Genomic DNA, 113,912 nt, shown 5'->3' with positions numbered 1-113,912 from the left:
TCTCCACTTACGTGCGCCGCTACGGCGTGGCACCGGGCAAGAAACTGGTGCTGTCGACCAACAACGACCACGCCTACCGCGTGGCATTGGACTGGCTGGATGCGGGCCTGCAAGTGGTGGCAGTGGCCGATGTGCGCCACAACCCACGCGGTGCACTGGTTGAAGAAGCCCGCGCCAAAGGTATTCGGATCCTCACCGGCAGCGCCGTGATCGAGGCCCGTGGCACCAAGCGCGTGACCGCTGCGCGTATCGCCGCGATCGACGTCAAGGCGCATAAAGTCACCAGCCCCGGCGAATGGCTGGACTGCGACCTGGTGGCCAGCTCCGGCGGCTACAGCCCGGTGGTTCACCTGGCCTCGCACCTGGGCGGCAAGCCGACCTGGCGCGAAGACATCCTCGGCTTTGTACCGGGTGAAGCCCCGCAGAAACGCGTGTGCGTCGGTGGTATCAACGGCGTCTACGGCCTTGGCGACTCCCTGGCCGATGGTTTTGAAGGCGGCGTGCGCGCCGCCAGCGACGCCGGTTTTGCCCCGGTGGAAGGTACGCTGCCAAAAGCCTTGAGCCGTCTGGAAGAGCCGACCCTGGCGCTGTTCCAGGTGCCTCACGAGAAAGTGACCGCACGGGCGCCGAAGCAATTTGTCGACCTGCAAAACGACGTTACCGCCGCCGCCATCGAACTGGCCACCCGCGAAGGTTTCGAGTCGGTGGAACACGTCAAGCGCTACACCGCGCTGGGCTTCGGCACCGACCAGGGCAAGCTCGGTAACGTCAACGGCCTGGCGATTGCCGCGCGCTCGCTGAACGTGACCATTCCGCAGATGGGCACCACCATGTTCCGCCCCAACTACACGCCGGTGACCTTCGGCGCGGTGGCGGGCCGGCACTGTGGGCACATCTTCGAGCCGGTGCGCTACACCGCCCTGCAAGCCTGGCACGTGAAAAACGGCGCCGAGTTCGAAGACGTCGGCCAATGGAAACGTCCATGGTACTTCCCGCGCAACGGTGAAGACCTGCACGCCGCGGTGAAACGCGAATGCCTGGCCGTGCGCGACAGCGTCGGCCTGCTGGATGCGTCCACCCTCGGCAAGATCGATATCCAGGGCCCGGATGCCCGTGAGTTCCTCAACCGCATCTACACCAACGCCTGGACCAAGCTCGACGTGGGCAAGGCGCGCTACGGCCTGATGTGCAAGGAAGACGGCATGGTCTTCGACGACGGCGTTACCGCCTGTCTCGCCGACAACCACTTCCTGATGACCACCACCACCGGCGGCGCCGCCCGTGTGCTGCAGTGGCTGGAAATCTACCAACAGACCGAATGGCCGGACCTCAAGGTGTACTTCACCTCGGTCACCGACCATTGGGCGACCATGACCCTGTCCGGCCCCAACAGCCGCAAGCTGCTGGCGGAAGTCACCGACATCGACCTGGACAAGGACGGCTTCCCGTTCATGACCTGGAAAGAAGGTTTGGTGGGTGGCGTACCGGCGCGGGTGTTCCGTATCTCGTTTACCGGTGAGCTGTCGTACGAAGTCAACGTGCAGGCCGACTACGCCATGGGCGTGCTGGAGCAGATCGTCGCGGCCGGCAAGAAGTACAACCTGACCCCGTACGGCACCGAAACCATGCACGTACTGCGGGCCGAGAAGGGCTTCATCATCGTCGGCCAGGACACTGACGGCTCGATGACCCCGGACGACCTGAACATGGGCTGGTGCGTAGGCCGCACCAAACCATTCTCGTGGATCGGCTGGCGCGGCATGAACCGGGAAGACTGTGTGCGTGAAGAGCGCAAGCAACTGGTGGGCTTGAAGCCGATCGACCCGAACGTGTGGCTGCCGGAAGGCGCGCAACTGGTGTTCGATCCGAAGCAGACCATTCCGATGAAGATGGTGGGGCATGTCACCTCCAGCTACGCGCACAACTCCCTGGGTTATTCGTTTGCCATGGGCGTGGTCAAGGGCGGCTTGAAACGCATCGGTGAGCGGGTGTTCTCGCCCCAGGCGGATGGCAGCGTGATCGAGGCGGAGGTTGTGTCTTCGGTGTTCTTCGACCCTAAGGGTGATCGGCAGAACATCTGATAGACCCAGTCGCCTGCATCGGGGGCAAGCCCCCTCCCACAGGGGAATGCATTCCAAATGTGGGAGGGGGCTTGCCCCCGATGAGGCCAGAACAGTCACCCCAGAATTCAAGACAGGTGCTTTATGACAGCAGCCAATGTTTACCAACAACGCCCCACCTCCGGCGCCAAGGCCGAGTCGTCGCTGCACCATGCCGACCTCGCCAGCCTGGTCGGCAAGGGCCGCAAGAACGCCGGCGTGACCGTGCGCGAAAAGAAATTGCTTGGTCATCTCACGATCCGTGGCGACGGCCATGACGCGGCCTTCGCCGCCGGTGTGCACAAGGCCCTGGGCATCGAACTGCCCGGCGCCCTGCAGGTCATCGTCAAAGGCGAAACCAGCCTGCAATGGCTCGGCCCGGATGAGTGGTTGCTGATCGTGCCAGGCGGTGAGGAATTCGCCGCCGAACAAAACCTGCGCGCCGCCCTGGGTGACCTGCATATCCAGGTCGTCAACGTCAGCGGCGGCCAGCAGATCCTCGAACTCAGCGGCCCGAACGTGCGCGATGTGCTGATGAAGTCCACCAGCTACGACGTGCACCCCAACAACTTCCCGGTGGGCAAGGCGGTGGGCACGGTGTTCGCCAAGTCGCAACTGGTGATCCGCCATACCGCCGAAGACACCTGGGAACTGGTGATTCGTCGCAGCTTCTCGGATTACTGGTGGTTGTGGTTGCAGGATGCCTCGGCCGAATTTGGCCTGAGCGTTCAAGCCTGAGGAATGACCCATGAGCCGCGCACCCGATACATGGATTTTGACCGCCGACTGCCCCAGCGTGCTCGGCACGGTGGACGCGGTTACCCGCTATCTGTTCGAGCAGGGCTGCTACGTCACCGAGCACCATTCGTTCGATGACCGCCTCTCGGGCCGGTTTTTTATTCGCGTGGAATTCCGTCAGCCGGATGGCTTCGACGAGCAGGCGTTTCGCGATGGCCTGGCCTCGCGGGGTGAAGCCTTTGGCATGATCTTCGAGCTGACGGCGCCGAACTACCGGCCAAAAGTGGTGATCATGGTCTCCAAGGCCGATCACTGCCTCAACGACCTGCTGTACCGCCAGCGTATCGGGCAACTGTCGATGGACGTGGTCGCGGTGGTGTCCAACCATCCCGATCTCAAACCTTTGGCCGACTGGCATCAAATTCCCTACTACCATTTCCCCCTCGACCCTAACGACAAACCGTCCCAGGAGCGTCAGGTGTGGCAAGTGGTGGAAGAGACCGGCGCCGAACTGGTGATCCTTGCGCGCTACATGCAAGTGCTGTCGCCGGAGCTGTGCCGCAAGCTGGACGGCAAGGCCATCAATATCCACCACTCGTTGCTGCCGGGGTTCAAGGGCGCCAAGCCGTATCACCAGGCCTACAACAAGGGGGTGAAGCTGGTGGGGGCCACGGCGCATTACATCAACAACGACCTGGACGAGGGCCCGATCATCGCCCAGGGCGTGGAGGTGGTGGATCACAGTCACTATCCCGAGGATCTGATTGCCAAGGGACGGGACATCGAAGGGCTGACATTGGCCCGGGCGGTGGGGTATCACATTGAGCGGCGTGTGTTCTTGAATGCCAATAGGACTGTGGTGCTCTGACTGCCGCCATCGGGAGTAAGCCCCCGATGAGGCCCTGACAAACAACACAAGCAACAGCATCTGTACCCGAGCACTCAACGCGCTGCCCACCCAAAAGGGCAACGCAGTTCCATAAAAACAACAGCGAGGTGAAAGCATGTCTGGTAATCGTGGCGTCGTGTATCTCGGCAACGGCAAGGTCGAAGTACAGAAAATCGACTATCCCAAAATGCAGGACCCCCGTGGCAGGAAGATCGAGCACGGCGTCATCCTGCGCGTGGTCTCCACCAACATCTGCGGCTCCGACCAACACATGGTGCGCGGCCGCACCACCGCCCAGACCGGCCTGGTGCTCGGCCACGAGATCACCGGTGAAGTGATCGAGAAGGGCAGCGACGTCGAAAACCTGAAGATCGGCGACCTGGTTTCCGTGCCCTTCAACGTCGCCTGCGGCCGCTGCCGCTCGTGCAAGGAGCAACACACCGGCGTGTGCCTGACCGTCAACCCGGCCCGTGCCGGTGGCGCCTACGGCTATGTCGACATGGGCGACTGGACCGGCGGCCAGGCCGAGTACGTGCTGGTGCCGTACGCCGACTTCAACCTGCTGAAACTGCCGGACCGTGACAAGGCCATGGAGAAAATCCGTGACCTGACCTGCCTCTCCGACATTCTCCCCACCGGCTACCACGGCGCCGTCACTGCCGGCGTTGGCCCTGGCAGCACCGTGTACATCGCCGGTGCCGGCCCGGTCGGCCTGGCGGCTGCCGCGTCTGCACGCCTGCTGGGTGCCGCGGTGGTGATCATCGGCGACGTCAACTCCATCCGCCTAGCCCACGCCAAGGCCCAGGGTTTTGAAACCGTCGACCTGTCCACCGATACGCCGCTGCATGAACAGATCGCCGCGCTGCTCGGCGAGCCGGAAGTGGATTGCGCCGTCGACTGCGTGGGCTTTGAAGCACGCGGTCATGGCCACGACGGCGTCAAGGCCGAAGCCCCGGCCACAGTGCTCAACTCACTGATGGGCGTGGTGCGCGTGGCGGGCAAGATCGGTATCCCAGGCCTGTACGTCACCGAAGATCCGGGTGCCGTGGATGCCGCCGCAAAAATGGGCAGCCTGAGCATTCGCTTCGGCCTGGGCTGGGCCAAATCCCACAGCTTCCACACCGGCCAGACGCCGGTGATGAAGTACAACCGCCAACTGATGCAGGCGATCATGTGGGACCGCATCAACATTGCCGAGATCGTCGGTGTGCAGGTGATCAGCCTGGATGACGCGCCACGTGGGTATGGCGAGTTCGATGCGGGCGTGCCGAAGAAGTTTGTGATTGATCCGCATAAGTTGTTCAGCGCGGCATAAATCCCGGGCACAAGAAACCCAAATGTGGGAAGAGGCTTGCTCCCTCCCACATTTGGGTTTTCGTGTTTGGGATATCTACGGTTGGCCAACGCACTTGGTATACGGTCGTGCCCGTTGGCCGCTTACTCACTGATCCTCCTTTGCTTTCCGAGCTCACTATCAGTCCCCCGGGGTTGCTGATCGATTGCTGCTGACGCGGATTCAGGCCGGCTTATTCCGATGGGGTTGCAGAGGTGCCTGGAACAACCGACGGGATACCCAGTCCAACGCCTGCGTTCACCCCGACATCCAGAGGTTGCTCCAATGAAGATTTCACGCGGTTTCGCCCTTTCCTGCCTGATGAGCCTGGCCGCCACCCCGGTGTTTGCCGCAGGGTTCAGCCTTGGCGATGCGGCCAATGCCATCGCGGGCATGCAAGGGGGCAACAACAAGGCCGCAGCTGCCGCACCGTCGTCCGAGACGGCCGGCCTGCTCAGCGCCCTGACCTCGCAACTGAACATCACCCCCGAACAAGCCGTAGGCGGTACCGGTGCCATGCTGGGGCTGGCCAAGAACAAACTGAGTGGCAACGACTATTCGCAACTGGGCAACAGCGTGCCGGGCCTCGACCAACTCTCGGGTAACAATGCATTGGGCAGCCTCGGGGCCTTGAGCGGGATGCTTGGCCAGGCCGGCGGCAGCAAGACCAGCGGCCTGGACGGCCTGCTGGGTAACGTGAAGAACACCAACGACCTGAACACCGCGTTCAGCGCGTTGGGGATGGACAGTGGCATGGTCGGCCAGTTTGCCCCGGTGATCCTGCAGTACCTGGGCGGGCAGGGTGCCAATAGCTCCGTGCTCGGCAAGCTGGCGCAAGCGTGGGGCACCGGTAGCTGATACATCCGTCGAAGTCGACGCAATGGCGCTCCTACAATCAGGACGCCTTTGTTTGTCTCGAAATGCCGAGTTTTCCCGCGAAACGTTTTCTGATGAGAGGGCAGGAACCGTAGGAAAGAAGAGCACCACCCAGGACTGTCCTTACTCGCTATCGCAACAAGCGACTGCTGGACGCCAATCCAACTGACTTCAATGGTGCTCTCATGAATTCAACCGCCACGCCGGGACTGTCCCTGCCCTCTCACTTTACCTATGACCGTTATGAGCCGAACCACACAGTTGACGTTGCCAAGAATCAGCGGCTTGGCCTGCCGTCCGGGTTGATCTCGGATTTACGCAATGCCCTGGATGCTGTGATGCATGGCAAGAACCCTGAGCAGGCCTCGAAGCATTTGCTCGCGGACTTGCGCCGTTTACATCAGCACCTCGTGCCGGAAAGGTCGCCTGAGCATCCGCGCAACCAGCCACACCAACCGCTCATCATGACGGTCGATGATCTGAAGGCGCAGGCCAAGTTGGCGGAGCAACTGCAAAACGATCCGAACCTCAAGCTTGAGAGTTTGCCTGGCAATAGCGGGCAAAAAGGCGTGACTGACGATGATTTGAAGGCGCTGGCCAAATTGGCGGAGCAACTGCAAAACGATCCGAACCTCAAGCTTGGGATTTTGCCTGGCAATAGTGGGCAAAAAGGCGTGACCGACGATGATCTGAAGGCGCAGGCCAGGTTGGCGGAGCAACTGCAAAACGATCCGAATGTAATAAGAGACCTGGAAGGACGAAAGGTGGATCTGGCCAGCTGGGACGCACTGACAGAGCATGCGACCTTCCTTCATGACCATCCAGTCGCGGATAAGGTAATTTGCGAGCTGCGGGCTTTCCTCGATGCTGACCGTTCGGGAAAGGATATTGATCGGTTCGTTGCGGCCCTGCGGACCGACCTGGAAGCGTTCCTTGCGAACACCCAGCGCAGTGATGCTGACTTACAGCTGGAACTCATGGCAGCCCTCAGGAATACGTAAGACGCAGGCACCTTCGGAACGTTTAGCCACGCAGTCGCCGAATACGCTGATCCTTTTCGCTCCAGAGCTGGTTGACCCAGTTCTGGACGGTCTGGCGAAACGCCGGATCATTCTCGTAATCCCCCTGCCACAACGCCGGGTCCAGCTCACGGGTCTGGATGTCGATGATCACCTTGGGCACCGCGCCGCTGATCAACTCCCAGAACCCCGGAATCTTTTGCTGCGGATACACCACGGTCACGTCGAGCACGGCGTCCAGTTGTTCGCCCATTGCCGCCAGCACAAACGCCACGCCGCCCGCCTTGGGCTTGAGCAAGTGAGTGAATGGCGAAGCCTGCTGCTTGCGCTTGGCCTCGCTGAACCGCGTGCCTTCGAGGTAATTGACCACGGTCACCGGCTGGCGCTTGAACAGCTCGCACGCCTCCTTGGTGATCTTCAAGTCCTGCCCTGCCAGCTCCGGGTGTTTGGCCAGGAACGCCTTGGTGTAGCGCTTCATGAACGGGTAATCCAGGGCCCACCAGGCCAGGCCCAGGAAGGGCACCCAGATCAGCTCTTTTTTCAGGAAGAATTTGAAGAACGGCGTGCGGCGGTTGAGGGCCTGGATCAGCGCCGGGATGTCCACCCAGGATTGATGGTTGCTGATCACCAGATAGCTGGTGTCTCCGCGCAGCTCATCACCGCCGCGAATGTCCCATTGGGTGGGGATGCACAAGGCGAAAATAAGCTTGTCGATCTCGGCCCAGGTCTCGGCGATCCACATCACCGCCCATGAGGCGTAGTCCCGATAGCGACCGGGCGCCACCAGTTTGAGCAGGGCAAACACCAGCAGTGGCCCGATCAGGACGAGGGTGTTGAGCAACAGCAGCAGTGAAACCAAACAGCCGGTGAGCAGGCGGCGCATAAGTAACTCTTGGAATCGTGTGGGCGGGCCATCATAAGCAAGCTGAGTCTAGAGGCCAAATCGCAAATGGCCGTACGAATGTTTCACAATGTGCCGGTTATGGTGGGCGTGACTAACTAAGTGCTGTCTTTGCGGTCTAGAATCCGCCTACTTCTTTCCGAGGAAATCACTTCGTGAAACTGCTTCTTGCCTCCCTCGCCCTGGCTGCCCTGCCTGTCATGGCCGCCGAGCCGACCCTTTACGGTCGCTACGAATACATCCAGTTGCCGGAAATCGGCGAAACCTTCAAGGCCAAGATGGACACCGGCGCGCTGACCGCTTCGCTGTCGGCCCGTGACATCGAGACCTTCACCCGTGACGGTGACGACTGGGTGCGCTTCCGCCTCGGCGGCAAGGACGCCACCAACAAGGTCTACGAACACAAGGTGTCGCGCATCAGCAAGATCAAGAGCCGCGCCGATGAAGACGACGACAAGGACGAAGCCACTGTGGCCAAACGCCCGGTCATCGACCTGGAAATGTGCCTGGGCAACGTCAAGCGTACCGTCGAGGTCAACCTCACCGACCGCAGCAGCTTCAATTACCCGTTGCTGATCGGCGCCAAGGCCTTGCGTGAATTTGGCGCAGCAGTAAACCCGGCCCGTCGCTACACTGCCGACAAACCGGACTGCTGATTTGAACCCATGCCCCACATCCTGATTGTCGAAGACGAAGCGGCGATAGCCGACACGCTGATATTCGCCCTGCAAGGCGAGGGCTTTACCACCACCTGGCTGAGCCTCGGCCAGGAGGCGTTGGCCCATCAGCGCCAGACCCCCGCCGACCTGATCATCCTCGACATCGGCCTGCCGGACATCAGCGGTTTTGAAACCTGCAAGCAATTGCGCCGTTTCAGTGAAGTGCCGGTGATGTTCCTCAGCGCGCGGGATGGTGAGATCGACCGCGTGGTGGGGCTGGAGATCGGCGCCGACGATTACGTGGTCAAGCCGTTCAGTCCACGGGAAGTGGCGGCGCGGGTGCGGGCGATCCTCAAGCGCGTCGGCCCCGGTGTGGCGCCGGCGCTGTTCCAGGTCGATCTGGAGCGCATGCAGATCAGCTATCGCGGCCAACCCCTGAGCCTGACCCGGCATGAATTCCGCCTGCTGCAAAGCCTGCTGGAGCAACCCGAGCGGGTGTTCAGCCGCGAGCAGTTGCTGGACGCGGTGGGCGTGGCGGCCGACGCCGGTTACGAGCGCAATATCGACAGCCATATCAAGAGCCTGCGCAGCAAGTTACGCAGCGTGGCCGCCGATGCCGAGCCGATCCAGACCCATCGCGGCCTCGGCTACAGCTACAGCCCGAGCAACAGCTGATGCGCCTGGGGCTGCGGATTTTCCTGGTGTATGCGCTGTTTATCGGCCTCACCGGTTATTTCGTGCTCAGCACCGTGATGAAGGAAATCCGCCCCGGCGTGCGCCAGTCCACCGAAGAAACCCTGGTGGACACTGCCAACCTGTTGGCCGAAATCCTGCGCGAAGACGTGAAGAACGGCACCCTCGGCCAGAGCCACTGGCCCGAATTGCTCAAGGCCTATGGCAACCGCCAGCCCGGCGCGACCATCTGGGGCTTGCCGAAAAACCAGGTCAACCACCGTATCTACGTGACCGACGCCAAGGGCACCGTGCTGCTCGACTCCACGGGCGAAGCCGTGGGCCAGGACTACTCGAAGTGGAACGACGTCTACCTGACCCTGCGCGGCGAATACGGCGCGCGCTCCACCCGCAGCGCAGCGGATGACCCCACCTCATCGGTGATGCACGTCGGCGCGCCGATCCGCGATAACGGGCAGATCATCGGCGTGGTCACCGTGGCCAAGCCCAACAGCTCGTTGCAGCCGTATGTCGACCGCACTGAACGCCGCCTGCTGTGGTACGGCGCGGGCCTGGTTATCCTCGGCCTGTTGCTCGGTGCGTTGCTGTCGTGGTGGCTGAGCGTTGCGCTGCGTCGCCTGACCGCCTACGCCGAAGCCGTCAGTGAAGGTCGAAGGGCGGAGCTGCCGCATTATCGCGGCGGCGAGCTGAAGCAGCTGTCCACCGCCGTCGAGCACATGCGCACGCAACTGGAGGGCAAGGCCTACGTCGAACATTACGTGCACACCCTGACCCATGAATTGAAAAGCCCGCTGGCCGCGATTCGCGGCGCGGCCGAGCTGTTGCAGGGCGAGATGAGCCGCGAACAGCAGCAGCGCTTCGTCGGCAATATCGACAGCGAAAGCGCGCGCCTGCAGCAGTTGATCGAACGCCTGCTGAACCTGGCGCAGGTCGAGCAACGCCAGGGTTTGGAGGAGCAGGCGAGTATCCCGCTGGCGGCCTTGGTCGACGCTGTACTCAACGCCCAATGTGCGCGAATCGAAGGTGCCGGGTTGCACGTCGAACAGACGATTGCCGCTGATGTGAAGGTGTTTGGCGAACCCTTCCTGCTGCGCCAGGCCCTGGGTAACGTGCTGGACAACGCGCTGGACTTCACTCCGCCCGGTGGCGTGTTGAGATTCAGCGCACAGACGCTGCACAACGACGTGCAGGTGAGCCTGTTCAACCAGGCCGCACCGATCCCGGATTACGCCCTGCCGCGCCTCAGCGAGCGCTTCTATTCCTTGCCGCGTCCCGGCAGCGGGCGCAAGAGCACCGGCCTGGGCCTCAATTTTGTCGAGGAAGTCATGAAGCTGCACGGCGGTGCCTTGCAGATCGGCAATGTGTCGGGCGGTGTGCACGTGGTGCTGCATCTCCACACAGTCTCCACATTGCCCACATAAATCCCCCACACAGGCTGCCCAGACTCTCCCCATCAAAACAGGGAGAGACCCATGAACCGCAGCCTGCTTTTCAAACTTGGCGCGATTGCGCTGCTGATCCTGCTGTTGCTGATTCCGTTACTGATGATCAACGGTATCATCAGTGACCGCCAGCAACTGCGCGACGGCGTCCTGATGGACATCGCGCGCAGTTCCAGCTACGCCCAGCGCCTCACCGGCCCGGTGATGGTGGTGCCGTATCGCAAGACCGTGCGCGAGTGGAAGCTCAATGAAAAGCTCAACAAGCGCTACGAGGTCACCCGTGAAGAGCGGGGTCGCCTGTATTTCCTGCCGGACCGTTTTGAGCTCGACGGCAAGGTGCAGACCGAACTGCGCGCACGGGGGATTTACCAGGCGCGGCTGTTCCATGCCGACAACCGTATCAGCGGGCGTTTCGAGCTGCCTGCGCAGTTGGGCATCACCGAAGACTTTGCCGATTACCGCTTTGAGCCGGCGTTTCTGGCGGTGGGGATCAGCGATATTCGCGGCATCGAAAATGCGCTGAAGCTGGAGCTGGGCAGCCAGCGCCTGGAGTTCGAACCGGGCTCCCAAGTGGACTGGCTGGGGGAGGGCGTGCATGTGGCATTGCCGGAGCAGGACAGCAGGAAACCGGCTGTAGTGGACTTCGCCTTCGACCTGCGCCTGCAAGGCACCGAGCAACTGCAAGTGGTGCCGGTAGGCAAGACCAGCCAGGTGTCCCTGGCCTCCAACTGGCCGCACCCCAGCTTTATCGGCAACTTCCTGCCGGCCCAGCGCGAAGTGACTGACAACGGCTTCACGGCCAACTGGCAGACCTCATTCTTTTCCACCAACCTCGAACAGGCCCTGCAAACCTGCCTGGACGGCCAGGGCTGCAACGACTTCAACAACCGCAGCTTCGGCGTGAACTTCATCGACCCGGTGGACCAGTACCTCAAGAGCGACCGCGCGATCAAATACGCGCTGCTGTTCATCGCCCTGACCTTTGCCGGTTTCTTCCTGTTCGAAGTGCTCAAGAGCCTGGCGGTGCACCCCGTCCAGTACGCATTGGTGGGCGTTGCCTTGGCGTTCTTCTACCTGCTGTTGTTGTCGTTGTCCGAGCACCTGGGCTTTGCCTTGGCCTACCTGATTTCGGCGAGTGCCTGCGTGCTGTTGATCGGGTTCTACGTGTGCCACGTGCTGCGCAGCGTTGCCCATGGCCTGGGGTTTTCGGCGGGGCTGGCGGCGCTGTATGGCTTGCTGTACGGGCTGTTGAGTGCCGAGGACTACGCACTGCTGATGGGCTCGCTGCTGCTGTTCGGGCTGCTGGGTACGGTGATGGTGCTGACGCGCAAACTGGATTGGTATGGCGTGGGCAAGCGCAAGGCGGCCGAGCCGCTGCAGTTCGACCTGGAGGCGGTGCAATGATCGGGTTGCGGGAGGATCAGCAAGTGGGGGCGCAGTTAGCCGCAAGGATCGTTACATTCCTCAATACCACCACCGTCCAATGTGGGAGTGGGCTTGCACGCGATAGCGGTGGTTCAGAAACAGCTGTGCTGAATGACATACCGCGATTGCGGGCAAGCCCGCTCCCACATTGGGTCGGTGTGAACGTCACACGGGCGGCTGGGTCTCCAGCATCGAAGGTCGCTGGCTGACCTCGGCGTACCAGGCGGCCAGCTTGGGGTTGTCCGAGCGCCAGTGCATGTCCGGATGGCGGAAGTCGAGGTAACCCAAGGCGCAGGCCACGCTGATCGAGGCGATATCGAAGTGGCTGGTCAGCTCGGCGATGGCGTCCTGTTCCAGCTCGGCGAGGGCGCGGTGGATCTTGTTGCGCTGCTCGTCGAGCCACGGCGCCCAGTGTTTTTCCACCGGGCGCAGGGCGGTCTCGTAGCGCACCAGCACGGCGGCATCCATGATGCCGTCGGCTATCGAAGCCAGGGTCAGGCGCCGCCAGCGGGCCGAGCCATCGCGGGGGATCAGCGGGTTGCCGACGTGCTGGTGGTCGAAGTAATCGAGGATCACCCGGCTGTCGTGCAGCACGCTGCCGTCGGCCAGGCGCAGAGCCGGGATCTTGCCCACGGGGTTGTCTTGCACCAGCTGCGCATCGGGGTTGACCGGGGTCGGCATGCAGCCATGCAGGGCGACGCGGTCCTGCTGGCCGGTTTCAGCCAGCAGCACGCGGACTTTACGCACGAACGGTGACGCGGGGTTGTGGAATAAGGTCATGCTGGGAGCGGACATGGGCGAACCTCACAATGGACTGTGGCTAGCCTAGAGGGTTGCGCGGTGGCTGGCGAGGGGGAGTGCGGGTGTTTTTGAGGGCCTCATCGGGGGCAATCCCCACATGTGTCCCGCGTTCGTCATAACCACGCGGTCAACTGTGGGAGGGGGCTTGCCCCCGATAGCGCCCTCAGCCACGCCGCTTGAACAACGCCCAAATGCCAATGGCGGCCGGGATACCCAACCCCACCCAACTCAACGAATCCCACAGCCCATCCCCCAGCAACGCCGCAAACAACCCGGCGGCGCTGAGCAGGCCAATCCCCAGGGGAATGCCAAATACCTTCCAGAAACTCGACTGCCTTGGCTTCATGCCTTGCCCGCCTTGCGCCGCACGATCCACAAGTAAATCCCACTCACCAGGACGACGATGGTCAGCACATCCAGCGCCGCCCAGAGGATCTTCATCGGCATGCCGCCGTAGTCACCGAAGTGCAGTGGCTGCGACATGCCCATGGCGTCCATGTACCACGGCCGTTCGGCGATGGCGGTGACGGCCAGGGTGCTGGCGTCGATCAGGACCGGCGTGAGCAGGTGCGAGGTCAGGTGTGTGCTGCCCTTCATGAACACCGCGTAATGGTGCTCGCTGGAAAAGCGTGTGCCGGGGAAGGCGATAAAGTCCGGCTGCATGCCGGGCGCGGCCTTGGCGGCGATGCTCAGCAGCTCGCTCGCGGGGGCGCGTTGGGTCAGAGGCGGGGCGTTTTTGTAGGGTTCGATCATCGCGCTGAGGCTGTCGGTGCGCCAGGCGGCGATGATCAAGTCGGCACAGGCGCTGATCACGCCGGTCACGCCCACCACCAGCGCCCAGGTCAACGTGACCACGCCAATCAGGTTGTGCAGGTCGAGCCAGCGCAGGCGCGTGGACTTGTCCTGGCGCACGGTTGCGAACTTCAAGCGGCGCATGAACGGCAGGTACAGCACTGTGCCCGAGACAATCGCCAGCACAAACAGAACGCCCATGAATGCCAGCAGCAACTTGCCCGGCAGGCCGGCGAACATATCCACATGCAGGCGCAGCAGGAACAGGGTGAACCCGCCATTGGCCGACGGCATCTCGACCGCATCACCGGTGCGCGCGTCGAGCATGAAGGTGTGGGACGAGTTGGGCTCGGTCCCCGCTGTGGCGGCCATGATCGCGATCACGCCGTTCTTGTCATCTTCATCCCACGCCAGGTATTGCATGGCCTCGCCCGGGCGATGGGCCTGGGCCTTGCTCACCAGTTGCTCAAGGTCGAGCTGTGGCGTATCGGCAGGCATCTGCGCCAGCTCGGGCTCGTTGCCCAGCAGGTGGTCGATCTCATGGTGAAACACCAGCGGCAGGCCGGTGAGGGCGAGCAGCAGCAGGAACACCGTGCAGATCAGGCTGGTCCAGGTGTGGATGAAGGACCAGCGGCGGATGGTTTTGCTTTTCATGTTCTAGCCTTCAGACACGCCAAAGCCGCCCACAAGGGCGGCCCGGTGGTTAACTCAGCCGATTACCACTGGTAGGTGGCGCTGGCGACGACGCTGCGCTGGTCGCCGAAGTAGCAGTAGTTGCCATCACAGGTCGACAGGTAGTCCTTGTTGAACAGGTTGGTGGCGTTCAACTTGACCGATGCACCCTTAAGGCTGTTGTCCAGGCGGCCCAGGTCGTAATGCACCGCACCGTCAAACACGGTATAGGCGTTGGCCTTTCCCAGCCAGGTGTTGGCCTGGTCGCCATAGGTGTTGCCGGTGTAACGGGCGCCAAAGCCGATGCCGAAACCGTCAAGCACACCGGTGTGCCAGGTGTAGTCGGTCCACAACGAGGCTTGTTGGTTGGGCATCAGTGTCAGGCGGTTGCCTTTGTAGATGCCTTTCTGCACTTCGGATTTTGCCAAGGTATAGGCGGCGATGACCTTGAGGTTCTCGGTCACATCGGACACGGCTTCCAACTCCAGGCCCTTGACCTTCACTTCGCCGGTCTGGCTGTTGATTTGCTGGCCCCCAGCGCCGAGGGTGGTCACCTGCACATTCTTCTGGGTCAGGTCGTAGACCGCTGCACTGAGCAACGTATTGGAGCCGGGCGGCTGATACTTGACCCCCATTTCCCACTGCTTGCCTTCGGTGGGCTTGAACGTCTTGAGCGCGTTTGTATCGGCGTTGCTCGCCGGTTGGAACGACTCGGCGTAGGACAAGTAGGGTACGAAGCCCGAGTCGAATACATAGCTCAGCGCCGCGTTGCCGCTGAAGTGTTTGATGCGGTCAGTGTTGGTCGCATCGCTGTCGTTGAAGTAGGTGGTGCCCTGATGCACCCAATCTTCACGCCCGCCCAAGGTCAGGCGCCACTTGTCCAGGGCCATCTGGTCCTGCACGTAGAGACCGGTCTGCACGGTTTTCTGGTTGTAGTCGTAAAAAGGTCGGACATCGGTCGGGCGCAGGGTTGGCTGGGTATTGATCGGATTGAAAATATTGGTGCCCGAGGCCGTCCCGAATATCGCGCGATAGGAGGTATCGGTGCGCTGGTGGTCCAGGCCGAGCAGCAGGGTGTGGATGACATCGCCAGTGGCAAAGTCTGCCTGGAAGTTGTTATCCACCGCGAACTGGCCGATGTCCTCGTCGACGTTGGTGGTCGAGCGGCTGATATTGCCCGCTGCATCCGCGGGGGAGAACGCGTAGGAACCCACGGTCAGTTGCTGGAACGACAGATCCGACTTGGTATAGCGCAGGTTTTGCTTGAACTGCCAGGTGTCGTTGAAACGATGCTCGAAGGCATAGCCCAGCGCGTAGTAGGTGCGGTCGTAGAACTCGTAGTCCGGGTCGCCCAGGTTCTTGTGGTGGGAGACCTCGCCCAGTGGCGATTTGATCTTGGTGCCCTGGATCGGCATGAACTGGCTGGTGGTCCCGGTATCGTCACGGGTGAACTGCGAGAGCAGGGTCAGCTTGGTGTCGGTATCGATGTTCCAGGTCAGGCTCGGCGCAATGTTGTAGCGCTTGTTGTCGATGTGATCGACCTGGGTGCCGGCATCGCGTACCACGCCGCTGAGGCCATAGAGGAATTGGCCTTCATCATCGATCTTGCCGGTGCTGGCGAAGTTGATCTGGCGGTAGTTGTCGCTGCCGTATTGCACTTGGATGGCGTTGCTCGACTCTGCGCTGGGGCGTCGGCTGACCATGTCCAGCAGGCCGCCCGGTGGGGTCTGGCCGTACACCGACGAGGCCGGGCCACGCAGCAGCGCGAGGCGGTCGAGGTTCCAGGTTTCCGCTTTGGGGTTGGCGTACACACCGCGCGGCAGTGGCAGACCATCGAGGAACTGGGTGGGCTCGAAGCCGCGCACGCGCATCCAGTCGTAGCGGGTGTCGCTGCCATAGCTGGCGGACACGATGCCGGGCATGTATTTGACCGCGTCGTCCAGGTTCTGCACGTTGCGATCCTGCATTTGCTCGCGGGTGGCCACGGAGATCGAACGCGGGGCCTCCACCAGGGCGGTGTCGGTCTTGGTGCCGGCGGCGGTGCGTGTGGCCAGGTAGCCTTGTACCGGGCCCCAGGCACTTTCCTGGTTGCCATCTTGCCCTGTGATGTTAGTCACCGGCAGCGCCATCACACCCTCCGGAACCGCCACCAGCGTGTACGTGCCCGCGCTGCTCTGCTCCAGCTGCAACCCGGTGCCACGCAAGGCTTCACGCAGTGCACCCGGTGCATCGAACTGGCCCTGGACCGGGGCCGAGGTCTTGCCTGAGGCCAACGCTGGGTTGAGGGTCAGCGCCAGGCCGGCCTGGCTGGCGATCTGGTTCAGGGTGCTGGCCAATGAAGCGGCCGGCAGGTTGTAGGCGCGCACGCTGGAGGCTTGTTCGGCGGCAATCAGCGCAGTGCTGGCCAGCGGGGCGCTGAGTGCAATGGCCACGGCTAACAGGCTGGGGCGCAACAAGGTGTCTAGCGTGCGGGACATAGGGCGGCTCCTGAATGGAAGTAATTCGCAATTGCCTATGTGCCGAGCGAGATTTCAAAAGTGATAGGGCCGGTGGAAAATATTTTTTATTTGGCCTCAGGTGTCTTGGCGACAACCGTCACCCACCACGGCGTGTGCTGTTCGATCTGCACCGGCAGGGTGGGCAGCAGCGCGTTGAGCGCCAGGGTGGTGTCGTGCAGCGGGAAGCTGCCGGTGATGCGCAGGTCGGCCACGTTTTTATCCACCCCCAGATGGCCGCTGCGGTAGCGGCTGAGTTCCTGCACCACATCGCCCAGACGGGCGTTGTCGACCACCAGCATGCCGCGGGTCCAGGCATCGCTGGCGGGGGTGACGGCCAGTGCGGGGCCGAGGCCGTCGCTGCGCATCAACACTTGTTGGCCTGCCTTGAACACCTGTTCCCGTTGCAGCGCTTCGGGCTGGGCGCCCACCGCCGATTGCAGCACGCTCAGGCGCGTCGCGTCGTCTTCGCGCTTGACGATAAACCGCGTGCCCAGCGCGCGCAGGCTGCCGTCGCGGGTTTGCACATAAAACGGGCGCGCATCGTTGTGGCCGGTTTCGACGAGGATTTCGCCTTCCTGCAACACGATCAGCCGGCGCTTCTCATCGAAGCGCACGTCGATGGCGCTGTGGGTGTTGAGGTTGATCAACGTACCGTCCGCCAGTTTCAGCGTGCGCTGCTCCCCGGTGGCGGTGCGCTGGTCGGCCAGCCAATAGTGGATCGGCACGTAGCGCTCGCCGGCAAACAACGCCAGGCCGCACACCAGGGCAATGCTCGCCAGGCCGCTGCCGAGCTTGCGCACGCGCTGGCGAATGCCCTCGCGCGACTGTAACAACGCGGCCCGCGCCGGGCCCGAGGCCACGCTGAAACGCTGATCAAGCATGCCCAGTTGGCGCCAGGCACGGGCGTGCTCTTCATCGCTGGCCAGCCATTTGCTGAATTCTTCGCGCTCCACCGCGCTGCCATCACCCGAATCGAGGGACAACTGCCAGGCAATGGCCGCATCCAGGACACGAGCCGACACGGGCTTGGAGCTGATCACGTTCACAGCGGCTCGCCATACAGGGCGATGTAGCACTGGCGAATGCCCTGGGCCAGGTACTGGCGTACACGCGGCACCGACACCCCCAGGCGCTGGGCAATTTCGGCATGGCCCAGGCCGTCGAGGCGGTTATAGAGGAAGGCGGCGCGGGCCTTGCTCGACAGCTTGCCGAGCAGGCGGTCGATGGCCTTGAGGTCTTCGAGGATCAGTTGCTGTTCTTCCGGCGAAGGGTGTTCGCTTTCCGGGATCAGCATCAGTTCGCTGAGGTAGGCCTGTTCGAGGGCCGCGCGGCGGAAGTAGTCGAACAGCAAGCCCTTGGCGATGGCCACCAGAAACGCCCGTGGTTCGCGGGGCTCGCGCAACTCGTCACGCCCGAGCAGGCGCATGAAGGTGTCCTGGCTCAGGTCTTCGGCACGGCTCGGGCAGGCCACATTGCGCCGCAGCCAGGCCAGCAGCCAGCCACGATGGTCGCGATACAACGCACCAACAAGCTCACTGTGTGGGTTCTGGACCGACGACAAGGCATCACCGAATAAACAAAAGGTTTAAACTAACGAGAATTATTCGCGATTGTGTCAGAGGCGTGGAGCGGGCGCAATTGGCGTCCGTCGGGAGATGACATTAAAACGATGGCGCGTGTTTACGCCGTTTCCATTGGCTCAAACGCTCCTGCAGCGCCTGAGGCGTGTCGATCTGCTGCTGACGCGCGCGGCTGAACAGGATCAGCATCAGCTCCGCCGTGGCCAGGGCATCGGCGCTGGCGTGATGGCGTTCGCCCACGTGCAGGTTGAAGTGGTTGATCCAGTCGTCCAGGCCGGCCTCGCGGATATGCGCCTCGGGGCACAGCAGCGGGGCGATGTCGGCTACATCGAGGAACGGATGGGCCAGGCGATACCCCAGGCTGTCCTTGAGCGCGCGGCCCAGCATGTGTTGATCGAATGGTGCGTGGAAGGCGAGCAGCGGGCTGTCGCCGACGAACTCCATGAAGTCCAGCAGGGCCTCGGCCGGGTCGCTGCCCGCCGCGATGGCGCTGGGGCCGAGGCCGTGGATCAGCACACTGGGGCTGAGTTTGGTGTCGGCGCGGTGCAGGGTGCGCTCGAACAGTTGGGAAAAATCCACTGCGCCGTCCTCGATCACCACCGCGCCGATGGACAGCACCTGGTCACGGTTGAGATTCAGGCCACTGGTTTCCAGGTCCACCACCACCCAACGCTGGCTGCGCAACGTGCTGTCGCCCAACACTACGGGCCTGGGTAATTGCTCCAGGCGCCGTTGTTGCGTTGTATCGAGTCTGGGCTTGGCCGCGCGCAGCCAGTCAAACAAGCTCACAGCTGATACCGCAAGGTCAGGCTGCTTTGCAGGCGCTGGGCCTGGCGCAGGGATTCGCGCAGGATGCGGCGGTCCAGGTGGTTGAGGCTGTCGGGGTCGACGCGGTTGGAGTACGGCTGGTTCTCGCGGGTCTGCAACTGATGCTGCTGCATACGGGTTTGCTGGATAAAGTGATAGGCCTCTTCATAGGCGGCGCCGTCCAGGGGCTCGATCACTTCCTTGACCACCAGCTGGCGCAGGCGCTCCAGGGTATTATTGGCGTGGATGCCGTTGGCCAGGGCCAACAGGCGTGCGCCGTCGACAAAGGGGGTCAGGCCCTGCACCTTGAGGTCGAGGGTGGCCTTTTCCGCGCCTTTGCGGGTCAGCACAAAATCGCGGAAACGCCCTACAGGCGGGCGCTGGCGCAAGGCATTCTCGGCCAGCATGCGCTGGAACAGCCGGTTATCCCCGACCTGGTCGAGAATGCCCTGGCGCAGTTGCTCACAGCCGCGTTCATCGCCCCACACCACGCGCAGGTCGAAATAGATACTCGAGCCCAGCAGGTTCTCCGGCGTCGCCTCGCGAATAAACGCCGCAAACCGCCGCGCCCATTCCGCCCGCGAGAGGCACAGCTCGGGATTACCGGCCATGATGTTGCCCTTGCACAGGCTGAACCCGCACAGCGCCAGGCTCTGGTTGATCTGCTGTGCCAGGGGCAGCAACCGCCCGCGAATCTCGGCGGCTTCCACCGCGTCCCTGGCTTCGAACAGGATGCCGTTGTCCTGGTCGGTGTACAGCGTCTGCTCGCGCCGGCCTTCGCTGCCGAAACACAGCCAACTGAACGGCACGCCGGGGTCGCCTTTTTCGGCCAGGGTCAGCTCGATCACCCGGCACACGGTGTGATCGTTGAGCAGGGTAATGATGTGGGTGATCTGGGTCGACGACGCGCCATGGGCGAGCATGCGCTCCACCAGTTGGCCGATCTCACCGCGCAGCGCTACCAGGTTCTCCACCCGTGGCGCATTGCGGATGGTGCGGGCCAGGTGCACCAGGTCTACCCGTTGCAGGGAAAACAGGTCGCGCTCGGACACCACGCCGCACAGGCGCTGGTCCTTGACCAGGCAGACGTGGGCGATATGCCGCTCGGTCATGGCGATGGCCGCATCGAAGGCGCTGTGGTCCGGCGTTAAAAAGAACGGCGCCTGGGTCATATGGCCTTCAATGCCCTGGCTGAAGTCGCCGGTGCCGTCGGCCACCACCTGGCGCAGGTCGCGCAGGGTGAAAATGCCCAGGGGCGCCTTGTGTTCATCGACAATCACAATGCTGCCCACCTGCTGCTCATGCATCAGCGTTACCGCTTCACGCAACGGTGTCTGCGGGCTGCAGGTGACCGGATGGCGCATCGCCAATTCGCCCAGGCGGGTATTCAAGGAATATTGGGTGCCGAGGGTTTCCACGGCTTTTTGCTGCACTTGCTGGTTGACCTGGTCGAGCAGGCTGCTGACACCGCGCAGGGCGAAGTCGCGGAACGGGCTGGACAGCGCGAACAGCTTGATAAAGGCCGGCTTGTTCAGTTGCAGGCAGAAGGTGTCTTCGGCGGCTTTATGCTCGGTGCGGGTGGCACGTTCACCTAACAATGCAGCGAGGGGGAAACACTCGCCGGTGGTGATTTCGAAGGTGGCTTGCGTGGCGTCCGGCCGTTCACCCACGACGCGGCCCTGCTTGACGATGTAGAAGTGTTCCACCGGCCCGCCCGACGGCTTGAGGATGCTCTCGCCGGGGCCGAAGAAGCGCAGTTGGCACTGTTCCACCAGAAACGCCAGGTGCGCGTTTTCCATCTGGTTGAACGGTGGGAAGCGTTGCAGGAACTGCAGGGTGCCGTGGATGTTCTGCAAGACAGCAGTTTTTCCCGCCTGGGCGAAGGCATCAGCTTTACTCATAACCATGACCGCAATTTTTTTGTCGTTATCGTCCTGCATGGTCGACTCCTGAGCGGCGGGTGCCCATTGGACGTAAGTCTAGGTCGATGAAAACGCCGCAGAACTAGGGAAAAACCTTACACGACTATCGTCCAAACCCCGTAGAACACCCACTAGGCAAACTTTCCGACGAAGTGCACATTGAACGCCCTTCCGCAGATGTCTGACGAGTGTGCTGGAAGATTGTCGAAAACCGCTGAGAAACGTATGTCCGACCACGATATTTTGAGTGATGCCGAGCGCGAGGCGCTCAGCGCCGTGATGCTGGAGCCTGATTTACCGCCACAACGCGTGTTGATTGTTGATGACGACAAGGACGCGCGTGAACTGCTGGCGGAGATCCTGGGCTTGGACGGTATTCGCTGCATGACGGCCGACAGTGGCGAGGCCGCGTGGGATTTATTGAAGTCCAGCAGTTCCATCGGTTTGCTGATCACCGATCTGCGCATGAAACCCAGCAATGGTCTGGAGTTGATCAAGCAGGTGCGCGAATCCACCCGCGCGGCGCTGCCGATCATCATCATGTCGGGGGATGCCGAAGCGCCGGATGTGATTGATGCGATGCATTTGAGTGTGGTGGATTTTTTGCTCAAGCCGATCGACAGCGTGAAGTTGGCGAAGCTGGTCAAGCGGGAGTTGGGGATGGCGCAGTAGACGGCTGACACCGTTGGTCGGGACTGTCAGATTTCACAGTATCGGCGTTTTAAGTGTGGCCTGTTTAATCGTTGCGAGGGGGCTGGTTGGGATCGATGCCCCTACTTGATGAGTTAAACAGGAGTTTATCATGAGTACTGAAAAACAAACGGTTAGCAAGATTGAGCAGTCCCATCGTGGCTCCGGGTCATCAACCATCACCGTCGTAACGGACGGGCACTCTGAAGGCTTTCACGCGAATTACTTTTCTGGAGATCGATTTTATATTCATATGGAAGTGAATAGCGTGGAGCTGCGTATTCAATACGGCAAGCGCTTGTCGGATGGACTGAATGAACTGCCAGCGGGGTCTTTTGGTCTCGAGTACAAGAGTCCGGCAGGCGCAGATTTTGACAATGTAACCGGTGGAACAATCAGCGTGACTGTTACCGGTGGAACCTTTAAGGGTGAGCTGAAAAATGTGACCGTTACCGGGTCGGGTGGAACTGCGACGTTCTATGGTAAATATGATATGACGGTCTAGTTATTAGCTTTTTTCAATGTAAATAAAGAGTCCTTATCTTCAGGGCTCTTTATATTCAGCAGCTATTTATGAGGTTTTGGATTAAGCAGGTCAGTTGCTGGGGTTGCAAAGTTTCTAATCGACCTGCGGTCTCTGATTCAAGCTGGTCTTGATAATAGGCAATTCTGATTGAGTGCCGCGATTAAATAATGGTGGATATCAAGACCGAAGCCCTGATCGAGTGATCAGGGCTTCGGCATTGCTAGCTTTTACTCAAAGGCCATTCCTGGCCTTGAACTCCCGACGCCGACGGTGCAACACCGGCTCGGTATAGCCATTCGGCTGTTTGGTCCCTTCAATCACCAACTCCACCGCTGCCTGGAACGCGATATTGCTGTCGAAATCCGGTGCCAGTGGGCGGTACAGCGCATCCCCGGCATTCTGACGGTCCACCACCGGCGCCATGCGCTTGAGGCTTTCCATCACCTGGGCTTCGTTGACGATGCCGTGGCGCAGCCAGTTGGCAATGTGCTGGCTGGAGATGCGCAGGGTGGCGCGGTCTTCCATCAGGCCGACGTCATTGATGTCCGGCACTTTCGAGCAGCCCACGCCTTGGTCGATCCAGCGCACGACATAGCCGAGGATGCCCTGGGCGTTGTTGTCCAGTTCGTTACGGATTTCTTCGTCGGACCAATCGGTGTTGCTGGCCAGGGGAATGGTGAGGATGTCGTCCACCGACGCGCGTTCGCGCTTGGCCAGTTCGGCCTGGCGTGCGAATACGTCGACCTTGTGGTAGTGCAGCGCGTGCAGTGCGGCGGCCGTCGGCGATGGCACCCAGGCGGTGTTGGCGCCGGCCAGTGGGTGGGCGATTTTCTGTTCAAGCATCGCTGCCATCAGGTCGGGCATCGCCCACATGCCTTTACCGATCTGCGCACGGCCTTGCAGGCCGGTGCTCAAGCCGATATCGACGTTCCAGTTCTCGTAGGCGCCGATCCATTTTTCCGCCTTCATCGCCGCCTTGCGCACCATCGCGCCGGCTTCCATGGAGGTGTGGATCTCGTCACCGGTGCGGTCGAGGAAGCCGGTGTTGATAAACACCACGCGCTCGCTGGCCGCCTTGATACAGGCCTTGAGGTTGACCGTGGTGCGGCGCTCCTCGTCCATGATCCCGACCTTGAGGGTGTTGCGTGGCAGGTTCAGCACGTCTTCGATGCGGCCGAACAGCTCGTTGGTGAACGCGGCTTCTTCCGGGCCGTGCATCTTCGGCTTGACGATGTACACCGAGCCGGTGCGGCTGTTCTTACGCGTGTTGTTGCCGTTGAGGCTGTGGATCGCCGCCAGGCTGGTGAGCAGGCCGTCGAGGATGCCTTCCGGTACTTCGTTGCCGTGTTTGTCGAGGATCGCGTCGATGGTCATCAAGTGGCCAACGTTACGCACGAACAGCAGCGAACGGCCGTGCAGCGTCACGTCCTGGCCGTCGACGCCGGTGTAGACGCGGTCGGCGTTCATGGTGCGGGTGAAGGTCTTGCCGCCCTTGGCCACTTCTTCGGCGAGGTCGCCCTTCATCAGGCCGAGCCAGTTGCGGTAGATCACCACCTTGTCATCGGCATCGACGGCGGCGACGGAGTCTTCGCAGTCCATGATGGTGGTGAGTGCGGCTTCCATCAGCACGTCTTTGACACCGGCGGCATCGGTCTGGCCAACCGGGGTGCTGGCGTCGATCTGGATTTCGAAGTGCAGGCCGTTGTGTTTCAGCAGGATCGCGATCGGCTCGGCCGCAGGGCCCTGGAAACCGATCAACTGGGCGTCGTCACGCAGGCCGCTGTTGCTGCCGCCCTTGAGGCTGACGATCAGCTTGCCGTCGGCGATCTTGTAGCCGGTGGAATCGACGTGGCTGCCGGCGCTCAGTGGCGCGGCTTCGTCGAGGAAGGCGCGGGCGAAGGCAATGACCTTGTCGCCACGCACTTTGTTGTAGCCCTTGCCCTTCTCGGCGCCGTCGGCTTCGCTGATGGCGTCGGTGCCATACAGGGCGTCGTACAGCGAGCCCCAACGTGCATTGGACGCGTTGAGGGCGAAGCGGGCGTTCATCACCGGCACCACCAGCTGCGGGCCGGCCATGCGGGCGATCTCGTCATCGACGTTTTGGGTCGAGGCCTGGAAGTCTGCGGCTTCTGGCAGCAGATATCCGATGTCTTGCAGGAAGGCTTTGTAGGCCACCGGGTCATGGGCCTGGCCGGCGTGGGTCTGGTGCCAGGTATCGATCCGCGCCTGGAAATCGTCGCGTTTGGCGAGCAGGGCTTTGTTCTTCGGTGCCAGGTCGTGGATGACCTTGTCGGCACCGGCCCAGAACTGGTCGGCAGTGATGCCGGTACCGGGAATGGCTTCGTTGTTCACGAAGTCGAACAGGACTTTGGCGACCTGCAGGCCACCGACTTGAACGTGTTCAGTCATTGCTTGCCTCACTCTGCGGAGCTTATGCGCTGTTTCGGATTTTCATTATGTAGTGCACGGGAGGGCATACTACATGATGACTTGCGGTTGTGAAAATTAGACTAAATACGTCGTTTAGCGACCCACTTTGGTCGTACGGTCACAGCGGAGAACCGGATGTTCTCAAAAAACTATTGGATTGTTCCAGATAAATATAAAAATGGTACACGATTTGTTTTCGCGGGCCCCCGGGTCCACCTTGTAGATTGAATTCAGAGGGCTTCGCCATGGACCATCTTGTACTCACTATTATCGCCGCCGACAAACCCGGCCTGGTGGAACGCATCGCGCAGAACATCGCGGCCCACGGCGGCAATTGGCTGGAAAGCCGAATGGCGCATATGGCCGGGCAGTTCGCCGGGATCCTGCGGGTCAGCGTGCCTGCCGAGAGTCGTCAGGCCTTGGTGGGGGCTTTGGAGGATTTATCCACACACGGTATTCGCGTGCTGGTGGGCGAGGGCAGCAGTGGCCAGGCATCGGCGTCCAAGTCGATCGTGATGACGCTGCTGGGCAACGACCGCTCGGGCATCGTGCGCGAGATCACGGCGCTGTTGAGCAAGCAGGGCGTCAACCTGGAGCGCTTGAGCACCGATGTACGCCCGGCACCGATGAGCGGTGATCCGCTGTTCAGCGCCGAGGCGCTGTTGCAGGTGCCGTCGAGCTTGTCCTTGGAGGCGTTGCAGGAATCCCTGGAAACCCTGGCGGATGATCTGATGGTGGAACTGCACAGCGAGGAATAACCATCCGCAAGGTTATGCATGGAAATCTTGCATGGGCCTGTGGATAACCTGTAGAGACCCGGCGCCAGGCCACGCCCACCGGGCTTCTCCGCCAACTGAGCAAAAAACGAGCAGTTTCAAGGGCTTGTGCACAAATGGCGGGGACCAGGTTGTGGATAACCTTGGGGTGGATCTCTGCAAGCCAGGCCGGCTGGGGCTTGCAGAGGTTTGTACGTTATTTGATCAGCGTTTGCGCACGCTCAACCAGGCATCGACGCTGTAGACCACCAGCCCGGCCCAGATAAAGGCAAACGCGATCAGCGTGCTTGACGCCAGGTGCTCACCGAACAGCAGCACCGCTTCCAGCAACACCAGGGTCGGTGCCACATACTGCAAAAAGCCCAAGGCGGTGTAGGGCAAATGCCGTGCGGCGGCGTTGAAGCACACCAGCGGGATCAACGTCACCGGGCCGGCCGCCACCAGCCACCAGGCTTCGGATGTGCTCCAGAACGCCAGTTGCGCACTGTGGGCCGACGGGTTGAACAACAACCAGGCCACCGCAATCGGCACCAGCATCCAGGTCTCCACCACCAGCCCCGGCAGCGCCTTGACCGGCGCCTGCTTGCGGATCAGGCCGTAGAAACCGAAGGTCAGCGCCAGTACCAACGATACCCACGGCAAGCTGCCCACCTGCCACACCTGTTGCGCCACACCCACTGCGGCCAGCCCCACGGCCACCCATTGCAGGCGGCGCAGGCGCTCGCCGAGGAGCAGCATGCCCAGCAGCACATTCACCAGCGGGTTGATGTAGTAACCCAGGCTGGCTTCAAGCATACGCCCGCTGTTCACCGACCACACATAGGTCAGCCAGTTACCGGCGATCAACGAACCGCTGAGTGCCAGGATTGCCAGGCGCCTGGGGTTGTCGCGCAGTTCGCGGAACCAGCCCGGGTGCTTCCACACCATCAGCAGCAAACCACCGAACAGCGCTGACCACAGCACCCGGTGCACGATGATTTCGGCGGCGGGCACACTGGCGATGGCTTTGAAGTAGAGCGGGAACAGACCCCAGATGACATAGGCGCTCAGGCCCAGGATGTACCCCTTGCGGGGGTTGGCGGCTTGCATGCGGAATCCTTGCTTAGGCAGCTAACAAAGGGCGATTGTAAGGATATTTGTCAACCAATGGGACTGGCTTGGTAATGCGGTCTGCTTTGTGTGGGAGGGGCTCCCTCCCACATTAAAAGCAATCAGAAGAGTTTCAGCGGCTCTTCGTTGAGCGCTGAGAGTTGCTCGCGCAGCGCCAGCACCTGGTCGCCCCAATACCGCTCGCTGCCGAACCACGGGAAGCTGTGGGGGAAAGCCGGATCATCCCAGCGCCGTGCCAGCCACGCGCTGTAGTGCATCAGGCGCAACGCGCGCAGCGGCTCGATCAGCGCCAGTTCACGCGGGTCGAAGTCGTGGAATTCCTGGTAGCCGTCCATCAGTTCCGACAGCTGGCCCAGGCATTCCTGGCGATCACCGGCGAGCATCATCCATAAGTCCTGCACCGCCGGGCCCATGCGGCAATCGTCGAGGTCGACGATGTGGAACATCTCATCACGGCACATCATGTTGCCGGGGTGGCAATCGCCGTGCATGCGGATGTTCTTGTGCGGCGTGGCTTTGTAGACCTCTTCCACGCGCTTGAGCAGGTCGCGGGCCACGGACTCGTAGGCTGGCAGCAGGCTCTTGGGAATGAAATTGCCTTCGAGCAGGGTGGTGAGGGAGTCGTGGCCGAAGTTCTTCACACCCAAGGCTTCGCGGTGTTCGAACGGGCGGGTGGAACCCACGGCGTGCAAGCGGCCGAGCAGTTGCCCAAGGCGATAAAGCTGGTCAAGGTTGCCCGGCTCCGGTGCGCGGCCGCCACGGCGGGGGAACAGGGTGAAGCGGAAACCGGCGTGTTCGAACAGGCTTTCGCCGTTATGAATCATCGGCGCGACCACCGGCACGTCGCACTCGGCCAACTCGAAGGTGAAACGGTGCTCTTCGAGGATCGCTTCGTTGGTCCAGCGCTGGGGGCGGTAGAACTTGGCGATCAGCGGTTCGGAGTCTTCGATGCCCACCTGATACACGCGGTTTTCGTAGCTGTTGAGCGCCAGAACGCGAGCGTCGCTGAGGAAACCGATGCTTTCGACAGCGTCGAGTACCAGGTCGGGTGTGAGGGTTTCAAACGGATGGGCCATGCGAACTCCTGCGCGCAGCAGGGCGCCGCGTCCGGCCGGGTATGGTACCGCACCAGGCTGGAGATAGGGGGCGCCTGTGCCATTGTCATCGGGGGCAAGCCCCCTCCCACAGGTGACCGCGTTTATCTCCAGTGTGGGAGGGGGCTTGCCCCCGATAGCGGTCTATCAGGCGCCGACAATCCCGCCATCATCCCGCCGAATCGCCATCACCGAGGAGCGCGGCTTGCCATTCGGCAGATGCTCCGGCCAGGTCGAACCCCCGGTTTCACCCGGGTGCTGGATCCCCACAAACAGGGTTTTCTGATCCGGCGAGAAGCTGATGCCCGTCACCTCACAGGCCACCGGCCCGACCATGAAGCGACGGATTTCACCGGTGCTCGGGTCGGCGCAGAGCATCTGGTTATTGCCCATGCCCGCGAAGTCGCCGGCGTTGCTGTAGTCGCCATCGGTGAGAATCCACAGGCGCCCGGCCTTGTCGAACCCCAGGCCGTCGGGGCTGTTGAACATGTTCTGCGGGTTGATGTTGGACGAGCCGCCTTTTGGCGTGCCGGCATGCGCGCCCGGGTTGCCGGCCACCACAAACAGGTCCCAGTTGAAGTCCGCTGCGCCGTGGTCATCGGCGTTGGCCTTCCAGCGCAGGATCTGGCCGTAGACGTTTTTCTCACGCGGGTTGGGCCCGCCCACCGGTTGGCCGTCTTCGCCGCGCTTGGCGTTGTTGGTCAGGGTGCAATAGACCTGGCCGTCGGTAGGGCTGACCACGATCCATTCCGGGCGGTCCATGCGCGTGGCTTTGACCACACTGGCGGCCAGGCGCGCGTGGATCAGCACTTCGGCCTGGCTGGCGAAGCCGGTGCTGGCGTCGATGCCGTTTTTGCCGTGGGTCAGCTCGACCCATTGCCCTTTGCCCTTCGGATGATCGGCGTTGCCATCGCCCGCATCGAAGATGGCCACGTACAAGGTGCCGTGGTCGAGCAGGTCTTTGTTGGCCTTGGGGTTCTTGTGGTTGATCTTGTCGCGGCTGACGAACTTGTAGATGAACTCGCCGCGCTCGTCGTCGCCCATGTACACCACGGCGCGGCCGTCACGGGTTTGCGCGAGGGCGGCGTTCTCGTGCTTGAAGCGGCCCAGGGCGGTGCGTTTTGCCGGGGTGGATTGCGGGTCGAACGGATCGATTTCCACGACCCAGCCGTGGCGGTTGAGTTCATTGGGGTTCTTGGCCAGGTCGAAGCGCGGGTCGTGCAGGTGCCAGTTGATCTCTTTGCTGGCGGCCACCACGCCATAGCGTTTCTGCCCGGCATCGAACGCTTGCTGCGGGTTGCTGCTGCCGAAGCAGTCGGTGAAGTTCTCTTCACAGGTCAGGTAAGTGCCCCATGGGGTCTGGCCGTTGGCGCAGTTCTGGAAGGTGCCGAGGGCTTTTTTGCCGGACTTATCGGCGCTGGTTTTCAACCATTCATGGCCGGCGGCGGGGCCGCTCAGGCGGATCGGCGAGTTGCCGTGGATGCGGCGGTTGTAGCGCGAGTCCTGGACGAACTGCCAGGTGTCACCTTTGCGCCGCACTTCGATCACCGACACGCCTTCACTGGCCTGGGCCTTGTGCACGTCTTCGGCCGATTGCGGCGCGCCGCCATGGGCGAAGAGGTAGCGGTAGTTGGTGTATTCGTTGTTGATCGCCATCAGTGCGCGGTTGTCGTCGCCGGGGAAGGCGAACAGGCTCATGCCGTCGTTGTTGTCGCCGAACTGTTGTTCCTGGGCCTTGGCGGTGCCGTTGCCGGACGGGTCGAAGGCCGGCGCGCTCTTGTGCAGCGGCTGGCCCCAACTGATCAGCACCGAAGCGCTGTAGCCCGGCGGCAGGGTGATGGTGTCGCTGGTGGCCGCGGCGATGCTGGTAAAGCCCAGCAGCGGGCTGGCGGAGGCGGCGTTGACGGCCAGGGCGCTACGGCTCAGCAGGTTGCCGCCGAGGAACATCGCCGCACCGCACAGGGCGCCGGCACCGATGAAGCGGCGGCGGGTGAGGCCGACCATCTGTTCGAGGTCGGTGGCTTGGTTTTCTTCTAATAGGTTCATGTCAGGCTCCCTGCGGTTTTTGCAAACACCATAAGGAGCGGGCGTGACGAAATTGTTGCAGTTTGAAGCGCCGCCGGGCTTAGACCGGCGTGCCGAGCAGTACATTACTGGGTGCACATTGCACGCGGAGTGTTTGGCCAGCGGCGGCGCCCAGGGCCTCGAGCGCGGCGGGCTGCGCCAAGGCGCATAAAACCTGGCCATTGGGCAGGGCGATGCGCACTTCGCTGGGGCCGTCCTCGGCGGCGAGAATCGCGTCGACGGTTCCGCTCATGCAATTGTGTCCAGGTGTTGCAGGTTTGTCGGGCGCCAGCAATTCCAGCCAGCCGGCCTTGATCAGCGCAACAACTTCCACGCCGACCTCCAGCTCCAGCCGTTGCGTACTGTCATGGGTGATTTGTGCCGCCAGGGTCAGCCCTCCGGCGAGCTGCAAGTGAATCAGGTCGTTGCGGCCAAGCTGTTCAATCGCAATGACCTGGCCATGCAACTGGTTACGGGCGCTGGTGCGCAGCATCAAGCGGCCGAGCAGGTTGAAGTCGCTGGCGGCTTCGTCCGAGCCAAGCACTTCGGCCTGCAACACTTGCAGACGCTGGTAGAGGCGCAACACCCGTTCACCCTCGGCCGTGAGTTTGGCGCCGCCGCCGCCCTTGCCGCCGACACTGCGTTCGACCAAGGGTTTTTGCGCCAGGTTGTTCAGCTCGTCAATGGCGTCCCAGGCGGCCTTGTAGCTCAAGCCCGCACTTTTGGCGGCGCGAGTGATGGAGCCCTGCTCGGCGATATGCCCCAGCAGGGCGATACGCTGGGGGCGGCGGACAATATGTTGGCTGAGCAGCGTCGGTAGGGACATGGGCATTCGCTGTGGTGGGATGAGCGGACGTTGCGGCCGCGAGGCATGAGAGTCAAGTGCCAGGCTTTGGCGTGCGGGCCAGGCAGTACACGTCTACCTGTCGCGCGCCGGCGTTGATCAATAACCGCGCCAGGCTGTGGGCGGTGGCGCCGGTGGTGAGCACGTCGTCCACCAGCGCCAGGTGGCGGCCACGCACCTCGGCACCCGGGGCCAGGGCGAAGGCGTTGAGCAGGTTGCGTTTGCGCGTCTTGGCGTCGAGGGCTTGCTGCGCGACGGTTTCATAAGGGCGTAGCAATAGATGTTCATCGTGGGGAAGGTCGAGGTCGGCGCTGAGCCAGCGCGCCAGCATCAGCGCCTGGTTATAGCCCCGTTCACGCAGGCGCCTGCGGGCCATGGGCACCGGCAGCAGCATGTCCGGGCGGGTGAGTGAGTGGTTGTCGAAGCGATGTTGCAGGTAGTGCCCCAGCAAGCGCCCCAGCATATGCCCGAGGGGCCAGCGTGCCTGGTGCTTGAAGCGACTGATCAGGGTGTCTACCGGAAAGCTGTAGGTCCAGGGTGCGATCACGTGTTTAAAGGCGGGCGGTTGTCTCAGGCACTGGCCGCAGACCAGGCCGTCCATCGCCAAAGGCAAGGCGCAGATTTCGCAATGCTCCATCAGCCAGGGCAGCTCGGTTTCGCAGACGTTGCACACACAGTCAGTGGTTTCAGTCGTCTCGTCGCAGATTAAACATTTCTGTATGTTTTTTGACCAGATGTAAACTTCGTGTTTGTAGCTTGGTTGACAGTGCATGAATCTTCCTTAAATATGCCGAGCATCCGTGTCGTGCCTGTGGGTATTGCCCTTCCCGCAGCGTTTGCCAAAGCATAATCAAGGAATCGCCCATGAGCGCCAGCACCACCGCCACCTTGCGTCACGATTGGTCTTTAGCCGAAGTCAAAGCGTTGTTCGTGCAGCCGTTCAATGACCTGTTGTTCCAGGCGCAGACCGTGCACCGCGCGCATTTCGATGCCAACCGTGTACAGGTGTCGACACTGCTGTCGATCAAGACCGGTGCCTGCCCGGAAGATTGCAAATATTGTCCGCAGTCGGGCCACTACAACACGGGCCTGGAAAAAGAAAAGCTGATGGAGGTGCAGAAGGTCCTCGAAGAGGCCGCTCGCGCCAAGGCCATTGGTTCGACCCGTTTCTGCATGGGCGCCGCCTGGAAACACCCGTCGGCCAAAGACATGCCCTATGTGCTGCAGATGGTCAAAGGCGTGAAGGCCATGGGCCTGGAAACCTGCATGACCCTCGGCCGTCTCGACCAGGACCAGACCCAAGCCCTGGCCCAGGCCGGCCTGGATTACTACAACCACAACCTGGATACGTCGCCGGAGTTCTACGGCAGTATCATCACCACCCGTACCTACAGCGAGCGCCTGCAAACCCTGGCCTATGTGCGTGAGTCGGGGATGAAGATCTGCTCCGGCGGCATCCTCGGCATGGGCGAGTCCCTCGACGACCGCGCCAACCTGCTGATCCAGTTGGCCAACCTGCCGGAGCATCCGGAGTCGGTGCCGATCAATATGCTGGTGAAAGTCGCCGGTACACCGTTGGAAAATGCCGAGGACATCGACCCGTTCGATTTCATCCGCATGCTGGCCGTGGCGCGCATCCTGATGCCGCAGTCCCATGTGCGCCTGTCGGCGGGGCGCGAAGCGATGAACGAGCAGATGCAGGCCCTGGCGTTCTTTGCCGGTGCCAACTCGATCTTCTACGGCGACAAACTGCTGACCACCGCCAACCCGCAGGCCGACAAGGACATGCAACTGTTCTCGCGCCTGGGCATCCTGCCGGAAGCCCGTGAAGAGCATGCGGATGAAGTGCACCAGGCGGCCATCGAACAGGCGTTGGTGGAGCAGAAGAGCAGCGAGCAGTTCTATAACGCCGTTGTTTGATTCCCACCTGTTTTGACCGAGTTGCACCTGCCACCCCGAGGCCTGCATGTCTTTTGATCTCTCCGCGCGCCTCGCCGCCCGCCGTGCCGAACATCTTTACCGTCAACGCCCGCTGCTCCAGAGCCCTCAAGGCCCGGAGGTGGTGGTTGACGGTCAACCCCTCCTGGCATTCTGCAATAACGATTACCTGGGCCTGGCCAATCACCCGCAAGTGATCGAGGCCTGGCGCGCCGGGGCGTCCCGTTGGGGCGTGGGCGGCGGGGCTTCGCACTTGGTGGTGGGCCATGCCACGCCGCACCATGAACTGGAGGAGGCGCTGGCCGACTTTACCGGCCGCCCGCGTGCGCTGCTGTTTACCACCGGCTACATGGCCAACCTTGGTGCGGTCACGGCGTTGGTGGGGCAGGGCGATACGGTGCTGGAAGACCGGCTCAACCATGCTTCACTGCTGGATGCCGGCTTGCTGTCCGGTGCGCGTTTCAATCGCTACCTGCACAACGACGCGATCAGCCTGGCCAAGCGCCTGGAGAAAGCCACTGGCAATACGCTGGTGGTCACCGATGGTGTGTTCAGCATGGACGGCGACCTGGCCGACCTGCCGGCACTGGCCCGTGCAGCCAGGGCCAAAGGCGCCTGGTTGATGGTGGATGATGCCCATGGCTTTGGTCCGCTGGGTGCCAATGGCGGCGGGATCGTCGAGCATTTCGGCTTGAGCCAGGACGACGTGCCGGTATTGGTCGGCACCCTGGGCAAAGCGTTCGGCACGGCGGGCGCGTTTGTCGCGGGCAGTGAGGACCTGGTCGAAAGCCTGATCCAGTTTGCCCGGCCATATATCTACACCACCAGCCAACCGCCGGCGCTGGCCTGCGCCACCCTGAAGAGCCTGGAGCTGCTACGCACCGAACATTGGCGGCGCGAGCACCTCGACCGCCTGACTCGTCAGTTTCGCCAGGGCGCCGAGCAGCTTGGCCTGGACTTGATGGACAGCTTTACACCGATCCAGCCGATCCTGATCGGCGACAGTGCCAAGGCCGTGCGCCTGTCGCAGATGCTGCGTGAGCGCGGCCTGATGGTCACGGCGATCCGCCCGCCCACCGTTCCCGCCGGCAGCGCGCGTTTGCGCGTGACCTTGACCGCAGCCCACAGCGAGGCGCAGGTACAGCTATTGTTAAACGCATTGGAAGAGTGTTTCCGCTTGTCTGGTGCCACGGAGCCCGACCATGCGTGATCGACTGATCCTGCTGCCCGGCTGGGGGCTCGGCGTATCGCCGCTGGAGCCTTTGGCCGCCGCCTTGCGTGGCCTGGACGCACACCTGCAGGTGCAGGTCGAGCCATTGCCGGCGCTTGCTTCCAGCGACCTCGATGAATGGCTCGACGAACTCGACGCTACCCTGCCCGACAACGCCTGGCTGGGCGGCTGGTCCTTGGGCGGCATGCTCGCTGCCGAACTGGCGGCGCGGCGCGGCGAGCGTTGCTGCGGGTTGCTGACCCTGGCGAGCAATCCGTGTTTCGTCGCCCACGACGGCTGGCCCCATGGGATGCCCGCCGAGACCTTCGATGCGTTCCTGGCCGGCTGCCATGCCGATTCCCAAGTCACCCTCAAGCGCTTCGGCCTGTTGTGCGCCAAGGGCGCCGAAGACCCGCGCGGGCTGTCGCGCCTGCTGGTCAGTGGCGCGCCGCATTCAGCGTCCAACGTGTTGATGCCCGGCCTGGAACTGCTGGCCCAACTGGATACCCGCGAAGCCTTGCTGGCTTATCGCGGCCCACAGTTGCACCTGTTCGCCGGCATGGACGGGTTGGTGCCCGCCGAAGCCGCCAGCGACCTGCTAAGGCTGCTGCCGGATGTGGAAATCGGCCTGATTGAACAGGCTGGTCACGCTTTTCTTCTGGAAGACCCCCACGGTGTAGCGGGGGCCATCCAGGCTTTTTTGCATGAGTGCGTCGATGACTGATTTATCCCAGCCCTCCCTGCCGGGCGCCTTGCCGGACAAACGCCAGGTGGCGGCGTCGTTTTCCCGTGCGGCGGCCAGTTACGACAGCGTCGCCGAGTTGCAGCGCGCCGTAGGGCATGGGCTGCTGGCCCGGCTGCCATCAGCGTGTGCGCCACGTCACTGGCTGGATATGGGCTGCGGCACGGGTTATTTCAGCCGTGTGCTGGGCGAGTTGTTGCCCGCCAGCCAAGGCGTGGCGCTGGATATTGCCGAGGGCATGCTTAACCATGCGCGGCCTTTGGGTGGCGCACATCATTTTGTCGCGGGCGATGCAGAACGCTTGCCGCTGAAAGCCGAGAGCCTCGAGCTGCTCTTCTCCAGCCTGGCGGTGCAGTGGTGTGCGAACTTCGAGGCGGTGCTCAGCGAGGCCTATCGCGTGCTGCGGCCGGGTGGCGTGCTGGCGTTCGCCAGTTTGTGCGTCGGGACGCTGGATGAGTTGCGCGAAAGCTGGCGGGCGGCGGATGGCCTGGTGCACGTCAATCGCTTCCGCACCTTCGAGGCGTACCAGCACTTGTGCGCGGCCAGCGGTTTGCGCGTGGTCAGCCTGGAGCGACGTCCCCATGTGCTGCATTACCTGGATGTGCGCAGCCTGACCCATGAGCTCAAGGCGCTGGGGGCGCATAATCTCAACCCAGGCCGCCCGGGAGGGTTGACGGGCCGTGCGCGGATTGTTGCACTGGTAGACGCCTACGAGCAGTTCCGTCAGGCCGAGGGACTGCCGGCCACGTATCAAGTGGTGTACGCCGTCCTGGAGAAGCCCCTATGAGCGCCGCCTATTTCATCACCGGCACCGATACGGATGTCGGCAAGACCACTATCGCCGCCGGCCTGTTACACGCCGCCCGGCAAGCGGGCAGAAGCACTGCGGCTGGAAAGCCCGTGGCTTCCGGCTGCCAGGTCACGGCCAAGGGCTTGCGCAACGCCGATGCCCTGGCGCTGCTGGCCGAGTGTTCATTGCCGTTGAGTTATGCCGAGGTCAACCCGGTGGCGTTCGAACCCGCCATCGCGCCCCACCTGGCCGCGCGGGAGGCCGGCGTCGCGCTGACGGTGCAGTCGTTGTTGAAACCCATGCAGCAGATTCTGGCGCGTCAGGCGGATTTCACCCTCATCGAAGGCGCAGGCGGTTGGCGGGTGCCGTTGGCTGACCAGGACAACCTGTCGGACCTGGCCATGGCGCTGCAACTGCCGGTGATCCTGGTGGTGGGCGTGCGCCTGGGATGCATCAGCCATGCCTTGCTCACCGCCGAAGCCATCGCCCGGGACGGTTTGCCCTTGGCCGGTTGGGTGGCGAATATCATCGACCCCAAGACCTCTCGTCTGGAAGAAAACCTCGCGACCCTGGCCGAGCGTTTGCCCGCACCATGCCTGGGCCGAGTGCCAAAGCTCAAGCACGCCGGCGCCGAGGCGGTAGCTGAGTACCTGCAACTGGACCTGCTTGACTGATTCTGGCTATCGGCAAGGCATTATGCCATTAGTGTTTTTAACGGGCTTTTTGCCAGTATGTCTGCTTCAATTCAACTTCACGATTCTCTAAAGGCAGGTTGAAGCCATGGACATCTCTGGCAGCAGCGCGTTTTACTCGGGGCTGAGCACCATTCAGGCCGGGCAGAGCCGTGTCGACCAGGCCGCCGGCAGGATTGCCAGCGCCGCGACCACCCAGCCGTCTGACGCACAGAGCGACCGGTTGCAAGCCAATGACCGCGCCCAGCCGACGAATTCGGCGAGCAATATGGTTGAAATGGCCCAAGGCAAGTTTCAAGTGGAGTTGGGCGCCAAGGTCGCCAAGGCTTCAGACGAAATGCTCGGTACCCTGATCGACACCTTCGCTTAACCCCTCTTTCGTACGACCGGCTTCTTCCTGGGGCTGGTCGCCTTTGCGCAATCCTCCATTTTCTTCTGAACACCTTGTGGCATCCCGCCGCAGGCCTCGCCATGCCTGCCATTGACCCGCGTCATGACAAACGGTGTCTGGACGACGCTTGACATCCCCAGGTCGTAAACGTATGTTTCAAACACCTGTTTGACCGCCACAACACATCCACGCGGTTGTTCATTCCAGATACATCAGCAGAGGTTTATCGCTATGCCTGACTACAAGGCCCCCTTGCGTGATATTCGCTTCGTTCGTGACGAACTGCTCGGCTATGAAGCGCACTATCAGAGCCTGCCGGCTTGCCAGGACGCTACCCCGGACATGGTTGACGCCATTCTCGAAGAAGGCGCCAAGTTTTGTGAGCAAGTGCTGGCACCGTTGAACCGCGTGGGTGACATCGAAGGGTGCACCTGGAGTGAGTCTGGCGTTAAAACCCCTGCTGGTTTCAAAGAAGCCTACAAGCAATTCGTCGAAGGCGGCTGGCCAAGCCTGGCCCACGACGTGGAGCACGGTGGCCAAGGCCTGCCGGAATCCCTGGGCCTGGCCGTGAGCGAAATGGTCGGCGAAGCCAACTGGTCATGGGGCATGTACCCGGGCCTGTCCCATGGTGCGATGAACACCATTTCCGAGCATGGCACCCCCGAGCAGCAAGAGGCTTACCTGACCAAGCTGGTATCGGGCGAGTGGACCGGCACCATGTGCCTGACCGAACCACACTGCGGTACCGACCTGGGCATGCTGCGCACCAAGGCCGAGCCTCAGGCTGACGGTTCCTACAAAGTCTCCGGTACCAAGATCTTCATCTCGGCCGGTGAACACGACATGGCCGACAACATCGTCCACATCGTGCTGGCCCGCCTGCCGGACGCACCGGCGGGTACCAAAGGCATCTCGCTGTTCATCGTGCCCAAGTTCCTGCCCAACGCCGACGGCTCGATCGGTGCGCGCAACGCCGTGAGCTGCGGTTCCCTGGAACACAAGATGGGTATCCACGGTAACGCCACCTGTGTGATGAACTTCGACGCGGCTACCGGTTTCCTGATCGGCCCGGCGAACAAAGGCCTGAACTGCATGTTCACCTTTATGAACACCGCTCGCCTGGGCACCGCGCTGCAAGGCCTGGCCCACGCCGAGATCGGCTTCCAGGGCGGCCTGAAATACGCCCGCGATCGCTTGCAGATGCGTTCCCTGACTGGCCCGAAAGCGCCGGAAAAGGCCGCCGACCCGATCATCGTGCACCCTGACGTGCGCCGCATGCTGCTGACCATGAAAGCCTTCGCCGAAGGTAACCGTGCGATGGTGTACTTCACCGCCAAGCAAGTGGACATCGTCAAATACGGCACCGACGACGAGGCCAAGAAACAGGCCGACGGCCTGCTGGCATTCATGACCCCGATTGCCAAGGCGTTCATGACCGAAGTCGGTTTTGAATCCGCCAACCACGGTGTGCAGATCTATGGCGGCCACGGCTTTATCGCCGAGTGGGGCATGGAGCAGAACGTTCGCGACAGCCGTATCTCCATGCTGTATGAAGGCACCACCGGCATCCAGGCACTGGACCTGCTCGGCCGTAAAGTGCTGATGACCCAGGGCGAAGCGCTCAAGGGCTTCACCAAGATCGTGCACAAGTTCTGCCAGGCCAACGAAGGCAACGACGCGGTCAAGGAGTTCGTGGCACCGCTGGCTGCGCTGAACAAAGAGTGGGGCGAGTTGACCATGAAGGTCGGCATGGCCGCGATGAAAGACCGCGAAGAAGTGGGGGCCGCTTCGGTGGATTACCTGATGTACTCCGGTTACGCCTGCCTGGCTTACTTCTGGGCCGACATGGCGCGCCTGGCTGCCGAAAAACTCGCCGCCGGTACCAGCGAAGAAGCGTTCTACACCGCCAAGCTGCAAACCGCGCGCTTCTACTTCCAGCGCATCCTGCCGCGGACCCGTACTCACGTGGCCACCATGCTGTCGGGCGCCAGTAACCTGATGGACATGAAAGAAGAAGACTTCGGCCTGGCTTACTAAGCCTTACCGGGTTCATCTGAAACCGTCGCTTCCCTTGGGAGCGGCGGTTTTTTCATTGGGGGATAAAAAACACAGTGCAGCGCTCAGGGATTTTCTCCGGCTGCCGTTACAGTGATGGCAATGTGATACATGGCGGGCAGGGTGTGCTTAACTGTTCGCATCAAGGCACAGTGCCACTACTTTTTGCGGGTCGGAGTTTTACCCTTGTCACGCGTGTCTGCTTTACGTTTCAGTCACTTTCTTCCTTCGTTGCTGCTGTTGCTGGCCGGGCTCTCGGCTGCGTACGTCAAGGACCTCAGCGTCTTCTTCACCTCGCTGTTCAATGTGTTGCCGACCCTGGTGCTGTTGCTGGGCGGTTCGTACTGCGCGGTTTATCGCCGTCAGCGTGAATTGTTCCTGATGATCACGGTGTACATCGCCTACTTCCTGCTCGATACCCAGACCGATTTCTATCGCGACAATGGCCGCGTGCGCGAAGACGCGGCTGTGGTGTTTCACCTGTGTTGCCTGTTATTGCCGTTGCTGTTCAGCATCTACGCGCTGTGGCAGGAGAAGACCCACCTGTTTCGCGACTTCGTTGCCCGTTGTGCGGTGCTGCTGGCAATCGGCAGTGTTGCGCTGGCCCTGGAGCAAAGTTATCCCCAGGCACTGCTGAACTGGCTGGCGGAGATCCGCTGGCCAGCCCTGCATGGGACCTGGATGAGCCTGATCCAGCTGTCATACCCGATGTTCCTGGTCGGCTTCCTCACTCTGGCGGCGCAATACTGGTACCAGCCGCGTCCGCTGCATGCGGCGCAACTGGTCGGGTTGCTGGGGATGTTCTGGATGTTGCCGCAGACCTTCATCCTGCCGTTCACGCTGAATATCATGTGCAGCCAGGTCATGCTGATGATCGCCGCCGGCGTGGCCCACGAGGCTTATCAAATGGCATTCCGCGATGAACTGACCGGCCTGCCGGGGCGCCGAGCCTTGAACGAACGCATGCAGCGGCTGGGGCGCAATTATGTGCTGGCGATGACCGACGTCGATCACTTCAAGCGCTTCAATGACACCCATGGTCACGATGTGGGCGACCAGGTGCTGCGCCTGGTGGCGAGCAAGCTGTCCAAGGTCAATGGGGGTGGGCGTGCCTACCGCTACGGCGGTGAAGAATTCGCCGTGGTGTTTGCCGGCAAGACCCTGGATGAGTGCATGCCGCACCTGGAGGAAATCCGCGAGATCGTCGCCAACTACGACATCAAGCTGCGCAATTCGGACCGGCCCCAGGATGATCAACAAGGCCGTCAACGCCGGGCGGGCAGCGGCGCGTCGAGTGTGTCGGTGACGGTCAGCATCGGCGTGGCCGAACGCCAGATCGACCAGCGCACGGCGGAAGAAGTGCTCAAGTCCGCCGACCAGGCGCTGTACGCCGCCAAGGGCGCGGGGCGTAACTGTGTGGTTGCGGCCGGGCAGACCCGCCGTGGCGCGGTGCGCATGCAGAGCGCTGCCGGTTGAGTGATGGCGCTGTATTCAGCGGTTCTACAATGATTGTCCGAGGCGCTGGCCGGCAGTAGGTTGAAAGGATCTGCCGCCGGAGACACCGCCATGCCTGAGTACAAAGCTCCCCTGCGCGACATGCGCTTTCTGATCGACAACGTGTTTGATTTCCACGGCCACTACGCTGCCCTGGGCGCCACGGATGCCAGCCCGGACATGGTCAGTGCAATCCTGGAGGAAGGCGCCAAATTCTGCGAGAACGTGCTTTCGCCACTCAACCGCAGTGGTGATGAAGAGGGCTGCCATTTCGACAACGGCGTGGTGACCACGCCCAAGGGCTTCAAGGAAGCCTTCGCCCAGTACGTCGAGGGCGGCTGGCACGGGGTGGCGGCAGACCCGGCCTACGGTGGCCAGGGCCTGCCGCAATCGTTGGGCCTGGTGCTCAGCGAGATGATCGGCTCCAGCAACACCTCGTGGGGCATGTATCCGGGCCTGACCCACGGCGCGATGTCGGCGATCCACGCCCACGGCACCGAAGAGCAGAAGGCCACGTTCCTGAGCAAACTCACCGCAGGCGAATGGACCGGCACCATGTGCCTGACCGAAGCCCATTGCGGCACCGACCTGGGCCTGATCAAGACCCGTGCCGTGCCCCAGGCGGATGGCAGCTACGCGATCACCGGCAGCAAGATCTTCATCTCGGCCGGTGAGCACGACATGAGCGCCAATATCATCCATCTGGTGCTGGCCAAGCTGCCGGACGCGCCGGCGGGCACCAAGGGTATCTCGTTGTTTATCGTGCCCAAGTTCCATGTGGATTCGGCTGAGCGCAATGCGGTGCACTGCGGCTCCATCGAGCACAAGATGGGCATCAAGGCCTCGGCCACGTGCGTGCTCAACTTCGACGGCGCCAAGGGCTTTTTGATTGGCGAGGCGAACAAGGGCCTCAACTGCATGTTCACCATGATGAACCACGCCCGCCTGGGCACCGGCATGCAGGGCCTGTGCAATGGCGAGGCGAGCTTCCAGGGCGCGATCAAGTACGCCAACGACCGCCTGCAGATGCGCGCGCTGACCGGCGCCAAGGCCCCGGAGAAAGCCGCCGACCCGATCATCGTGCATCCCGATGTGCGCCGTATGCTGCTGACCATGAAAGCCTTCAACGAAGGCAACCGCGCACTCACCTATTTCACCGCGCAGTTGCTCGACACCGCGCACCTTTGCAACGACGCCGGCCAGCGCCAGGAGGCCGAAGACCTGTTGGCGTTCCTCACCCCCATCTGCAAAGCCTTTATGACCGACACCGGGCTGGAGGTGACCAACCACGGCATGCAGATATTCGGCGGCCATGGCTACATTCGTGAGTGGGGCATGGAGCAACTGGCACGCGATGCGCGGATTGCACCGATCTACGAAGGCACCAACGGCATCCAGGCCCTCGATCTGTTGGGGCGCAAGGTGCTGGGCAGCCAGGGCAAGCTGCTGCGCGGTTTTACTAAAATAGTGCATAAGTTTTGCGCGGCGAATGCCGAACATGCGCAGCTCAAGGGCTATGTGGTGCAGCTTAATCAACTGAATCAGGAATGGGGCGAGCTGACTACCCAGGTCGGTATGGCCGCGATGAAAAACCCGGATGAGGTGGGCGCAGCGGCGGTGGATTACTTGATGTACAGCGGTTACATCATCCTCGCCTACCTGTGGCTGCGGATGGCCATTGCCGCGCTGGCGCAGGATGACACTGAGTTTGCCAAAGCCAAGCTGGCCACTTGCGACTTTTACTTCAAGCGTCTGCTGCCACGTACCGCAACCCATCGCGCCGCCGTGGAAGCGGGCAGCGAATGCCTGATGAGTCTGCCTGCGGAGTCGTTTGCGTTGTGATGACTTAAAAATACCAATCAGTCACAAGTGGACCCTATGTGTCTGAAAAGTTGTTCGGGTACACTCGGAGCCTGTAAAACCGATCCTATCGAATCACTTTTCACGTTCTCACGAGGTTTGCCATGGCTGATTACAAAGCGCCGCTGCGTGATATGCGCTTCGTCCTCAACGAAGTCTTTGAGGTCGCCACCACTTGGGCCCAATTGCCGGCATTGGCAGACAGCGTTGACGCCGAGACCGTAGAGGCCATCCTCGAAGAAGCCGGCAAGGTCACCGCCAAATCCATCGCCCCGCTCAGCCGCGGTGGCGATGAACAGGGCTGCCGTTGGGATAACACCGCGGTGTTTACTCCGGAGGGTTATCCACAGGCCTACAAGACCTACGCTGAAGGTGGCTGGGTCGGCGTAGGCGGCGACCCCGTGTTTGGCGGCATGGGCATGCCCAAGGCGGTATCGGCCCAGGTCGAGGAGATGATCAACTCGTCAAGCCTGGCGTTCGGCCTGTACCCGATGCTGACCTCCGGCGCCTGCGTGTCGATCAACACCCACGCCAGCGAGGAACTCAAGGCCATCTACCTGCCGAAGATGTATTCCGGCGAGTGGGCCGGCTCCATGTGCCTGACGGAAGCACACGCCGGTACCGACCTGGGGATTATCCGCACCAAGGCCGAGCCGCAGGCAGACGGTTCCTACAGGATCAGCGGAACCAAGATCTTTATCACTGGCGGTGAACACGACCTCACCGAGAACATCATTCACCTGGTACTGGCCAAGTTGCCGGACGCACCGGCCGGTCCGAAGGGGATTTCGCTGTTCCTGGTGCCGAAGTTCATGGTCAACGCCGACGGCAGCCTGGGCGCGCGCAACCCGGTGAGCTGCGGCTCCATCGAACACAAGATGGGTATCCAGGCATCCGCCACCTGCGTGATGAACTTCGACGAAGCCGTGGGTTACCTGGTGGGCGAACCCAACCGTGGGTTGGCGGCGATGTTCACCATGATGAACTATGAGCGCCTTGGCGTGGGTATCCAGGGCCTGGCGTCCGGCGAGCGCTCCTACCAGAACGCGATTGAATATGCCCGCGACCGCCTGCAAAGCCGTGCGCCGACCGGTGCCCAGGCCAAAGACAAAGTGGCCGACCCGATCATCGTCCACCCCGACGTGCGCCGTATGCTGTTGACCATGAAAGCCGCCAACGAAGGCGGTCGCGCGTTTTCCACCTATGTGGCGACGCAGCTGGACATCGCCAAGTTCAGTGACGATGCCGCTGCCCGCGAGCGGGCCGATAACCTGGTGGCCTTGTTGACGCCGGTCGCCAAGGCGTTCCTCAGCGACCTGGGCCTGGAAACCACCGTGCTCGGCCAGCAAGTGTTTGGCGGCCACGGTTACATTCGCGAATGGGGCCAGGAGCAACTGGTGCGTGATGTACGCATCACGCAGATCTACGAAGGCACCAACGGCATCCAGGCACTGGATTTGATGGGGCGCAAGATCGTCGGTAGCGGCGGTGCGTTCTACACCTTGTTCGCCGACGAGATTCGCCAGTTCATCGCCTCGGCGGGGCCCGAACTGGCTGAGTTCAGCCAACCGTTGAGCGCAGCGGTGGATAACCTGGACGAATTGACCGCCTGGGTGCTGGATCGCGCCAGGACCAACCCGAACGAGATCGGCGCAGCCTCGGTGGAGTATTTGCATGCATTTGGTTACATGGCCTACGCCTATATGTGGGCACGTATGGCCAAGGCCGCGTTGGGCAAGGAGACTGAGGAAGACTTCTACGCCAGCAAACTGGGCACCGCGCGCTTCTACTTTGCGCGTCTGTTGCCACGTATTCACTCGCTGAGTGCGTCGGTAAAAGCCGGTAGCGAATCCTTGTTTTTGCTGGATGAGGCACTGTTCTAAGGGCTTGGAGGGCGTGTAAGCATTCTCTTACATGACGTACTGCTAATCGTCCTCTATCGCCAAATTGGATCCACGGATAATCTACTTCACATGGACGTCGCGCAGGAAGCGCAAAGCAACAACACGGACACGTAGGATTCTGCCAGGATGGCGGAGTGAAATGGATGTCAGGGAAACAGTCTGCAAAGCCCCGCTTCGGCGGGGTTTTCTTTTGCCCGCGAAAAAGTCAGGCGCCGAATTTCACGGCAGTGCCTGCGGCGCATTCATCACGTCTTCCAGCAAGGTGCGCAGCAGCGCCATGGTTGCCTGCTGGCGCTGTACATCGCGACACACCAAACCTACCTTTAGTGGCACCCTGGGTTCACTCAAGGGCTTCCAGAGCAGCGACTGGCTGTTGTGTTCGTCCTGGGAGCGTCCCGGCAGCACCGTGGCCAATTTGGTGTTAGGCAAGCTGTCGAGAATCCCCACCATGGTATTCAACTCCGCCTGTACCTGCGGCCGGCGTCCGAGGTTGGATAACTGACCCTGCCAGATCTGTCGAACCTGGAACTCTTCCCCCAGCAACAACATCGGCAGTTCGGCGGCCTGTTTCAGCGAGACTTTCTTGAATTCGCGCAGGGGATGGTCCTCGGGGATGACCACCTTCAGCTCATCCTCATACAACAACACGCCGTGCAGCCCCGGCTGGCGTGGCGGCAGATAGCTGATGCCGATGTCCAGCGAGCCGTTAAGCAACCGCCGTTCAATCTCGATCCCGGTCAATTCGTAGATCTGCACCACCAGGTGCGGCTGGGCCTTGCGCACGCGCTCGAGCATTTGCGGGACCAGGCTGGTGTGCACGGTTTGCAGCACGCCGATGGCCAGGGTGCGCATGGCCTGGCCCTTGAAGTTACGCAAGGCTTCGACGGCTTGCTGCATGCCATCGATCAGCGGCAAGGCATGGTTGTACAGCGTATGGGCGGCCAGGGTGGGCAGCAGGCGTTTGCTGCTGCGTTCGAACAGGCTCACATCGAGGTTGCGCTCCAACTGGCGGATCTGTTGTGAGAGCGCCGGCTGGGAGATCGACAGGCGTTCAGCGGCACGGCCCACATGGCCTTCTTCATACACCGCGACGAAATAACGCAGTTGCTTAAAATCCATAAGGCTTACTTATCGAAAAAGCTGGAAAATCGAAATGGCCGGTAGCCCCCGAGGCGCCTAGTCTAGCGCCTATTCGCAGGGCTTACAGGGCCGGATCGGGCAATGAACAGCGTTTATGTTGATGGCGTTTACATAGGCAAGGCAACACACCCGCAGACAGTGATTGCAGGGAAAACCGACCAAGGCCCGGTTGCCACTGGGGGCAAGCTGTGAATCTCTTCAATATGCGTCGCCCCGTGCCCAGCCTGGACGACCTGGTGCTGGAGGCTTCACCCGATACGCTGTCCAGCGAGGCGCTGATGCCCACTGTGGCGAGGCCGCCTCAGGTTTTCGTCCGTGGCCAGGGCTCCTGGCTGTGGGACAGCGACGAGCGTGCCTACCTGGATTTCAGCCAGGGCAACGCTGCCAACAGCCTCGGCCACAGCCCGCAGGTCTTGATCAAAGCCCTTGCCGACCAGACCCAGGCCCTGATCAATCCAGGCCTGGGTCTGCATAACCGCGCTCAACTCAATCTTGTCGACCGCCTGTGCCATCGTACCGGCAGCGACCAGGCCTACCTGCTCAACAGTGGCGCAGAGGCCTGCGAAGCGGCGATCAAGCTGGCGCGCAAGTGGGGCCAACTGCATCGCGGCGGGGCCTACCGCATTATCAGCGCGAGCAATGGTTGCCATGGTCGCAGTTTCGCGGCACTGGCGGCGTCGGCCGGCAATCTGGAAAACCGCTTTGAACCGCAATTGCCCGGCTTCAGCCATGTGCCGTTCAACGATCTGCCGGCCCTGCATGCAGCGGTCGATGCACAGACAGTCGCCATCCTGCTGGAGCCGGTCCAGAGCGAAGCCGGTGTGATCCCCGCGACGGAGCATTACCTCAAGGGGGTTGAACGGCTGTGCCGCGAACTGGGGATCCTGCTGATCCTCGACGAAGTACAAACCGGCCTTGGCCGTTGCGGCACCTTGCTTGCCGAACAGCAATACGGCGTGCGAGCCGACATCATCACCCTCGGCAAAGGCCTGGGCGGCGGCGTGCCATTGGCTGCGCTGCTGGCGCGCGGCAACGCCTGTTGCTTCGATGTGGGTGAGCTGGAAGGTACCCATCATGGCAACGCATTGATGGCATCGGCCGGGCTGGCGGTACTCGATACGGTGCTGGAGCACGGCTTCCTGGAACACGTACGTGAATCCGGCCTTTACCTGGGCGAAGGCCTTGCCCGGCTGGCCTACCGCTACGACCAGGGCCCATTGCGCGGCCACGGCCTGATGTGGGGCCTGACGTTGTCGGATGATTCTGCAGATGCAGTGGTAAAAGCCGCCCTGCACGAAGGCCTGATCCTCAACGCCCCGCAACCTGACTGCCTGCGCTTCACCCCGGCGCTTACGGTGAGCAAAAGCAACATCGACGAAATGCTCCTGCGCCTGGCCCGCGCTTTTTCCCGGGTGCGCACCGCCCAGTTGCAATGCCGCAAGGGCATCGCCGTCTGACCCACATTCCTGAACCGTCTCGCGGTATACGCGGCGCCTCCAGCCTGATTTTTTCGGCTGGGGGCGTTTTTTTGCGTGTGAAATTTTTGGATTGAAAGCGTTGATTGATCGCCTGTGAAAACAATGGCTTTTTAGCGTGCGTCGATAAGGACTGTCGACGGAGCACGGGTTGCTCCACTTCTAATCTATACCACTGGGTGGTATGTTTGTGGGAAGGGATATCCATGAGGCTTAGGTTATTTAAAACACGGCAGTTTGCTGATGCGGCCAGCAAGTCCTGGATCTACGATTCGGAGTTGAGGGACGCGTTTGGCCAATTGCTCAGGGGACAAGCTGACAATTTGGGAGGCGGTGTCTGGAAGAAACGCCTCAACCAGAATAGGCATCGCTCCATAGTGTTGGCCAAGGGCAGGCAATACTGGGTTTATCAGTTGCTGTTCGCCAAGCAAGACCAAAGCAATATCAGTCAGAAAGATTTGGCTTGGTTTCGGGCGATGGCAAAAGTTTATGAAGGCTTAAACGAAACGCAGATCCAGCAGCTCTTGGATCTCAGGGAGTTTGTGGAGATACATCATGACCAAAAAATATGAAAGTGAAGCGCTGGAGTCCATTCACCAATCCGCCAAAGCGCTTTATGCCATCGGTGCTATTAGTAAAACTACCCTTCGTGAATACGACGAAGCGTGCTTCTCTGCCGTCCCGGAACAAATACCTGCCGAACAGATCAAGCTGCTACGTGAAAGTAGCCATGTCAGCCAACCGGTGTTTGCTCGTTACCTGAATACCAGCGCCTCCACGGTGAAGAAATGGGAATCTGGCGAGAAGCAACCCAGCGGCATGGCGCTCAAACTTCTTAGTATCGTGCAAAAGCATGGGTTAGAAATTCTGGCCTGAGGGATGGCCCGGTGCCAGATCCCACTGAACCCTCACGAACGCCCAAGGTCGATTAGCTACACGGTTCACACGAGCCGATTTTCTGGAGCTGACCCATGGACTTCATTCGTATCATCATCGCCATTCTGCTGCCGCCACTGGGTGTGTTCCTGCAAGTGGGTTTCGCTGGCGCGTTCTGGCTGAATATTCTGCTGACCTTGTGCGGTTACTTCCCAGGCATCATTCACGCCGTGTACATCATCGCCAAGCGCTGAGCCCGTCAGCCTTTTGCGATGAGCCGTGAATTGCGATCATTGCGAAAGGCCAGTTGCTCGATGGTCTGGGTAGCGTGCTCGGCTTCCTCCCGCGCCTTGAGGATGATGCCGTGCTGCTCGGACTTGCTGCACACCGGGTCGGCATTGCTCGCATCCCCCGTGAGCATGAAGGCCTGGCAACGGCAGCCACCGAAATCCTTTTCCTTTTCATCGCACGAACGACACGGCTCGGGCATCCAGTCGTAGCCGCGAAAGCGGTTGAACCCGAAAGAGTCGTACCAAATGTGCTGCATGCTATGGTCGCGCACATTGGGAAACTGCACCGGCATCTGTCGGGCGCCGTGGCAGGGCAGGGCGGTGCCGTCTGGCGTCACGGTCAGAAAGATACTGCCCCAGCCGTTCATACAGGCCTTCGGGCGCTCCTCGTAGTAGTCCGGTGTCACGAAGATCAGCTTGCACGGATGGCCTTCGGCTTCGAGCTTGGCACGGTATTCGTTGGTGATGCGTTCGGCGCGCACCAGTTGTTCCTTCGTCGGCAATAAACCCACGCGATTGAGCTGCGCCCAGCCATAGAACTGGCAGGTGGCAAGCTCGACAAAATCCGCTTCCAGCGCAATACACAGCTCGATGATACGGTCGATCTTGTCGATATTGTGCCGATGGGTGACGAAGTTCAGCACCATCGGGTAGCCATGCGCCTTCACTGCGCGGGCCATTTCCAGCTTTTGCGCGAAGGCTTTTTTCGAACCCGCCAGCAGGTTGTTCACCTGTTCGTCGCTGGCCTGGAAGCTAATCTGGATATGGTCCAGGCCGGCTTTCTTGAAATCGCTGATCTTCTGCTCGGTCAGGCCGATGCCCGAGGTGATCAGGTTGGTGTAGAACCCCAGCTTGCGCGCCTCGGCGATCAACTCGGCGAGGTCCTGGCGCACCAGCGGCTCACCGCCGGAAAACCCCAGTTGCGCCGCGCCCATCTCGCGGGCCTCGCGAAATACCTTGACCCACTGCTCGGTGCTCAGCTCCTTGCCCTGCTCGGCAAAGTCCAGCGGGTTGGAGCAATACGGGCATTGCAGCGGGCAGCGGTAGGTCAACTCGGCGAGCAACCACAGCGGCAGGCCGATGGCGGGTTTCTCAGGCAAGGGTGATCCAGTGCTCAGCACGGGCGACCTCCATGAATTGCTCGATGTCGTCACCCAGCTCAGGCACGCCGGGGAACTGTTCTTCGAGGGCAGCAATGATCGCCGCCACGTCGCGCTCACCGTCAATCAGGCCACCAATCAGCGCGGCGCTGTCGTTGAGCTTGATCATGCCTTCGGGGTAGAGCAACACATGGCCTTTTTGCGCGGGTTCGTACTGGTAACGGTAGCCCTGGCGCCAGGTCGGTTTTCTGCTGCGATCGAAGCTCATAGGGTGATCCCTTTATGCCACACCCGCTGCTCGGTCACGCTGTGATACGGCGGGCGTTTCAGTTCGTAGGCCATGCTCATGGCATCCAGCATGCTCCACAGGATGTCGAGTTTGAACTGGAGGATTTCCAGCATGCGCTCCTGGCCTTCACGGGTGGTGTAGTGCTGCAAGGTGATTGCCAGCCCATGCTCCACATCGCGCCGCGCCTGGCCCAGGCGGGTGCGGAAATACTCGTATCCGGTGGGGTCGATCCACGGGTAGTGCTGCGGCCAGCTGTCGAGGCGCGACTGATGGATCTGCGGCGCGAACAGCTCGGTGAGGGAGCTGCTGGCGGCTTCCTGCCAGCTGGCGCGGCGCGCAAAGTTGACGTAGGCGTCTACCGCAAAGCGTACGCCGGGCAGCACCAGTTCCTGGGAACGCAACTGGTCGGGGTCGAGGCCGACCGCCTGGCCCAAGCGCAGCCAGGCTTCGATGCCGCCGTCCTCACCGGGTGCGCCATCGTGGTCGAGCAGGCGCTGGATCCATTCGCGACGGATCTCGCGGTCCGGGCAGTTGGCCAGGATCGCCGCATCTTTCAGCGGGATGTTCACCTGGTAATAGAAACGGTTGGCGACCCAGCCCTGGATCTGCTCGCGGGTGGCACGGCCTTCATACATCGCCACATGGTACGGGTGATGAATATGGTAGAAGGCGCCTTTGGCCCGCAAGGCGGCTTCGAACTCGGCGGTGCTCAATGGTGTGTCAGTCATGTCGTCTGCTCCTACAATTCAATGCTCATGCCGTCGTAAGCGACTTCGACATTGCGCCGCACCAGTTCCGCGCGCTCGGGAGAATCTTCATCGAGGATCGGGTTGGTGTTGTTGATGTGGATAAGCACCTTGCGCTGCTTGGGCAATTGCTCCAGCACTTCGAGCATGCCGCCGGGGCCATTCTGCGCCAGGTGGCCCATCTCGCGGCCGGTACGGGTGCCGACGCCACGGCGCTGCATTTCATCGTCGTCCCACATCGTACCGTCCACGAGCAGGCAATCGCTGCCGGCCATGATCTCCAGCAACGGCGCGTCGACTTTGCCCAGGCCCGGGGCGTAGAACAGTTTGCCGCCGGTGCGCAGGTCTTCGACGATCAGGCCGATGTTATCGCCAGGGTGCGGGTCGAAGCGGTGCGGTGAGTAGGGCGGGGCAGCGCTGCGCAGTGGCAGCGGGGTGAAGCGCAGGTTGGGGCAGGCCGGGATGGTGAAGCTGGCATCCAGCTCGATGCGGTTCCAGGCCAGGCCGCCGTTCCAGTGGGTGAGCATGGTGAACAGCGGGAAGCCGGTGCTCAGGTCTTCATGGACCATGTCGGTGCACCACACCTGGTGCGGGCAACCTTCGCGCAGGCTCAACAGGCCGGTGGTGTGGTCGATCTGGCTGTCCATCAGGATGATGGCACTGATGCCGGTGTCGCGCAGTGCGCGGCCGGGCTGCATCGGCGCAAAACCCTGGAGTTGCGCGCGGATATCCGGTGAGGCATTGCACAGTACCCAGTTCACGCCATCGTCGGAAATGGCGATGGACGACTGGGTCCGCGCCTGCGTCCGCAGGCTGCCGTCACGAAAACCTGCGCAGTTCACGCAGTTGCAGTTCCACTGCGGGAAGCCGCCGCCAGCGGCGGAACCTAGAATCTGGACAAACATGGCCGCTCCATCAAGCAAAGCTCAAAACAAAAACGCCCCGGGCGAACCGAGGCGTTGTATTACCCAGCGGCTTAGCGGCTGGCGAAGTACATGGTGACTTCGAAGCCGATGCGCAGATCAGTGTAAGCAGGTTTGGACCAGGTCATATTCTTACTCCTACGAAGGGATGGGACGTTTACTACCAAGTAATACATATAGTCCACCTCCAGTCGGAGATGTTCAGATGTGTGCGTGGGAATGTTACGCAATTCTTCTCAAGTTAGCGCTGTCTTGGTGGAAAAAGCATGTTGCAGGGTTGGCAATGATCAGCTCGCCGGTTGCCAGCTCTCGTCGACAGGCGGGCCGTTGGCGATGCAGCGCCAGCCGCCGGTCGCATCCTGCAGCTGTTGGGCCGCGTGTTGCAGGTCCTCCCGTGTGCGGGCCTGGATCAGTTGTTGAAGCCGGTACAGGTAATCCGACGGATGGCCCGCCAGGCGCGCGTGCCAAAGCAGTTCGGCGCTTTGGGTGATCGGTAACGTCGCAGCGCAGAACTGCTGTGCCAAGGCGTGATTGCCCACGTCATCGGTGCCGTCGATCAACAACGGTAGGTGTTTCAGGAAGGCTTGCAGGTGATCGACGATACCTGCCAGTGAAACGCTGGGTGATTGCACACCCAACAGCAGGCCGGTTTGCCCGTTGATCTGTCGGACACCGCTGAATACGGCGTAGCCCAATTGCAACTCGACCCTCAGGCGTTGGTAGAACGGCCCTTGGAGCACGTGCCCAAGCAGCCGCCATGAGGCTTCATCGGCCAGGGATTGGCTGGGTGCCGGGCAAAACAGCAGCACGGCGGCTTCGGTTGAGTCAGTTTTAACCGTATGCCACACACGTTGACCGCCGAGGTGTTGAAGAGAAGGTTCGAAGTGTGCAGGTTGCCCAGGCAGACGGGCGGCGGCTGCCTTTATCAACGTTTCACATGCGGCGGGCAGACTCAGCCCCAGGCCGTGCCAGCGCGCAGTGGCCCAGGATCCAGGCTGTTCGCTGGCGTCGGCACGGCCGGTGGCGCAGCACGCGGGCAGGGCCTGGAGCAGTTTCCGGATAGCGATCATGGGCGCAGGTGCCGGGGCAGTTTCCTGCGGCAGGTTCAGGCGCTGCGCCAACGCCTCCAGCACGGCCGGCATCGGCTCGTGCAGCCCAGTCATCTTCACCAGCCAATCATGGCCGGTGGCTTCGAGAGATAATTCGACGCCCGCCTGGCGCGCATATTCACGCAATGGCTGCAAGGTGTTTTCCAGCCCGGCAGGCGCTGGCGCGTCGAAGCGCCACTGCACATACAGCGCACCTTCATCGCCGTCATCCGCCAAGGCCTGGCTGAAGGTCAGCGCCGATACGTCCCTTCGCCCCCGTGAACGATCCTGGGCAAACGTGCGCAAGCCTCGGTGAGCGCTGGTTTGGCCACGGATCAGGCCGGCGCGTTCTTCTTTGACCGGTGGGCGCAGGAACGGGTTGTTCGGGGGCAGTTGCCAACGGTGTTCGGCGGGCGGCAAGTGCAGTGAATCAAGCAGGGCCTTGAGCGCGGCGACGCCCAGTTCACTGAGGTCTTCGCTGTTGTTTCGAGCCAATGCCAGGGCGCCCTGGACCTGTTGTTGGCGAGCGTTCAGCAGGGCGAACTCTTCGCGCAGTGGCGTCCAATCGCTGTGTGCGAAAAAGCTCAGCCAGTCGTGCAGCAGCGCCTCAATGGGTGTGGTCGGTTCGTCCTTGCTGTCGAGTGTAAAGTCGATGTCCAGCACGGCTTGTCCGGCGAAGTGGTACAGCACCGATGCCTGCAGGGCGCTGGCCAAGTGTCGGGTTTTTAACTCGGCGAGCAGCCCGCCCGGCGCAGAGGCATTGAGCCAGGTGCAGAGGAAATCCAGGGCTTCACGGGGCGCGTCACAGGTGATGACGTGGTGCAGGTGGTTGTTGTCGATGTGTTGATAGCGCCGAGCCTGGCCTCGCATCAAGGCCGGTGGTGAGGCCTGCGGATGCAAGGGGCCAGCGATCAGTTGCGCGCTGAAACGCTGCGCCAGGGCTTCCAGTTCTTGCAGCGGTTGCGGGCCGGCGAGGCTCAAGGTCATCTGCCCGCTTTGATAGAAATATCCGTGGAATTCCCTGAGTGCCTTTTGAAATTCCTCGCGCTCCACCGGCAGGCTGTCGCGGTTGCCCGCGTGAAAGCCGCGCAGTGGATGATCCGCTGCCAAGCCTTCTAGCAGCGCCACCTGCTGCTGTGCCTTGGCATCCTGGGACCAGGCGACGTACTCGGCGTGCAGCACTTCGCGCTCGCGCCGTTGATCTTCCGGGGTCAGGCGCGGATGGGTCAGCATGTCCGCCAGCCGCTCCAGCCCGTGGGCAAAGACTGAAACCGGGAGTTCAAAGAAGAAGTCCGTGGTGCGTTCGCGGGTGCTTGCATTCACTTGGCCGCCGTGGCACTGCACGTAGGCCATCAGCCCTTCTCCGGCGGGAAAACGCTCGGTTCCCAGAAACAACAAATGCTCAAGAAAATGCGCCAGCCCCGGCCAGGCCAACGGCACGTCGTGGCTACCGGCAGCCACCCGCAGCGCCGCCGCGCAACGTTTTAAGCGCGGTGCATGGCGCAGGGAAACCCGCAGGCCATTGGCTAGGGTCAGGTGAACGGGATAAAGGTGGGCCGGGGCGGGCATGGGCACTTCCAGAACGGGGCAAGTGCCTATGCTAACAAACCCATTCAATCAGGGCTTGTGCAGCGGGCCGTAAAGCTCGGGACGCCGGTCTTGCAGGTAATGGTTGGCGGCGCGGGCGTCGAGGATCGATTGCCGGTCCACTGTCCCGACAATCAAGGCTTCATCCAGGCCCGCCTGGGCGATTCGCTGGCCATCCGGTGCGGCAATGCTGCTTTGCCCGCAGTACTGGATATCGCCTTCGTGCCCGCAGTAATTGGCGTAGGCCACATAGCACTGGTTTTCGAAGGCTCGCGCCCGCACGGTGACATCGGCGACAAAGTCGAACGGCGCCATATTGGCGGTGGGCACCAGGATCAGCTCGGCACCGGCCAGGGCCAGGCGTCGGGTGTTTTCCGGGAACTCCAGGTCATAGCAGATCAGGAACCCCAACTTCCATCCGTTGAGTTCCACCAGCGGGAAATCATCGTCGCCGGCACTGAACATCGAGTGATCCAGATCCCCGAACAGATGGGTCTTGCGGTAGTTGCACAGGCGCTGGCCGTGGGCGTCGATCAACTGCACGGCGTTGTAGATCTGCCCGTCTTCGGCCCGCTCCGGGTAGCCGTACAGAATCGCCAGCCCGGCGCTCTGCGCGATTTCGGCAACGGCTTGGGCAGACTCCCCGTCCTGGGCTTCGGCCAAGGCACCCACGGCTTCGGCACCGATGTTGTAACCGCTGAGGAACATCTCCGGCAGCACCAGCACGTCGGCGCCGGACGCTTCATGCGCCAGTTGGTGCAGACGCTTGAGGTTGCCTGCGACATCCAGCGGCAGCGGTGGGCATTGGTACAGGGCGACGCGCATGTTCAACTCCTTAGTCAGCCAGGGCAATCGGCCCGATCTCATCGAACACATCACCCGGCCCCGGGTTCTCGGGGTGAGTGCTGCCGCCAAAGTGGGTCATGATGCCCCACACCGCGTTCAATGAGGTTTGTACCGCGCCCTCCACCCATGCTGGAGTCCAGGACACGTCGTCACCGGCGATAAAAATTCCACGCTGTTCTGCGGGCATGTCCTTCTGCATGAAGTGCGCATACATACGCTGGTTGTAGCGGTAGTGACCCGGCAGCGCGCCTTTGAAGGCCCCGAGGAAATGCGGGTCGGCTTCCCAGGACACGGTGATCGGGTCGCCGATGATGCGCGCCTTGATGTCGACCTTCGGGTAGATCTTGTTCAAGGCGTCCAGCGCCAGTTTCACCCGCTTGTCGATGGGCTGCGGGAGCATTTTCAGCGCGTCGCTCATCCACGAGTACGACAGGCAGATCACCCCTGGTTTGTCGTCGCCATTGTCGAATAGGTAAGTGCCGCGCGTGAGGCGATCGGTGAGGGTCATGCTCATCAGGTCGCGGCCGGTCTCCGGGTCTTTGTCTTTCCAGAACGGGCGGTCGACCATCACGAAGGTCTTTGACGATTGCATGTAGCGGGTACGGTCCAGGGCCATCCACATCTTTTGCGAGAACAGGGTTTCATCGCACTCGATCTGGGTGGTCAGCAGCCAGCTTTGGCAGGTGGTGAGCACGGCCGCGTATTCGCGGGTATCGCCGTAGTTGTCGGTCACCGCGAAACGGCCATCGGCAGCATGGGCGATGCGTTTTACCCCGGCCCGTGGTGCACCGCGGTGCAGCGAGCTCAGGCTGGTACCGGCGGGCCAATGGGCGCAACGATCCGGCACATGGCGCCAGATGCCCAGCGGCACCTGGGCTACGCCGCCGACCACCAGGTGCTGGTGATCGTCACAGTTGGTCATGACCACGCGGAATATTTCCAGCATGGAGTTGGGGAAATCCGAGTCCCAGCCGCCGGTGCCGAAACCTACCTGGCCAAACACCTCGCGGTGGTGGAACGACAACTTGGCGAAGGCCTTGGAGGTGGCTACGAAGTCGTAGAAGGTGCGGTCGTCCCACAAGGGCACCAGCTTGTTCCACAACGCTTTGAGGCGCGGCACATCACGATCGCGGATGGCTTGCTGGATATCGCCGAACTGCGAGCCGGCTTCCAGGGCGTCGGCCCAGGCGTCAGCCACTTCCTGGAACAGCGCGGGTAAATCGGACAGCTTTTGTGCGTAGTGGGTCTGGCCTTCCAGATCGATCACCGTACTGCCGGAAGCTGGCGTCAGCGGGTTGGGGAAGGGTTTGGTTTCCAGGCCCAGCTTGTCGACGTAGTGATAGAACGCGGTGGACGACACCGGAAAGCGCATGCCGCCCAGCTCGGCGATGATGCCTTCGGCGCCTTCGAAGGCCTGGGAACGCAAACGGCCGCCCATCTTCGAGGCCTCATACACCACGGGCTTGAGGCCCAGCTTCATCAGCTCGTAGGCGGCGACCAACCCGGCGATACCGGCGCCGACGATGGCCACTTCGGCGCCATGGTTGGCGGCGGGGATACTGCCGAGTCCGGCGGGGTGTTCGATCCAGTCATCGAAGGCGAACGGGAAATCCGGGCCAAAGATGGTGATGGGTTTTTTACCGTCGGCAGGGTGGCGATGGGTCTTGCTGATGGTGCTGGACGGAATGCTCATGGCGGGCCCTTGCTGACGACTCGGCGGGAAGTGACCCGCTGAGTATAGGAAAAGATGGCAGCCAGTTTAGGGAGCGTTACGTTCGTTAATAAGACGCAAAGTGTCGTCGGAATGAATTGTTTTTAGTCATAGTGACGAATTAGGTGGTCAGATGGGTTGGCCGCGATCCAATTTGTTACTGAGGATGATCGATGTGGTGGTTTTCTCCACGCCATCGACACTGCCGATCTGGTCCAGTAATTGATCGAGCTGTTCCGGCGAATCGGTGCGCAACCAGGCCACGTAATCGAACTCGCCGCTGACCGCACACAATTGTTGAACCTGGGCCATGGCGCTCAGCCTGCGCAGCACTTCTTTGCCCGAGCGCGGTTGCACGGTGATTCCCACGTAGGCCTGCAAGCCGCCATCTGCCACGCGTTGACCCAGGCGCACACCATAACCGGTGATCACCTGGGTTTTCTCCAGGCGCGCAAGGCGCGACGTCACCGTGGTGCGCGCAATGCCCAACTGCCGGGCGAGCATGGCCACGCTTTCGCGGGCGTTGATCTGCAGGGCGGCGATCAACTGGCGATCGATTTCATCTAGAACAGGCACGTGAGGCTCCGTGACGGGCGGCAATGGGAACGCATGTTACAGGCTTGGATCGGCCAGCAGGCAGCGGGCAAACAGTTGTGGCACCGGCAGGTGACGTTGGCTGTAGCGGCCCAGCAGGATGATCTCGCGGAAAAAAGTCAGCTTGCCCAGCGGGATTATTCTTACTTGGGGCGAGCGCTCCAGCCACAAGCCTGCCTTTGGAATCAACGATACGCCCAGGCCACACTCCACCATCCTGACGATGGCTTCGAGTTCATCCAGCTCCAGCGCCACTTGCATCTCAAGCTTCTGCTCGCGCAGAAACCGGCTCACGAGTCGGCCGCCAAACGAAGCACGGTCATAGCGCACATGGGGCTGGGTGTTGAGTAGGTGCAAAGGGTCGTCGCCCACCAATGTGTTCGGCACGACCAACACGAACGGCTCCTTGCGCAGCACCTGCACATACAACTCCTTGGGCAGGTCGAAGGGCGGTCGAATGATGATTGCCGAATCCAACTCTCCAGCGTCGACCTGGTTCAACAGCTCCAGGGAGACACCAGGCACCAACTTGCACTCAACCGTTGGTGCGGCCTGGCGCAAGCGCACCAACGCCTGGGGCAGCAAACCGGTTTGAGCCGTAGTGATAGCACCGACTTTCAACTCACCCCGGTATTCATTGGTATTCACCGGCACCGCCATGCGGTTGAAGGTCTCCAGAATCTCCTTGGCCAAGGGTAATGCGCGCAAACCGGCGGCATTCAGGGTGGCCTGGCGGCCGGTGCGGTCGAACAACTGCACGCCCAGCGCTTGCTCCAACTGACGAATCTGGGCACTCACCGCTGACTGCGTCAGCCCGATATGCATGCCCGCTGCCGCAAACGTCCCGTGGCGCGTTACCGCAATAAAGGTCTTCAATTCACGCAACATGGGGGTCTCGATTCATCAAAATTTTTTGAGCTCGACGCAAAAACTATCGTCTTTTCATCGTTGGGAGCAAGGCTAAACTCGGCTAACTAACGCCCATAGAGGTTTGAACTGATGACACTCGCGCCCTTTCACCTGGCAATTCCGGTATTCGATCTCGCCGCTGCACGGCACTTCTACGGCGACGTCTTTGGGTTGGAGGAGGGCCGCTCCAGCGAACACTGGGTCGACTTCAACTTCTTCGGCCATCAACTGGTGATTCACGAACACCCGAAAACCGCCTCCCAGGAAGCCGCCCACACCAACGCCGTCGACGGCCACGACGTGCCCGTGCCGCATTTTGGCGTGGTGCTGGGCTGGGAAGATTGGCACGCCCTGGCAGACCGTTTACAGGCGCGGCAGACGACGTTTGTGTTGGAACCGCATATTCGGTTCAAGGGACAGGTGGGTGAGCAGGCGACCTTGTTCCTGTTCGACCCGTGCGGTAATGCGTTGGAGTTCAAGGCATTCAGGGATATTGGGCAGTTGTTTGCGAAGTAAGGTTGTAGGCCGCCCCCCACGCAAAACGTCTGTGCCAGACACACAAAAGCCGCGCAATGCGCGGCTTTCGAATTGGTGGGCCCACACGGACTTGAACCGTGGACCAAAGGATTATGAGTCCTCTGCTCTGACCAACTGAGCTATAGGCCCTCAGTAGGTCGCGGATTATAACGATGGTTTCTCCACTGTGCTATCCGAAAAATCCTCAATGCTCCTGCGAAGGAAGGTCGTCGCAAAAAGCTCGGGCGGTAGCGGCAGGCTGACGATGTAGCCCTGCATCTGTTCGCAGCCTTCAGCAGCCAGGAAGGCTTGCTGCGCGGGGTTCTCCACGCCTTCTGCGATGATGGTGAATTGCATGCTGTGGCCCAGCGCGATGATGGCGCGCACGATGGCTGCGTCGTGGGGGTCGTCAGGCAGGCCGCGGACGAAGGACTGGTCGATCTTCAGGAAATCCAGCGGCAGGCGCTTGAGATAGCTGAGGGACGAATAGCCGGTGCCGAAATCGTCGATCGCCAGCTGTACGCCCAGGCGCTTGAGTTGGTGCAGGACTGCCAGCGCTTCTTCGGCCTGGCTCATGATGAAGTTTTCAGTGATCTCCAATTGCAGGCAGCCCGGTTCGAGGCTGTAGTCGCGCAGTAGCTGTTCGATACGAGCCAGTAAACCAGGGTGGCGCAGTTGCGCGCCGGCGAGGTTGACCGATAGTGGGCCAAAGTCATCGAAAGTGCTTTGCCAGGTGTGCATTTGCCGACAGGCGTGCTCCAGCACCCAGTCGCCAATCTGCAGGATCATGCCGTTCTCTTCGGCCAGGGCAATGAAGTGTTCGGGCGAGACGTCGCCAAAGGTGGGGTGGTGCCAGCGGATCAAGGCTTCGGCGCCGATCAATTCTTGTGTCAGCAGGCTCAGTTTTGGCTGGTAATACAGGACCAACTCATCACGTTCGATGGCTCGCCGCAGTTCGTGCTCCAGTGCCACGCGCTCGTTGGCCTGGGCTGTCAGGTCGCGGGTGTAACTTTCGACCCGGTTACGGCCCTTGGCCTTGGAGCGGTACATCGCGGCGTCGGCGTTCTTGACCAGGGTGGCCACGTCGGTACCGTCCTGGGGGTACAGGCTGGTGCCGATGCTGGCGCTGATGAAGAACTCGTGTTCGCCGGCCTGGAACGGTGGGGTGAAGCAGGCCAGCAGCTTATTGGCCAGTTGCTCGGCGTCGCTGGCGTGTTGCAGGCCGGGTAGAAGGATGATGAATTCATCGCCGCCCAGGCGCGCGACGGTGTCGATGTCACGCAGTTGCTCCTTGAGGCGTACGGCGATGTCTTTGAGCAGCAGGTCGCCGATCGGGTGGCCGAGGCTGTCATTGATGTGTTTGAAACGATCCAGGTCGAGAAACAGCACCGCGCCTTGTTTGCCGGTTTCCTGATGGCCGTTGAGGGCCGCCTGCAGCCGACTTTCAAACAGCGTGCGGTTCGGCAGGCCGGTCAGTGGGTCGTGGTGCGCCTGATAGTCGAGGCGCGCCTGGGCCAGCTTGAGGCTGGAGATGTCGGCAAACACCGCGACAAAATGCGTGATCAACTGGTCGCGGTTGCGCACGGCGCTGATGGTCAGCCAGCTGGGGTACAACTCGCCGTTCTTGCGGCGGTTGGAGATTTCGCCCTGCCAATGACCTTGGGCCGTCAACTGGTGCCACATGGCGGCGTAGAAGGCGCTGTCATGCAGGCCGGAGGCGAGCAGGCGCGGTGTCTGGCCCAGGGCTTCGGCTTCACTGTAGCCGGTGATCTCGCTGAAGGCGCGGTTGACGGCGCTGATGTTCTGGCGCGTGTCGGTGATCAATACGCCCTCGGCGGTACTCTCGAATACCGTGGCGGCCTGCTGCAGTTTTTCCTGCATCAGCTGGCGCTCGGTGATGTCCCGGGCGATGGTGAGCATGCAGTCTTCACCGGCAATTGGCAGTGGGCGGCTGGAGACTTCGCACAGCCGGATCTGCCCGTCGCTGCGGCGTATATGGCAGATGAAGTCACGCACGTATCCATCTCGATGCATCAACTCCAGCATGTGCTTGCGTTCGTTAAGATCGACCCAGATGCCCAGGTCAAGGGTCGATTGGTCGAGGGATGTCGTACTGTTGAAGCCGGTGATGCGACTGAAACCATCGTTCACTTCAATCAGCAGGCCATCCCGCTGGCGGCTCAGCAGCAAGCCATCGGGAGAGGCGTGGAAGGCCTTGGCGAATTTCTCTTCGGAGATTTGCAGTTGTTGCTGGGTTTCCTTGAGTTGGGTGATGTCGCGGACCACCACCACAATGGCTTCGGTGGTGTCGAGTTGAAACGGTTCGGCGGAAATCAGCCCGATAAAGGCCTGGCCATTGCTGCGCAGAAAGGGCATTTCCAGGTTGCGAATGCTGGTGGTTTGCACGCGTTTCAACAGATCGGGGCCGATACCGGGGATGCCCCAGATATTCAGGGCGGTCGCGGTTTTTCCGATCACCTCTGCGGCTTTCAGGCCCACTTGGTCCTCAAATGCTTTGTTGACCTCAAGCAGGCAGCCATCGGACAGTCGCGCGATCACCAGGATGTCGGGGCATTGCTGAAACACGGAAGCAAACTTTTGCTCGGAAAGCTGCAGCGCCTCTTCAGTACGTTTGGCTTCGCTGATGTCGATCATCAAGCCCCGCAACACTGGTTCATGGCCGTGTTCGATCAGGCTCACAATGTCACGCACCCAAAGGCAGCGGCCGTCCGCCGTGATCACCCGATAGTCGATGCTGTGGTCGCGGTTGGCGCGGGTTTCCCGGTAGCAATAGGCTTCGGCGCGGATGAGGTCGGCGGGGTGAATGATGTTGCGCCAGAAGCCCGGAATCAGCCAATGGGCGCGCGGGTAACCGAGCAGATCCTCGGCGTGGGGTGACACATAGCTGTAGGTGAAATCGGTAACGCTGGCTTCCCAGGCGATGGCGGACAGGCTCTCCACCAGGCCGCGATAATGGTATTCGCTGCTGCGCAGTTCCTGTTCGAGGGCGACGCGGCGGGAAATTTCCGAACTCAGCCGGCGATTGATCCGAATGACGATGGCCAAAACGGTGCTCAACAACAGCACCGCGGGCAGGCCGTACATCAGCAGGTCGGTCCAGAACGTACGATGGTCGGTGAGGCTGCCCACCCAGTGTTGCTGGATGGCTTCTGTTTCAGCAGGGCTGAGGTCGGCGAGAACCTTGTCCAGGATACCCACCAGTATTTTGTTGTCCCGTGGTACGCCCATCGCCAATTGATAGCGGTACGGCGTTTCGCCACTTACGTACAGGCCATCGAGCTTGAGCTGGCGCAGACTCCAGACGCTCGACGCGAGGTCGCCCACCACGGCGTCGACTTCGTCGGTGGCCAAGGCCTGCAGCGTCGAACTGACATTGGGCAGGGCCACCAGGTTGAGGTCTGGATGGTGGGTGCGTAGCAGTTCATGGGGGGCATAGTTTTCCACCACGGCAATCTTCAGCCCATAAAGGTCATTGAGGTTGCGTGGTCGGGCGCCGCCTTCATGGGCGAGGATGACAATGGGAAAGTCCAGGTAAGGGCGTGTGAATGCCATGAAGTCCTGGCGTTCGGGGGTAGACATGATGCCCGGCAGCAGGTCGAGTTGGCTGTGGCGTGCCTGCTCCAGCAAGGCACTCCAATTGACCGGCTCAATCAGTTTGATCCTGACCCCCAGGCGTTCCTGGATCAGGCGTACGTAGTCCGCCGCCAAGCCTTGGTAGCGGCCCTCTTCATCACGGTATTCGAAGGGTGGCCAGGAGGCGTCCACCCCCACGCGCAACTCCTGATGGTCCGCCAGCCAGCCACGCTCATCATCGCTAAGAGTCAACGCGCCAGCCGTTGCGGTCCAGGTCAGCAGCGACAGCAGTAACACAGTCGGCAATCTGGGCATAACGGTCTCGTTATGGCACGGGGAATGTTTCGAGTGTAGACGGGCATTGCGGGGGAGGGGATTTGCGCAGGATTTTATCTGTACAAAGCAAAACCCCCGGCCTGGGCCGGGGGTTCTGGTGTCACTCGTCGAGGAAGGAGCGCAGATGCTCGCTTCGCGTCGGGTGGCGCAACTTGCGCAACGCCTTGGCTTCGATCTGGCGGATCCGCTCGCGGGTCACGTCAAACTGCTTACCGACTTCCTCAAGGGTGTGGTCGGTATTCATGTCGATGCCGAAACGCATGCGCAGTACCTTGGCTTCACGGGCAGTGAGGCCGGACAGTACGTCGCGGGTCGCTTCCTTAAGGCTCTCAACAGTGGCGACATCGATTGGCGACTGCATGGTCGAGTCTTCGATGAAGTCACCCAGGTGGGAGTCTTCGTCATCACCGATCGGGGTTTCCATGGAGATCGGCTCTTTAGCGATCTTCAATACCTTGCGGATTTTATCCTCAGGCATTTCCATGCGTTCGCCCAGCTCTTCCGGGGTCGGTTCGCGACCCATTTCCTGCAACATCTGCCGGGAAATACGGTTGAGCTTGTTGATCGTCTCGATCATGTGCACCGGAATACGGATGGTGCGGGCCTGGTCGGCGATCGAGCGAGTGATCGCCTGACGGATCCACCAGGTGGCATAAGTCGAGAACTTGTAGCCGCGACGGTATTCGAACTTGTCCACCGCCTTCATCAAGCCGATGTTGCCTTCCTGGATCAGATCGAGGAATTGCAGGCCACGGTTGGTGTACTTCTTGGCGATGGAGATCACCAGACGCAAGTTCGCTTCAACCATCTCTTTCTTCGCGCGGCGGGCCTTGGCCTCACCGATCGACATGCGACGGTTGATGTCCTTGATCTCGGCAATCGTCAGACCGGTTTCGGTCTCGAGTGCGGTCAGCTTCTGCTGGCAACGGATGATGTCCGGCTGCAGGCGGCCAATGGCTTCAGCGTACTTCGCCTTGCCTTTGGCCAGGGCGTCGCTCCAGCTTTCGTCCACTTCGTGGCCCGGGAACTGGCGCAGGAAGTCGGTACGCGGCATGCGCGCATCACGGACACAGAGCTGCATGATCGCACGCTCTTGTGCACGCAGACGTTCAAGGGCGCTACGAACACGTTCAACCAGGCCTTCGAATTGCTTCGGTACCAGCTTGATCGGCATGAACAGCTCAGCCAGCGCCAGCAGCTCGGCAATTGCCAGCTTGTTGGAGCGACCGTGCTTTTTCAGGGCCTTGCGGGTGATTTCCATTTGATCGGAAACCGCGCCGAAACGCTGGGCAGCAATGATCGGGTCTGGGCCGCTTTCGACTTCATCTTCGTCGTCGGTGCTGGCTTCGGCATCGTCGTCTTCGGTGTCATCGTCCGCTTTCGCGGCTTTGGCATCGACAGGCGGCGGTACTTCTGCAGCAGGCGGCGCGATGCCGTCGTCCGGGTCGATATAACCGCTCAGGACGTCGGACAGGCGGCCACCTTCGGTGGTGACGCGAGTGTACTCGGAGAGAATGTGGTCAACCGTGCCAGGGAAGTGCGCGATTGCGCCCATCACTTCACGGATACCCTCTTCGATACGCTTGGCGATTTCGATCTCGCCTTCGCGTGTCAGCAACTCGACGGTACCCATTTCACGCATATACATGCGCACAGGGTCAGTCGTGCGACCGATGTCGGTCTCCACCGCGGCCAACGCGGCAGCGGCTTCTTCAGCGGCTGCCTCGTCGGTATCGGCGTCGGCCAACATAAGGGCGTCCGCATCCGGAGCACTCTCGTGTACGGGGATCCCCATGTCATTAATCATGCGGATGATGTCTTCCACCTGCTCTGGATCTGAAATATCCTCAGGCAGGTGATCGTTGACCTCTGCGTAAGTCAGATACTTCTGCTCACGACCAAGGGTGATCAACTCTTTGATACGAGACTGCTGTTGCGCTTTTCCGGACATAACACCCTATCCACTGAAGGTCTTGGCGGGCAAAAAACAAGCCGAGGATTATACCCGAGCTATGACCTCACACGCCAGCTGAGGTCGGGTTTGATGCGGAAACATTCTGTTTTAAGAGGTCGCGCATCTGTTTTGCTATCTGAATTTGCTCTTCAGCCGATAATCCCGGCTGTCTTGCTCTCTTGATGAGTTCATCGAGGGTCTGCGTGTGCTGGCCCGCGGATAACCTAGTAATGGTGTCTAAAAACTGTTGTTCAAGGTTATCGCCGTCAATTAGCCACTCCTTTTCCGCGAGCGCCTTCAACAAACGACCCTGTTCTGTGCCATGCCAGCGAGCCATCAGCTGAATGGAGTTTAGCTTAGGATTTTTCTGCACGGCCTCGATCAGTGCGATCAGCACCTGAGCGTAGGTATTGCTCGCGTTGGCAAAATGGTCGGCGCTTTCAACCTTGCTCGCTAATTGCGGGTGGTGGATAAGCGTGCGCAGGGCAATCAATGTGGGCGCTTCTACGGCGACCGGTGTGCGCGGGGCATAGGCTTCATCGCGATCGCCGCGCTTGCCGTTTTTGCTCCAGGGTTTCTTGTCCCATTTCTTGCCGCCGGCACCGGGCTTCTTCGGCGTCCATTCCTGCTGGGGGGCATACGCCTCCTGGGGTTGATGGAAGTCGGCATAGTCCGGCATGGCGTCATAATCCATGCCTGGGTCGTAGGCAGGCGGCGCGTCCTGCGGCGCGCTGTGCACCAGCTGGCTGACGGCCTCGCCACTCAGCCCGGTAATTTCCAGCAGGCGTTGGCGCATCAGGGTGCGCAGGTTCGCGCCTGGAACCTTGTCGATCAAGGGTGCCGCGAGGGTGGCCATATGGGCCTTGCCTTCGAGGGAGCGTGGGTCGGCTTCTTCGGTCAGTTGCTGGAAGAAATAATCCGCCAACGGTTGCGCATGTTGATTGATGCGGGCGCGGAATGCATCGGTGCCTTCGGAGCGCACCAGGGTGTCCGGGTCTTCCCCTTCGGGCAGGAACAGGAAGCGCGCGCGGCGCCCATCCTGCAGGCTCGACAGGGTGGCTTCGAGCGCGCGCCAGGCGGCGTTGCGGCCGGCCTGGTCGCCGTCGAAGCAGAACAGCACGCTTGGCACGACGCGAAACAGGCGCTTCAAGTGTTCTTCGCTGGTGGCGGTGCCGAGGGTGGCCACGGCGTTGCGCAAACCTTGCTGGGCCAGGGCGATCACGTCCATATAGCCTTCGACCACGATGATTTCATCGAGGTTTCGATTGTTCTTGCGCGCCTCGAACAGGCCATAGAGTTCCTGGCCCTTGTGGAATACCGGGGTTTCCGGGGAGTTCAGGTACTTGGGTTTGTCATCCCCCAGCACTCGGCCGCCGAAGGCGATGATGCGACCACGGCTGTCGCGGATCGGGAACATCACGCGGTCGCGGAAGCGGTCGTAGCGCTTGCCGGTCTCGGCGTTCTCAACCAGGAGGCCGGCGTCGATCATGGCTTTTTGCTGCAGGGTATCGCTGCTCAGGTGTTTGTACAGGTTGTCCCAGCCCGGTGGAGCAAAGCCGAGGCCGAAGTCCCGGGCGATTTCGCCGGTCAGGCCGCGCCCTTTCAGGTAGTCGACGGCGGCCTTGCGCTGCGGATGGCTTTTAAGGGCCTGACGGTAGAAGTCGGCAGCGGCAGTCAGCAGGGGGTACAGCGGCGAGTCGGTGGGTTGCCGTGGTTTATGCGGGCGGCCACTTTCTTCGCGGGGGACTTCCATGCCGGCGGCTTTCGCCAGGTCCTCGATCGCCTGGGGAAAGTCCAGGTTGTCGTGGTCCATCAGGAAGCCGAGGGCGTTGCCGCCTGCGCCGCAGCCGAAGCAGTAGTAGAACTGCTTGTCGGGGCTGACGCTGAATGACGGGGTTTTTTCCTTGTGGAACGGGCAGCAGGCCGTGTAGTTTTTGCCGGCTTTCTTCAATTGCAGGCGCGAGCTGACAACATCGACAATGTCGGTGCGGTTCAGAAGGTCGTCAATAAAGCTCTGGGGAATCAGCCCGGCCATGGCGTTCTCGTCATCACTGCGTGTAAATGAGTGCCCGTGAAGTGCTCAAGCGCACGTATCGAATGGCTTGACCATCAATCGTCTGCTTGGGCTGTCAGGAAGTGTATCTGCCGAACATTCACTGACGTTAGTTTCAATCAGTGTGTCGGCCTGGAAATGTTGCCCTCGAGTCCGGCGCCGGCCAATCGTGGCCTCGGATGCTCGTCGCTGGGCACAGCCGATACAGTTGATCGCCTGCTTATAAAATGAGTGTGCTCGTCAGTAGCCTTGTTAGGCTCGTCAGAAGAGACGTGCACCGCTGGCAAAAGAGCCAGTCCTGACGTTTGAAGCAGGTGTATCAGTCGCGTGTGCGGCGTCAACGATGAAGCATCAAGCGATATCCGCAAATGCCAACAGCCCGGCTGAGGGCCGGGCTTGGCAGAAGCTTGCTACGAACGTCTGTGTATTAGTACAGACGAACGGCGCGGCGCTGTTCGCGCTGAACTTTCTTGGCGTGACGCTTAACAGCGGCTGCTGCTTTACGCTTACGCTCAGAAGTTGGCTTCTCATAAAATTCGCGGCTACGAACTTCAGCCAGAACACCGGCTTTTTCGCAGGAGCGCTTGAAACGACGCAGAGCTACGTCGAAGGGTTCGTTCTCTTTTACTTTGACGGCTGGCATCCAGAGCTACCTTCTTTCATTACCGGGAATCAACGTTCTCGTCGCAAAAAATTCGCGGCTGAGGTCGTCGGTTTTTAAGGGTTGCGGATGTTAACCCCTCATTGGCAGGAATGCAAAGCCTCTGATCGAAAACCGCTAGTCGGGAGGGGGAGTGGCGACTATTATGCGCGCCTTCGAATTCAGCCTCTACAAGGCGCAAACCCATGCTAGTACTGGGACTTGAAACCTCCTGCGACGAAACCGGTGTCGCACTTTACGACAGTGAACGCGGGCTTTTGGCCGATGCACTGTTCAGTCAGATCGACTTGCATCGGGCCTATGGCGGCGTTGTGCCGGAGCTGGCCAGTCGTGATCACGTCAAACGTATGCTGCCGTTGATTCGCCAGGTGTTGGACGAGGCCGGTTGCGTGCCGACCGAGATCGATGCGATTGCCTATACGGCGGGCCCCGGATTGGTCGGAGCCCTTCTGGTTGGCGCCTCTTGTGCCCAGGCGCTGGCTTTTGCCTGGGGCATTCCGGCCCTCGGCGTGCACCATATGGAAGGCCATTTACTGGCGCCGATGCTGGAAGAAAACCCGCCGCAGTTCCCGTTCGTCGCTTTGTTGGTTTCGGGCGGGCATACGCAGCTGGTCCAGGTCGACGGAATCGGTCAATACACGCTGTTGGGCGAGTCCTTGGACGACGCCGCCGGCGAAGCTTTCGACAAGACCGCGAAGATGATGGGCCTCAATTACCCGGGTGGGCCGGAAATTGCCCGCCTTGCCGAAAAAGGCGTTGTCGGTCGCTACACCTTCCCGCGCCCGATGTGCGATCGCCCTGGCCTGATGTTCAGCTTCAGCGGCTTGAAAACCTCCGCATTGAATACCTGGCAGCACAGTGTCAGCGCCGGGGACGACAGTGAGCAAGCCCGTTGCGACATCGCGCTGGCGTTCCAGCAGGCCGTGGTGGAGACTTTGACCATCAAGTGCAAGCGTGCCCTGAAACAGGCCGGCATGAAGCGCCTGGTGATCGCCGGTGGCGTCAGCGCCAACAAGGCGTTGCGCAGTTCATTGGAAAAGATGCTCGGTGATATGAAGGGTGATGTGTTCTACGCCCGCCCAGAGTTCTGCACCGACAACGGCGCGATGATCGCCTATGCCGGTTGTCAGCGCCTGCAGGCGGGGCAGCACGAAAGCCTGGCGATCAGCGTGCAGGCGCGCTGGCCGATGGAGCAGCTGCCGCCCTTGTAAGTGTGCAACATGAGTCGGGCTCATTGGCGGTATTTAAAAATGCCGTTCGCGCCCGGCAAACAGGTCGCGTAGATTGCCCCGGTGTCGCCAGACGATCAGCAGTGTCAGCACGCTCATCGGCAGCAGCGCCGCCGGTTCCTGCCAGGCCAGCAACGGCAGGGTGAGCGGTGTGGCGATCAGAGCTGCCAGCGAGCTGGTGCGGGTCAGGTAGAACGTCAGCAACCAGGCGAGCACGGCCAGCAATGCCGCCGGCGGGTAGATCCCCAGCAGCATGCCGGCTGCCGTGGCGACACCTTTACCGCCGCGAAAACGGAAGTACAGGGGAAACAGATGGCCGAGGACGGCGCACACGCCCACCCAGGCCTGCTGCTGCAGGGTCAGGCCGGCGAGGTTGGCGATCAGTACGGGCAACAGGCCCTTGCATACGTCGCCCAGCAGCGTCAGTACGGCGAGCTTCTTGCCGGCCAGGCGCAACATATTGGTGGCGCCGGCATTGCCTGAACCACTCATTCGCGGGTCGGGATTTCCCGTCAGGCGGCTGAGCAAAATGGCGAAGGACAGCGAGCCGAGCAGGTAGGCGAGAATCGCCAGTGACCAAAACATGCTAACTATTCCGGGCGAGGATGCCCTGATTCTAACGGGGCATCGCGCCCTTGTCGTGCTGCGGAGAAGAGCTTGGACAGAGTGTTTATCGAAGGCCTGGAAGTCGACACCGTGATCGGGGCCTACGACTGGGAGCGCGGGATCCGCCAATGCCTGCGCCTGGACCTGAGCTTCGCTTGGGATAACCGCCCGGCTGCGGCTGGCGACGACCTGGCCCTGGCCCTGGATTACGCCAGCGTGTCCGCGCGGATCCAGGCCTTTGCCGAGCAGTCCCAGTACCAGCTGGTCGAGACCTTTGCCGAACGCCTGGCCGAAGTGCTGATGAGCGAGTTCCAGATTCCCTGGCTGCACCTCAGGCTGACCAAGCCCGGCGCAGTGCCGGCTGCCAAGGGTGTAGGCGTGGAGATTGAGCGCGGATGTCGCTGACTCAGGTTTACCTTGGCCTCGGTAGTAATATCGAGCGCGAGCCCCACCTGCGCGCCGGGCTCGACGCGTTGGCGAGTTTCCTGACGGATATGCGCTGCTCGGCGGTGTTCGAGAGCCAGCCGGTGGGCATCAAAAGCGGGCCCTTCTTCAATCTGGTGGTGTCGGCCTATACCGACCTGTCATTGATGGAGTTGGATCGTCGTTTGAAATCCATCGAGGCTGACAATGGCCGCTATGCGCCGGATCGCAAAGGCCTGCCGCTGGATATCGACGTGCTGCTGTATGGCGAGTTGGTGGGTGACTTCGATGGTTTGATCCTGCCGCGGGCGGAGATCCTGAAAAATGCCTTTGTGCTATGGCCGCTGTCGATGATGGCGCCGGATCGGGTGCACCCTGAAGCGGGCAAGACGATGGCTGCGTTGTGGCGTGATGCTCAGATTGATCAGGTGCTGGCGCCTGTCGGGTTTGAATGGCAGGGCCAGCAACTCACCCCGGACTCGCTCCTACAAGGGTTTGTGTAGTTCCTTGTAGGCTTTGAGTGCCCTGAGTCGTTCACGCTTGAGCGCCTCGCCCAACTCCGGCCCCTTGAATCCCCGCTCAAGCAGTGGCGCAACTGCAACCTCGCGCGCTGCTTTCGCCGCGCCGCGTAAGTAATCCGCCTGTGGGTAACTTCTTCGCTCCAGCCCCTTGCGGCCCCGGGCATCCATTTCGCAGGCGACCACAAACTCCTCAAAGCGCTGTGGCCTGCGGTATACGTCAAAACTTTGCAGCAACTCCAGCAGCGTCGAGGCTTTCAGCTCCAGCGCGCGATGACCGTGGGTGTGATACTGGCCCACCAATAGCGCCAATTCCTGGCAATCCCTTGGCACTTTGAAGCGCTCATTGACGGCCTTGATCAGCTTCAAGCCTCGATGCTCATGAGCGATGTGCTGCGGTAACTTATCCACAGGCGTCAGGCCCTTGCCCAGGTCATGCAGCAGGCAGGCCCAGCGTACGGTCAGGGGCTGTTTGTGCACGGCAGCTTGTTCCAGCACGCTCAAGGTGTGCACACCCGTGTCGATCTCGGGGTGATGGGCCTCGGGTTGTGGCACGCCAAAGAGTGCGTCCACTTCCGGCATCAAGATCTTCAGCGCATTACAGTCCCGAAGTACCTGGATAAACACCTCTGGCTGATCTTCCATCAACGCCCTGGAGATTTCTTTCCAGCTGCGCTCTTGGGTCAGGGCTTCCAATTCACCGGACTCGCTGAGTTGACGCATCAGCTCCAGCGTCTCCGGTGCTACCGTAAAACCCAGGTGTGCGTAGCGCGCGGCAAAACGGGCGACACGGAGAACTCTGAGTGGATCTTCGGCGAATGCGGGGGAAACGTGACGAAGTATGCGGGACTCAAGGTCGCGCTGGCCGTGATACGGATCAGTCAGGTTACCGTCGTCGTCTTCGGCCATGGCGTTGATGGTCAGGTCGCGACGGATCAGGTCTTCTTCCAGCGTCACCTCGGGGCTGGCGTGAAACACAAAACCACCGTAACCCCGACCACTCTTGCGCTCGGTGCGGGCCAGGGCGTACTCATCGCCGTTTTTCGGGTCCAGGAACACCGGGAAGTCCGAACCCACTGGCTTGAAACCCTTGGCGAGCATCTCTTGGGTGCTCGCGCCGACGACCACGCGGTCGACATCGGTGACCTTGATGCCCAGCAGGCGGTCACGCACGGCGCCGCCGACTTTGTAGATTTTCATGAAAAAGCCTCCATTAGCGGCACAGGATACCGCCTGTGCCTGGCCAATGGAGGCTTTGCTGTTTCAGAGATGAACGACGGCCAGGTCCAGGCGGCCGTAGTCGTTGTCGTTGTGATCGTTGCGCGGTGGCACATGGTGGGTCTTCATCACTTGGTCGCCTTGCAGGGTTTCCAGGTGGATGTCGAAGCCCCAGAGCCGATGCAGGTGCTTGAGCACTTCTTCGGTGGATTCGCCCAGGGGTTTGCGGTCGTGCTGCTGGTGGCGCAGGGTCAGAGAGCGGTCGCCGCGCACATCGATGCTGTAGATCTGCACGTTGGGCTCACGGTTGCCCAGGTTGTATTGCGCCGCCAGGGTTTCACGGATGGTGCGGTAGCCGGGTTCATCGTGGATGGCCGGCACCACCAGGTCATCCTTGAGGTCATCATCCAGGATGCTGAACAGTTTGAGGTCGCGGATCACCTGGGGTGAGAGGTACTGCAGGATAAAGCTCTCATCCTTGAAGCTGCTCATGGCGAACTTGATCGTCGACAGCCAGTCACTGCCGGCGATTTCCGGGAACCAGCGGCGGTCTTCATCGGTGGGGTGTTCGCACATGCGCCGAATATCGCGGTACATGGCAAAACCCAGCGCGTAAGGGTTGATCCCGCTGTAATACGGGCTGTCGAAGCCGGGTTGGAACACCACGCTGGTGTGGGACGTCAGGAACTCCATCATGAAGCCGTCGGTGACCAGGCCTTCGTCGTACAGGTCGTTCATCAGCGTGTAGTGCCAGAACGTCGCCCAACCTTCGTTCATCACCTGGGTCTGGCGCTGTGGGTAAAAGTACTGGGCGATCTTGCGTACTATACGCACGATTTCCCGTTGCCACGGCTCCAGCAGCGGTGCGTGCTTTTCCAGGAAATACAGGATGTTTTCCTGGGGTTCGGCGGGGAACCGCGCGTTGTCCTTGTCGCTGTTCTTGCCGGCGCGTTTGGGAATGGTGCGCCACAGGTCGTTGATCTGCTTCTGCAGGTGCTCCTCGCGCTCCTTCTGGCGCAGGCGCTCTTCCTCGGCAGAAATAGGGTATGGGCGCTTGTAGCGGTCGACGCCATAGTTCATCAGGGCATGGCAGGAGTCGAGCAAGTCCTCCACGGCGTCGATACCGTGGCGCTCCTCGCACTGCATGATGTACTGCTTGGCGAACATCAGGTAATCGATGATCGAGCTGGCGTCGGTCCAGGTGCGGAACAGGTAGTTGCCCTTGAAGAAACTGTTGTGCCCATAGCAGGCATGGGCCACCACCAGCGCCTGCATGCAGATGGTGTTTTCTTCCATCAGGTAGGCGATGCACGGGTCGGAGTTGATCACGATCTCGTAGGCCAGGCCCATCTGGCCCCGGGTGTACGACTTTTCGGTACTGAGGAAGTGTTTGCCGTATGACCAGTGGTGGTAACCCAGGGGCATACCGACGGAGGCGTAGGCATCCATCATCTGTTCGGCCGTGATCACTTCGATCTGGTTGGGGTAGGTGTCCAGGGCATAACCCGCCGCGATGCGGCTGATTTCCCGGTCATAGGCCTGGATCAGTTCAAAGGTCCACTCGGAGCCGGTGGAAATGGGTTGGCGCTTAGTCTCTTTTTTGGCGGTCATGTCACTAACCTGCGCTGGAAGAGTTCACGGAAGACCGGATAGATATCGCCGGCCGAGACCAGTTGCTGTTGTGCGAACGTGTCGGCAAAGGCTTCGCCGATGCGCTCGTATTCGAACCACAGTGCCTGGTGCTCACGGGGGGTGATTTCGACGTAAGTGTAGTACTGCACAAACGGCATGATGTGGTTGATCAGGATGTCGCGGCAGATCGGCGAATCGTCGTTCCAGTTGTCGCCGTCGGAGGCCTGGGCCGCGTAGATATTCCACTCGTTGGCCGGGTAGCGCTCGGCCATGATCTCCTGCATCAGCTTCAAGGCGCTGGACACGATGGTGCCGCCGGTTTCCCTCGAGTAGAAAAACTCCTCCTCATCCACTTCCCGTGCGCTGGTGTGATGGCGGATGAACACCACGTCGATCTTGTCGTAGTTCCGCTTCAGAAACAGGTACAGCAGGATAAAGAAACGCTTGGCGATGTCCTTGGTCGCCTGGGTCATCGAGCCTGACACGTCCATCAGGCAAAACATCACGGCTTTTGAGCTGGGGTTGGGCTGCTTGACCAGCAGGTTGTACTTGAGGTCAAAGGTATCGAGGAACGGTACGCGGTGGATGCGCGCGCTGAGTTTCTCTATTTCCACCTCGATTTCCTGGATATCGCCGAAGTTGTCCGGCTCTTCGCGCTTTAAACGCGCCAACTCTTCCTTCGCCGCCCTCAATTTGGCGCGGCTGCTGCCCGACAGGGCGATACGCCGCGCATGGGCCGAGCGCAGCGTGCGGATGATGTTGATTCGAGAGGGGTTGCCTTCGTTGCTGATCCCGGCGCGTACGGTCTTGAAGGTATCGGTGCCGGTCAGGTTACGTTTGACCAGGTTGGGCAGTTCCAGGTCTTCGAACATAAACTCGAGGAATTCTTCCTGGGTGATCTGGAACACGAACTCGTCCATGCCTTCGCCGGAGTTGCCGGCCTTGCCCGGGCCTTTACCGCCGCCACCGCCCTGCGGGCGCTGGATATGCTCGCCGGTGGTGAACTCTTTATTGCCGGGGTGCACGACAGTCTGCTTGCCGCCCCGGCCGTGGTGCAGCACCGGTTCGTCGATGTCGCGTCCGGGAATGCTGATTTGTTCGCCATGCTCCATGTCTGTAATGGAACGGCGGCTGACGGCCTCTTCAACAGCCTTTTTGATGTGGTCACGGTAACGCCGCAGGAAACGCTGGCGGTTTACCGTGCTCTTGTTCTTGCCATTAAGGCGTCGGTCGATCACATAGCTCATGAGGAGCCCTCCGGGCAGCTTCACGTTACAAGCTTCAAGCGGCGAGCTGGAAGCTTAGAGACAAGCGGTCAACTGCCAGGTCCATGACCTGGCAGTGGACGCCCATCGCTGCCTTACTGCGATTTGCGTACCCGCAGGTACCACTCGGAGAGCAGTCGTACCTGTTTGTCGGTGTAGCCGCGCTCGACCATTCGTGTGACGAAGTCGTTGTGTTTTTGCTGGTCCTCCTTGCTGGCCTTGGCATTGAAGCTGATGACCGGCAGCAGATCCTCGGTGTTGGAAAACATTTTCTTCTCGATGACCACCCGCAGCTTCTCGTAGCTGAGCCAGGTAGGGTTCTTGCCGTTGTTGTTGGCGCGGGCACGCAGTACGAAGTTGACGATTTCGTTGCGGAAATCCTTCGGATTGCTGATGCCGGCGGGTTTTTCGATCTTTTCCAATTCTTCGTTGAGGGCTACGCGGTTGAGGATTTCGCCGGTTTCCGGGTCGCGGTATTCCTGGTCCTGGATCCAGAAGTCCGCATACAGCACGTAGCGGTCGAAGATGTTCTGGCCGTACTCGCTGTAGGACTCCAGGTACGCGGTCTGGATTTCCTTGCCGATAAACTCGATGTAGCGCGGCGCGAGGTATTCCTTGAGGAAGCGCAGGTAGCGTTCGCGGGTTTCGGCCTGGAATTGTTCCTGTTCGATCTGCTGCTCCAGCACATACAGCAGGTGCACCGGGTTGGCCGCGATCTCATGGGGGTCGAAGTTGAAGACCTTGGACAGGATCTTGAACGCAAAGCGCGTCGACAGGCCGTTCATGCCTTCATCCACGCCCGCTGTGTCGCGATATTCCTGGATCGACTTGGCCTTGGGATCGGTGTCCTTGAGGTTCTCGCCGTCGTAGACGCGCATCTTCGAATAGATATTCGAGTTTTCCGGCTCCTTGAGGCGCGACAGCACGGTGAACTGGGCGAGCATCTTCAGGGTGTCGGGTGCGCAATGGGCCTTGGCCAGCGAGCTGTTGAACAGCAGCTTGTCGTAGATCTTGATTTCATCGCTGACCCGCAGGCAGTACGGCACCTTGACGATGTAGATCCGGTCGATGAAGGCTTCATTGTTCTTGTTGTTGCGGAAGGTGTGCCATTCCGATTCGTTGGAGTGGGCCAGCAGGATCCCGGTGAACGGAATCGCGCCCAGGCCTTCGGTACTGTTGTAGTTGCCTTCCTGGGTGGCGGTGAGCAGTGGGTGCAGCACCTTGATCGGCGCCTTGAACATTTCCACGAATTCCATCAGGCCCTGGTTGGCCCGGCACAGTGCGCCCGAGTAGCTGTAGGCGTCGGCGTCGTTCTGCGGGAATTCTTCCAGTTTGCGGATATCGACCTTGCCCACCAGCGCCGAAATGTCCTGGTTGTTCTCGTCGCCCGGTTCGGTCTTGGCCACGCCGATCTGGTTGAGGATCGACGGGTAGAGTTTCACCACGCGGAACTGGCTGATATCGCCGCCAAACTCGGCCAGGCGCTTGGTGGCCCAGGGCGACATGATGGTGTTGAGGTAGCGTCGTGGGATGCCGAAGTCTTCTTCGAGGATCGCGCCATCTTCCGTGGCGTTGAACAGGCCCAGGGGCGACTCGAAGACCGGTGAGCCCTTGATGGCGTAGAAGGGCACCTTCTCGATCAGTTGCTTGAGTTTTTCGGCCAGGGACGATTTACCACCGCCAACGGGGCCGAGCAGGTAGAGGATCTGTTTCTTCTCTTCCAGGCCTTGGGCGGCATGGCGGAAGTAGGAGACGATCTGGTCGATGCATTCTTCCATCCCATGGAAGTCTTCAAAGGCCGGATAGCGGCGGATCACCTTGTTGGAAAATATTCGCGACAGGCGCGAATTGTTGGCGGTTTCCACCAGCTCCGGCTCGCCGATCGCCAATAATAGGCGTTCGGCGGCAGATGCGTAGGTGCTGCGGTCCTGCTTGCACAGCTCGAGATACTCTTGCAGCGTGAGTTCTTCCTGCTGTGTGGACGCGAAGCGTTGTTGGAAGTGGCTGAAAATACTCATGACGTCGTCACCTCGCTCGATACGTGGAGCCGACGCCGGATCTATCAGTCGATGCTGGCAGTCATTGACGAACGCCAATGGCTGTTTTCCCCCCAGAACACCCTGAAACGCTACCGATGACCCGTACGCCGGTGTACCGGCTCTCCCCTGATTCGGATGGCCTGCGCTTAAGGATAGTTCGGAATCTGAGAGGGCAAGGCGCGATGCGCAATTAGTTTGACTGCGCCGTTCGTCAGAAACGGCGCGAGCCCAAGCGTCACGCGGGGTAGCGGGGTGTGAAAAAAATTATTGCGAATCGCCGGAGGCAATTTCTGCAGGATACGTCGTACGCCACAGCTCAAAGCCACCATCCAGGCTGTAGACGTCGGAGAAGCCCTGGCTGACCAGGTAGGCGGCTGCGCTCTGGCTGGAATTGCCGTGGTAGCAGGCCACGATCAGCGGTGCATCAAGGTCGGCGGTACGGATGAAATCGGCGATGTTGACGTTGTCCAGGTGCTGGGCGCCAGAGATATGGGCGGCGGCGTAAGTAGGCTGGTCACGGATATCGACCACCACTGCACCTTGCTCGCGCAGGGCCTGGGCTTGTTCGGGAGGGATACGTTTGAATTCGCTCATGGTGGGCTCCTATGGCCTGGCTGCAGCCGGCAGGGTAACGGGAAGAGTGGGTGGGCACTGGCAGCCGTGACGCTCGCCGGTGTCGATGTTCATCAGGGTCATGGCGCCGCCCCATACGCAGCCGGTGTCGAGGGCGAATACGCCCGGTTCGTCGCACTTGCCTTCAAGGGCTGCCCAGTGACCAAAGATTATCCTGGTGTCGCGGGTCTTGCGTTCCTTGTGGGCAAACCATGGTTTGTAGCCGGGCAGTGCCGTGTCGGCGCCTTCCTTGCTCTTGAGGTCCAGCTTGCCCTCGGCGGTGCAGAAGCGCATGCGTGTGAAATAGTTGGTAATCACCCGCAGGCGGGCGACGCCGGTAAGGTCGTTGTCCCACTTCACTGGCTCGTTGCCATACATGCCGTCGAGGTAGGCGGTGTACAGGCTGTCATCGGCCAGGGCGTTTTCGACTTCGGCGGCGCACTTGAGGGCTTTTTTCAGCGTCCACTGCGGCGGGATACCGGCATGGACCAAGGCCATATTGCGGCTTTCGTCGTAATGCATGATCTTTTGTCGACGCAGCCAGTCAAGCAGTTGTGCACGATCTGGCGCCTCGAGGATTTCCCGCAGGGTATCGCCCTTTTTCAGGCGCTCGATGTTATTGCCGGCCGCCAGCAGGTGCAGGTCATGGTTGCCCAGTACGCACACCAGGGAATCCCGCAGGCTATACAGGTAACGTAGCGTTTCCAGGGACTCGGGGCCGCGATTGACCAGGTCGCCTACCAGCCACAGGCGATCGTTCGCCGGGTCGAAGGCCACCCGTTCAAGCAGGCACTTGAGAGGCTCCAGACAGCCTTGCAGGTCGCCGACCGCGTACGTTGCCATCAGTGCAGGGCGCCTGGTACGGCGAGGCGGAAAGGCTTGATGATGGCGTCGAACAGTTTGCCATCAGTGGCTTTCATCTGATACGAGCCTTGCATGGTGCCGACCTTGGAGGTCATTACCGTGCCGCTGCTGTAAGTGTGGCTGGCGCCAATGTCGATCAACGGTTGTTGGCCGACAACGCCTGCGCCGCGAACTTCCTCGACCTGACCGTCACCGTCGGTGATCACCCAGTGGCGTGACAGCAGCTTGGCCGGCACCTGCCCGTTGTTTTTCACCGTGATGGTGTAGGCAAAGGCGAAGCGGTTCTGTTCAGGTTGCGATTGGTCCGCGAGGAAGCGGGTGACGACGCTGACGTCGATCTGGTAGCGAGGATCGGACATGCAAGAGGCCTTAAAAGCAAAAGCGGAGGACAGCAGATGCGGATCAGTCTAGGCCAAGAGGTGGGCACTAGGCCAGACATGTGTCTGGCCATGCCTGGGGGTTTCAGTCGGCGACTGGCGCAGGCTGGATGGCAAGTTGGTCGGCCAGGCGCACGAACGCGGCGAGGTCCAGTTGCTCGGGGCGCAGGCTGCCGTCGACGCCGGCTGCTTCGATCTCGGCGTTGCTCAGCAGGGCCTTGAGTGTGTTGCGCAGTGTCTTGCGGCGCTGGTTGAACGCTTCACGCACCACGCGTTCCAGCAATTTGTGATCCTTGGCCGGGTGTGGCAGCACGGCGTGAGGCACCAGGCGCACGATGGCCGAATCGACCTTCGGCGGCGGGTTGAATGCGCCCGGGCCGACATTGAACAGGTGTTCGACGCGGCAGTGGTACTGAACCATGATCGACAATCGGCCCCAATCACCACCACCAGGGCCGGCAGCCAGGCGTTCCACCACTTCTTTTTGCAGCATGAAGTGCATGTCGCGGATGATCCCGGCGTTGTTCAGCAGGTGGAAAATCAGCGGTGTGGAGATGTTGTACGGCAGGTTACCCACCACACGCAGGCTATTAGGCGCGGCGTTGAGGGTATTGAAATCGAACTTCAGTGCATCGCCCTGATGCAGGTTGAAGTTGGGCTTGTCGGCGAACTGCTGGTTGAGGATCGGGATCAGGTCCTTGTCCAGTTCCACCACGTCCAGTTGGCCGCCACTGGCGAGCAAGCCTTGGGTCAACGCGCCCTGGCCCGGGCCGATTTCCAGCAGGCGGTCTTCTGGCTTGGCATGGATGGAGCGCAGGATACGGTCGATCACGCCGGCGTCGTGCAGGAAGTTTTGCCCGAAGCGCTTGCGCGCCCGGTGTTGGTAATGCTCGGTCATATACGGGTCTCGGCCATCTGATAGGCGGTTTCCAGGGCCACGTGCAGGCTGCCGGTATCGATCTTGCCGCTGCCTGCCAGGTCCAGGGCGGTGCCATGGTCGACGGAGGTGCGGATGATCGGCAGGCCCAGTGTCACGTTGACTGCGGCGCCGAAGCCTTTGTATTTCAGCACGGGCAGCCCCTGGTCATGGTACATCGCCAGCACTGCGTCGCAGTGCTCCAGATATTTGGGGGTAAACAGAGTGTCTGCTGGCAGTGGGCCACGCAGGTCCATGCCTTCTTGGCGCAGACGCTCCAGGGTTGGTTCAATGATGTCGATTTCTTCATGGCCCAAGTGTCCGCCTTCGCCGGCGTGGGGGTTGAGCCCGCAGACCAGGATGCGCGGTTGGGCGATGCCGAATTTTTGTTGCAGGTCGGCATGCAGGATGCGCGTAACGCGCTCCACACGCTCGGCGGTGATGGCGTCGGCAATGTCGCGCAATGGCAGGTGCGTGGTCACCAGGGCGACCCGCAGGCCGCGTGTGGCCAGCATCATGACGACTTGAGCGGTGTTGGTCAGCTCGGCCAGGAACTCGGTGTGGCCGGAAAACGCAATGCCCGATTCGTTGATCACGCCCTTGTGGACCGGCGCGGTGATCATGCCGGCGAAGTCGCCGTCGATGCAGCCTTGCCCCGCGCGGGTCAGGGTTTCCAGGACGAACGCCGCGTTGGCCTTGTTGAGTTGCCCGGCAACGACCTTGGCTTGCAGCGGGGTGTTCCACACATACAAGCTGCCGGCGGGCGCCGGCAGGTCGGGCCAGTTGCCCGGTCCCACGTCCAGCAGATTGACGACCACACCCAGCTGCGCGGCCCGCTCAAGGAGCAGGTCGCGGCTGGTAATGGCAATCAGGGGGTGCGGCTGGGGGTGCGAGGCGAGCAGCAGGCACAGGTCTGGACCAATGCCGGCCGGCTCGCCGGGTGTCACGGCGAAACGCTGGGGTTTCACGGAGCTGCCTGGTCGGTGCCTGTTTGCTCGGCGCCTGGCAGCTTGTTTTCCACGTAGGCTTCGTCACGGATCTGACGCAGCCAGGTCTGCAGCTCTTCGTCGTATTTGCGGTTACGCAGTACGTTCAGCGCCTGCTGCTCGCGGGCCTGGCTGGTGTTGTCGGTGGCGCGACGACCAAGGACTTCCAGTACATGCCAGCCATATTGGGTCTTGAACGGCTTGGACAGTACGCCTTGCGGAGTATCGGCCATTACCTGCTGGAACTCAGGCACCAGGGCTTTCGGGTCGATCCAGTTCAGGTCGCCACCGTTGAGGGCGGAACCCGGGTCTTCCGAGAAGCTCTTGGCCAGGGTGGCGAAGTCTTCACCGCTTTCGATGCGGTCATAGATCTTCTGGGCCAGTTCCTTGGTTTGGGCCTCGGTGCGGATTTCGCTTGGTTTGACCAGGATATGACGAACATGCACTTCGTCTTTCAGCGAGGTCTCGCCACCGCGACGTTCCAGCAACTTCAGGATGATGAAGCCGCCTGGGGTGCGGGCTGGCTGGGTGATGCCACCCACTTCCATGGCACTCAGTTCACGGTCGAACGGAGGTGGCAGTTGAGCCGCTTTACGCCAGCCCATATCACCACCTTCAAGGGCGTTGTCGCTGCCGGACTGGGCAATGGCCATCTGGGCAAAGTCAGCGCCGGCTTTCAGGCGATCATAGATAGCCTGGGTTTTCGCCGCTGCCGCATTCAGCTGCTCGGAGTTGGCACTGTCCGGGGTCGGGATCAGGATATTGGCCAGGTGCAGTTCTTCGGAAAGCTGCATCTTGCCCAGGTCCGAGGCCAGGAAGTTCTTCACTTCCTGCTCGGATACCTGGACCCGCTCGGCAACGCGACGCTGGCGCACACGGCTGATGATCATTTCGCGGCGGATCTGGTCACGGGCGTCTTCATACGAAAGACCGTCGTGGGCCAGGGCCGCGCGGAATTGATCAATGCTCATGTTGTTGCGCTGAGCGATGGTGCCGACCGCCTGGTTCAGTTCTTCGTCCGAAATGCGGATGCCGGAACGCTCGCCGATCTGCAGTTGCAGGTTTTCGACGATCAGGCGTTCCAGTACCTGCTGGTCCAGCACGCTGGTCGGTGGCACGCCGCCGCCACGCTTGGCGATGGTTTGCTGCACTTCCTTGACGCGCTGGTCCAGTTGGCTTTGCATGATCACGTCGTTATCGACGATGGCCACTACTTTATCCAGTTGCTGAACCGCAGCGTGAGCCGATACGGTGCCCAGGAACAGCGCGCCCAGCACTAGCGGGCGCAGACAATCAGAAAGCTTGGTCTTCACGTTCACGATAACCTTCAATGCCTTTGTCGAGGAAGCTCTCTACCTTGGCGCCGGTCAGGCCGCCGAGTCCTTTGAGGACGATCTGCAGGAAGAGCCCGTGGTCACCCTTTTCGTTAAGCGGGGCGATCTGGCTGTATTCGTCGTTGGAAACCCAGTAACGGTTGATGACGCGCAGTTTCCAGCAGCAGTTGTCGTACTCGAAACCACCGAAGGCTTCCAGGGTACGGTTGCGAGCGTAGTCATACTGCCAGCGGGTGATCAGGTTCCACTGGGGAATGATCGGCCACATCATCGAGAAGTCGTGTTGTTGGATTTTGTAGTAATCCTTCACGTAGTTCGGATCGCCTGGTTGACCGTAGTCGCCACCGAACTGCCATTTGCCGGTCAACTGGTTGTAGACGACCTGGTCGTTACGATAGCGATAACCGACGTTGATGATCTTGTTCGGGTTGTCTTCCGGCTGGTAGTGAAGCATCGCGCTACCGGAACGAGGGCTGTGCTCCTCGGTATCCCAGTTGTAGTCGGCAGTGGCGCGCCAGTCGCGGTTGAAGCGGAACTCGTAGTCCAGGGCAACGGGCGATACGTCGGACTGTGCATCGGCACGGTCAGCCGCCAGGATGCCAGGCAGTTGTACTTCACGATCCTTGAAGTACACAGCCTGTCCCACGGATACGCGTTGACGCTCGAAACCGTTTTCTTCGATCCACCGGCTGGTCAAGCCCAGGGACAGCTTGTTCTCGTCGCCGATACGGTCGGAGCCGCTGAAGCGGTTGTCGCGGAACAGTGACGCGTAGCTGAACGAGTATTCGCTGGTGTCGAAGACCGGGATATCGGCCTGGTCCTTGTTCGGCACGTACAGGTAGAACGCACGCGGCTCGAGGGTCTGGCGATAATCCTTGCCGAACCAGTTGGTGTTGCGATCGAAGTACAGGCCGCTGTCGACGCTGGCCACCGGAACCGCACGGTCCTGGGAGCTCTTGAAGGTGCCGCCCGCGTACGGGTTGGCTGCGGTTGCCGCATTCTGATCAGCAATGATCTGGTTCTTGCCGATGTTATCCAGGTCCAGATCGTACTTGGTGTACACGTACTTGAGCTTCGGCGTTACAAAGCCGTAGGTCCAGTTCATCGGGTACTCGACAGCCGGCGCTACGTTCAGGCGCGTGCCATTGGCACGGGTAAGACCGCGGACATAAGTGTCGAGGCGGCGCTCGATGTCCCCGTTCTCATTGCTGAAATTGCCGTTTTCCAGGTCACGATCAAAGCGTACGGCTTCGGTCTCATAGCTGAAGTTCAAGCCACCCGGATGATAAGGCAGGGTACCGTTGAAGGTGATCTGCGGCAGGCGGTTATACGGCGTGACCTGGGAGATCGTCGCCAGCTGGTAAGCCTGCAGGTTCAGGCGTGCCTGGAAGGTGTCACCGCGATAAGCCACGGAGCCCTGCTGGTTGACGTAGTCGCGGCTCTCGACACCTTCCTGGTAGGACTTGAGGTCCTGGAAGTAGTAAGGGTCACTGATCGTGGTGTAGTCGACCTGGGTCAGTACACGCGAATCCAGCCCGCCCTTGTGCTGCCAATTGAGCATGTAGCGGGTTTTTTCGTAGTCGGTCTGCTTCTTGCGTTCGTCGTTGTCGTCGTTCAGGTACGCGCCGCCGAACTGGCCTTCGCTGGACTTGGTGAGGTAGCGGAATTCGCCTTCCATCATCATGCCGCGCTTGGTCATGTATTGCGGGTACAACGTGGCATCGTAGTTTGGTGCCAGGTTGAAGTAGTACGGCGTGACCAGGGTAAAGCCGGTTTCGCTGCCGGTGCTGAAGCTCGGTGGCAGGAAGCCGGACTGACGACGGTCGTCGATCGGGAAGTAGATGTAAGGGGTGTACAGGATCGGAATGTTCTTGATCCGCAGCGTCGCGTTGGTGGCAGTACCGAAACCGGTGGCCGGGTTCAACGTGATGTTGTTGCCCCTGAGCTGCCAGGCGTTGCTGTCCGGCTCGCAGGTGGTGTAGGTACCGTCCTTGAGGCGGATGATCGCGTTTTCGGCGCGCTTGGCGTACAGCGCGTTACCGCGGATACGCGACTTGTGCAGCACGTATTCGGCGTTGTCGATCTGCGCAGCGCCGGTATCCAGTTGAACCTGGGCGTGGTCGCCGACGATCAATGCACCGTTGTCGCGCAGTCGCACGTTACCGTTCAGCTCGCCACGGTTCTCGGCCTGGTACAGGCTGGCTTCTTCCGACTCCAGCTGCATGCTGCCCTGGCGCATGACGACGTCACCGGCCAGGGTTGCGACTTGTTGTTCCTGCTCGTAACGAGAGGCCTTGGCACCGATGAAGGTGGGCGCATCGCTCTTGTTCGTCTTGTCGTTCATGCCAGGACGAGTTGGCTCGATGTACGCACCGCCGCAGTAAGGACCGGTTTCCGCCAGCTGGGCTGCGGTCAACTTTTCGCGAGGCACCCAGTCCAAGTGGCTGTAGTCGGCGCTGCGCGAACGCAGGCCACGGCCCTTGGACTCGGTGACCAGTGCGGTCTTCGGCTCGGCTTCGGCACTGCCGCCAGCGTCGGCCTGCGCCGTGCTGTTGGCCGAGCTGACGGCTGCGCCGTCATGCACCGGGCGCGGTGGCAATGGGGCGGCGGCGGTCTTCGGCGCGCAGTCCCAGGCACCCGAAGCAGAGACTGAGCAGTCATACTGTTCCGCGGCGACCACGAATGAGGTGGCGAAGGGTTGCATGACCAGCAGACTGCCGGTTACCAGCAACGGAAATTTTCTACGAAACGCGGGGGATTTCAATGCCATCTTATTAGTCCGGGCTTCCTGCGTGCCATCTGCCCGCGGTTTGGGCCGCACGCCTCTCGATGGTCTGAAAAAGATGCGTGATAATAAAGCATGACCCGCTTGACGGCTAGCGCCGTCGGAGACCCTTGTAATGCCCGAGCAAGATCTACGTTTACAGCAGCTGGAAGTCTGGCTGGATGAGCAGTTGCCGATCCTTTTCAACGCTCAAGGCTGGGGTGCCGTACCCCCGGCCACATTGACCGCGGCCAGCAGCGACGCGAGTTTCAGGCGCTATTTCCGTTGGGAAGGCGGCGGTCGGACTTTCGTGGTAATGGACGCGCCGCCCCCTCAGGAAAACTGCAAGCCTTTCGTCGATATCGCTTATTTGTTGTCGACGTCGGGAATAAATGTTCCAAAAATTTATGCACAAGACTTGCCGCGAGGCTTTCTTTTGCTCAATGACCTGGGCAGAAAAACCTACCTGGACGTGATAAACGACGAAAACGCCGATCAATTGTTTGCCGATGCCATTGACGCCTTGCTGGCTTATCAGCAGTTGCCGATGGACGCACCACTGCCCAGCTATGACGTCGCCTTGCTGCGCCGTGAACTCGAATTGTTTCCCGAATGGTACGTGCGCCGACACTTGGGTCTCGAGCTGGATACCCGGCAGCAGGCACTTTGGCAGCGTGTCAGCGATCACTTGATCGACAGCGCCCTGGCGCAACCCAAAGTGCTGGTGCACCGCGACTATATGCCACGCAACCTGATGATCAGCGAGCCTAACCCTGGCGTGCTGGATTTTCAGGACGCGGTGTATGGTCCGGTCACCTACGACATTACCTGCCTGTTCAAGGACGCCTTTCTCAGCTGGCCCCAGGCCCGTGTGCGGGAATGGCAGCGCGACTACTGGGAACGTGCGGGCCAGGCCGGCATTCCGGTACAGCCGGATTTCGAAGACTTCCTGCGCGCCAGCGACCTGATGGGCGTGCAGCGCCACCTCAAGGTCATCGGTATCTTTGCGCGCATCTGCCATCGCGACGGCAAGCCACGCTACCTGGCCGACGTACCGCGCTTCTTTGCTTATATAGAGGCGGTGCTGGCCGATCGCCCGGAGTTGAGCGAACTGGCTGAGTTACTGACCAGCCTGCGGCAGCCCGCAGAGGCCAGCGTATGAAGGCCATGATCCTGGCCGCCGGCAAAGGCGAGCGGATGCGTCCGCTCACCTTGCACACGCCCAAGCCGCTGGTGCAGGCCGGCGGCAAGCGCCTGATCGAGTACCACCTGGAGGCGCTGGCCAAGGCCGGCTTTACCGATGTGGTGATCAACCATGCCTGGCTCGGCCAGCAGATCGAGCGCTACCTGGGGGATGGCGCGCAGTTCGGCTTGCGTATCCGCTATTCCCCGGAGGGCGAACCGCTGGAAACCGGCGGCGGGATTTTCCAGGCGCTGCCGCTGCTGGGGGATGAGCCGTTCCTGGTGGTCAACGGCGATATCTGGACCGACTACGACTTCACCCGACTCAAGCAGCCGCTTAAGGGCCTGGCTCATCTGGTGATGGTCGACAACCCGGCACATCACCCCTCGGGCGGTGATTTCTACCTTGATCAGGGCTTGCTTCATGATGCGGCGCCCGGTGCCGATAACCTGACCTTCAGTGGCATTTCAGTGCTCGACCCCCGGCTGTTCGAGGGTTGCAGCGCCGGTGCCTTCAAGCTGGCGCCGCTGCTGCGTGCGGCCATGGCGAAAGGTTTGGTAACGGGGGAACACATGGCGGGACGCTGGATTGATGTCGGCACGCTGGAGCGCCTGGCGCACGTCGAAACCCTGCTGACAGCGGGGCAGTAGCATGTTGTGGCCAGGGACGCTGATCGGCGCCGGGGCTGGCTTTGCCATTGCCAGTATTCCGGGGGCCTTGTTGGGTGCGCTGTTGGGGCAGGCGCTGGATCGCCGCCTGCAACTGCACAGTTGGGCACAGTTGCGCGAGCGCTTGGGCGGGCGTCCGGCGTTACGCAATGACGAGTTATTGTTTGTGTTGCTCGGGCGCCTGGCCAAAAGCAACGGGCGTGTGGTAGACGGGCATATCCAGCAGGCGCGGCAGGAAATGCGCTCACTGGACATGACCGAGTCGGCCCAGCGCCGCGCGATTGCGGCGTTCAACCGCGGCAAATCCGGTTCCGACCGGGTACGCCGCTACCTGCGTGTGCTCAAGGCCCAGCCCCATGCGGCGGAAGGGGTGTTGCGGGCGTGCTGGCGGATGGTCTGGGCGGACGGCAAGGCGGATGCCGCCGAGCGCGACTTGATCGACCTGTGGGGGAAGTGGTTGGGCTGGACACCGCAACAGCTCCAGGCGTTGGCGGCCGACTACACACCTGAGCGCAAGCCGCTGGTCAATCGTGGCACGACCTACCAGGAAGCGTTGCGCTTGCTCGGCGTGACAGCTACCACCGAGCCGTCGGTCATCAAGCGTGCCTATCGCCGCCTGCTGAGCCGTCACCACCCGGACAAGGTGGCCGGCAGTGGCGCCAGCCCCGCGCAAGTGCGTGAGGCGACCGAGCGCACCCGTGAATTGCACAATGCCTATTCATTGATTCGCGAGCGCCGGGATTTTCGTTAGAGGCCAGTCTTTCACGGATAACCACATTGGTTCTGTGCTGATCCTCAGTCGGCGCTGGCCTGCGGGCTCAACCAGCCGCGAACCCGGCGATACAACTGTTCCTGCTCGGCGGCGCTGTTGCCGGGCAGGGTCTTCAATGACACCTGCTTATAGCCGTCATTCTTCAAGCGCTTCGCGGCCTGGGCGCGCGCCAGGGCGTTGTTGCGTGCTTGAGCGGTGTCTTGATAGAAGACGTCGGCCGTCGGCAGCTTCAGCGCCGGCGCCAGTTGCTGCACATCCGGATGACGCCCGGCAGGCGTCTGGGCGGCAACCATCACGAGCTTCTGCACCTGGGAGGGTTGTTTTTCAGTCAGGTAACGCGCCGCCCACCAGGCGCCAGTGCCATGGCCCACCAGCACCACCGTGCGTGCGCTCTGGGTCTGGGCAAAGGCCACGGCGGCATCAATGCGCGCAAAGATGCGCGAGGCGTCGGTCTTGTCCTGTTCGTCGGCACCCGGGACCACCGCCGGGTCGGTGCCTTCCGCCTCGGCGCTGGCGGCTTGCTCGATCGGCTTGTCGGCGGTGCTCGCGTCTTTACTGCTGGTGTCGACGGTGGCGTTGGGCGCTTCCATGACACGCGGCGGTAGGGTGTCCATGCTTAAGTCCGGTAACGACAGGCTGAGGCTGCCCCAATTGGCATCCGGCAATTTACGTCGCAACGGGCCGATTGCTTGCGGCCAGTCAGCATTTTCGCCGGCGCCCGGTACGATAATCACCACGCCTTCGGGTTCGGCGCTGTTGGCCGGTTTCCACAGGGCAAGGAATGAATCACTGCCGGCCTGCAACTGTTGCTGCTCTTGCTGCGGGATTTTGCGTTCCAGGGCGCTGGCCTCTTCCTGGCTACGCTCGGGCAGGGGTTGGCGTTCGACGGGTTTTTCGGCAGCCGGTGCCGGTGCGTCTTCAGCCTGCACAGAAAAGGCACTGGTAAACAGCAGTGACAGGCACAATGCTGGCAGTGCCGAACGGTTTCGATAGGACATCGTTGATTTCCGGCCAGAAGTGATTCCAGCAGCCTAATGGGTTGGTCAGTATTTGTCAGTGATGTGAGACGTGGATCATGGGTTTTCGCTGTCTGCTGGTTATCGGCTGTTTGTGCCTTGCCTTGATGGCAAACGCTTCCCCCGCGCCCGCCACACCGCAGGCGCAGCTGAATGCGCCGCAGCGCGAATGGCTGGCCCGGCACCCGGAGCTGCGGGTGGGCGTGGTGTTGCAGGCGCCTTACGCGCAATACGACCGACGCCTGCAGCGCTTGTCCGGGGCGAATGTCGAGTTGATGCAGTGGCTGGCCAAGGCGCTGAATATCGAGCTGACCTGGCGCAACTTCCCTGATCAGGAGCAGTTGGAGGCGGCCGTACGCGATGACGAGGTAGACATTGCCCCTGGCCTGCAGCAAACCCCGGCCGGTTTGCGCCTGTGGCAGTTCACCGACCCGTATATGCGTGTGAGTCAACACATTGTCGGCATCCGCGAGGGCGGTGGTGCCGTGGAGCTGGAGAAGCTCGACGGTCAATCCCGGGTTGCCGTGCGCATGCCCAGCGCCGTGGCCGATTACCTGCGCAGTACCTATCCCGGCCTCAACCTGCAAGGCGTGCCCATGGAGCGCCAGGCCTTGCAACTGTTGGTCAGCCAGCAGGCGCGTTATGCCGTGGTGGATGAAGCGCAATTAAGCCGCTTGTCTGCAGAGGCCGAGTTCAGCGGGCTGGCGGTGGTCGGGGACATCGGCCTGCCGCAATTGCTGCGGGTCGCCACGCGCCGGGATTGGCCGGAACTGGCCGGCATCATGGAAAGTGCCCTGAGCGCGATCCCGGCCCGCGACCTGGATCAACTGCACAGTCGCTGGCTGCAACCCAAATACCCACGTTTATCCGAATCCAAAGGCCTTTGGCAGAACCTCAGCCTGCTGCTCGGCCTGTTGCTGCTCGCCAGCCTGGCCGTGGTGTTCTGGCAGCGCCGCCAGCAACGTGTGCTGGAGCACGACCTGCTGGCGGCCCGCGAAGAAAGCGCCGCCCGTGCCGCCGGTGCCGAAGCGTTGCGCTTGACGCAGTTCTCCATCGACCAGAGCACCGTCGGCATCCTGTGGGTCAACTGGGACAGCCACGTGCGCTACGCCAATCGTGCGGCCGAGAGCATGCTGGGTTACGAGCCCGGTGCACTGATCGAACGGCCGCTGGTCGACCTCGACCCGACCCTGGATATGGACCGCTGGCTCAATTTGTGGAAGCGCGCACGGGCCAGCGAAGAGGGGCCGCAGAACTTCGCCACCGATTGTTTGCGCGCCGATGGCAGCATCCTGCCGGCCAACGTGTCCTTGAGCTTTGTGCGATTTGCCGAGGCCGAATACCTGGTTGTCTACCTGAACGATGTCACCGAACTGCGCCGCACCCTGGCCGCCCTGATGCAAAGTGAAGCGCAACTGCGCGAGTTGTCCGCCCACCTGGAAACCGTGCGCGAAGAAGAAAAAGCCCGCATCGCCCGGGAAGTGCACGACGAACTCGGGCAAATGCTCACGGTGCTCAAGCTGGAAACCTCCATGTGCGAGCTGTCCTATGCGCAACTGGATCCTGGCCTGCATGAGCGCTTGAACAGCATGAAGCGCCTGATCGCCCAACTGTTCCAGTTGGTGCGGGACGTGGCGACGGCGCTGCGCCCGCCGATTCTCGACGCCGGTATTGCCTCGGCGATTGAATGGCAAGCCCGGCGTTTCGAAGCGCGCACGCAAATCCCTTGCCTGGTGCAGGTACCGGATAACCTGCCGACCTTGAGCGATGCCAAGGCCATCGGCCTGTTCCGTATCCTGCAAGAGGCACTGACCAATGTGATGCGCCATGCCCAGGCGCATACTGTCGAACTGACCCTGGCGGTGGAAGGCACCGACCTGCGCCTGACCATCAGCGACGATGGCGTCGGTTTCGTCCAGGCCCAGGGGCGCCCGGTGTCGTTTGGCCTGGTGGGGATGCGCGAGCGGGTGCTGATCATGGGCGGGCAACTGAGCCTGGACAGTCAATTGGGCGAGGGCACCACCCTGAGTGTCACCGTTCCGTTGGATGCATAACGATAAGAGGAAGCCCTTGTGATCCGTGTACTGGTAGCCGAAGACCACACCATTGTTCGTGAAGGCATCAAGCAATTGATCGGCCTGGCTAAAGACCTGCTGGTGGTGGGGGAGGCGAGTAATGGCGAGCAGTTGCTCGAGACCTTGCGCCATGTGCCTTGCGAGGTGGTGTTGCTGGACATCTCGATGCCAGGCGTGAATGGCCTGGAAGCGATTGCGCGCATTCGGGCGCTGAGCAATCCGCCGGCGATCCTGGTGCTGTCGATGCACGATGAGGCGCAAATGGCCGCTCGCGCCTTGAAGGTGGGCGCTGCGGGCTACGCCACCAAGGACAGCGACCCGGCGCTGCTGCTGATGGCGATTCGCAAGGTCGCCGCCGGCGGGCGTTACATCGACCCGGACCTGGCGGACCGCATGGTCTTCGAGGTCGGCCTGACGGATTCAAGGCCCTTGCATTCGCTGCTGTCCGAGCGTGAATTTTCGGTGTTCGAGCGCCTGGCCCAGGGCGCCAACGTCAATGACATCGCCCAGCAACTGGCGTTGAGCAGCAAGACCATCAGCACCCACAAGGCGCGGCTGATGCAAAAGCTGAATATCACCTCCCTGGCCGAGCTGGTGAAGTACGCCATGGAGCACAAGCTCCTCTAACCACATACCCAATAACGACAACCCCAAAACACCGCCGAACCCATTCTTGCCGCTTGCAGCTCGCCTCTTGCCGCTGCCCTGTCCCATCCCCGCCATCCGTGTAGGGCGATCCCTACCCCAAACCTTCCATCCGGCTGATGCCATTCTCTCCTGGCCCCCGATTTCCGGGGGCTCGCGCCTGGACTACGCTTGTGCCACAGCAGTCCAAAATACAAAGGTGCGGGTATGAGCGAGGTGGATTCAAATGATGTGCTGGTCAGCTTTCGTGGCGTGCAGAAGAGCTACGACGGCGAGAACCTGATCGTCAAAGACCTCAACCTGGAGATTCGCAAGGGCGAGTTCCTCACCCTGCTCGGGCCTTCCGGTTCGGGCAAGACCACCAGCCTGATGATGCTGGCCGGCTTCGAAACGCCGACCGCCGGCGAAATCCAGCTGGCCGGGCGCTCGATCAACAACGTGCCGCCGCACAAGCGCGACATCGGCATGGTGTTCCAGAACTACGCGCTGTTCCCGCACATGACCGTCGCCGAGAACCTCGCGTTCCCGCTGTCGGTGCGGGGCTTGAGCAAGACCGATATCAGCGAGCGGGTCAAACGCGTGCTGAGCATGGTCCAGCTCGATGCCTTTGCCCAGCGCTACCCGGCGCAACTGTCCGGCGGCCAGCAGCAGCGTGTGGCCTTGGCCCGGGCGCTGGTGTTCGAGCCGCAACTGGTACTGATGGACGAACCCCTCGGTGCCCTCGACAAGCAACTGCGTGAACACATGCAGATGGAGATCAAGCACCTGCACCAGCGCCTCGGCGTGACCGTGGTGTACGTAACCCACGACCAGGGCGAAGCCTTGACCATGTCCGACCGCGTGGCGGTGTTCCACCAGGGCGAGATCCAGCAGATCGCTGCGCCACGCACCTTGTATGAAGAGCCGAAGAACACCTTCGTCGCCAACTTCATCGGTGAAAACAACCGCCTCAATGGCCGCCTGCACAGCCATACCGGCGAGCGTTGCGTGGTGGAGCTGGCGCGCGGCGAGAAGGTCGAGGCGCTGGCGGTGAACGTCGGCCAGGTCGGCGGCCCGGTGACCCTGTCGGTGCGCCCTGAGCGTGTCAGCCTCAATGGCTCCAGCGAAAGCTGCGTCAACCGTTTCTCCGGGCGGGTGGCGGAATTCATCTACCTGGGCGACCACGTGCGCGTGCGCCTGGAAGTCTGCGGCAAGGCCGATTTTTTTGTGAAACAACCGATCGCCGAGCTGGACCCGGCGTTGGCGGTCGGCGACGTGGTACCGATTGGCTGGCAAGTCGAGCACGTTCGCGCACTCGACCCACTTCTAGAGGCGAATTGATCGCCCCATGGCTTCACCAACCCTGCACGTGGAGAGAACAACAATGTTGAGATCCCTGAAGTATTCCGTCCTGGCCCTGAGCTTGATGGGCGCGACACAGGCCATGGCTGGCCCGGACCTGACCGTCGTGTCCTTTGGCGGTGCGAACAAGGCTGCACAGGTCAAGGCTTTCTATGCACCTTGGGAAAGCGCGGGCAACGGCAAGATCGTCGCCGGCGAGTACAACGGTGAGATGGCCAAGGTCAAAGCCATGGTCGACACCAAGAGCGTGTCCTGGGACCTGGTGGAAGTGGAGTCGCCGGAACTGTCCCGTGGCTGTGATGAAGACATGTTCGAGCCGCTGGACCCGAAACTGTTTGGCAACACCGCCGACTACGTGAAGGGCGCGATCCAGCCGTGCGGCGTGGGCTTCTTCGTATGGTCGACCGTTCTGGCCTACAACGCGGACAAGCTGGCGTCTGCGCCAACCAGTTGGGCGGATTTCTGGGACACCAAGAAATTCCCGGGCAAGCGCGGCCTGCGCAAGGGCGCCAAGTACACCCTGGAATTCGCCTTGATGGCCGACGGTGTTGCACCGAAGGACGTGTACAAAGTGCTGGCCGGCAAAGATGGCCAGGACCGTGCGTTCAAGAAACTCGACGAACTCAAGCCCTCGATCCAATGGTGGGAAGCCGGCGCACAACCGCCGCAATACCTGGCCTCGGGTGACGTAGTGATGAGCTCGGCCTACAACGGCCGCATCGCCGCGGTGCAAAAAGAAAGCAACCTGAAAGTGGTGTGGAACGGCGGCATCTACGACTTCGACGCGTGGGCCATCCCTAAAGGCCTGTCCAAGGAACGTGCCGAAGCGGCGAAGAAATTCATCGCCTTCTCGGTGCAGCCGCAGCAGCAGAAGACCTACTCGGAAAACATCGCCTACGGCCCGGCCAACACCCAAGCCGTACCGTTGCTGGCCAAGGACATCCTCAAGGATATGCCGACTACGCCGGAAAACATCGCCAACCAGGTGCAGATCGACGTGAGCTTCTGGGCGGATAACGGCGAGCAGTTGGAGCAGCGCTTCAACTCCTGGGCTGCCAAGTAACACTGCATAACCTTGTGGGAGGGGGCTTGCCCCCTCCCACAAGGGATTTCTTGTGTGTGAAAGATTGCATTCATTTTCAAGATTCGGAGTCAGCCATGGCCATCGCCGTTCCCTCGAACGAGGTCAACAGCCCCACCCTCAAGCAGCGCCTGGCGCGTGCCGAGCGGCTCAATCGCTGGAAGGCCCAGGCCTTGATTGCGCCGCTGGTGCTGTTTTTGCTGCTGGTGTTCCTGGTGCCGATTGTTGCGCTGCTGTTTAAAAGCGTCGGCAACCCGGAAGTGGTGGGCGGTCTGCCGCGTACCGTGGTGGCGGTGACGGCCTGGGACGGTCGTGGTCTGCCGGGTGAGCCTGTGTACCAGGCCCTCAGTGAAGACCTGGGCGAGGCGCGCAAAAACCAGACCCTGGGTGATCTGTCCAAACGCTTGAACATGGAACTGGCCGGCTATCGCAGCCTGCTGACCAAAACCGCGCGGGCGCTGCCGTTTACCGAAGCGCCCGGCTCTTATAAAGAAGCGCTGGAAAACCTCGACGAACGCTGGGGCGACCCGGCGTACTGGCAGGCGATCCGGCGCAATACCAGCAGCCTGACACCGTTCTACCTGCTGGCGGCCGTCGATCACCGCATCGACGACCTCGGCGAAGTGGCCCCGGCCACCCCGGACCAGGCGATTTACCTGGACATCTTCGCCCGCACCTTCTGGATGGGCCTGGTGATCACCGCCATCTGCCTGCTGCTGGCTTATCCGCTGGCGTATTTGCTGGCCAACCTGCCAGCGCGCAAAAGCAACCTGCTGATGATTCTGGTGTTGCTGCCGTTCTGGACCTCGATCCTGGTGCGGGTGGCGGCGTGGATCGTGCTGCTGCAATCCGGCGGGCTGATCAACAGTGCGCTGATGGGCATGGGCCTGATCGACAAACCCCTGGAGCTGGTGTTCAACCGCACCGGGGTCTACATCTCCATGGTGCATATCCTGCTGCCGTTCATGATTTTGCCGATCTACAGCGTGATGAAAGGCATTTCGCCCACCTACATGCGTGCGGCGATCTCCCTGGGCTGTCACCCGTTCGCCAGCTTCTGGCGCGTGTACTTCCCACAGACGTACGCCGGTGTCGGCGCCGGCTGCCTGCTGGTGTTCATCCTGGCGATCGGTTACTACATCACCCCGGCACTGCTGGGCAGCCCGAACGACCAGATGGTCAGCTACTTCGTGGCTTTCTACACCAACACCAGCATCAACTGGGGCATGGCGACGGCGTTGGGCGGCTTGCTGCTGCTGGCGACCGTGGTGCTGTACCTGATCTACAACCGGCTGGTGGGCGCCAGCCGCCTGCGCCTGAGCTGAGGAGACCTTGCGATGCTGAGTCCTTATATGTCACCGGTGGAGCGGGTGTGGTTCTACAGCTTGCGGATCCTCTGCGGCTTGATCCTGTTGTTCCTGATCTTGCCTGTGCTGGTGATCATCCCGCTGTCGTTCAACAGCGGCAGTTTCCTGGTGTACCCGTTGCAAGGCTTCTCGCTGCACTGGTACCAGGATTTCTTCGCCTCGGCGGAGTGGATGCGTGCGTTGAAGAACAGCATCATCGTCGCCCCGGCCGCCACGGTATTGGCCATGGTGTTCGGCACCCTGGCGGCGATCGGCCTGACCCGTGGGAATTTCCCCGGCAAGGCGTTGGTGATGGCCCTGGTGATTTCGCCGATGGTGGTGCCGGTGGTGATTATCGGTGTGGCCAGCTACCTGTTTTTTGCGCCATTGGGGCTGGGTAACAGTTTCTTCTCGCTGATCGTGGTGCATGCGGTGCTTGGGGTGCCGTTTGTGATCATCACCGTGTCGGCGACCTTGCAGGGTTTCAACCATAACCTGGTACGGGCGGCGGCCAGCCTGGGTGCCTCGCCCTTGACGGCGTTTCGCCGGGTAACCTTGCCGTTGATTGCACCGGGGGTGATCTCCGGCGCGCTGTTTGCCTTCGCGACGTCGTTCGATGAAGTGGTGGTGACCCTGTTTCTCGCCGGCCCCGAGCAAGCGACCTTGCCGCGCCAGATGTTCAGCGGCATCCGCGAAAACCTCAGCCCGACGATTGCGGCGGCGGCGACCTTGCTGATCGCCTTCTCGGTGTTGCTGTTGCTGACCCTGGAGTGGCTGCGTGGGCGTAGCGAGAAACTGCGCACGGCCCAGGTCTAAAGACCAGTACAGCCCCCCTCCCACAGGGGGGGCTTTGACCATTCAGCGCCTGAATGGAAGACAACCCGATCCAGTCAGCTACTCTTGTGCCAGCCCATCACCGATAAGAGGCCGCGCACATGAGTACTTCCTCATTCAAGATCGCCCACAAACTGCTGACCGGCGCTGGCGCCATCGAGCAACTTGCCGCCGAGCTGACGCGCCTGGATGTGGATAACCCGTTGATTGTCACCGATGCGGTGCTGGTCAAGTCAGGCACGGTGGCGCTGGCACTTGAGCATCTGGGCGAGCGCTCTTATGAGATCTTTGATCGCGTGCTCCCCGACCCGGAAATCTCCATCGTCGAAGACTGCATGCAGGCGTACCGCGACGGTGGCCACGACGGCCTGATCGGCCTGGGGGGCGGCAGTGCCATCGATATTGCCAAAAGCGTTGCCGCCTATGCCGGTTACCACGGCGCCCTGGCTGACTTATTCGGCGTCGACCAGGTGCCGCGCAAGGGCCCGCCGCTGATCGCCATCCCGACCACCGCCGGCACTGGCTCGGAAGTGACCAATGTGGCGATCCTCTCCGACAAGGTCGCGCAGTTGAAGAAGGGCATCGTCAGCGACTACCTGCTGCCGGACGTCGCGTTGATCAGCCCGCAAATGACCCTGACCTGCCCGCGCAGCGTCACCGCCGCCAGTGGCGTGGATGCGCTGGTACATGCCATTGAGTCCTACCTTTCCCTGAACGCCTCGCCGATCACGGATGCCCTGGCCATTGGGGCGATCAAGCTGATCGCCAAGGCGCTGCCCAAGGCCTACGCCAACCCGGCCAACCTGCAGGCCCGCGACGATATGGCCACCGCCAGCCTGATGGCCGGCATGGCCTTCGGTAATGCCGGGGTGGGCGCCGTGCATGCGCTGGCCTACCCGCTGGGCGGGCGATTCAATATTGCCCATGGCGTCAGCAATGCGCTGTTGCTGCCCTACGTGATGCACTGGAACAAACTGGCCTGTGTCGAGCGCATGCAGGACATTGCCCAGGCCATGGGCGTGAATGTCAGCGGCCTGAGTGTCAACGATGCCGCCGACCAGGCCGTCGAGGCGATGACGCGATTGTGTGCCGCCGTGGAGATTCCTTCCGGCCTGCGCAGTTTCGGGGTTCCCGAGGACGCCATCCCGGCCATGGCCACGGAAGCGGCGGGTATCGAGCGCCTGATGCGTAACAACCCGCGCAAGCTCAGCGCGGCCGATATCGAGAAAATCTATCGGGCGGCGTACTAGCCGTTGAGTTAGGTCACGGTGCGCAGGGCAAAGCATGAGGTATACAATGCGCGCCATCGTGATTTAGCTCAAAAAAGGTGCGTCATGCAGCCCTTCGTTATTGCTCCATCGATTCTCTCCGCCGATTTCGCCCGCCTGGGTGAGGAAGTGGACAAGGTGTTGGCCGCCGGTGCCGACTTCGTGCACTTCGATGTCATGGACAACCACTACGTGCCCAACCTGACCATCGGTCCGATGGTCTGCGCGGCGCTGCGCAAGTACGGCATCACCGCGCCGATCGATGCGCACCTGATGGTCAGCCCGGTGGATCGCATCATCGGTGATTTCGTTGACGCCGGCGCGACCTACATCACCTTCCACCCGGAAGCCTCGCTGCACGTCGACCGCACCTTGCAACTGATCCGCGAGGGCGGTTGCAAGGCCGGCCTGGTGTTCAACCCGGCCACCCCGCTGGACGTGCTCAAGTACGTGATGGACAAGGTCGACATGGTGCTGCTGATGAGCGTCAACCCAGGCTTCGGCGGGCAGAAGTTCATCCCCGGTACCCTCGACAAGCTGCGTGAAGCCCGTGCGCTGATCGATGCGTCGGGTCGCGACATCCGCCTGGAAATCGACGGTGGGGTCAACGTCAACAATATCCGTGAAATCGCGGCTGCCGGCGCCGACACCTTCGTGGCCGGCTCGGCGATCTTCAACGCCCCGGACTACGAGGAAGTCATCGCCAGGATGCGCGCCGAATTGGCGCTGGCGCGTCCATGAGCGGCTTTGAGCAGCTGTTCCCCGGCAAACTGCCACGGCTGGTGATGTTCGATCTGGACGGTACCTTGATCGACTCGGTGCCAGACCTGGCGGCGGCGGTGGACGAGATGCTGCTCAAGCTGGGACGCAAGCCGGCGGGGCTTGCGTCGGTACGCGAATGGGTCGGCAATGGCGCGCCGATGCTGGTTCGCCGGGCCCTGGCCAATCACATCGATGCCGAAGGTGTCGATGAGGTTGAGGCCGAGCACGCCCTGGAACTGTTCAACGCAGCCTATGAGCGCAGCCACGAACTGACCGTGGTCTACCCCGGCGTACGCGACACCCTCAAGTGGCTGAGCAAGCAGGGCGTGGAAATGGCCCTGATCACCAACAAGCCGGAGCGCTTTGTCGCGCCGCTGTTGGACCAGATGAAAATCGGCCGTTATTTCCGCTGGATCATTGGTGGCGATACCTTGCCGCAGAAGAAACCCGACCCGGCGGCGCTGTTTTTCGTGATGAAAATGGCCAATATTCCGGCGTCCCAGTCGCTGTTTGTCGGCGATTCACGCAGTGACGTGCTGGCGGCGAAAGCGGCCGGCGTGCAGTGCGTGGCCCTGAGTTACGGCTACAACCATGGTCGTCCGATCGCCGAAGAGTCGCCGTCGCTGGTGATTGATGATCTGAGACTGCTAATCCCCGGTTGCTTGGGAGCTGGCGCTGAGATAACGTTGCCCGACATCGATCCGTCCCCTTCTGGAAATTCCATCGTGGTGGTCACTCGCAAACTCTGGATGAAAGTCATCAAGGCCCTGGCCCGCTGGCGTTGGCGCGCCTGACTGATCCTGGCCGCGCCATGCGGCACGTTTGCATACCTGACTGTTAGACCCTCACGCCACGAGGCACCTCATGATCCGCGAAGAATTCCTGCGTTTGGCCGCTGCCGGCTATAACCGTATCCCCCTGGCCTGCGAAACCCTGGCCGACTTCGACACGCCGTTGTCGATCTACCTGAAACTGGCCGACCAGCCCAACTCCTACCTGCTGGAGTCGGTACAGGGCGGCGAGAAATGGGGCCGTTACTCGATCATCGGCCTGCCATGCCGCACTGTGCTGCGGGTGCACGACCATCATGTGAGCATCACCCATGATGGTGTCGAGATCGAAAGTCATGAGGTCGAAGACCCGCTGGCCTTCGTCGAAGCCTTCAAGGCGCGCTACAACGTGCCGACCATCCCTGGCCTGCCGCGCTTCAACGGCGGCCTGGTGGGGTACTTCGGCTACGACTGCGTGCGCTATGTGGAAAAACGCCTGGGCAAATGCCCGAACCCTGACCCCCTGGGCGTGCCGGACATTCTGCTGATGGTCTCCGATGCGGTGGTGGTGTTCGACAACCTCGCCGGCAAGATGCACGCGATCGTGCTCGCCGACCCGTCCCAGGCCGACGCCTTCGAGCAAGGCCAGGCCAGCCTCGAAGCGCTGTTGGAAAAACTGCGCCAGCCGATCACCCCGCGTCGCGGCCTGGACCTCAGCCGTCCGCCGGCGGCTGATCCGGTGTTCCGCTCCAGCTTTACCCAGGATGACTATGAGCGCGCGGTCGATACCATCAAGGAATACATCCTCGCCGGTGACTGCATGCAGGTGGTGCCGTCGCAACGCATGTCCATCGACTTCAAGGCGGCACCCATCGACCTGTACCGGGCGCTGCGCTGCTTCAACCCGACGCCGTACATGTACTTCTTCAACTTTGGTGACTTCCACGTAGTGGGCAGCTCGCCGGAGGTGCTGGTGCGTGTCGAGGACAACCTGATCACCGTGCGCCCGATTGCCGGCACACGCCCGCGTGGCGTGACCGAAGAAGCGGATCTGGCGCTCGAAGAAGACCTGCTCAGCGACGACAAGGAAATCGCCGAACACCTGATGCTGATCGACCTGGGCCGCAATGACACCGGGCGTGTCTCGGAAATCGGCTCGGTGAAGTTGACCGAGAAGATGGTCATTGAGCGTTATTCCAACGTGATGCACATCGTGTCCAACGTCACCGGCGAGCTGAAGGCCGGGCTGACTGCGATGGACGCGTTGCGGGCGATTCTGCCGGCAGGCACCTTGTCGGGGGCGCCGAAGATCCGTGCGATGGAAATCATCGACGAACTGGAGCCGGTCAAGCGCGGTGTCTATGGCGGCGCCGTGGGGTATTTCGCCTGGAACGGCAACATGGACACTGCCATTGCGATTCGCACTGCGGTGATCAAGGACGGGGAGCTGCACGTGCAGGCCGGTGGCGGGATTGTCGCCGACTCGGTGCCGGCCCTCGAATGGGAAGAAACCCTGAACAAGCGCCGCGCGATGTTCCGCGCCGTAGCGCTGGCTGAACAGACCCCCAATTCTTGAGGTTTCCCCCATGTTGCTGATGATTGATAACTACGATTCCTTTACCTACAACGTTGTGCAGTACCTGGGGGAGTTGGGCGCCGAGGTCAAGGTGGTTCGCAATGACGAACTGACCGTGGCCGAAATCGCCGCCCTGAACCCGGAACGTATCGTGGTTTCGCCGGGCCCCTGCACGCCGACCGAGGCGGGTATCTCCCTCGAAGCCATCAAGTACTTCGCCGGCAAGCTGCCGATCCTGGGCGTTTGCCTGGGCCATCAATCCATCGGCCAGGCCTTTGGCGGTGATGTGGTGCGCGCGCGCCAGGTGATGCACGGCAAGACCAGCCCGGTGTTCCATAAAGACCTGGGCGTATTCCAGGCACTCAACAACCCGGTGACCGTGACCCGCTACCACTCGCTGGTGGTCAAGCGCGAAACCCTGCCGGAATGCCTGGAGCTGACGGCCTGGACCCAGCTGGAAGACGGCTCCGTCGACGAGATCATGGGCCTGCGTCACAAGACACTGAATATCGAAGGGGTGCAGTTTCACCCTGAATCGATCCTGACCGAGCAGGGCTACGAGCTGTTCGCCAACTTTCTCAAGCAGAGCGGCGGCACGCGCTAAGGACTTTCCATGGATATCAAGACTGCCCTGAGCCGTATCGTCGGCCATCTGGACCTGAGCACCGCTGAAATGAGCGATGTGATGCGCGAAATCATGACTGGTCAATGCACCGATGCGCAGATCGGCGCCTTCATGATGGCGATGCGCATGAAGAGTGAAAGCATCGACGAGATCGTCGGCGCCGTATCGGTGATGCGTGAGCTGGCGGACAAGGTCGAGCTCAAGACCCTCGACGGCGTGGTCGACGTGGTCGGCACCGGCGGTGACGGTGCGAACATCTTCAACGTCTCGACGGCCTCGTCCTTTGTGGTGGCGGCGGCGGGCTGCACCGTGGCCAAGCACGGTAACCGCGCGGTGTCCGGCAAGAGCGGCAGTGCCGACCTGCTGGAAGCGGCCGGTATCTACCTGAACCTCACGCCGGTACAAGTGGCGCGCTGCATCGACAACGTCGGCATCGGCTTTATGTTTGCCCAGTCCCATCATGGTGCAATGAAGCACGCCGCCGGCCCACGCAAGGACCTTGGCCTGCGTACCCTGTTCAACATGCTCGGCCCGCTTACGAATCCGGCCGGTGTGAAGCACCAGGTGGTAGGCGTGTTCAGCCAGGCGCTGTGCCGGCCATTGGCTGAAGTACTCCAACGCATGGGCAGCAAGCATGTGCTGGTGGTGCATTCCAAAGACGGCCTGGACGAGTTCAGCCTGGCGGCGCCAACGTTTGTGGCGGAGCTGAAGGATGACCAGATCAGCGAATACTGGGTCGAACCGGAAGACTTGGGCATGAAGAGCCAGAGCCTGCACGGCCTGGCGGTGGAAAGCCCGGCGGCGTCCCTGGAGCTGATTCGCGATGCCCTGGGGCGTCGTAAGACCGAGAACGGTCAAAAAGCCGCGGAAATGATTGTTCTGAATGCTGGCGCGGCACTTTACGCAGCCGATCATGCCTATAGTCTTAAGGAAGGTGTCGAATTGGCCCACGATGCGCTGCACACCGGTCTGGCTCGTGAAAAGCTCGAAGAGCTGGGAGCATTCACCGCTGTATTCAAGATGGAGAATGAAGGATGAGTGTGCCGACCGTTCTGGAAAAAATCCTGGCCCGCAAGGCTGAAGAAGTCGCCGAACGCCGTTCCCGTGTGAGCCTGGCCGAGTTGGAAGCCCAAGCGAAAGCCGCTGACGCACCGCGTGGATTTGCCAAGGCACTGATCGCCCAGGCCAAGCTCAAGCAGCCGGCCGTGATCGCCGAGATCAAGAAAGCATCGCCGAGCAAGGGCGTGATCCGCGAAAACTTTGTACCGGCGGAAATCGCTCTCAGCTACGAGAAGGGTGGGGCGACGTGCCTGTCGGTACTCACTGACATCGATTTTTTCCAGGGTTCCGACCTGTTCCTGCAGCAGGCCCGCGCCGCGTGCAAGTTGCCGGTGATCCGCAAGGATTTCATGGTCGATCCGTACCAGATCGTCGAAGCCCGTGCCTTGGGCGCCGACTGTGTGTTGTTGATCGTCTCCGCATTGGATGACGTGAAGATGGCCGAGCTGGCGGCCGTGGCCAAAAGCGTTGGCCTGGATGTGCTGGTGGAAGTGCACGACGGCGATGAGCTGGAGCGCGCGCTGAAAACCCTCGACACACCGCTGGTGGGGGTCAACAACCGTAACCTGCATACCTTCGAAGTCAGCCTGGAAAACACCCTCGACCTGCTGCCGCGTATTCCGCGCGATCGCCTGGTGATTACCGAAAGTGGCATCGTCAACCGTGCCGATGTGGAGCTGATGGAAATCAGTGACGTTTATTCGTTCCTGGTGGGTGAGACCTTCATGCGTGCCGAGAACCCTGGGGCGGAACTGCAGCGTCTGTTCTTCCCGGAGCGTGGCGTGGCGGTCAGTGGTTCCACTCTCGATTGATTTGAAATGCGATCAACGTGTGGGAGGGGGCTTGCCCCGATGGCGGCGGTTCAGTTGGAGCATTCTCGACTGACACACCGCTATCGGGGGCAAGCCCCCTCCCACATTTGGGTTTGTGTTTATTCAGATAGGTAGGTGCCCATTGATCCAGCCAGTGTCGATGCGTGTTGAAGCAGGCCTTGCCGCCGAGCAAGCCTTGCTGGCCGCCGTTTGCGCGGATGAGCAGGCGTTTGGGTTGTTGTTCTGGCAGCCCAGCGACCAGGCACTGGTGATGCCACGCCGCTTGAGCCGATTGCCTGCTTTCGATGTCGCCAGCCGCGTGTCTGCGGATGCCGGTTGGCCGGTGCTCTTGCGCGAAACCGGCGGCGAACCGGTGCCGCAGTCCAGCGCCACGGTCAATATCGCCCTGGTCTACGCTCCGCCGCGCAGTGAGGGTGATCAAGGTCGCATCGAAACTGGTTACCAGCGTCTATGCCAGCCGATCTGCGATTTACTTATCGAGTTGGGCGGCGATGCCTCCGTCGGGGAAATCGACGGTGCATTCTGCGACGGTCGTTACAACGTCAACCTCAACGGGCGCAAAATGGTCGGTACTGCCCAGCGCTGGCGGCAAGGCGGGGGCCGCCCGGTGGGGTTGGTGCACGGTGCGTTGTTGCTGGATAACGATCGTGAAGAACTGATCGCGGCGGTCAACCGCTTCAACCAAGCCTGCGGCCTGGAGCAACGGGTTCGCGCCGACAGCCATATTGCCCTGCACGAAGCCTTCCCCGCGCCGGACGCAATCAGCCGGCTGGACACCTTGTACCGACAAATGCTGGCCAGCTTCCTGCCGGCTTAACGGGTACCGAACACCACCATCGTCTTGCCTTTGACGTGCACCAGGTTGCGCTCTTCCAGATCCTTGAGCACGCGGCCGACCATCTCCCGTGAACAACCGACAATGCGCCCGATTTCCTGGCGGGTGATCTTGATCTGCATGCCGTCGGGGTGAGTCATTGCATCGGGCTGCTTGCACAGCTCCAGCAAGCAACGGGCCACACGTCCGGTGACGTCGAAGAACGCCAGGTCGCCAACCTTGCGCGTAGTGTCTCGCAGGCGCTGGGCGATCTGACCACTGAGGGCGTAGAGAATATCGGGGTCCTGCTGGGCGAGTTCGCGAAACTTTGCGTAACTGATCTCGGCCACTTCGCACTCGACCTTGGTCCGCACCCAGGCGCTGCGCTCCTGCTCCTTGCCTGCTTGTTCAAACAGCCCCAGCTCGCCGAAAAAATCCCCGGTGTTCAGGTAGGCGATGATCATTTCGCGGCCGTCTTCATCCTCGATCAGGATGGTGACTGAGCCCTTGATAATGAAAAACAGTGTTTCGGAGCGCTCACCGGCGCAGATGATGTTGTGCTTGGCGGGGTGGCGCCGGCGCTGGCAGTGCATCAGCAACTTGTCGAGATTCTTGATCTTGGGTATGGGCGTAAGAGCAACCATGGTTGTATCCCGAAAGGCAGCGCGAGGGGGTTGGAGTTGTTGTACTCAGCGGTATCGGCATTGATACACGTTGTATAAGGGTGGCAATACGCCACTCCTTTGGCGCCAGCTTAACAGACACATTCTGACTCGATTAGCGAATTTTCCGAGTCAGCTCCGTTATTGATCGCTTTGATGGGAAGCGCGGTTGCGCCCGGGCCCTGTGCTAAGCTGGCGACCCTTTTTTAGCAGTGGAGTCTGGGCGATGAAGGCACGCATCCAATGGGCGGGCGAAGCCATGTTCCTCGGTGAGTCGGGCAGTGGCCATGTGGTGGTCATGGATGGCCCGCCGGAAGCCGGTGGCCGTAACCTGGGCGTACGCCCGATGGAAATGCTCCTGCTTGGTGTGGGCGGTTGCAGCAATTTCGACGTGGTCAGCATCCTGAAAAAATCCCGCCAGGCTGTGGAAAGCTGCGAAGCCTTCCTGGAAGCCGAGCGCGCCACTGAAGATCCCAAGGTGTTCACCAAGATCCACATGCATTTCGTGGTGAAGGGACGGGCGTTGAAAGAGGCCCAGGTCAAGCGTGCCATCGAGCTGTCTGCCGAGAAGTATTGCTCGGCGTCGATCATGCTCGGCGCGGCGGGTGTGGCCATCACCCATGATTACGAGATCATCGAGTTGGGTTGACCGCCAATCGGCAAAAGAAAAGGGCGCTTCGATAGCGCCCTTTTTTGCAGCCGCAGGTTTAGTCAGATGCGGTAGGTGCTTTTGGTCATGACCTTGGCCAGCAGGCTCATGCCGAATCGCACTGGCGCCGGGAAGCGGAAACCGCCGGCATCCAATGCACTTTCGGCGTGGTGCTCCTCATCAATACGCATCTGCTCAAGAATCGCCCGGGACTTTTCGTCATCGGCCGGCAGTTGCTCCAGATGTTCATCCAGGTGCTTGCACACTTGATGTTCCGTCGCGGCGACAAAGCCGAGGCTGACCTTGTCGCTGATCAAACCGGCAGCCGCGCCGATGCCGAATGACAAACCGTAGAACAGCGGGTTGAGCACGCTGGGATGGCTACCCAACTGGCGAATACGTTGCTCGCACCAGGCCAGGTGATCGATTTCTTCCTCGGCCGCATGCTCCATGGCCGCGCGCACCTGCGGCAGCTTGGCGGTCAGGGCCTGGCCCTGGTACAGCGCCTGGGCACAGACTTCACCGGTATGGTTGATACGCATCAGGCCTGCGACATGGCGGGTCTCGGTCTCGCTCATCTGCGCGTCAGGCTGCACGATGGCGGGCGACGGGCGGTACGGTTGGCCGCTGAAGGGCAGCAGTGTGCGCATGGCCATGTCGGCTTGCAGCAACAGACGGTCAATGGGCGAGTAGTGACGTTGGGTAGTCATGCTGACCTCCGGGAAGAATCTCGGCGGCCAGTTTACCGCAAGAGAGAGGAACGCGTTTGCCCTGAGTCAAGGGCATCGGGTCGCAGCCTTGGGCTGCGCCCCTTGTAGCGGGCTATTTCAGCCCGGCGGCCAGTTCATCTGGCGCTGGCCCAGCACATGCATATGGATGTGGTAAACGGTCTGCCCGCCTTTCGGGTTGCAGTTCATCACCACCCGGAAGCCTTCTTCACAGCCTTGTTCCACCGCCAGGCGCTGGGCAGTGAACAGAATATGGCCGGCCAGGGCTTTGTCTTCCTCGGTCAGGTCATTGAGGGTGGGGATGTGTTTTTTCGGGATGACCAGGAAATGCACGGGCGCTGCCGGGTGGATGTCCTTGAAGGCCAGGACTTGATCATCTTCATAGATGATATCCGCAGGTATTTCCCGGTTGATGATTTTGGTGAACAGAGTATCCACAGCTGTTTCTCCATTATGAAAGTGCAAGGTGAGTGTACCCAGGCGATCAGCGCGGGCAATAGGCCTTGTTGATCGCCCCGGCGATCTTGCGAGTCAACCAGCGTGGGCTGAAACGCGGGCTGAAGGCCAGCCAGCGATTACGTCGTCCAGGAATGATGATGGCTTTGTTCTTTTCCAGTGCGCGCACGGTATAGAGCGCCACTTCTTCCGGGCTCATCAATTGCTCGCTGCGCTCGAGTCTGGCGGTGTCCATCTGCGCCGTACCGAAGAAGGCGGTGCGCGTAGGACCGGGGCAAAGCACCGAGACCTTGATGCCACAGGTCTTCAGTTCTTCGCGCAAGCCTTCGGAGAAATGCAGCACGTAGGCCTTGCTGGCGTAGTAGCTGCTCATCCACGGGCCGGGTTGGAACGCGGCGACCGAGGCGACGTTGAGAATCTGCCCGCCACCGTGCAGCGCCATGGTGTTGCCCAGGGCGTGACACATGCGGGTGAGGGCAAGGATGTTGACTTCGATGAGGTCTTGTTCGGTCATCCAGTCCTGGGCCAGGAATGGCCCGCTGGTGCCAATGCCAGCGCAGTTCACCAGCAAATCGATCTGCCGCTCGCCTTCTTCCAGCTCCAGCAGGAACCCGGACAAGCGCAATGGCTCGCCGAGATCGCATGCCCGAAACAGCACCTCGACGCCGAAGCGTTGGGTCAATTCGATTGCAATGTTTTCCAACTGATCACGCTGGCGGGCCACCAGAATCAAGCTGCGGCCGCGACGGGCCAGGGCTTCGGCCAAAGCCAGGCCGATGCCGCTGGAGGCACCGGTGATCAGAGCGTAACGGGTCATGCCTTTCTCCATCGCAACACGCCGCGCCTGGGATGGAGGCATCGCAGGCGCGGCGCGTTTCTTTACTGTTCTGGAGAGTCTACAGGTTCGGCCGCGTCGTCAGCACTTTGCGCGTCTTCTTCGTCGACGATCACGCTTTGATCGGCGTCTTCATCGGAAGTGATGGAGCTGCTTTCGTAGCTGCTGTCCACGTTGGTTTCGAGTTGATCCAGGTAGCCGTTCATGCCCAGCGACACCACGATGATGAGCATCAGCGGGATGAATGCCAGCCACAGCGAGGCCAGGACCTTCACCGCGGTGGAGTTGCGCGGTGGCGGTGCGCCGTACTGGTTGGCGCCGGTGTTACCTGGCATGACCAACAGCAGCAGCGGGAAAATACTGTTCACCAGCGGTACCAGGTTCAGCAGGTACAACCAGCCGGACCAGCCCAGATCGTGCAGGCGCTGCACGCCGATCTGCACGCTCACGACCACAACCGCGACGAACAGCGCGAAGCCCAGCAGCGAGCCGAGGATAATGGCTATCGTCGGCGACGCGGTTGCGATGGCAAAGCCCACAGTACTGAGGATGCCGGCTGCGACGAGCATGGCGACTGTCAGTACCAGCGTCCATGCCAGGTACCGCAGACGACCAATACGGCCATTGATGGTGAAGACCTTGAGGGTGGCGTATTCCGGCAGGCTTTCACCTACGGCGGCACGCGGTGGTGCGTACGGCGAAGCCGCAGGACGGGAGAAGTCCGCAGCGCTGGAATCTGTTTCGTGGGTTTCGGCAAGGCTGAAGGCTACGGGCTGTTCGGCCTCGATACGCGCGTCGACCCCGGCGTTTTTCAGCGCGGTGAGGTAGGTTTCGGCGTCGGGGCGGGACAGGTCGCGTTTCAGTGCAACAACGCGGCCGGTGAAGAGTTTCTCGATGTCCTCGACCGTGCTCTTGAACAGTTCAGCCAGGTTCAGCTTGGCTGTGGTGCTTTCGACACCCGGGAGCAGGGCCCCATCAAACACAATCTTGAAACGGTTGTCGCTCATGCGGGCATCCTTGTCACTGAATCAGTGGGGTAGTGCAGGCCTGCTCGATCGGCAGGCCCTGCGGTTGGGTCAGCGTGGCCAGCGCAACTGTGTCGCCTGCTCGCGCGCCTTGCGGTATTCGGCATCCAGGCGGGCAACGAGTTCATCGACGCCGGGTAAATCATTAATCTCACCGACACCTTGGCCTGCAGACCATACGGTCTTCCAGGCCTTGGCTTCGTCGCTCAGCGGCTTGAGCTTGGAGCCGAAGTTTACTTCGCCTTTGCCCTGCAGGGCAGCGAGGTCGAAACCGGCATTTTCCAGGCTCTGGCGCATAAAGCTTGCGGGCACGCCGGAGACTGCGGGAGTGTGCACGATGTCGGCGGCGCGCGATGTGAGCAGCATCTCTTTATACGCATCCGGGGCGTGGCTTTCGGTGGTACCGATAAACCGTGTGCCGAAATACGCCAGGTCTGCCCCCAGCAACTGGGCGGCGAGTATCTCATGGCCGTGGTTAAGGCAGCCGGCCAGCAGCAGGGTTTTGTCGAAGAATTGGCGAATCTCCGCGATCAGCGAAAACGGGCTCCAGGTACCGGCATGGCCACCGGCGCCTGCGGCCACGGCGATCAGGCCGTCGACACCGGCTTCAGCGGCTTTTTCGGCATGGCGACGGGTAGTGACATCGTGAAACACCAGGCCGCCATAGCTGTGCACCGCATCTACCACTTCTTTCACTGCGCCCAGGCTGGTAATCACGATCGGCACCTTGTGCTCAACACAGATCGCCAGGTCAGCCTCAAGGCGAGGGTTGCTGTTGTGCACGATCAGGTTGACGGCGTAGGGGGCAGGATTGTCCAGCTGCGCCAGGCCCGCTTCGATTTCCTCCAGCCAGGCCTTGAAGCCACTGCTCTCGCGCTGGTTGAGCGCCGGGAAGCTGCCGACCACGCCGTTGCGGCAGCAGGCCAGCACCAATTGCGGATTGGAAATCAGGAACATCGGCGCCACCACCACGGGCAGGTGCAGACGTTGTTCAAGCAGAGTGGGCAGCGACATTGGAGGTACCCCGAGTAATGACGTTAGAACGGTTTGACCACGACCAAAATTACGATAGCCAGCAATATCAGAACCGGGACTTCATTGAACCAGCGATAAAAGACATGGCTGCGGGTGTTTTCGCCACGGGCGAAACGTTTTACCTGCGCGCCGCACATATGGTGGTAGCCAATCAGGAACACTACCAGGGTCAACTTGGCGTGGATCCAGGCGCCCGATTGAAAGATGCCGGGGTTAAGGGCTATCAGCCAGATACCGAACACCAGGCTGGCCAGCATCGCCGGGCCCATGATGCCGCGGTAGAGCTTGCGCTCCATGACGCTGAAGCGTTCCTTGCTGACAGTGTCCTCGCTTTGAGCGTGGTAGACGAACAGGCGCGGCAGGTAGAACAGCCCGGCAAACCAGCAGACGATGCTGACGATATGGAAGGCTTTGACCCATAGATAAAGCATTTTTAGTTATTCCCAGGTTCACGGTAGCGCAGATAGTAGTGGCTCATGCGCCCATACGTCACGCTGACGGTTGTCGCAGGACGATACGGCCCCTATTATCGACGGCTTTCCAGTGGGTTCGTTGAGGGCAGGTTTATGGTCAAGGTCGGTATCGTCGGCGGCACGGGTTACACCGGTGTCGAATTGCTGCGTCTGTTGGCCCAGCATCCGCAAGCTGAGGTGGTGGTCATTACCTCTCGATCCGAGGCCGGCCTGGCCGTGGCCGATATGTACCCGAACCTGCGAGGCCACTACGACGGCCTGGCGTTCAGTGTTCCGGACATCAACACCCTTGGTGCCTGCGATGTGGTGTTCTTTGCCACCCCCCATGGCGTTGCCCATGCGTTGGCTGGCGAACTGCTGGCCGCTGGCACCAAGGTCATCGACCTGTCGGCGGACTTCCGCCTGCAAGACGCCGACGAATGGGCCAAGTGGTACGGCCAGCCTCACGGTGCACCGGAACTGTTGGAAGAGGCGGTGTACGGCCTGCCGGAAGTCAATCGTGAGCAGATCAAGCAGGCACGCTTGATCGCCGTGCCGGGTTGCTACCCGACGGCGACGCAACTGGGCTTCCTGCCGTTGCTCGAGGCCGGGCTGGCGGATGCTTCGCGCCTGATCGCAGACTGTAAGTCGGGTGTCAGCGGTGCCGGTCGTGGAGCAGCGGTAGGTTCCTTGTACTCCGAGACGTCGGAAAGCATGAAGGCTTACGCAGTAAAAGGGCATCGCCATCTGCCGGAGATTCGTCAGGGGCTGCGTCGCGCCGCCGGCAAAGACGTAGGCCTGACCTTCGTGCCACACCTGACGCCGATGATTCGTGGCATTCATTCCACGTTGTACGCCACCGTGGTCGATCGTTCGGTAGACCTACAGGCGTTGTTTGAAAAGCGTTATGCCAACGAGCCGTTCGTCGATGTAATGCCTGCTGGCAGCCATCCGGAAACCCGCAGTGTGCGAGGCGCCAACGTGTGTCGGATTGCGGTGCATCGTCCGCAGGATGGTGACCTGGTGGTGGTGTTGTCGGTGATCGACAACCTCGTCAAGGGCGCGTCGGGCCAGGCGGTGCAGAACATGAACATCCTGTTTGGCCTGGATGAAAAGCTGGGTCTGTCCCACGCCGGCATGCTGCCTTAAGACGATTGGCAAAGTGTGCAAAAGGCCCGTTGATCGGGCCTTTTGTGTTTCTAATGGCGGCGATGCAGATTGATATACCGTAACAATAGTTGACCGCTTTTCTAGGAGAAGCGGATAATGCCCGCCATTACGCATATGGCGGCGCTACGCCGGGAGATTATCAGCATGAGCGTTGAATCCTTCACCCCCACGGCTTTGCAATTTACCCACGGTGCTGCGCACAAGGTGAAGAGCCTGGTCGATGAAGAGGGTAATGATCGCTTGAAGCTGCGCGTATTCGTTACGGGCGGCGGTTGTTCAGGGTTTCAGTACGGTTTCACCTTCGATGAAGATGTGGCCGACGATGACACCATCGTTGAGCGTGAGGGCGTTAGCCTGGTCGTGGACCCGATGAGCTTCCAATACTTGGCAGGTGCCGAGGTGGATTACCAGGAGGGTCTGGAGGGTTCGCGTTTCGTGATCAAGAACCCTAACGCGACCACCACCTGTGGTTGCGGCTCTTCGTTCTCGATCTGATCGACAGCCTGATCTACAACGAATAAAAACGCCGCGTGGCTTTGATCGGCCAAGCGGCGTTTTGCTGTCTGCGATTCTGGCGAGGTGTTCGTCAGGCGGGGTAGATCGCGCCAAGTACCCTTAGCCCGCGTGCGCCGGTGACACTGGGCCGGTTGGCGGCAATGCCTTCCAGGCAGCATTGAGCCAGCCAGGCGAAGGCCATGGCTTCGACCCAGTCCGGGTCTACGCCGTGGGTGGCGGTGCTGCTGACTTGAGTGGATGGCAACAACGCGGCCAGACGATTCATCATTGTGGTGTTATGGGCGCCGCCGCCACAGACGAGTAACGTTTCTGTCTCGGGCTGCGCGGTTTGCAGGGCCTCGACGATGGTCAGGACAGTCAGCTCCAGCAGGCTGGCCTGTACGTCCTGGGGTTCAAAGGCGGGCAGGCGGCCAAGATGCTGGTGCAGCCACTCGAGGTTGAACACTTCACGGCCGGTGCTTTTCGGGCCTTTGGTCAGGAAGAATGGATCGCTGAGTAGGGCCGTGAGTAGTTGAGGCTCGACCTTGCCACTACCCGCCCACTGCCCATCACGGTCAAAGTGTTCGCCGCGCTGCTGTTGAATCCAGGCGTCCAGCAGCACATTGCCTGGGCCGCAGTCGAAGCCGGCTACGGGCTTGCCGGTTTCGATCAAGCTGAGATTGCTGAAGCCCCCAATATTCAACACTGCACGGTTGCCGGTGCTTTCGCCAAACAACGCCTCATGAAAGGCGGGCACCAGAGGCGCGCCCTGGCCGCCAGCGGCAACGTCGCGGCTGCGGAAGTCGCTGACTACGCTGATGCCCGTCAGCTCCGCAAGCAATGCCGGGTTGCCGATCTGCACGGTAAAGCCTCGGGCGGGTTCATGACGGATGGTCTGGCCATGGCTGCCGATCGCGCGTATGTCTTGAGGCTTGAGGTCGTGCTGGTCGAGCACCGTGTGAATGCCGTGGGCGGCGAGTGTGACCCAATGCTGCTGGGCTATCGCTGAGCGGGCAATCTCATCCGGGCCGCTGGCGCACAGGCTTAACAGCTCTGCGCGCAGGGTGTCCGGCATCGGTGTGTAGTGGGTGGCGATCAGATTGATCGCCGAGCCTTGTTCGATCAGGGCGATGTCCAGGCCATCGAGGCTGGTCCCGGACATTACACCTATATAGAACGGCATACCTTAACGCTTCGCCGAAGCAAGCAGGGTGGAGCGCTCCTGGTCCATGCGCGCCATCAGCGGCTGGCTCTGTTGCATAAAGCGTGCGCGCTCGGCCTTGGCAATCGGGTCGGCCATCGGCAGCTTCTGTCCCAATGGGTCAACGTGCACACCATTGACCTGGAACTCGTAGTGCAAGTGCGGGCCGGTGGACAGGCCAGTGGTGCCGATGTAACCGATTACTTGGCCTTGCTTCACGTTGCCGCCGGTTTTCACACCCTTGGCGAAACCTTGCATATGGCCATACAGGGTGCGGTAGGTGTTGCCGTGCTGGATGATCACCGTGTTGCCGTAGCCACCGCGGCGTCCTGCGAGCAGGACCTTGCCATCGCCGGCCGCCTTGATAGGCGTACCGCGTGGGGCGGCATAGTCGACGCCTTTGTGGGCGCGGATTTTGTTCAGAATTGGATGCTTGCGACCCATGGAGAAACGCGAGCTAATACGAGCGAAATCCACCGGGGTGCGGATAAAGGCCTTGCGCATGCTGTTGCCGTCGGCGGTGTAGTAGCTGCTGTTGCCTTGCTTGTTGGTGTAACGCACTGCGGTGTAGGTCTTGCCACGGTTGGTGAAGCGTGCGGAGAGAATGTTGCCGGTGCCGACCACTTTGCCGTTGGCGACTTTCTGCTCGTAGATCACGTCGAATTCATCGCCCTGGCGGATGTCCTGGGCGAAGTCAATGTCGTATCCAAACACACTGGCCATGTCCATGGTCATGCTATGGGACAAGCCGGCGCGCGCGGCAGATTGCGACAGTGAGCTGTTGATCACGCCGTGAACGTAAGCGGAGCGCATGACTGGCTTGGTGGTAATACGGTTGAAGGCAAAGCCTTTGGCGCCCTTGGTCAGGGAGATGCTCTCGAGGTCACTGACGCTGGTGTGCAGGTTGTTCAACTGACCGTCTGGTGTCAGTTCGAACTCCAGTTTCTGGCCGTGTTTGAGCTGGGTGAATTGCTTGGCTTGTTTATCGCTGGCCAGTACATCGTTAACGGTGGCTGCGGGAAGGCCTACCTTCTCGAACAGGGTCGAAAGCGTATCGCCTTTCGCCACGATCACTTCGCGGTGTTGAGGGTTCTTGGCAGTGTCTACTACGGGTTTTTTCTGTTCTTGAACGGCTTGCTGGGTGTCTTCCTGCGTGTTTTCGATCTGGGCAAACGGCGATTCAGTGGGAGCATTTGTGGCTTGTTGGGCGTCGGAAGCGTCTTGATCTTGTGTCAGTTGTTCAACTGGACTCTCCAAGTCAAGGCTCAGGGATGTTCGTTTGGCTTCTACGTCACTGGAAGGGAATACCAGGAGTGCCAGGCTGAGAAGGGCGGCGATACCACTTGCTGCGAGCAGGTGGGTCTTCGGGTAAAGCGGCGGCGCTTTAGACGGTTCAGTGGTCATAGGTAATTTGACTTTGAAGATGAAATGGAAAAGATGAATGACATGATGAAGATGAAATAACTGTATAAAATATAACCAAATCATCTGTGGCGCAAGCTCGCGAACGCTGGGCTTGCTGAACGGTGTCCGTGCGCAGGGCAAAACTTGTAATTAGTCCCTGATCTTGTATGGTTGGTTCCCTTTTGAATCTGAGCCTTGCGGGTCTGTTATGAAGTCGGTTGAAGAGCAGCTAGCGCTGATAAAACGTGGTGCGGAAGAACTGTTGGTCGAGGCCGAGCTGATCGAAAAGCTCAAGCGTGGCCAGCCCCTGCGTATTAAGGCTGGCTTCGATCCAACGGCGCCGGACCTGCACCTGGGTCATACCGTGCTTATTAATAAGCTGCGTCAGTTCCAGGAGCTGGGGCATCAGGTGATCTTCCTTATAGGTGATTTCACCGGGATGATCGGTGATCCGAGCGGTAAGAGTGCGACACGCCCGCCGCTGACCCGTGAGCAGGTTCTCGATAATGCCGAGACCTATAAGACCCAGGTATTCAAGATTCTTGATCCGGCCAAGACCGAGGTGGCGTTTAACTCCACCTGGATGGATCAGATGGGGCCGGCGGACTTCATTCGCCTCACTTCCCAGTACACCGTGGCGCGCATGCTTGAGCGTGATGACTTCGATAAGCGCTATTCAACCAATCAGCCGATCGCGATTCATGAGTTCCTGTATCCGCTGGTTCAGGGTTATGACTCGGTAGCGCTGCGCGCGGATGTTGAGTTGGGTGGTACCGACCAGAAATTCAACCTGCTGATGGGGCGTGAGTTGCAGCGTGCTTATGGTCAGGAGGCTCAGTGCATCCTGACCATGCCGTTGTTGGAAGGATTGGATGGCGTCAAGAAAATGTCCAAGTCCCTGGGCAACTATGTCGGCATCCAGGAAGCTCCGGGTGTGATGTACGGCAAGCTGGTCTCTATCCCGGATGCCTTGATGTGGCGCTACTTCGAACTGTTGAGCTTCCGCTCGATGGATGAGATCGATGCGCTGCGTGCGGATGTAGAGGCGGGTGCCAATCCGCGTGACGTGAAGATCAAACTGGCGGAAGAGATCGTTGCGCGCTTCCATGGTGAAGAGGCTGCGGCCAGTGCTCACCGTGCGGCGGGTAACCGCATGAGAGATGGCGAGCTGCCGGATGATCTGCCTGAGATTGAATTGACGGCTACTGAGGCCATGCCGATTGCGGCAGTCCTTAATAAGGCTGGTCTGGTGAAGAACTCGGCGGTCGCGCGTGACCTTCTGGGGTCTGGCGGTGTGCGTATAGATGGTGAGGTGGTGGATCGCACCTTTATATACGAACTGGGTGCTACCCACGTTTGTCAGGCGGGGAAGAAGGCATTTGCGCGTATTGCGCTCAAATCCGAATAAACCTGAAATTAAGTGTTGACGGCGAATTGTATCTGTCTATAATTCGCCCCACTTCCGGCGCAGTCGAAACGTAAAACTCCTTGCTAAACAATGAGTTATGCAGAATAAAGCAGCGGATTGCTTCAGTTCATCGAAGCCCAGAAGGAGTTGGTAGGGTCGTGTTGTTTGACGCTATTAACGATTCGATCTTCTCGGTCGAAAGCGGAGAAAAAGAGGTGTTGACAGCAGCGTGTAACGCTGTAGAATTCGCCTCCCGCTGACGAGAGATCGCAAGCGCAAGTGGTTGAAGTTGTTGAAGAAATCTTCGAAAACTTCTGAAAATAATCACTTGACAGCAAATGAGGCTGCTGTAGAATGCGCGCCTCGGTTTAGACGAAAGCTCTTAACCAACCGCTCTTTAACAACTGAATCAAGCAATTCGTGTGGGTGCTTGTGGAGTCAGACTGATAGTCAACAAGATTATCAGCATCACAAGTTACTCCGCGAGAAATCAAAGA

The 113,912-nt window shown here is 61.0% G+C and carries 104 protein-coding genes and 1 tRNA gene (1 of these 105 running past the window's edge); 52 read left to right on the top strand and 53 right to left on the bottom strand.

Annotation, left to right across the window (positions count from 1 at the left end; translation table 11 throughout):
- The 6 genes from J1N02_RS10860 to J1N02_RS10835 form a co-directional block, all read left to right on the top strand.
- Positions 1 to 2,081 carry the 3' portion of a sarcosine oxidase subunit alpha gene (locus J1N02_RS10860; RefSeq protein ID WP_414887619.1) on the top strand. Its footprint begins 937 nt before the window's first position, so only the last 2,081 of its 3,018 coding nucleotides appear in the window; its start codon lies beyond the left edge, outside the window; its stop codon occupies positions 2,079 to 2,081.
- Positions 2,082 to 2,204: 123 nt separating this feature from the next.
- Entirely contained in the window at positions 2,205 to 2,837 is a 633-nt protein-coding gene (locus tag J1N02_RS10855; RefSeq protein WP_027605977.1) for a sarcosine oxidase subunit gamma, read from the top strand.
- A gap of 10 nt (positions 2,838 to 2,847) precedes the next feature.
- Positions 2,848 to 3,705: a formyltetrahydrofolate deformylase gene (purU, locus tag J1N02_RS10850; RefSeq protein ID WP_065925438.1), complete on the top strand. Its 858-nt coding sequence runs from the start codon at positions 2,848 to 2,850 to the stop codon at positions 3,703 to 3,705.
- Between the two features lie 136 nt (positions 3,706 to 3,841).
- Positions 3,842 to 5,041: a formaldehyde dehydrogenase, glutathione-independent gene (fdhA, locus tag J1N02_RS10845; RefSeq protein WP_092355571.1), complete on the top strand. Its 1,200-nt coding sequence runs from the start codon at positions 3,842 to 3,844 to the stop codon at positions 5,039 to 5,041.
- Positions 5,042 to 5,344: 303 nt separating this feature from the next.
- Positions 5,345 to 5,917: a DUF2780 domain-containing protein gene (locus tag J1N02_RS10840; RefSeq protein WP_027605975.1), complete on the top strand. Its 573-nt coding sequence runs from the start codon at positions 5,345 to 5,347 to the stop codon at positions 5,915 to 5,917.
- A gap of 203 nt (positions 5,918 to 6,120) precedes the next feature.
- Entirely contained in the window at positions 6,121 to 6,936 is an 816-nt protein-coding gene (locus J1N02_RS10835; protein ID WP_169898702.1) for a hypothetical protein, read from the top strand.
- A gap of 22 nt (positions 6,937 to 6,958) precedes the next feature.
- Here the strand turns inward: J1N02_RS10835 and J1N02_RS10830 are convergent, their stop codons facing one another.
- The gene (locus tag J1N02_RS10830; RefSeq protein ID WP_027605973.1) at positions 6,959 to 7,837 is read right to left on the bottom strand and encodes an acyltransferase; all 879 of its coding nucleotides are present in this window, start codon (positions 7,835 to 7,837) and stop codon (positions 6,959 to 6,961) included.
- Between the two features lie 173 nt (positions 7,838 to 8,010).
- On the opposite strand from J1N02_RS10830, the gene J1N02_RS10825 reads away from it, so the two are divergent.
- Genes J1N02_RS10825 through creD form a run of 4 tightly spaced genes read left to right on the top strand, consistent with a single transcriptional unit; the run spans position 8,011 to position 12,053 of the window.
- Entirely contained in the window at positions 8,011 to 8,511 is a 501-nt protein-coding gene (locus J1N02_RS10825; protein ID WP_053131000.1) for an ATP-dependent zinc protease, read from the top strand.
- Positions 8,512 to 8,520: 9 nt separating this feature from the next.
- On the top strand, positions 8,521 to 9,189 hold the full coding sequence (creB, locus tag J1N02_RS10820) for a two-component system response regulator CreB (RefSeq protein WP_027605971.1): 669 nt from the start codon (positions 8,521 to 8,523) through the stop codon (positions 9,187 to 9,189).
- Positions 9,189 to 10,628 (top strand): two-component system sensor histidine kinase CreC, encoded by a 1,440-nt coding sequence (gene creC, locus J1N02_RS10815; RefSeq protein ID WP_414887617.1) that lies wholly within the window; start codon positions 9,189 to 9,191, stop codon positions 10,626 to 10,628. Before creB ends, creC begins: the two co-directional genes overlap by 1 nt.
- Before the next feature lie 51 nt (positions 10,629 to 10,679).
- Positions 10,680 to 12,053 (top strand): cell envelope integrity protein CreD, encoded by a 1,374-nt coding sequence (gene creD, locus J1N02_RS10810; protein ID WP_027605969.1) that lies wholly within the window; start codon positions 10,680 to 10,682, stop codon positions 12,051 to 12,053.
- A 186-nt stretch (positions 12,054 to 12,239) separates the two neighbouring features.
- Here the strand turns inward: creD and J1N02_RS10805 are convergent, their stop codons facing one another.
- The 8 genes from J1N02_RS10805 to J1N02_RS10770 all read right to left on the bottom strand — a co-directional run bounded on the left by J1N02_RS10805 (position 12,240) and on the right by J1N02_RS10770 (position 21,125).
- Positions 12,240 to 12,869, bottom strand: coding sequence for a glutathione S-transferase (locus J1N02_RS10805; protein ID WP_092355559.1), 630 nt, complete (start codon positions 12,867 to 12,869; stop codon positions 12,240 to 12,242).
- A gap of 169 nt (positions 12,870 to 13,038) precedes the next feature.
- Positions 13,039 to 13,221, bottom strand: a complete 183-nt coding sequence (locus tag J1N02_RS10800) for a hypothetical protein (RefSeq protein ID WP_092355556.1) — start codon at positions 13,219 to 13,221, stop codon at positions 13,039 to 13,041.
- Positions 13,218 to 14,321, bottom strand: coding sequence for a PepSY-associated TM helix domain-containing protein (locus J1N02_RS10795; protein ID WP_027605966.1), 1,104 nt, complete (start codon positions 14,319 to 14,321; stop codon positions 13,218 to 13,220). Before J1N02_RS10795 ends, J1N02_RS10800 begins: the two co-directional genes overlap by 4 nt.
- A 62-nt stretch (positions 14,322 to 14,383) precedes the next feature.
- A complete protein-coding gene (locus J1N02_RS10790; RefSeq protein WP_027605965.1) occupies positions 14,384 to 16,816 on the bottom strand; it encodes a TonB-dependent siderophore receptor in 2,433 nt (810 codons plus the stop codon).
- Positions 16,817 to 16,902: 86 nt separating this feature from the next.
- The gene (locus J1N02_RS10785) at positions 16,903 to 17,883 is read right to left on the bottom strand and encodes a FecR domain-containing protein (protein WP_414887616.1); all 981 of its coding nucleotides are present in this window, start codon (positions 17,881 to 17,883) and stop codon (positions 16,903 to 16,905) included.
- Positions 17,880 to 18,398 (bottom strand): RNA polymerase sigma factor, encoded by a 519-nt coding sequence (locus tag J1N02_RS10780; protein ID WP_027605963.1) that lies wholly within the window; start codon positions 18,396 to 18,398, stop codon positions 17,880 to 17,882. The genes J1N02_RS10785 and J1N02_RS10780 overlap by 4 nt, the downstream gene beginning before the upstream one ends.
- A gap of 100 nt (positions 18,399 to 18,498) precedes the next feature.
- The gene (locus J1N02_RS10775; RefSeq protein WP_027605962.1) at positions 18,499 to 19,206 is read right to left on the bottom strand and encodes a PolC-type DNA polymerase III; all 708 of its coding nucleotides are present in this window, start codon (positions 19,204 to 19,206) and stop codon (positions 18,499 to 18,501) included.
- Positions 19,203 to 21,125 carry a putative nucleotidyltransferase substrate binding domain-containing protein gene (locus tag J1N02_RS10770; RefSeq protein WP_043293577.1) on the bottom strand — a complete coding sequence of 641 codons (1,923 nt, stop codon included), beginning with the start codon at positions 21,123 to 21,125 and terminating at the stop codon, positions 19,203 to 19,205. Before J1N02_RS10770 ends, J1N02_RS10775 begins: the two co-directional genes overlap by 4 nt.
- A gap of 246 nt (positions 21,126 to 21,371) precedes the next feature.
- Between J1N02_RS10770 and J1N02_RS10765 the strand changes: the two genes are divergently transcribed.
- Together J1N02_RS10765 and J1N02_RS10760 are read left to right on the top strand one after the other, a co-directional pair.
- Entirely contained in the window at positions 21,372 to 21,818 is a 447-nt protein-coding gene (locus J1N02_RS10765) for a response regulator (RefSeq protein ID WP_027605960.1), read from the top strand.
- A gap of 130 nt (positions 21,819 to 21,948) precedes the next feature.
- A complete protein-coding gene (locus J1N02_RS10760; protein WP_027605959.1) occupies positions 21,949 to 22,341 on the top strand; it encodes a hypothetical protein in 393 nt (130 codons plus the stop codon).
- A 252-nt stretch (positions 22,342 to 22,593) separates the two neighbouring features.
- On the opposite strand, the gene J1N02_RS10755 is transcribed toward J1N02_RS10760, so the two are convergent.
- Positions 22,594 to 24,771, bottom strand: a complete 2,178-nt coding sequence (locus J1N02_RS10755) for a malate synthase G (RefSeq protein ID WP_027605958.1) — start codon at positions 24,769 to 24,771, stop codon at positions 22,594 to 22,596.
- 266 nt (positions 24,772 to 25,037) lie between these two features.
- On the opposite strand from J1N02_RS10755, the gene J1N02_RS10750 reads away from it, so the two are divergent.
- A complete protein-coding gene (locus J1N02_RS10750) occupies positions 25,038 to 25,550 on the top strand; it encodes a glycine cleavage system protein R (protein WP_027605957.1) in 513 nt (170 codons plus the stop codon).
- Positions 25,551 to 25,772: 222 nt separating this feature from the next.
- Here J1N02_RS10750 and rarD read toward each other — a convergent pair whose 3' ends face one another.
- The 5 genes from rarD to J1N02_RS10725 all read right to left on the bottom strand — a co-directional run bounded on the left by rarD (position 25,773) and on the right by J1N02_RS10725 (position 31,452).
- Positions 25,773 to 26,657, bottom strand: coding sequence for an EamA family transporter RarD (rarD, locus tag J1N02_RS10745; protein ID WP_027605956.1), 885 nt, complete (start codon positions 26,655 to 26,657; stop codon positions 25,773 to 25,775).
- 122 nt (positions 26,658 to 26,779) lie between these two features.
- Positions 26,780 to 27,754 carry a serine/threonine protein kinase gene (locus tag J1N02_RS10740; RefSeq protein WP_027605955.1) on the bottom strand — a complete coding sequence of 325 codons (975 nt, stop codon included), beginning with the start codon at positions 27,752 to 27,754 and terminating at the stop codon, positions 26,780 to 26,782.
- Between the two features lie 165 nt (positions 27,755 to 27,919).
- Positions 27,920 to 29,818, bottom strand: coding sequence for a PhoX family protein (locus J1N02_RS10735; RefSeq protein ID WP_027605954.1), 1,899 nt, complete (start codon positions 29,816 to 29,818; stop codon positions 27,920 to 27,922).
- Positions 29,819 to 29,897: 79 nt separating this feature from the next.
- Positions 29,898 to 30,662, bottom strand: coding sequence for a TOBE domain-containing protein (locus J1N02_RS10730; RefSeq protein WP_108574820.1), 765 nt, complete (start codon positions 30,660 to 30,662; stop codon positions 29,898 to 29,900).
- Positions 30,663 to 30,714: 52 nt separating this feature from the next.
- Positions 30,715 to 31,452, bottom strand: coding sequence for a ComF family protein (locus J1N02_RS10725; RefSeq protein ID WP_169898692.1), 738 nt, complete (start codon positions 31,450 to 31,452; stop codon positions 30,715 to 30,717).
- A 92-nt stretch (positions 31,453 to 31,544) separates the two neighbouring features.
- Between J1N02_RS10725 and bioB the strand changes: the two genes are divergently transcribed.
- The 10 genes from bioB to J1N02_RS10675 all read left to right on the top strand — a co-directional run bounded on the left by bioB (position 31,545) and on the right by J1N02_RS10675 (position 43,735).
- A complete protein-coding gene (gene bioB / locus J1N02_RS10720) occupies positions 31,545 to 32,600 on the top strand; it encodes a biotin synthase BioB (protein WP_027605951.1) in 1,056 nt (351 codons plus the stop codon).
- Between the two features lie 46 nt (positions 32,601 to 32,646).
- Positions 32,647 to 33,828 carry an 8-amino-7-oxononanoate synthase gene (gene bioF / locus J1N02_RS10715; RefSeq protein WP_414887615.1) on the top strand — a complete coding sequence of 394 codons (1,182 nt, stop codon included), beginning with the start codon at positions 32,647 to 32,649 and terminating at the stop codon, positions 33,826 to 33,828.
- Positions 33,821 to 34,552 (top strand): alpha/beta fold hydrolase, encoded by a 732-nt coding sequence (locus J1N02_RS10710; protein WP_414887614.1) that lies wholly within the window; start codon positions 33,821 to 33,823, stop codon positions 34,550 to 34,552. The genes bioF and J1N02_RS10710 overlap by 8 nt, the downstream gene beginning before the upstream one ends.
- A complete protein-coding gene (gene bioC, locus J1N02_RS10705; RefSeq protein ID WP_414887612.1) occupies positions 34,545 to 35,357 on the top strand; it encodes a malonyl-ACP O-methyltransferase BioC in 813 nt (270 codons plus the stop codon). The genes J1N02_RS10710 and bioC overlap by 8 nt, the downstream gene beginning before the upstream one ends.
- Positions 35,354 to 36,034, top strand: a complete 681-nt coding sequence (gene bioD / locus J1N02_RS10700; RefSeq protein ID WP_027605947.1) for a dethiobiotin synthase — start codon at positions 35,354 to 35,356, stop codon at positions 36,032 to 36,034. The genes bioC and bioD overlap by 4 nt, the downstream gene beginning before the upstream one ends.
- Positions 36,035 to 36,140: 106 nt before the next feature.
- Positions 36,141 to 36,422 carry a hypothetical protein gene (locus tag J1N02_RS10695; RefSeq protein ID WP_027605946.1) on the top strand — a complete coding sequence of 94 codons (282 nt, stop codon included), beginning with the start codon at positions 36,141 to 36,143 and terminating at the stop codon, positions 36,420 to 36,422.
- Positions 36,423 to 36,674: 252 nt separating this feature from the next.
- The gene (locus tag J1N02_RS10690; RefSeq protein ID WP_027605944.1) at positions 36,675 to 38,480 is read left to right on the top strand and encodes a phenylacyl-CoA dehydrogenase; all 1,806 of its coding nucleotides are present in this window, start codon (positions 36,675 to 36,677) and stop codon (positions 38,478 to 38,480) included.
- A gap of 204 nt (positions 38,481 to 38,684) precedes the next feature.
- Positions 38,685 to 39,974, top strand: a complete 1,290-nt coding sequence (locus J1N02_RS10685) for a GGDEF domain-containing protein (protein ID WP_027605943.1) — start codon at positions 38,685 to 38,687, stop codon at positions 39,972 to 39,974.
- Positions 39,975 to 40,064: 90 nt separating this feature from the next.
- Positions 40,065 to 41,834 carry an acyl-CoA dehydrogenase C-terminal domain-containing protein gene (locus J1N02_RS10680; protein ID WP_027605942.1) on the top strand — a complete coding sequence of 590 codons (1,770 nt, stop codon included), beginning with the start codon at positions 40,065 to 40,067 and terminating at the stop codon, positions 41,832 to 41,834.
- A gap of 122 nt (positions 41,835 to 41,956) precedes the next feature.
- On the top strand, positions 41,957 to 43,735 hold the full coding sequence (locus J1N02_RS10675) for an acyl-CoA dehydrogenase C-terminal domain-containing protein (protein ID WP_098480824.1): 1,779 nt from the start codon (positions 41,957 to 41,959) through the stop codon (positions 43,733 to 43,735).
- 240 nt (positions 43,736 to 43,975) lie between these two features.
- Here J1N02_RS10675 and J1N02_RS10670 read toward each other — a convergent pair whose 3' ends face one another.
- Positions 43,976 to 44,875: a LysR family transcriptional regulator gene (locus J1N02_RS10670; RefSeq protein WP_027605940.1), complete on the bottom strand. Its 900-nt coding sequence runs from the start codon at positions 44,873 to 44,875 to the stop codon at positions 43,976 to 43,978.
- Between the two features lie 209 nt (positions 44,876 to 45,084).
- Here J1N02_RS10670 and J1N02_RS10665 point away from each other — a divergent pair, with 209 nt between their 5' ends.
- The 4 genes from J1N02_RS10665 (at position 45,085) to J1N02_RS10650 (ending at position 47,501) form a co-directional block, all read left to right on the top strand.
- Positions 45,085 to 46,353 (top strand): aspartate aminotransferase family protein, encoded by a 1,269-nt coding sequence (locus tag J1N02_RS10665; protein WP_408013362.1) that lies wholly within the window; start codon positions 45,085 to 45,087, stop codon positions 46,351 to 46,353.
- Between the two features lie 224 nt (positions 46,354 to 46,577).
- Complete coding sequence (locus J1N02_RS10660; RefSeq protein ID WP_169898686.1) at positions 46,578 to 46,943, top strand: type II toxin-antitoxin system RelE/ParE family toxin; 366 nt, start codon at positions 46,578 to 46,580, stop codon at positions 46,941 to 46,943.
- Positions 46,927 to 47,247: a helix-turn-helix domain-containing protein gene (locus J1N02_RS10655; protein WP_414887611.1), complete on the top strand. Its 321-nt coding sequence runs from the start codon at positions 46,927 to 46,929 to the stop codon at positions 47,245 to 47,247. The genes J1N02_RS10660 and J1N02_RS10655 overlap by 17 nt, the downstream gene beginning before the upstream one ends.
- Positions 47,248 to 47,342: 95 nt before the next feature.
- Entirely contained in the window at positions 47,343 to 47,501 is a 159-nt protein-coding gene (locus tag J1N02_RS10650) for a YqaE/Pmp3 family membrane protein (RefSeq protein WP_024077743.1), read from the top strand.
- 5 nt (positions 47,502 to 47,506) lie between these two features.
- Here J1N02_RS10650 and pqqE read toward each other — a convergent pair whose 3' ends face one another.
- From pqqE to J1N02_RS10600, 10 genes are all read right to left on the bottom strand, one after another.
- Positions 47,507 to 48,637 carry a pyrroloquinoline quinone biosynthesis protein PqqE gene (gene pqqE / locus J1N02_RS10645; RefSeq protein WP_414887610.1) on the bottom strand — a complete coding sequence of 377 codons (1,131 nt, stop codon included), beginning with the start codon at positions 48,635 to 48,637 and terminating at the stop codon, positions 47,507 to 47,509.
- Entirely contained in the window at positions 48,630 to 48,905 is a 276-nt protein-coding gene (pqqD, locus tag J1N02_RS10640) for a pyrroloquinoline quinone biosynthesis peptide chaperone PqqD (RefSeq protein WP_027605935.1), read from the bottom strand. The genes pqqE and pqqD overlap by 8 nt, the downstream gene beginning before the upstream one ends.
- Entirely contained in the window at positions 48,902 to 49,654 is a 753-nt protein-coding gene (gene pqqC, locus J1N02_RS10635; RefSeq protein ID WP_065938223.1) for a pyrroloquinoline-quinone synthase PqqC, read from the bottom strand. The genes pqqD and pqqC overlap by 4 nt, the downstream gene beginning before the upstream one ends.
- A gap of 11 nt (positions 49,655 to 49,665) precedes the next feature.
- Positions 49,666 to 50,577 (bottom strand): pyrroloquinoline quinone biosynthesis protein PqqB, encoded by a 912-nt coding sequence (pqqB, locus tag J1N02_RS10630; RefSeq protein ID WP_027605933.1) that lies wholly within the window; start codon positions 50,575 to 50,577, stop codon positions 49,666 to 49,668.
- Between the two features lie 71 nt (positions 50,578 to 50,648).
- Complete coding sequence (gene pqqA / locus J1N02_RS10625) at positions 50,649 to 50,723, bottom strand: pyrroloquinoline quinone precursor peptide PqqA (protein WP_003194766.1); 75 nt, start codon at positions 50,721 to 50,723, stop codon at positions 50,649 to 50,651.
- 159 nt (positions 50,724 to 50,882) lie between these two features.
- Positions 50,883 to 53,252 carry a pyrroloquinoline quinone biosynthesis protein PqqF gene (gene pqqF, locus J1N02_RS10620; RefSeq protein WP_421147350.1) on the bottom strand — a complete coding sequence of 790 codons (2,370 nt, stop codon included), beginning with the start codon at positions 53,250 to 53,252 and terminating at the stop codon, positions 50,883 to 50,885.
- A 48-nt stretch (positions 53,253 to 53,300) separates the two neighbouring features.
- A complete protein-coding gene (locus tag J1N02_RS10615) occupies positions 53,301 to 54,095 on the bottom strand; it encodes a carbon-nitrogen hydrolase family protein (protein WP_146477715.1) in 795 nt (264 codons plus the stop codon).
- Between the two features lie 10 nt (positions 54,096 to 54,105).
- Entirely contained in the window at positions 54,106 to 55,788 is a 1,683-nt protein-coding gene (locus J1N02_RS10610; protein WP_421147355.1) for a flavin monoamine oxidase family protein, read from the bottom strand.
- A gap of 168 nt (positions 55,789 to 55,956) precedes the next feature.
- Entirely contained in the window at positions 55,957 to 56,403 is a 447-nt protein-coding gene (locus tag J1N02_RS10605) for an Lrp/AsnC family transcriptional regulator (protein ID WP_032883895.1), read from the bottom strand.
- 36 nt (positions 56,404 to 56,439) lie between these two features.
- Positions 56,440 to 57,309, bottom strand: coding sequence for a LysR family transcriptional regulator (locus tag J1N02_RS10600; RefSeq protein WP_027605928.1), 870 nt, complete (start codon positions 57,307 to 57,309; stop codon positions 56,440 to 56,442).
- Positions 57,310 to 57,420: 111 nt separating this feature from the next.
- Here J1N02_RS10600 and J1N02_RS10595 point away from each other — a divergent pair, with 111 nt between their 5' ends.
- Positions 57,421 to 57,846 carry a VOC family protein gene (locus J1N02_RS10595; RefSeq protein WP_027605927.1) on the top strand — a complete coding sequence of 142 codons (426 nt, stop codon included), beginning with the start codon at positions 57,421 to 57,423 and terminating at the stop codon, positions 57,844 to 57,846.
- 73 nt (positions 57,847 to 57,919) lie between these two features.
- Here the strand turns inward: J1N02_RS10595 and J1N02_RS10590 are convergent.
- The 5 genes from J1N02_RS10590 to rpsU form a co-directional block, all read right to left on the bottom strand.
- Positions 57,920 to 57,996: transfer RNA gene (locus tag J1N02_RS10590), tRNA-Ile, on the bottom strand.
- 15 nt (positions 57,997 to 58,011) lie between these two features.
- Positions 58,012 to 61,755, bottom strand: coding sequence for an EAL domain-containing protein (locus J1N02_RS10585; RefSeq protein ID WP_169898674.1), 3,744 nt, complete (start codon positions 61,753 to 61,755; stop codon positions 58,012 to 58,014).
- Between the two features lie 121 nt (positions 61,756 to 61,876).
- The gene (rpoD, locus tag J1N02_RS10580) at positions 61,877 to 63,727 is read right to left on the bottom strand and encodes an RNA polymerase sigma factor RpoD (RefSeq protein WP_027605925.1); all 1,851 of its coding nucleotides are present in this window, start codon (positions 63,725 to 63,727) and stop codon (positions 61,877 to 61,879) included.
- Positions 63,728 to 63,794: 67 nt separating this feature from the next.
- Positions 63,795 to 65,765 carry a DNA primase gene (dnaG, locus tag J1N02_RS10575; protein ID WP_027605924.1) on the bottom strand — a complete coding sequence of 657 codons (1,971 nt, stop codon included), beginning with the start codon at positions 65,763 to 65,765 and terminating at the stop codon, positions 63,795 to 63,797.
- 445 nt (positions 65,766 to 66,210) lie between these two features.
- The gene (rpsU, locus tag J1N02_RS10570) at positions 66,211 to 66,426 is read right to left on the bottom strand and encodes a 30S ribosomal protein S21 (protein ID WP_002551877.1); all 216 of its coding nucleotides are present in this window, start codon (positions 66,424 to 66,426) and stop codon (positions 66,211 to 66,213) included.
- Positions 66,427 to 66,629: 203 nt separating this feature from the next.
- Here rpsU and tsaD point away from each other — a divergent pair, with 203 nt between their 5' ends.
- Positions 66,630 to 67,655, top strand: a complete 1,026-nt coding sequence (gene tsaD / locus J1N02_RS10565) for a tRNA (adenosine(37)-N6)-threonylcarbamoyltransferase complex transferase subunit TsaD (RefSeq protein ID WP_027605922.1) — start codon at positions 66,630 to 66,632, stop codon at positions 67,653 to 67,655.
- A gap of 33 nt (positions 67,656 to 67,688) precedes the next feature.
- On the opposite strand, the gene plsY is transcribed toward tsaD, so the two are convergent.
- The gene (gene plsY, locus J1N02_RS10560; RefSeq protein WP_053131126.1) at positions 67,689 to 68,258 is read right to left on the bottom strand and encodes a glycerol-3-phosphate 1-O-acyltransferase PlsY; all 570 of its coding nucleotides are present in this window, start codon (positions 68,256 to 68,258) and stop codon (positions 67,689 to 67,691) included.
- A 72-nt stretch (positions 68,259 to 68,330) separates the two neighbouring features.
- Here plsY and folB point away from each other — a divergent pair, with 72 nt between their 5' ends.
- Entirely contained in the window at positions 68,331 to 68,684 is a 354-nt protein-coding gene (gene folB, locus J1N02_RS10555; protein ID WP_027605920.1) for a dihydroneopterin aldolase, read from the top strand.
- A complete protein-coding gene (gene folK, locus J1N02_RS10550) occupies positions 68,675 to 69,205 on the top strand; it encodes a 2-amino-4-hydroxy-6-hydroxymethyldihydropteridine diphosphokinase (protein WP_027605919.1) in 531 nt (176 codons plus the stop codon). The genes folB and folK overlap by 10 nt, the downstream gene beginning before the upstream one ends.
- Here the strand turns inward: folK and J1N02_RS10545 are convergent.
- From J1N02_RS10545 to J1N02_RS10495, 11 genes are all read right to left on the bottom strand, one after another.
- Positions 69,188 to 70,420 (bottom strand): multifunctional CCA addition/repair protein, encoded by a 1,233-nt coding sequence (locus tag J1N02_RS10545; protein ID WP_421147349.1) that lies wholly within the window; start codon positions 70,418 to 70,420, stop codon positions 69,188 to 69,190. The two genes, folK and J1N02_RS10545, sit on opposite strands and share 18 nt — an antisense overlap.
- Before the next feature lie 63 nt (positions 70,421 to 70,483).
- Positions 70,484 to 72,049 carry a SpoVR family protein gene (locus tag J1N02_RS10540; protein WP_421147348.1) on the bottom strand — a complete coding sequence of 522 codons (1,566 nt, stop codon included), beginning with the start codon at positions 72,047 to 72,049 and terminating at the stop codon, positions 70,484 to 70,486.
- Positions 72,046 to 73,317, bottom strand: a complete 1,272-nt coding sequence (locus tag J1N02_RS10535; protein ID WP_027605916.1) for a YeaH/YhbH family protein — start codon at positions 73,315 to 73,317, stop codon at positions 72,046 to 72,048. Before J1N02_RS10535 ends, J1N02_RS10540 begins: the two co-directional genes overlap by 4 nt.
- 113 nt (positions 73,318 to 73,430) lie before the next feature.
- Positions 73,431 to 75,353: a PrkA family serine protein kinase gene (locus J1N02_RS10530; RefSeq protein WP_003194732.1), complete on the bottom strand. Its 1,923-nt coding sequence runs from the start codon at positions 75,351 to 75,353 to the stop codon at positions 73,431 to 73,433.
- 285 nt (positions 75,354 to 75,638) lie between these two features.
- Complete coding sequence (glpE, locus tag J1N02_RS10525; RefSeq protein WP_027605915.1) at positions 75,639 to 75,968, bottom strand: thiosulfate sulfurtransferase GlpE; 330 nt, start codon at positions 75,966 to 75,968, stop codon at positions 75,639 to 75,641.
- Positions 75,969 to 75,977: 9 nt separating this feature from the next.
- A complete protein-coding gene (locus tag J1N02_RS10520; RefSeq protein ID WP_421147347.1) occupies positions 75,978 to 76,829 on the bottom strand; it encodes a symmetrical bis(5'-nucleosyl)-tetraphosphatase in 852 nt (283 codons plus the stop codon).
- Positions 76,829 to 77,209: a Co2+/Mg2+ efflux protein ApaG gene (apaG, locus tag J1N02_RS10515; protein WP_027605913.1), complete on the bottom strand. Its 381-nt coding sequence runs from the start codon at positions 77,207 to 77,209 to the stop codon at positions 76,829 to 76,831. Before apaG ends, J1N02_RS10520 begins: the two co-directional genes overlap by 1 nt.
- Positions 77,210 to 77,312: 103 nt before the next feature.
- On the bottom strand, positions 77,313 to 78,125 hold the full coding sequence (gene rsmA, locus J1N02_RS10510; RefSeq protein ID WP_027605912.1) for a 16S rRNA (adenine(1518)-N(6)/adenine(1519)-N(6))-dimethyltransferase RsmA: 813 nt from the start codon (positions 78,123 to 78,125) through the stop codon (positions 77,313 to 77,315).
- A complete protein-coding gene (gene pdxA, locus J1N02_RS10505) occupies positions 78,122 to 79,111 on the bottom strand; it encodes a 4-hydroxythreonine-4-phosphate dehydrogenase PdxA (protein WP_027605911.1) in 990 nt (329 codons plus the stop codon). Before pdxA ends, rsmA begins: the two co-directional genes overlap by 4 nt.
- Complete coding sequence (locus J1N02_RS10500; RefSeq protein WP_027605910.1) at positions 79,108 to 80,448, bottom strand: peptidylprolyl isomerase; 1,341 nt, start codon at positions 80,446 to 80,448, stop codon at positions 79,108 to 79,110. The genes pdxA and J1N02_RS10500 overlap by 4 nt, the downstream gene beginning before the upstream one ends.
- Positions 80,423 to 83,233 (bottom strand): LPS-assembly protein LptD, encoded by a 2,811-nt coding sequence (locus J1N02_RS10495; protein WP_027605909.1) that lies wholly within the window; start codon positions 83,231 to 83,233, stop codon positions 80,423 to 80,425. The genes J1N02_RS10500 and J1N02_RS10495 overlap by 26 nt, the downstream gene beginning before the upstream one ends.
- Before the next feature lie 130 nt (positions 83,234 to 83,363).
- On the opposite strand from J1N02_RS10495, the gene J1N02_RS10490 reads away from it, so the two are divergent.
- From J1N02_RS10490 to J1N02_RS10480, 3 genes are read left to right on the top strand one after another with little or no spacing between them, the layout of a single operon-like run.
- Positions 83,364 to 84,389, top strand: coding sequence for an aminoglycoside phosphotransferase family protein (locus J1N02_RS10490; protein WP_092355514.1), 1,026 nt, complete (start codon positions 83,364 to 83,366; stop codon positions 84,387 to 84,389).
- On the top strand, positions 84,386 to 85,060 hold the full coding sequence (murU, locus tag J1N02_RS10485; RefSeq protein WP_027605907.1) for an N-acetylmuramate alpha-1-phosphate uridylyltransferase MurU: 675 nt from the start codon (positions 84,386 to 84,388) through the stop codon (positions 85,058 to 85,060). The genes J1N02_RS10490 and murU overlap by 4 nt, the downstream gene beginning before the upstream one ends.
- 1 nt (position 85,061) lies before the next feature.
- Positions 85,062 to 85,829 carry a TerB family tellurite resistance protein gene (locus J1N02_RS10480; RefSeq protein ID WP_027605906.1) on the top strand — a complete coding sequence of 256 codons (768 nt, stop codon included), beginning with the start codon at positions 85,062 to 85,064 and terminating at the stop codon, positions 85,827 to 85,829.
- A 44-nt stretch (positions 85,830 to 85,873) separates the two neighbouring features.
- On the opposite strand, the gene J1N02_RS10475 is transcribed toward J1N02_RS10480, so the two are convergent.
- Positions 85,874 to 86,848 (bottom strand): DUF3530 family protein, encoded by a 975-nt coding sequence (locus J1N02_RS10475; protein ID WP_421147346.1) that lies wholly within the window; start codon positions 86,846 to 86,848, stop codon positions 85,874 to 85,876.
- Positions 86,849 to 86,925: 77 nt separating this feature from the next.
- Between J1N02_RS10475 and J1N02_RS10470 the strand changes: the two genes are divergently transcribed.
- From J1N02_RS10470 to J1N02_RS10405, 14 genes are all read left to right on the top strand, one after another.
- Entirely contained in the window at positions 86,926 to 88,920 is a 1,995-nt protein-coding gene (locus J1N02_RS10470; RefSeq protein ID WP_421147345.1) for a histidine kinase, read from the top strand.
- A gap of 18 nt (positions 88,921 to 88,938) precedes the next feature.
- On the top strand, positions 88,939 to 89,568 hold the full coding sequence (locus tag J1N02_RS10465) for a response regulator (protein WP_027605903.1): 630 nt from the start codon (positions 88,939 to 88,941) through the stop codon (positions 89,566 to 89,568).
- A gap of 225 nt (positions 89,569 to 89,793) precedes the next feature.
- Positions 89,794 to 90,906 (top strand): ABC transporter ATP-binding protein, encoded by a 1,113-nt coding sequence (locus J1N02_RS10460; RefSeq protein ID WP_028618154.1) that lies wholly within the window; start codon positions 89,794 to 89,796, stop codon positions 90,904 to 90,906.
- A gap of 43 nt (positions 90,907 to 90,949) precedes the next feature.
- Entirely contained in the window at positions 90,950 to 91,990 is a 1,041-nt protein-coding gene (locus J1N02_RS10455) for an ABC transporter substrate-binding protein (RefSeq protein WP_027605901.1), read from the top strand.
- Between the two features lie 95 nt (positions 91,991 to 92,085).
- Complete coding sequence (locus tag J1N02_RS10450) at positions 92,086 to 93,333, top strand: ABC transporter permease (protein ID WP_027605900.1); 1,248 nt, start codon at positions 92,086 to 92,088, stop codon at positions 93,331 to 93,333.
- Positions 93,334 to 93,345: 12 nt separating this feature from the next.
- Positions 93,346 to 94,170, top strand: coding sequence for an ABC transporter permease (locus tag J1N02_RS10445; RefSeq protein ID WP_017739612.1), 825 nt, complete (start codon positions 93,346 to 93,348; stop codon positions 94,168 to 94,170).
- Positions 94,171 to 94,289: 119 nt separating this feature from the next.
- Positions 94,290 to 95,438 (top strand): iron-containing alcohol dehydrogenase, encoded by a 1,149-nt coding sequence (locus J1N02_RS10440; protein WP_027605899.1) that lies wholly within the window; start codon positions 94,290 to 94,292, stop codon positions 95,436 to 95,438.
- Between the two features lie 84 nt (positions 95,439 to 95,522).
- The gene (gene rpe, locus J1N02_RS10435; protein ID WP_027605898.1) at positions 95,523 to 96,197 is read left to right on the top strand and encodes a ribulose-phosphate 3-epimerase; all 675 of its coding nucleotides are present in this window, start codon (positions 95,523 to 95,525) and stop codon (positions 96,195 to 96,197) included.
- Entirely contained in the window at positions 96,194 to 97,012 is an 819-nt protein-coding gene (locus J1N02_RS10430) for a phosphoglycolate phosphatase (protein WP_065925377.1), read from the top strand. The genes rpe and J1N02_RS10430 overlap by 4 nt, the downstream gene beginning before the upstream one ends.
- Positions 97,013 to 97,082: 70 nt before the next feature.
- Complete coding sequence (gene trpE, locus J1N02_RS10425) at positions 97,083 to 98,564, top strand: anthranilate synthase component I (RefSeq protein WP_146477721.1); 1,482 nt, start codon at positions 97,083 to 97,085, stop codon at positions 98,562 to 98,564.
- A gap of 10 nt (positions 98,565 to 98,574) precedes the next feature.
- Positions 98,575 to 99,168, top strand: a complete 594-nt coding sequence (locus J1N02_RS10420) for an aminodeoxychorismate/anthranilate synthase component II (RefSeq protein WP_024077700.1) — start codon at positions 98,575 to 98,577, stop codon at positions 99,166 to 99,168.
- A 9-nt stretch (positions 99,169 to 99,177) separates the two neighbouring features.
- The gene (gene trpD, locus J1N02_RS10415) at positions 99,178 to 100,227 is read left to right on the top strand and encodes an anthranilate phosphoribosyltransferase (RefSeq protein WP_027605895.1); all 1,050 of its coding nucleotides are present in this window, start codon (positions 99,178 to 99,180) and stop codon (positions 100,225 to 100,227) included.
- A complete protein-coding gene (trpC, locus tag J1N02_RS10410) occupies positions 100,224 to 101,060 on the top strand; it encodes an indole-3-glycerol phosphate synthase TrpC (RefSeq protein ID WP_027605894.1) in 837 nt (278 codons plus the stop codon). The genes trpD and trpC overlap by 4 nt, the downstream gene beginning before the upstream one ends.
- Positions 101,061 to 101,202: 142 nt before the next feature.
- Positions 101,203 to 101,898, top strand: a complete 696-nt coding sequence (locus tag J1N02_RS10405) for a lipoate--protein ligase family protein (protein ID WP_368961708.1) — start codon at positions 101,203 to 101,205, stop codon at positions 101,896 to 101,898.
- Here the strand turns inward: J1N02_RS10405 and crp are convergent.
- Positions 101,895 to 102,539 carry a cAMP-activated global transcriptional regulator CRP gene (gene crp / locus J1N02_RS10400; RefSeq protein ID WP_027605892.1) on the bottom strand — a complete coding sequence of 215 codons (645 nt, stop codon included), beginning with the start codon at positions 102,537 to 102,539 and terminating at the stop codon, positions 101,895 to 101,897. The genes J1N02_RS10405 and crp overlap by 4 nt on opposite strands.
- Positions 102,540 to 102,783: 244 nt before the next feature.
- Between crp and J1N02_RS10395 the strand changes: the two genes are divergently transcribed.
- Positions 102,784 to 103,206: an OsmC family protein gene (locus J1N02_RS10395; protein ID WP_005792019.1), complete on the top strand. Its 423-nt coding sequence runs from the start codon at positions 102,784 to 102,786 to the stop codon at positions 103,204 to 103,206.
- Positions 103,207 to 103,268: 62 nt separating this feature from the next.
- Here the strand turns inward: J1N02_RS10395 and coq7 are convergent, their stop codons facing one another.
- From coq7 to hemJ, 6 genes are all read right to left on the bottom strand, one after another.
- Positions 103,269 to 103,916 (bottom strand): 2-polyprenyl-3-methyl-6-methoxy-1,4-benzoquinone monooxygenase, encoded by a 648-nt coding sequence (coq7, locus tag J1N02_RS10390; protein ID WP_027605891.1) that lies wholly within the window; start codon positions 103,914 to 103,916, stop codon positions 103,269 to 103,271.
- Positions 103,917 to 104,033: 117 nt separating this feature from the next.
- Entirely contained in the window at positions 104,034 to 104,372 is a 339-nt protein-coding gene (locus J1N02_RS10385) for a histidine triad nucleotide-binding protein (protein ID WP_010206940.1), read from the bottom strand.
- Positions 104,373 to 104,418: 46 nt separating this feature from the next.
- A complete protein-coding gene (locus J1N02_RS10380) occupies positions 104,419 to 105,207 on the bottom strand; it encodes an SDR family NAD(P)-dependent oxidoreductase (protein ID WP_027605890.1) in 789 nt (262 codons plus the stop codon).
- Positions 105,208 to 105,269: 62 nt separating this feature from the next.
- Positions 105,270 to 106,232, bottom strand: coding sequence for a DUF805 domain-containing protein (locus J1N02_RS10375; RefSeq protein ID WP_027605889.1), 963 nt, complete (start codon positions 106,230 to 106,232; stop codon positions 105,270 to 105,272).
- Positions 106,233 to 106,301: 69 nt separating this feature from the next.
- Positions 106,302 to 107,264, bottom strand: coding sequence for an NAD(P)H-dependent flavin oxidoreductase (locus J1N02_RS10370; protein WP_027605888.1), 963 nt, complete (start codon positions 107,262 to 107,264; stop codon positions 106,302 to 106,304).
- Between the two features lie 23 nt (positions 107,265 to 107,287).
- Positions 107,288 to 107,716 (bottom strand): protoporphyrinogen oxidase HemJ, encoded by a 429-nt coding sequence (gene hemJ, locus J1N02_RS10365; protein ID WP_027605887.1) that lies wholly within the window; start codon positions 107,714 to 107,716, stop codon positions 107,288 to 107,290.
- Between the two features lie 135 nt (positions 107,717 to 107,851).
- Here hemJ and argC point away from each other — a divergent pair, with 135 nt between their 5' ends.
- The gene (gene argC, locus J1N02_RS10360; RefSeq protein WP_027605886.1) at positions 107,852 to 108,886 is read left to right on the top strand and encodes an N-acetyl-gamma-glutamyl-phosphate reductase; all 1,035 of its coding nucleotides are present in this window, start codon (positions 107,852 to 107,854) and stop codon (positions 108,884 to 108,886) included.
- 165 nt (positions 108,887 to 109,051) lie between these two features.
- On the top strand, positions 109,052 to 109,402 hold the full coding sequence (erpA, locus tag J1N02_RS10355; RefSeq protein ID WP_003176443.1) for an iron-sulfur cluster insertion protein ErpA: 351 nt from the start codon (positions 109,052 to 109,054) through the stop codon (positions 109,400 to 109,402).
- 91 nt (positions 109,403 to 109,493) lie between these two features.
- Here erpA and J1N02_RS10350 read toward each other — a convergent pair whose 3' ends face one another.
- Positions 109,494 to 110,585, bottom strand: coding sequence for an anhydro-N-acetylmuramic acid kinase (locus tag J1N02_RS10350; protein WP_421147344.1), 1,092 nt, complete (start codon positions 110,583 to 110,585; stop codon positions 109,494 to 109,496).
- Between the two features lie 3 nt (positions 110,586 to 110,588).
- Positions 110,589 to 112,007: a peptidoglycan DD-metalloendopeptidase family protein gene (locus J1N02_RS10345; protein WP_421147343.1), complete on the bottom strand. Its 1,419-nt coding sequence runs from the start codon at positions 112,005 to 112,007 to the stop codon at positions 110,589 to 110,591.
- Positions 112,008 to 112,215: 208 nt separating this feature from the next.
- On the opposite strand from J1N02_RS10345, the gene tyrS reads away from it, so the two are divergent.
- Positions 112,216 to 113,415, top strand: coding sequence for a tyrosine--tRNA ligase (tyrS, locus tag J1N02_RS10340; RefSeq protein ID WP_421147342.1), 1,200 nt, complete (start codon positions 112,216 to 112,218; stop codon positions 113,413 to 113,415).
- Positions 113,416 to 113,912: the final 497 nt, after the last annotated feature.

Origin of the sequence: Pseudomonas sp. NFX5 (assembly GCF_049132125.1) — a bacterium.
Lineage (GTDB): Bacteria > Pseudomonadota > Gammaproteobacteria > Pseudomonadales > Pseudomonadaceae > Aquipseudomonas > Aquipseudomonas marginalis.
This window is presented reverse-complemented; position numbering and strand designations above follow the sequence as displayed.

Bases quoted from the DNA above. Each gene is read 5' to 3' on its own strand.
- J1N02_RS10600 (WP_027605928.1), bottom strand. From the start codon at position 57,309: ATGTTGCGTGAATTGAAGACCTTTATTGCGGTAACGCGCCACGGGACG.
- plsY (WP_053131126.1), bottom strand. From the start codon at position 68,258: ATGTTTTGGTCACTGGCGATTCTCGCCTACCTGCTCGGCTCGCTGTCC.
- J1N02_RS10445 (WP_017739612.1), top strand. From the start codon at position 93,346: ATGCTGAGTCCTTATATGTCACCGGTGGAGCGGGTGTGGTTCTACAGC.
- pqqF (WP_421147350.1), bottom strand. From the start codon at position 53,252: ATGCCCGCCCCGGCCCACCTTTATCCCGTTCACCTGACCCTAGCCAAT.
- J1N02_RS10805 (WP_092355559.1), bottom strand. From the start codon at position 12,869: ATGTCCGCTCCCAGCATGACCTTATTCCACAACCCCGCGTCACCGTTC.
- J1N02_RS10790 (WP_027605965.1), bottom strand. From the start codon at position 16,816: ATGTCCCGCACGCTAGACACCTTGTTGCGCCCCAGCCTGTTAGCCGTG.
- J1N02_RS10470 (WP_421147345.1), top strand. From the start codon at position 86,926: ATGGGTTTTCGCTGTCTGCTGGTTATCGGCTGTTTGTGCCTTGCCTTG.
- creC (WP_414887617.1), top strand. From the start codon at position 9,189: ATGCGCCTGGGGCTGCGGATTTTCCTGGTGTATGCGCTGTTTATCGGC.
- bioB (WP_027605951.1), top strand. From the start codon at position 31,545: ATGAGCGCCAGCACCACCGCCACCTTGCGTCACGATTGGTCTTTAGCC.
- rarD (WP_027605956.1), bottom strand. From the start codon at position 26,657: ATGCAAGCCGCCAACCCCCGCAAGGGGTACATCCTGGGCCTGAGCGCC.
- J1N02_RS10660 (WP_169898686.1), top strand. From the start codon at position 46,578: ATGAGGCTTAGGTTATTTAAAACACGGCAGTTTGCTGATGCGGCCAGC.
- hemJ (WP_027605887.1), bottom strand. From the start codon at position 107,716: ATGCTTTATCTATGGGTCAAAGCCTTCCATATCGTCAGCATCGTCTGC.
- J1N02_RS10835 (WP_169898702.1), top strand. From the start codon at position 6,121: ATGAATTCAACCGCCACGCCGGGACTGTCCCTGCCCTCTCACTTTACC.
- bioF (WP_414887615.1), top strand. From the start codon at position 32,647: ATGTCTTTTGATCTCTCCGCGCGCCTCGCCGCCCGCCGTGCCGAACAT.
- J1N02_RS10760 (WP_027605959.1), top strand. From the start codon at position 21,949: ATGAGTACTGAAAAACAAACGGTTAGCAAGATTGAGCAGTCCCATCGT.
- J1N02_RS10755 (WP_027605958.1), bottom strand. From the start codon at position 24,771: ATGACTGAACACGTTCAAGTCGGTGGCCTGCAGGTCGCCAAAGTCCTG.
- J1N02_RS10650 (WP_024077743.1), top strand. From the start codon at position 47,343: ATGGACTTCATTCGTATCATCATCGCCATTCTGCTGCCGCCACTGGGT.
- J1N02_RS10680 (WP_027605942.1), top strand. From the start codon at position 40,065: ATGCCTGAGTACAAAGCTCCCCTGCGCGACATGCGCTTTCTGATCGAC.
- murU (WP_027605907.1), top strand. From the start codon at position 84,386: ATGAAGGCCATGATCCTGGCCGCCGGCAAAGGCGAGCGGATGCGTCCG.
- J1N02_RS10765 (WP_027605960.1), top strand. From the start codon at position 21,372: ATGTCCGACCACGATATTTTGAGTGATGCCGAGCGCGAGGCGCTCAGC.
- J1N02_RS10690 (WP_027605944.1), top strand. From the start codon at position 36,675: ATGCCTGACTACAAGGCCCCCTTGCGTGATATTCGCTTCGTTCGTGAC.
- creB (WP_027605971.1), top strand. From the start codon at position 8,521: ATGCCCCACATCCTGATTGTCGAAGACGAAGCGGCGATAGCCGACACG.
- J1N02_RS10460 (WP_028618154.1), top strand. From the start codon at position 89,794: ATGAGCGAGGTGGATTCAAATGATGTGCTGGTCAGCTTTCGTGGCGTG.
- rsmA (WP_027605912.1), bottom strand. From the start codon at position 78,125: ATGACCGAGCATTACCAACACCGGGCGCGCAAGCGCTTCGGGCAAAAC.
- coq7 (WP_027605891.1), bottom strand. From the start codon at position 103,916: ATGACTACCCAACGTCACTACTCGCCCATTGACCGTCTGTTGCTGCAA.
- J1N02_RS10830 (WP_027605973.1), bottom strand. From the start codon at position 7,837: ATGCGCCGCCTGCTCACCGGCTGTTTGGTTTCACTGCTGCTGTTGCTC.
- folK (WP_027605919.1), top strand. From the start codon at position 68,675: ATGTCGCTGACTCAGGTTTACCTTGGCCTCGGTAGTAATATCGAGCGC.
- pqqC (WP_065938223.1), bottom strand. From the start codon at position 49,654: ATGACTGACACACCATTGAGCACCGCCGAGTTCGAAGCCGCCTTGCGG.
- apaG (WP_027605913.1), bottom strand. From the start codon at position 77,209: ATGTCCGATCCTCGCTACCAGATCGACGTCAGCGTCGTCACCCGCTTC.
- crp (WP_027605892.1), bottom strand. From the start codon at position 102,539: ATGGTTGCTCTTACGCCCATACCCAAGATCAAGAATCTCGACAAGTTG.
- J1N02_RS10480 (WP_027605906.1), top strand. From the start codon at position 85,062: ATGTTGTGGCCAGGGACGCTGATCGGCGCCGGGGCTGGCTTTGCCATT.
- J1N02_RS10800 (WP_092355556.1), bottom strand. From the start codon at position 13,221: ATGAAGCCAAGGCAGTCGAGTTTCTGGAAGGTATTTGGCATTCCCCTG.
- tsaD (WP_027605922.1), top strand. From the start codon at position 66,630: ATGCTAGTACTGGGACTTGAAACCTCCTGCGACGAAACCGGTGTCGCA.
- trpC (WP_027605894.1), top strand. From the start codon at position 100,224: ATGAGTGTGCCGACCGTTCTGGAAAAAATCCTGGCCCGCAAGGCTGAA.
- J1N02_RS10740 (WP_027605955.1), bottom strand. From the start codon at position 27,754: ATGGCCCATCCGTTTGAAACCCTCACACCCGACCTGGTACTCGACGCT.
- J1N02_RS10430 (WP_065925377.1), top strand. From the start codon at position 96,194: ATGAGCGGCTTTGAGCAGCTGTTCCCCGGCAAACTGCCACGGCTGGTG.
- J1N02_RS10345 (WP_421147343.1), bottom strand. From the start codon at position 112,007: ATGACCACTGAACCGTCTAAAGCGCCGCCGCTTTACCCGAAGACCCAC.
- J1N02_RS10375 (WP_027605889.1), bottom strand. From the start codon at position 106,232: ATGAGCGACAACCGTTTCAAGATTGTGTTTGATGGGGCCCTGCTCCCG.
- rpe (WP_027605898.1), top strand. From the start codon at position 95,523: ATGCAGCCCTTCGTTATTGCTCCATCGATTCTCTCCGCCGATTTCGCC.
- J1N02_RS10655 (WP_414887611.1), top strand. From the start codon at position 46,927: ATGACCAAAAAATATGAAAGTGAAGCGCTGGAGTCCATTCACCAATCC.
- J1N02_RS10595 (WP_027605927.1), top strand. From the start codon at position 57,421: ATGACACTCGCGCCCTTTCACCTGGCAATTCCGGTATTCGATCTCGCC.
- pqqB (WP_027605933.1), bottom strand. From the start codon at position 50,577: ATGTTTGTCCAGATTCTAGGTTCCGCCGCTGGCGGCGGCTTCCCGCAG.
- J1N02_RS10670 (WP_027605940.1), bottom strand. From the start codon at position 44,875: ATGGATTTTAAGCAACTGCGTTATTTCGTCGCGGTGTATGAAGAAGGC.
- J1N02_RS10750 (WP_027605957.1), top strand. From the start codon at position 25,038: ATGGACCATCTTGTACTCACTATTATCGCCGCCGACAAACCCGGCCTG.
- creD (WP_027605969.1), top strand. From the start codon at position 10,680: ATGAACCGCAGCCTGCTTTTCAAACTTGGCGCGATTGCGCTGCTGATC.
- J1N02_RS10490 (WP_092355514.1), top strand. From the start codon at position 83,364: ATGCCCGAGCAAGATCTACGTTTACAGCAGCTGGAAGTCTGGCTGGAT.
- J1N02_RS10695 (WP_027605946.1), top strand. From the start codon at position 36,141: ATGGACATCTCTGGCAGCAGCGCGTTTTACTCGGGGCTGAGCACCATT.
- bioC (WP_414887612.1), top strand. From the start codon at position 34,545: ATGACTGATTTATCCCAGCCCTCCCTGCCGGGCGCCTTGCCGGACAAA.
- J1N02_RS10495 (WP_027605909.1), bottom strand. From the start codon at position 83,233: ATGGCATTGAAATCCCCCGCGTTTCGTAGAAAATTTCCGTTGCTGGTA.
- J1N02_RS10795 (WP_027605966.1), bottom strand. From the start codon at position 14,321: ATGAAAAGCAAAACCATCCGCCGCTGGTCCTTCATCCACACCTGGACC.
- fdhA (WP_092355571.1), top strand. From the start codon at position 3,842: ATGTCTGGTAATCGTGGCGTCGTGTATCTCGGCAACGGCAAGGTCGAA.
- J1N02_RS10350 (WP_421147344.1), bottom strand. From the start codon at position 110,585: ATGCCGTTCTATATAGGTGTAATGTCCGGGACCAGCCTCGATGGCCTG.
- J1N02_RS10440 (WP_027605899.1), top strand. From the start codon at position 94,290: ATGAGTACTTCCTCATTCAAGATCGCCCACAAACTGCTGACCGGCGCT.
- J1N02_RS10770 (WP_043293577.1), bottom strand. From the start codon at position 21,125: ATGAGTAAAGCTGATGCCTTCGCCCAGGCGGGAAAAACTGCTGTCTTG.
- rpsU (WP_002551877.1), bottom strand. From the start codon at position 66,426: ATGCCAGCCGTCAAAGTAAAAGAGAACGAACCCTTCGACGTAGCTCTG.
- J1N02_RS10725 (WP_169898692.1), bottom strand. From the start codon at position 31,452: ATGCACTGTCAACCAAGCTACAAACACGAAGTTTACATCTGGTCAAAA.
- J1N02_RS10710 (WP_414887614.1), top strand. From the start codon at position 33,821: ATGCGTGATCGACTGATCCTGCTGCCCGGCTGGGGGCTCGGCGTATCG.
- pqqD (WP_027605935.1), bottom strand. From the start codon at position 48,905: ATGAGCTTCGATCGCAGCAGAAAACCGACCTGGCGCCAGGGCTACCGT.
- J1N02_RS10540 (WP_421147348.1), bottom strand. From the start codon at position 72,049: ATGACCGCCAAAAAAGAGACTAAGCGCCAACCCATTTCCACCGGCTCC.
- J1N02_RS10735 (WP_027605954.1), bottom strand. From the start codon at position 29,818: ATGAACCTATTAGAAGAAAACCAAGCCACCGACCTCGAACAGATGGTC.
- J1N02_RS10855 (WP_027605977.1), top strand. From the start codon at position 2,205: ATGACAGCAGCCAATGTTTACCAACAACGCCCCACCTCCGGCGCCAAG.
- J1N02_RS10475 (WP_421147346.1), bottom strand. From the start codon at position 86,848: ATGTCCTATCGAAACCGTTCGGCACTGCCAGCATTGTGCCTGTCACTG.
- J1N02_RS10675 (WP_098480824.1), top strand. From the start codon at position 41,957: ATGGCTGATTACAAAGCGCCGCTGCGTGATATGCGCTTCGTCCTCAAC.
- tyrS (WP_421147342.1), top strand. From the start codon at position 112,216: ATGAAGTCGGTTGAAGAGCAGCTAGCGCTGATAAAACGTGGTGCGGAA.
- J1N02_RS10380 (WP_027605890.1), bottom strand. From the start codon at position 105,207: ATGACCCGTTACGCTCTGATCACCGGTGCCTCCAGCGGCATCGGCCTG.
- trpE (WP_146477721.1), top strand. From the start codon at position 97,083: ATGATCCGCGAAGAATTCCTGCGTTTGGCCGCTGCCGGCTATAACCGT.
- J1N02_RS10370 (WP_027605888.1), bottom strand. From the start codon at position 107,264: ATGTCGCTGCCCACTCTGCTTGAACAACGTCTGCACCTGCCCGTGGTG.
- glpE (WP_027605915.1), bottom strand. From the start codon at position 75,968: ATGAGCGAATTCAAACGTATCCCTCCCGAACAAGCCCAGGCCCTGCGC.
- J1N02_RS10530 (WP_003194732.1), bottom strand. From the start codon at position 75,353: ATGAGTATTTTCAGCCACTTCCAACAACGCTTCGCGTCCACACAGCAG.
- J1N02_RS10520 (WP_421147347.1), bottom strand. From the start codon at position 76,829: ATGGCAACGTACGCGGTCGGCGACCTGCAAGGCTGTCTGGAGCCTCTC.
- bioD (WP_027605947.1), top strand. From the start codon at position 35,354: ATGAGCGCCGCCTATTTCATCACCGGCACCGATACGGATGTCGGCAAG.
- dnaG (WP_027605924.1), bottom strand. From the start codon at position 65,765: ATGGCCGGGCTGATTCCCCAGAGCTTTATTGACGACCTTCTGAACCGC.
- J1N02_RS10730 (WP_108574820.1), bottom strand. From the start codon at position 30,662: ATGTCCCTACCGACGCTGCTCAGCCAACATATTGTCCGCCGCCCCCAG.
- J1N02_RS10545 (WP_421147349.1), bottom strand. From the start codon at position 70,420: ATGAAAATCTACAAAGTCGGCGGCGCCGTGCGTGACCGCCTGCTGGGC.
- argC (WP_027605886.1), top strand. From the start codon at position 107,852: ATGGTCAAGGTCGGTATCGTCGGCGGCACGGGTTACACCGGTGTCGAA.
- J1N02_RS10450 (WP_027605900.1), top strand. From the start codon at position 92,086: ATGGCCATCGCCGTTCCCTCGAACGAGGTCAACAGCCCCACCCTCAAG.
- J1N02_RS10420 (WP_024077700.1), top strand. From the start codon at position 98,575: ATGTTGCTGATGATTGATAACTACGATTCCTTTACCTACAACGTTGTG.
- J1N02_RS10535 (WP_027605916.1), bottom strand. From the start codon at position 73,317: ATGAGCTATGTGATCGACCGACGCCTTAATGGCAAGAACAAGAGCACG.
- J1N02_RS10615 (WP_146477715.1), bottom strand. From the start codon at position 54,095: ATGCGCGTCGCCCTGTACCAATGCCCACCGCTGCCGCTGGATGTCGCA.
- J1N02_RS10840 (WP_027605975.1), top strand. From the start codon at position 5,345: ATGAAGATTTCACGCGGTTTCGCCCTTTCCTGCCTGATGAGCCTGGCC.
- trpD (WP_027605895.1), top strand. From the start codon at position 99,178: ATGGATATCAAGACTGCCCTGAGCCGTATCGTCGGCCATCTGGACCTG.
- J1N02_RS10395 (WP_005792019.1), top strand. From the start codon at position 102,784: ATGAAGGCACGCATCCAATGGGCGGGCGAAGCCATGTTCCTCGGTGAG.
- purU (WP_065925438.1), top strand. From the start codon at position 2,848: ATGAGCCGCGCACCCGATACATGGATTTTGACCGCCGACTGCCCCAGC.
- J1N02_RS10585 (WP_169898674.1), bottom strand. From the start codon at position 61,755: ATGCCCAGATTGCCGACTGTGTTACTGCTGTCGCTGCTGACCTGGACC.
- J1N02_RS10455 (WP_027605901.1), top strand. From the start codon at position 90,950: ATGTTGAGATCCCTGAAGTATTCCGTCCTGGCCCTGAGCTTGATGGGC.
- rpoD (WP_027605925.1), bottom strand. From the start codon at position 63,727: ATGTCCGGAAAAGCGCAACAGCAGTCTCGTATCAAAGAGTTGATCACC.
- erpA (WP_003176443.1), top strand. From the start codon at position 109,052: ATGAGCGTTGAATCCTTCACCCCCACGGCTTTGCAATTTACCCACGGT.